Source organism: Actinoplanes sp. URMC 104, assembly GCF_051386375.1.
Classification (GTDB): Bacteria; Actinomycetota; Actinomycetes; order Mycobacteriales; family Micromonosporaceae; genus Actinoplanes.
In genome coordinates this window covers 1,348,108-1,460,355 of sequence record NZ_JBPQTO010000011.1, presented here as the reverse complement: position 1 = coordinate 1,460,355, position 112,248 = coordinate 1,348,108, and the positions used below count along the sequence as shown (strand labels likewise).

106 protein-coding genes (2 of these 106 cut by a window edge) are annotated in these 112,248 nt (G+C 72.9%); 46 read left to right on the top strand and 60 right to left on the bottom strand.

Annotated elements, in window-relative coordinates; translation table 11 throughout:
* The 3 genes from ACSNN8_RS32505 to ACSNN8_RS32495 form a co-directional block, all read right to left on the bottom strand.
* Positions 1 to 263, bottom strand: partial view of a hypothetical protein gene (locus ACSNN8_RS32505; protein WP_436653802.1) — the 5' portion only. Its footprint begins 115 nt before the window's first position; the window shows 263 of its 378 coding nt (coding positions 1–263); it begins with the start codon at positions 261 to 263; its stop codon lies off the left edge, out of view.
* A 144-nt stretch (positions 264 to 407) separates the two neighbouring features.
* Positions 408 to 4,133, bottom strand: coding sequence for a SpoIIE family protein phosphatase (locus ACSNN8_RS32500; protein ID WP_436653801.1), 3,726 nt, complete (start codon positions 4,131 to 4,133; stop codon positions 408 to 410).
* Positions 4,134 to 4,197: 64 nt separating this feature from the next.
* Complete coding sequence (locus ACSNN8_RS32495; protein WP_436653800.1) at positions 4,198 to 4,836, bottom strand: TetR/AcrR family transcriptional regulator; 639 nt, start codon at positions 4,834 to 4,836, stop codon at positions 4,198 to 4,200.
* Positions 4,837 to 5,024: 188 nt separating this feature from the next.
* On the opposite strand from ACSNN8_RS32495, the gene ACSNN8_RS32490 reads away from it, so the two are divergent.
* The 9 genes from ACSNN8_RS32490 (at position 5,025) to ACSNN8_RS32450 (ending at position 17,326) form a co-directional block, all read left to right on the top strand.
* A complete protein-coding gene (locus ACSNN8_RS32490; protein WP_436653799.1) occupies positions 5,025 to 6,578 on the top strand; it encodes an amino acid permease in 1,554 nt (517 codons plus the stop codon).
* The gene (locus tag ACSNN8_RS32485; protein ID WP_436653798.1) at positions 6,575 to 7,381 is read left to right on the top strand and encodes an urea amidolyase associated protein UAAP1; all 807 of its coding nucleotides are present in this window, start codon (positions 6,575 to 6,577) and stop codon (positions 7,379 to 7,381) included. Before ACSNN8_RS32490 ends, ACSNN8_RS32485 begins: the two co-directional genes overlap by 4 nt.
* Complete coding sequence (locus ACSNN8_RS32480) at positions 7,378 to 7,983, top strand: urea amidolyase associated protein UAAP2 (RefSeq protein WP_436653797.1); 606 nt, start codon at positions 7,378 to 7,380, stop codon at positions 7,981 to 7,983. The genes ACSNN8_RS32485 and ACSNN8_RS32480 overlap by 4 nt, the downstream gene beginning before the upstream one ends.
* A gap of 2 nt (positions 7,984 to 7,985) precedes the next feature.
* The gene (locus ACSNN8_RS32475; RefSeq protein ID WP_436653796.1) at positions 7,986 to 11,492 is read left to right on the top strand and encodes a 5-oxoprolinase/urea amidolyase family protein; all 3,507 of its coding nucleotides are present in this window, start codon (positions 7,986 to 7,988) and stop codon (positions 11,490 to 11,492) included.
* Complete coding sequence (gene atzF / locus ACSNN8_RS32470; RefSeq protein ID WP_436653795.1) at positions 11,489 to 13,279, top strand: allophanate hydrolase; 1,791 nt, start codon at positions 11,489 to 11,491, stop codon at positions 13,277 to 13,279. Before ACSNN8_RS32475 ends, atzF begins: the two co-directional genes overlap by 4 nt.
* On the top strand, positions 13,276 to 13,854 hold the full coding sequence (locus tag ACSNN8_RS32465; RefSeq protein WP_436653794.1) for a biotin transporter BioY: 579 nt from the start codon (positions 13,276 to 13,278) through the stop codon (positions 13,852 to 13,854). The genes atzF and ACSNN8_RS32465 overlap by 4 nt, the downstream gene beginning before the upstream one ends.
* 87 nt (positions 13,855 to 13,941) lie before the next feature.
* Positions 13,942 to 15,087 carry a monooxygenase gene (locus ACSNN8_RS32460; protein ID WP_436653793.1) on the top strand — a complete coding sequence of 382 codons (1,146 nt, stop codon included), beginning with the start codon at positions 13,942 to 13,944 and terminating at the stop codon, positions 15,085 to 15,087.
* Between the two features lie 120 nt (positions 15,088 to 15,207).
* A complete protein-coding gene (locus ACSNN8_RS32455; RefSeq protein ID WP_436653792.1) occupies positions 15,208 to 15,825 on the top strand; it encodes a DUF2625 family protein in 618 nt (205 codons plus the stop codon).
* 142 nt (positions 15,826 to 15,967) lie between these two features.
* Positions 15,968 to 17,326: an FUSC family protein gene (locus ACSNN8_RS32450; RefSeq protein ID WP_436653791.1), complete on the top strand. Its 1,359-nt coding sequence runs from the start codon at positions 15,968 to 15,970 to the stop codon at positions 17,324 to 17,326.
* 19 nt (positions 17,327 to 17,345) lie between these two features.
* Here the strand turns inward: ACSNN8_RS32450 and ACSNN8_RS32445 are convergent, their stop codons facing one another.
* Positions 17,346 to 18,728 (bottom strand): sensor histidine kinase, encoded by a 1,383-nt coding sequence (locus ACSNN8_RS32445; RefSeq protein WP_436653790.1) that lies wholly within the window; start codon positions 18,726 to 18,728, stop codon positions 17,346 to 17,348.
* The gene (locus ACSNN8_RS32440; RefSeq protein WP_436653789.1) at positions 18,725 to 19,390 is read right to left on the bottom strand and encodes a response regulator transcription factor; all 666 of its coding nucleotides are present in this window, start codon (positions 19,388 to 19,390) and stop codon (positions 18,725 to 18,727) included. The genes ACSNN8_RS32445 and ACSNN8_RS32440 overlap by 4 nt, the downstream gene beginning before the upstream one ends.
* A gap of 155 nt (positions 19,391 to 19,545) precedes the next feature.
* Between ACSNN8_RS32440 and ACSNN8_RS32435 the strand changes: the two genes are divergently transcribed.
* On the top strand, positions 19,546 to 20,076 hold the full coding sequence (locus ACSNN8_RS32435; protein WP_436653788.1) for a hypothetical protein: 531 nt from the start codon (positions 19,546 to 19,548) through the stop codon (positions 20,074 to 20,076).
* A gap of 4 nt (positions 20,077 to 20,080) precedes the next feature.
* Here ACSNN8_RS32435 and ACSNN8_RS32430 read toward each other — a convergent pair whose 3' ends face one another.
* Together ACSNN8_RS32430 and ACSNN8_RS32425 are read right to left on the bottom strand one after the other, a co-directional pair.
* Complete coding sequence (locus tag ACSNN8_RS32430; protein ID WP_436653787.1) at positions 20,081 to 20,590, bottom strand: peptidase M23; 510 nt, start codon at positions 20,588 to 20,590, stop codon at positions 20,081 to 20,083.
* A 357-nt stretch (positions 20,591 to 20,947) separates the two neighbouring features.
* The gene (locus ACSNN8_RS32425; RefSeq protein ID WP_436653786.1) at positions 20,948 to 21,331 is read right to left on the bottom strand and encodes an enterochelin esterase domain-containing protein; all 384 of its coding nucleotides are present in this window, start codon (positions 21,329 to 21,331) and stop codon (positions 20,948 to 20,950) included.
* Positions 21,332 to 21,352: 21 nt separating this feature from the next.
* Between ACSNN8_RS32425 and ACSNN8_RS32420 the strand changes: the two genes are divergently transcribed.
* The 3 genes from ACSNN8_RS32420 to ACSNN8_RS32410 are packed head-to-tail and all read left to right on the top strand — an operon-like array spanning position 21,353 to position 22,718.
* Positions 21,353 to 21,691: an ArsR/SmtB family transcription factor gene (locus tag ACSNN8_RS32420; protein ID WP_436653785.1), complete on the top strand. Its 339-nt coding sequence runs from the start codon at positions 21,353 to 21,355 to the stop codon at positions 21,689 to 21,691.
* Positions 21,688 to 22,146 carry an SRPBCC family protein gene (locus ACSNN8_RS32415; protein WP_436653784.1) on the top strand — a complete coding sequence of 153 codons (459 nt, stop codon included), beginning with the start codon at positions 21,688 to 21,690 and terminating at the stop codon, positions 22,144 to 22,146. The genes ACSNN8_RS32420 and ACSNN8_RS32415 overlap by 4 nt, the downstream gene beginning before the upstream one ends.
* Positions 22,143 to 22,718 carry a TIGR03086 family metal-binding protein gene (locus tag ACSNN8_RS32410; protein ID WP_436653783.1) on the top strand — a complete coding sequence of 192 codons (576 nt, stop codon included), beginning with the start codon at positions 22,143 to 22,145 and terminating at the stop codon, positions 22,716 to 22,718. Before ACSNN8_RS32415 ends, ACSNN8_RS32410 begins: the two co-directional genes overlap by 4 nt.
* A gap of 13 nt (positions 22,719 to 22,731) precedes the next feature.
* Here ACSNN8_RS32410 and ACSNN8_RS32405 read toward each other — a convergent pair whose 3' ends face one another.
* Both ACSNN8_RS32405 and ACSNN8_RS32400 read right to left on the bottom strand, forming a co-directional pair.
* Positions 22,732 to 23,538 carry a GAF and ANTAR domain-containing protein gene (locus tag ACSNN8_RS32405; protein WP_436653782.1) on the bottom strand — a complete coding sequence of 269 codons (807 nt, stop codon included), beginning with the start codon at positions 23,536 to 23,538 and terminating at the stop codon, positions 22,732 to 22,734.
* Between the two features lie 74 nt (positions 23,539 to 23,612).
* Positions 23,613 to 24,239 carry a DUF4232 domain-containing protein gene (locus tag ACSNN8_RS32400; protein ID WP_436653781.1) on the bottom strand — a complete coding sequence of 209 codons (627 nt, stop codon included), beginning with the start codon at positions 24,237 to 24,239 and terminating at the stop codon, positions 23,613 to 23,615.
* A 636-nt stretch (positions 24,240 to 24,875) separates the two neighbouring features.
* Between ACSNN8_RS32400 and ACSNN8_RS32395 the strand changes: the two genes are divergently transcribed.
* Entirely contained in the window at positions 24,876 to 25,184 is a 309-nt protein-coding gene (locus ACSNN8_RS32395) for a hypothetical protein (protein WP_436653780.1), read from the top strand.
* An 84-nt stretch (positions 25,185 to 25,268) separates the two neighbouring features.
* Here the strand turns inward: ACSNN8_RS32395 and ACSNN8_RS32390 are convergent, their stop codons facing one another.
* The 5 genes from ACSNN8_RS32390 to ACSNN8_RS32370 form a co-directional block, all read right to left on the bottom strand.
* The gene (locus tag ACSNN8_RS32390; protein WP_436653779.1) at positions 25,269 to 25,928 is read right to left on the bottom strand and encodes a hypothetical protein; all 660 of its coding nucleotides are present in this window, start codon (positions 25,926 to 25,928) and stop codon (positions 25,269 to 25,271) included.
* 27 nt (positions 25,929 to 25,955) lie between these two features.
* The gene (locus ACSNN8_RS32385; protein ID WP_436653778.1) at positions 25,956 to 26,750 is read right to left on the bottom strand and encodes an alpha/beta hydrolase; all 795 of its coding nucleotides are present in this window, start codon (positions 26,748 to 26,750) and stop codon (positions 25,956 to 25,958) included.
* Positions 26,751 to 26,850: 100 nt separating this feature from the next.
* A complete protein-coding gene (locus tag ACSNN8_RS32380) occupies positions 26,851 to 27,426 on the bottom strand; it encodes an alpha/beta hydrolase (RefSeq protein WP_436653777.1) in 576 nt (191 codons plus the stop codon).
* 81 nt (positions 27,427 to 27,507) lie between these two features.
* The gene (locus tag ACSNN8_RS32375) at positions 27,508 to 28,299 is read right to left on the bottom strand and encodes an MBL fold metallo-hydrolase (protein WP_436653776.1); all 792 of its coding nucleotides are present in this window, start codon (positions 28,297 to 28,299) and stop codon (positions 27,508 to 27,510) included.
* Between the two features lie 82 nt (positions 28,300 to 28,381).
* Positions 28,382 to 31,123: an ATP-binding protein gene (locus tag ACSNN8_RS32370; RefSeq protein ID WP_436653775.1), complete on the bottom strand. Its 2,742-nt coding sequence runs from the start codon at positions 31,121 to 31,123 to the stop codon at positions 28,382 to 28,384.
* Positions 31,124 to 31,302: 179 nt separating this feature from the next.
* On the opposite strand from ACSNN8_RS32370, the gene ACSNN8_RS32365 reads away from it, so the two are divergent.
* A complete protein-coding gene (locus ACSNN8_RS32365) occupies positions 31,303 to 32,280 on the top strand; it encodes a helix-turn-helix transcriptional regulator (protein WP_436653774.1) in 978 nt (325 codons plus the stop codon).
* A 146-nt stretch (positions 32,281 to 32,426) separates the two neighbouring features.
* On the opposite strand, the gene ACSNN8_RS32360 is transcribed toward ACSNN8_RS32365, so the two are convergent.
* The 4 genes from ACSNN8_RS32360 to ACSNN8_RS32345 all read right to left on the bottom strand — a co-directional run bounded on the left by ACSNN8_RS32360 (position 32,427) and on the right by ACSNN8_RS32345 (position 36,220).
* Positions 32,427 to 33,365: a hypothetical protein gene (locus ACSNN8_RS32360; RefSeq protein ID WP_436653773.1), complete on the bottom strand. Its 939-nt coding sequence runs from the start codon at positions 33,363 to 33,365 to the stop codon at positions 32,427 to 32,429.
* Between the two features lie 207 nt (positions 33,366 to 33,572).
* Positions 33,573 to 34,262, bottom strand: a complete 690-nt coding sequence (locus tag ACSNN8_RS32355) for a response regulator (protein WP_436653772.1) — start codon at positions 34,260 to 34,262, stop codon at positions 33,573 to 33,575.
* On the bottom strand, positions 34,259 to 35,398 hold the full coding sequence (locus tag ACSNN8_RS32350) for a sensor histidine kinase (protein ID WP_436653771.1): 1,140 nt from the start codon (positions 35,396 to 35,398) through the stop codon (positions 34,259 to 34,261). Before ACSNN8_RS32350 ends, ACSNN8_RS32355 begins: the two co-directional genes overlap by 4 nt.
* Before the next feature lie 192 nt (positions 35,399 to 35,590).
* Positions 35,591 to 36,220 carry a M15 family metallopeptidase gene (locus ACSNN8_RS32345; protein WP_436653770.1) on the bottom strand — a complete coding sequence of 210 codons (630 nt, stop codon included), beginning with the start codon at positions 36,218 to 36,220 and terminating at the stop codon, positions 35,591 to 35,593.
* A gap of 161 nt (positions 36,221 to 36,381) precedes the next feature.
* Between ACSNN8_RS32345 and ACSNN8_RS32340 the strand changes: the two genes are divergently transcribed.
* Positions 36,382 to 37,077: a hypothetical protein gene (locus ACSNN8_RS32340; RefSeq protein WP_436653769.1), complete on the top strand. Its 696-nt coding sequence runs from the start codon at positions 36,382 to 36,384 to the stop codon at positions 37,075 to 37,077.
* Here ACSNN8_RS32340 and ACSNN8_RS32335 read toward each other — a convergent pair.
* On the bottom strand, positions 37,061 to 38,002 hold the full coding sequence (locus ACSNN8_RS32335) for a DMT family transporter (protein ID WP_436653768.1): 942 nt from the start codon (positions 38,000 to 38,002) through the stop codon (positions 37,061 to 37,063). The two genes, ACSNN8_RS32340 and ACSNN8_RS32335, sit on opposite strands and share 17 nt — an antisense overlap.
* Before the next feature lie 80 nt (positions 38,003 to 38,082).
* Between ACSNN8_RS32335 and ACSNN8_RS32330 the strand changes: the two genes are divergently transcribed.
* Entirely contained in the window at positions 38,083 to 38,547 is a 465-nt protein-coding gene (locus ACSNN8_RS32330) for an Lrp/AsnC family transcriptional regulator (protein ID WP_436653767.1), read from the top strand.
* 29 nt (positions 38,548 to 38,576) lie between these two features.
* Here ACSNN8_RS32330 and chrA read toward each other — a convergent pair whose 3' ends face one another.
* Complete coding sequence (gene chrA / locus ACSNN8_RS32325) at positions 38,577 to 39,950, bottom strand: chromate efflux transporter (RefSeq protein WP_436653766.1); 1,374 nt, start codon at positions 39,948 to 39,950, stop codon at positions 38,577 to 38,579.
* On the bottom strand, positions 39,947 to 40,423 hold the full coding sequence (locus ACSNN8_RS32320; RefSeq protein WP_436653765.1) for a Chromate resistance protein ChrB: 477 nt from the start codon (positions 40,421 to 40,423) through the stop codon (positions 39,947 to 39,949). The genes chrA and ACSNN8_RS32320 overlap by 4 nt, the downstream gene beginning before the upstream one ends.
* An 83-nt stretch (positions 40,424 to 40,506) precedes the next feature.
* Here ACSNN8_RS32320 and ACSNN8_RS32315 point away from each other — a divergent pair, with 83 nt between their 5' ends.
* Entirely contained in the window at positions 40,507 to 40,833 is a 327-nt protein-coding gene (locus ACSNN8_RS32315; RefSeq protein WP_436653764.1) for a hypothetical protein, read from the top strand.
* On the top strand, positions 40,830 to 41,009 hold the full coding sequence (locus ACSNN8_RS32310) for a hypothetical protein (protein ID WP_436653763.1): 180 nt from the start codon (positions 40,830 to 40,832) through the stop codon (positions 41,007 to 41,009). The genes ACSNN8_RS32315 and ACSNN8_RS32310 overlap by 4 nt, the downstream gene beginning before the upstream one ends.
* Before the next feature lie 10 nt (positions 41,010 to 41,019).
* Here the strand turns inward: ACSNN8_RS32310 and ACSNN8_RS32305 are convergent, their stop codons facing one another.
* Positions 41,020 to 41,754, bottom strand: coding sequence for a class I SAM-dependent DNA methyltransferase (locus tag ACSNN8_RS32305; RefSeq protein WP_436653762.1), 735 nt, complete (start codon positions 41,752 to 41,754; stop codon positions 41,020 to 41,022).
* Between the two features lie 135 nt (positions 41,755 to 41,889).
* On the opposite strand from ACSNN8_RS32305, the gene ACSNN8_RS32300 reads away from it, so the two are divergent.
* The 4 genes from ACSNN8_RS32300 (at position 41,890) to ACSNN8_RS32285 (ending at position 48,076) form a co-directional block, all read left to right on the top strand.
* Entirely contained in the window at positions 41,890 to 43,107 is a 1,218-nt protein-coding gene (locus ACSNN8_RS32300) for an SGNH/GDSL hydrolase family protein (protein ID WP_436655480.1), read from the top strand.
* Between the two features lie 72 nt (positions 43,108 to 43,179).
* Positions 43,180 to 43,902 (top strand): DUF72 domain-containing protein, encoded by a 723-nt coding sequence (locus ACSNN8_RS32295; protein WP_436653761.1) that lies wholly within the window; start codon positions 43,180 to 43,182, stop codon positions 43,900 to 43,902.
* A 162-nt stretch (positions 43,903 to 44,064) separates the two neighbouring features.
* Positions 44,065 to 46,314 carry an endopeptidase La gene (lon, locus tag ACSNN8_RS32290; RefSeq protein ID WP_436655478.1) on the top strand — a complete coding sequence of 750 codons (2,250 nt, stop codon included), beginning with the start codon at positions 44,065 to 44,067 and terminating at the stop codon, positions 46,312 to 46,314.
* A gap of 163 nt (positions 46,315 to 46,477) precedes the next feature.
* Positions 46,478 to 48,076 carry an alpha/beta hydrolase gene (locus tag ACSNN8_RS32285; RefSeq protein ID WP_436653760.1) on the top strand — a complete coding sequence of 533 codons (1,599 nt, stop codon included), beginning with the start codon at positions 46,478 to 46,480 and terminating at the stop codon, positions 48,074 to 48,076.
* A gap of 166 nt (positions 48,077 to 48,242) precedes the next feature.
* On the opposite strand, the gene ACSNN8_RS32280 is transcribed toward ACSNN8_RS32285, so the two are convergent.
* Positions 48,243 to 48,824: a hypothetical protein gene (locus tag ACSNN8_RS32280; protein WP_436653759.1), complete on the bottom strand. Its 582-nt coding sequence runs from the start codon at positions 48,822 to 48,824 to the stop codon at positions 48,243 to 48,245.
* 164 nt (positions 48,825 to 48,988) lie between these two features.
* Positions 48,989 to 50,437 (bottom strand): PepSY-associated TM helix domain-containing protein, encoded by a 1,449-nt coding sequence (locus ACSNN8_RS32275; RefSeq protein ID WP_436653758.1) that lies wholly within the window; start codon positions 50,435 to 50,437, stop codon positions 48,989 to 48,991.
* 220 nt (positions 50,438 to 50,657) lie between these two features.
* Between ACSNN8_RS32275 and ACSNN8_RS32270 the strand changes: the two genes are divergently transcribed.
* Together ACSNN8_RS32270 and ACSNN8_RS32265 are read left to right on the top strand one after the other, a co-directional pair.
* Positions 50,658 to 51,551, top strand: a complete 894-nt coding sequence (locus ACSNN8_RS32270; protein WP_436653757.1) for an NADP-dependent oxidoreductase — start codon at positions 50,658 to 50,660, stop codon at positions 51,549 to 51,551.
* An 11-nt stretch (positions 51,552 to 51,562) separates the two neighbouring features.
* Entirely contained in the window at positions 51,563 to 52,312 is a 750-nt protein-coding gene (locus ACSNN8_RS32265; protein WP_436653756.1) for an SDR family NAD(P)-dependent oxidoreductase, read from the top strand.
* Between the two features lie 5 nt (positions 52,313 to 52,317).
* Here the strand turns inward: ACSNN8_RS32265 and ACSNN8_RS32260 are convergent, their stop codons facing one another.
* The gene (locus ACSNN8_RS32260) at positions 52,318 to 52,824 is read right to left on the bottom strand and encodes a MarR family winged helix-turn-helix transcriptional regulator (RefSeq protein ID WP_436653755.1); all 507 of its coding nucleotides are present in this window, start codon (positions 52,822 to 52,824) and stop codon (positions 52,318 to 52,320) included.
* Between the two features lie 395 nt (positions 52,825 to 53,219).
* Between ACSNN8_RS32260 and ACSNN8_RS32255 the strand changes: the two genes are divergently transcribed.
* Positions 53,220 to 55,739 carry a hypothetical protein gene (locus ACSNN8_RS32255; protein ID WP_436653754.1) on the top strand — a complete coding sequence of 840 codons (2,520 nt, stop codon included), beginning with the start codon at positions 53,220 to 53,222 and terminating at the stop codon, positions 55,737 to 55,739.
* A gap of 158 nt (positions 55,740 to 55,897) precedes the next feature.
* On the opposite strand, the gene ACSNN8_RS32250 is transcribed toward ACSNN8_RS32255, so the two are convergent.
* The 12 genes from ACSNN8_RS32250 to ACSNN8_RS32195 all read right to left on the bottom strand — a co-directional run bounded on the left by ACSNN8_RS32250 (position 55,898) and on the right by ACSNN8_RS32195 (position 68,882).
* Positions 55,898 to 56,977: a hypothetical protein gene (locus ACSNN8_RS32250; RefSeq protein WP_436653753.1), complete on the bottom strand. Its 1,080-nt coding sequence runs from the start codon at positions 56,975 to 56,977 to the stop codon at positions 55,898 to 55,900.
* 278 nt (positions 56,978 to 57,255) lie between these two features.
* Positions 57,256 to 57,660, bottom strand: coding sequence for a DUF3224 domain-containing protein (locus ACSNN8_RS32245; protein ID WP_436653752.1), 405 nt, complete (start codon positions 57,658 to 57,660; stop codon positions 57,256 to 57,258).
* Positions 57,661 to 57,924: 264 nt separating this feature from the next.
* Positions 57,925 to 58,089 (bottom strand): hypothetical protein, encoded by a 165-nt coding sequence (locus ACSNN8_RS32240; protein WP_436653751.1) that lies wholly within the window; start codon positions 58,087 to 58,089, stop codon positions 57,925 to 57,927.
* A 116-nt stretch (positions 58,090 to 58,205) separates the two neighbouring features.
* On the bottom strand, positions 58,206 to 58,721 hold the full coding sequence (locus ACSNN8_RS32235) for a flavin reductase family protein (protein ID WP_436653750.1): 516 nt from the start codon (positions 58,719 to 58,721) through the stop codon (positions 58,206 to 58,208).
* A gap of 2 nt (positions 58,722 to 58,723) precedes the next feature.
* Positions 58,724 to 59,884 carry an LLM class flavin-dependent oxidoreductase gene (locus tag ACSNN8_RS32230; protein WP_436653749.1) on the bottom strand — a complete coding sequence of 387 codons (1,161 nt, stop codon included), beginning with the start codon at positions 59,882 to 59,884 and terminating at the stop codon, positions 58,724 to 58,726.
* On the bottom strand, positions 59,881 to 61,023 hold the full coding sequence (locus ACSNN8_RS32225; RefSeq protein WP_436653748.1) for a hypothetical protein: 1,143 nt from the start codon (positions 61,021 to 61,023) through the stop codon (positions 59,881 to 59,883). Before ACSNN8_RS32225 ends, ACSNN8_RS32230 begins: the two co-directional genes overlap by 4 nt.
* Entirely contained in the window at positions 61,020 to 62,687 is a 1,668-nt protein-coding gene (locus ACSNN8_RS32220) for a dipeptide ABC transporter ATP-binding protein (protein ID WP_436653747.1), read from the bottom strand. The genes ACSNN8_RS32225 and ACSNN8_RS32220 overlap by 4 nt, the downstream gene beginning before the upstream one ends.
* Complete coding sequence (locus tag ACSNN8_RS32215; protein WP_436653746.1) at positions 62,684 to 63,523, bottom strand: ABC transporter permease; 840 nt, start codon at positions 63,521 to 63,523, stop codon at positions 62,684 to 62,686. The genes ACSNN8_RS32220 and ACSNN8_RS32215 overlap by 4 nt, the downstream gene beginning before the upstream one ends.
* Positions 63,520 to 64,506: an ABC transporter permease gene (locus ACSNN8_RS32210; protein WP_436653745.1), complete on the bottom strand. Its 987-nt coding sequence runs from the start codon at positions 64,504 to 64,506 to the stop codon at positions 63,520 to 63,522. The genes ACSNN8_RS32215 and ACSNN8_RS32210 overlap by 4 nt, the downstream gene beginning before the upstream one ends.
* Positions 64,507 to 64,514: 8 nt before the next feature.
* Positions 64,515 to 66,137, bottom strand: coding sequence for an ABC transporter substrate-binding protein (locus ACSNN8_RS32205; protein WP_436653744.1), 1,623 nt, complete (start codon positions 66,135 to 66,137; stop codon positions 64,515 to 64,517).
* Positions 66,134 to 67,522 (bottom strand): NtaA/DmoA family FMN-dependent monooxygenase, encoded by a 1,389-nt coding sequence (locus ACSNN8_RS32200; RefSeq protein ID WP_436653743.1) that lies wholly within the window; start codon positions 67,520 to 67,522, stop codon positions 66,134 to 66,136. Before ACSNN8_RS32200 ends, ACSNN8_RS32205 begins: the two co-directional genes overlap by 4 nt.
* On the bottom strand, positions 67,512 to 68,882 hold the full coding sequence (locus tag ACSNN8_RS32195) for an LLM class flavin-dependent oxidoreductase (protein ID WP_436653742.1): 1,371 nt from the start codon (positions 68,880 to 68,882) through the stop codon (positions 67,512 to 67,514). The genes ACSNN8_RS32200 and ACSNN8_RS32195 overlap by 11 nt, the downstream gene beginning before the upstream one ends.
* Positions 68,883 to 69,149: 267 nt before the next feature.
* On the opposite strand from ACSNN8_RS32195, the gene ACSNN8_RS32190 reads away from it, so the two are divergent.
* Positions 69,150 to 70,046, top strand: coding sequence for a LysR family transcriptional regulator (locus ACSNN8_RS32190; protein WP_436653741.1), 897 nt, complete (start codon positions 69,150 to 69,152; stop codon positions 70,044 to 70,046).
* 33 nt (positions 70,047 to 70,079) lie between these two features.
* On the opposite strand, the gene ACSNN8_RS32185 is transcribed toward ACSNN8_RS32190, so the two are convergent.
* From ACSNN8_RS32185 to ACSNN8_RS32170, 4 genes are all read right to left on the bottom strand, one after another.
* A complete protein-coding gene (locus tag ACSNN8_RS32185) occupies positions 70,080 to 70,514 on the bottom strand; it encodes a hypothetical protein (RefSeq protein WP_436653740.1) in 435 nt (144 codons plus the stop codon).
* A gap of 125 nt (positions 70,515 to 70,639) precedes the next feature.
* Positions 70,640 to 70,771 (bottom strand): hypothetical protein, encoded by a 132-nt coding sequence (locus ACSNN8_RS32180; RefSeq protein WP_436653739.1) that lies wholly within the window; start codon positions 70,769 to 70,771, stop codon positions 70,640 to 70,642.
* A gap of 88 nt (positions 70,772 to 70,859) precedes the next feature.
* On the bottom strand, positions 70,860 to 71,033 hold the full coding sequence (locus ACSNN8_RS32175; RefSeq protein ID WP_436653738.1) for a hypothetical protein: 174 nt from the start codon (positions 71,031 to 71,033) through the stop codon (positions 70,860 to 70,862).
* A 151-nt stretch (positions 71,034 to 71,184) separates the two neighbouring features.
* On the bottom strand, positions 71,185 to 72,153 hold the full coding sequence (locus ACSNN8_RS32170; protein ID WP_436653737.1) for a helix-turn-helix domain-containing protein: 969 nt from the start codon (positions 72,151 to 72,153) through the stop codon (positions 71,185 to 71,187).
* Positions 72,154 to 72,321: 168 nt separating this feature from the next.
* On the opposite strand from ACSNN8_RS32170, the gene ACSNN8_RS32165 reads away from it, so the two are divergent.
* From ACSNN8_RS32165 to ACSNN8_RS32145, 5 genes are all read left to right on the top strand, one after another.
* Positions 72,322 to 73,158: an alpha/beta hydrolase gene (locus ACSNN8_RS32165; RefSeq protein ID WP_436653736.1), complete on the top strand. Its 837-nt coding sequence runs from the start codon at positions 72,322 to 72,324 to the stop codon at positions 73,156 to 73,158.
* A gap of 110 nt (positions 73,159 to 73,268) precedes the next feature.
* Positions 73,269 to 73,775, top strand: a complete 507-nt coding sequence (locus ACSNN8_RS32160) for a hypothetical protein (protein WP_436653735.1) — start codon at positions 73,269 to 73,271, stop codon at positions 73,773 to 73,775.
* Between the two features lie 83 nt (positions 73,776 to 73,858).
* Positions 73,859 to 74,854: an RNA polymerase subunit sigma-70 gene (locus tag ACSNN8_RS32155; RefSeq protein ID WP_436653734.1), complete on the top strand. Its 996-nt coding sequence runs from the start codon at positions 73,859 to 73,861 to the stop codon at positions 74,852 to 74,854.
* The gene (locus ACSNN8_RS32150) at positions 74,851 to 75,246 is read left to right on the top strand and encodes a DUF6069 family protein (RefSeq protein WP_436653733.1); all 396 of its coding nucleotides are present in this window, start codon (positions 74,851 to 74,853) and stop codon (positions 75,244 to 75,246) included. Before ACSNN8_RS32155 ends, ACSNN8_RS32150 begins: the two co-directional genes overlap by 4 nt.
* A 4-nt stretch (positions 75,247 to 75,250) precedes the next feature.
* On the top strand, positions 75,251 to 75,553 hold the full coding sequence (locus ACSNN8_RS32145) for a hypothetical protein (RefSeq protein WP_436653732.1): 303 nt from the start codon (positions 75,251 to 75,253) through the stop codon (positions 75,551 to 75,553).
* 16 nt (positions 75,554 to 75,569) lie between these two features.
* On the opposite strand, the gene ACSNN8_RS32140 is transcribed toward ACSNN8_RS32145, so the two are convergent.
* Positions 75,570 to 76,004, bottom strand: a complete 435-nt coding sequence (locus tag ACSNN8_RS32140; RefSeq protein WP_436653731.1) for a hypothetical protein — start codon at positions 76,002 to 76,004, stop codon at positions 75,570 to 75,572.
* Between the two features lie 4 nt (positions 76,005 to 76,008).
* Entirely contained in the window at positions 76,009 to 77,211 is a 1,203-nt protein-coding gene (gene nagA, locus ACSNN8_RS32135; RefSeq protein WP_436653730.1) for an N-acetylglucosamine-6-phosphate deacetylase, read from the bottom strand.
* Between the two features lie 132 nt (positions 77,212 to 77,343).
* Between nagA and ACSNN8_RS32130 the strand changes: the two genes are divergently transcribed.
* The 5 genes from ACSNN8_RS32130 to ACSNN8_RS32110 are packed head-to-tail and all read left to right on the top strand — an operon-like array spanning position 77,344 to position 82,114.
* Positions 77,344 to 78,081: a glycosyltransferase family 2 protein gene (locus ACSNN8_RS32130; protein ID WP_436653729.1), complete on the top strand. Its 738-nt coding sequence runs from the start codon at positions 77,344 to 77,346 to the stop codon at positions 78,079 to 78,081.
* A complete protein-coding gene (locus ACSNN8_RS32125; RefSeq protein WP_436653728.1) occupies positions 78,078 to 79,277 on the top strand; it encodes a mannosyltransferase family protein in 1,200 nt (399 codons plus the stop codon). Before ACSNN8_RS32130 ends, ACSNN8_RS32125 begins: the two co-directional genes overlap by 4 nt.
* 50 nt (positions 79,278 to 79,327) lie before the next feature.
* Positions 79,328 to 79,990, top strand: a complete 663-nt coding sequence (locus ACSNN8_RS32120) for a response regulator transcription factor (protein ID WP_436653727.1) — start codon at positions 79,328 to 79,330, stop codon at positions 79,988 to 79,990.
* Entirely contained in the window at positions 79,990 to 81,054 is a 1,065-nt protein-coding gene (locus ACSNN8_RS32115) for a sensor histidine kinase (RefSeq protein ID WP_436653726.1), read from the top strand. The genes ACSNN8_RS32120 and ACSNN8_RS32115 overlap by 1 nt, the downstream gene beginning before the upstream one ends.
* 55 nt (positions 81,055 to 81,109) lie before the next feature.
* Positions 81,110 to 82,114 carry an MsnO8 family LLM class oxidoreductase gene (locus tag ACSNN8_RS32110; RefSeq protein WP_436653725.1) on the top strand — a complete coding sequence of 335 codons (1,005 nt, stop codon included), beginning with the start codon at positions 81,110 to 81,112 and terminating at the stop codon, positions 82,112 to 82,114.
* Between the two features lie 6 nt (positions 82,115 to 82,120).
* Here the strand turns inward: ACSNN8_RS32110 and ACSNN8_RS32105 are convergent, their stop codons facing one another.
* Positions 82,121 to 83,551, bottom strand: a complete 1,431-nt coding sequence (locus ACSNN8_RS32105) for a serine hydrolase domain-containing protein (protein ID WP_436653724.1) — start codon at positions 83,549 to 83,551, stop codon at positions 82,121 to 82,123.
* Between the two features lie 134 nt (positions 83,552 to 83,685).
* Positions 83,686 to 84,150, bottom strand: coding sequence for a MarR family winged helix-turn-helix transcriptional regulator (locus ACSNN8_RS32100; RefSeq protein ID WP_436653723.1), 465 nt, complete (start codon positions 84,148 to 84,150; stop codon positions 83,686 to 83,688).
* Positions 84,151 to 84,224: 74 nt separating this feature from the next.
* On the opposite strand from ACSNN8_RS32100, the gene ACSNN8_RS32095 reads away from it, so the two are divergent.
* On the top strand, positions 84,225 to 85,091 hold the full coding sequence (locus tag ACSNN8_RS32095) for an SDR family NAD(P)-dependent oxidoreductase (protein WP_436653722.1): 867 nt from the start codon (positions 84,225 to 84,227) through the stop codon (positions 85,089 to 85,091).
* A gap of 110 nt (positions 85,092 to 85,201) precedes the next feature.
* On the opposite strand, the gene ACSNN8_RS32090 is transcribed toward ACSNN8_RS32095, so the two are convergent.
* Both ACSNN8_RS32090 and ACSNN8_RS32085 read right to left on the bottom strand, forming a co-directional pair.
* Positions 85,202 to 87,535, bottom strand: a complete 2,334-nt coding sequence (locus tag ACSNN8_RS32090; protein WP_436653721.1) for a hypothetical protein — start codon at positions 87,533 to 87,535, stop codon at positions 85,202 to 85,204.
* Positions 87,536 to 87,655: 120 nt separating this feature from the next.
* Positions 87,656 to 88,750: a hypothetical protein gene (locus tag ACSNN8_RS32085; protein ID WP_436653720.1), complete on the bottom strand. Its 1,095-nt coding sequence runs from the start codon at positions 88,748 to 88,750 to the stop codon at positions 87,656 to 87,658.
* Positions 88,751 to 88,875: 125 nt separating this feature from the next.
* Here ACSNN8_RS32085 and ACSNN8_RS32080 point away from each other — a divergent pair, with 125 nt between their 5' ends.
* A complete protein-coding gene (locus tag ACSNN8_RS32080) occupies positions 88,876 to 90,828 on the top strand; it encodes a putative bifunctional diguanylate cyclase/phosphodiesterase (protein ID WP_436653719.1) in 1,953 nt (650 codons plus the stop codon).
* Positions 90,829 to 90,836: 8 nt separating this feature from the next.
* Here ACSNN8_RS32080 and ACSNN8_RS32075 read toward each other — a convergent pair whose 3' ends face one another.
* From ACSNN8_RS32075 to ACSNN8_RS32055, 5 genes are all read right to left on the bottom strand, one after another.
* Entirely contained in the window at positions 90,837 to 91,544 is a 708-nt protein-coding gene (locus ACSNN8_RS32075) for a hypothetical protein (RefSeq protein WP_436653718.1), read from the bottom strand.
* A 179-nt stretch (positions 91,545 to 91,723) separates the two neighbouring features.
* Positions 91,724 to 92,875: an AI-2E family transporter gene (locus tag ACSNN8_RS32070; protein WP_436653717.1), complete on the bottom strand. Its 1,152-nt coding sequence runs from the start codon at positions 92,873 to 92,875 to the stop codon at positions 91,724 to 91,726.
* 102 nt (positions 92,876 to 92,977) lie between these two features.
* Positions 92,978 to 93,475 (bottom strand): MarR family winged helix-turn-helix transcriptional regulator, encoded by a 498-nt coding sequence (locus tag ACSNN8_RS32065; RefSeq protein WP_436653716.1) that lies wholly within the window; start codon positions 93,473 to 93,475, stop codon positions 92,978 to 92,980.
* Positions 93,476 to 93,492: 17 nt separating this feature from the next.
* On the bottom strand, positions 93,493 to 94,356 hold the full coding sequence (locus ACSNN8_RS32060) for an MBL fold metallo-hydrolase (RefSeq protein WP_436653715.1): 864 nt from the start codon (positions 94,354 to 94,356) through the stop codon (positions 93,493 to 93,495).
* Positions 94,357 to 94,442: 86 nt separating this feature from the next.
* The gene (locus tag ACSNN8_RS32055) at positions 94,443 to 95,318 is read right to left on the bottom strand and encodes a helix-turn-helix transcriptional regulator (protein ID WP_436653714.1); all 876 of its coding nucleotides are present in this window, start codon (positions 95,316 to 95,318) and stop codon (positions 94,443 to 94,445) included.
* A gap of 101 nt (positions 95,319 to 95,419) precedes the next feature.
* Here ACSNN8_RS32055 and ACSNN8_RS32050 point away from each other — a divergent pair, with 101 nt between their 5' ends.
* Positions 95,420 to 96,748 carry a multidrug effflux MFS transporter gene (locus tag ACSNN8_RS32050; RefSeq protein ID WP_436653713.1) on the top strand — a complete coding sequence of 443 codons (1,329 nt, stop codon included), beginning with the start codon at positions 95,420 to 95,422 and terminating at the stop codon, positions 96,746 to 96,748.
* Between the two features lie 16 nt (positions 96,749 to 96,764).
* Here the strand turns inward: ACSNN8_RS32050 and ACSNN8_RS32045 are convergent, their stop codons facing one another.
* On the bottom strand, positions 96,765 to 98,228 hold the full coding sequence (locus tag ACSNN8_RS32045; RefSeq protein ID WP_436653712.1) for a protein adenylyltransferase SelO: 1,464 nt from the start codon (positions 98,226 to 98,228) through the stop codon (positions 96,765 to 96,767).
* Here ACSNN8_RS32045 and ACSNN8_RS32040 point away from each other — a divergent pair.
* The 3 genes from ACSNN8_RS32040 to ACSNN8_RS32030 all read left to right on the top strand — a co-directional run bounded on the left by ACSNN8_RS32040 (position 98,190) and on the right by ACSNN8_RS32030 (position 103,425).
* Entirely contained in the window at positions 98,190 to 98,660 is a 471-nt protein-coding gene (locus ACSNN8_RS32040) for a winged helix-turn-helix domain-containing protein (protein WP_436653711.1), read from the top strand. The genes ACSNN8_RS32045 and ACSNN8_RS32040 overlap by 39 nt on opposite strands.
* Complete coding sequence (locus ACSNN8_RS32035; RefSeq protein ID WP_436653710.1) at positions 98,600 to 101,734, top strand: diguanylate cyclase domain-containing protein; 3,135 nt, start codon at positions 98,600 to 98,602, stop codon at positions 101,732 to 101,734. Before ACSNN8_RS32040 ends, ACSNN8_RS32035 begins: the two co-directional genes overlap by 61 nt.
* An 83-nt stretch (positions 101,735 to 101,817) precedes the next feature.
* Positions 101,818 to 103,425, top strand: a complete 1,608-nt coding sequence (locus tag ACSNN8_RS32030; RefSeq protein WP_436653709.1) for a methyl-accepting chemotaxis protein — start codon at positions 101,818 to 101,820, stop codon at positions 103,423 to 103,425.
* A gap of 15 nt (positions 103,426 to 103,440) precedes the next feature.
* Here the strand turns inward: ACSNN8_RS32030 and ACSNN8_RS32025 are convergent, their stop codons facing one another.
* Positions 103,441 to 104,184, bottom strand: coding sequence for an SDR family oxidoreductase (locus tag ACSNN8_RS32025; protein ID WP_436653708.1), 744 nt, complete (start codon positions 104,182 to 104,184; stop codon positions 103,441 to 103,443).
* A 178-nt stretch (positions 104,185 to 104,362) separates the two neighbouring features.
* Here ACSNN8_RS32025 and ACSNN8_RS32020 point away from each other — a divergent pair, with 178 nt between their 5' ends.
* Positions 104,363 to 105,871 carry an MFS transporter gene (locus ACSNN8_RS32020; RefSeq protein WP_436653707.1) on the top strand — a complete coding sequence of 503 codons (1,509 nt, stop codon included), beginning with the start codon at positions 104,363 to 104,365 and terminating at the stop codon, positions 105,869 to 105,871.
* 59 nt (positions 105,872 to 105,930) lie between these two features.
* On the opposite strand, the gene ACSNN8_RS32015 is transcribed toward ACSNN8_RS32020, so the two are convergent.
* The 6 genes from ACSNN8_RS32015 to ACSNN8_RS31990 form a co-directional block, all read right to left on the bottom strand.
* Complete coding sequence (locus ACSNN8_RS32015) at positions 105,931 to 106,950, bottom strand: aldo/keto reductase (RefSeq protein WP_436653706.1); 1,020 nt, start codon at positions 106,948 to 106,950, stop codon at positions 105,931 to 105,933.
* 82 nt (positions 106,951 to 107,032) lie between these two features.
* A complete protein-coding gene (locus ACSNN8_RS32010) occupies positions 107,033 to 107,734 on the bottom strand; it encodes a FadR/GntR family transcriptional regulator (protein WP_436653705.1) in 702 nt (233 codons plus the stop codon).
* Positions 107,735 to 107,743: 9 nt separating this feature from the next.
* Positions 107,744 to 108,928 (bottom strand): MFS transporter, encoded by a 1,185-nt coding sequence (locus tag ACSNN8_RS32005; RefSeq protein ID WP_436653704.1) that lies wholly within the window; start codon positions 108,926 to 108,928, stop codon positions 107,744 to 107,746.
* A 40-nt stretch (positions 108,929 to 108,968) separates the two neighbouring features.
* Entirely contained in the window at positions 108,969 to 109,697 is a 729-nt protein-coding gene (locus tag ACSNN8_RS32000) for a hypothetical protein (RefSeq protein WP_436653703.1), read from the bottom strand.
* A 68-nt stretch (positions 109,698 to 109,765) separates the two neighbouring features.
* Entirely contained in the window at positions 109,766 to 110,389 is a 624-nt protein-coding gene (locus ACSNN8_RS31995; RefSeq protein WP_436653702.1) for a TetR/AcrR family transcriptional regulator, read from the bottom strand.
* A 41-nt stretch (positions 110,390 to 110,430) separates the two neighbouring features.
* On the bottom strand, positions 110,431 to 110,877 hold the full coding sequence (locus ACSNN8_RS31990; RefSeq protein ID WP_436653701.1) for an SRPBCC family protein: 447 nt from the start codon (positions 110,875 to 110,877) through the stop codon (positions 110,431 to 110,433).
* 185 nt (positions 110,878 to 111,062) lie between these two features.
* Here ACSNN8_RS31990 and ACSNN8_RS31985 point away from each other — a divergent pair, with 185 nt between their 5' ends.
* Both ACSNN8_RS31985 and ACSNN8_RS31980 read left to right on the top strand, forming a co-directional pair.
* Positions 111,063 to 111,362, top strand: a complete 300-nt coding sequence (locus tag ACSNN8_RS31985; protein WP_436653700.1) for a hypothetical protein — start codon at positions 111,063 to 111,065, stop codon at positions 111,360 to 111,362.
* 116 nt (positions 111,363 to 111,478) lie between these two features.
* A protein-coding gene (locus tag ACSNN8_RS31980; protein ID WP_436653699.1) for a patatin-like phospholipase family protein crosses the window boundary here: on the top strand, positions 111,479 to 112,248 show its 5' portion. Its footprint extends 85 nt past the window's final position; only the first 770 of its 855 coding nucleotides appear in the window; its start codon is at positions 111,479 to 111,481; its stop codon lies beyond the right edge, outside the window.

Sequence of the window (112,248 nt, the reverse complement as noted above, 5' to 3'; positions counted from 1 at the left end):
CGAGCGCCGGCCTTCCGAGGCGCTCCCGGCCGCAATACCCGGTTGAGCGAGGGAAACCGCTCGACCAGGAAGTCCCCGAAGTGGTTGGCGAAGACAGCCTGGACGAAGGCCCACACCGGGCCGAGTATCAGACGGACCGCGGAGTAGGCGGCGGAAGCTCCCACCACCAGCCCGACGATCATCGGCGTCGCGACGCCGTCGGCGGTGGCCGCGAAGAGAGGGAGGAGGGCCCGGGTGGCCCAGAGGGCCAGGTCGATGGTCATGGCCGGCACCGTCAGCGCGAACTCTCGTGAGAGAAGTGCCAGCTCAGAGCTCGTTATGATCGACTTACATCGATCTAATGAGGTGTCGACCCCCCTACTGTCGCGGCGATCCGGGCCGACGCAACCAAGGCGTTCCCGGCGCTGTCACGGGGTGGGGGCGCGCCAGCGGCGTTCGATGGTGACGGTGGTTCCGGTGGCGGTCGGGACGACGCGGACGTCGCCGTAGGCGCTCATCAGCATCGCGCCGCGGCCGCGGTCGCGGACGGTGGGACGGGCCCGCCACCCGCCGAAGTCGCGAACCACGATGCGGACCGTGCCGTCGAGGACGCGCAGCTGGACCTCGACGTCGGGCCGGCTCGGTTGCTGGGCGTGTTCCACCGCGTTGTTGACCGCCTCGGTCGCGGCCACCTGCAGGTCGTCCAGCAGGTCGGGGTCGATCTTGTGGTCGCTCAGCGCGGCGCGCAGGTCCCGGCGCATCAGGCCGGAGGCGGACGGCTCCAGCGGGTACGTCCACGTGGCGTGCAGGTCCGGCACGTCGGCCACCACGTGCGCGTCGGGGGCCCGCCGGCGGCGCAGGATGAGCGCCGCGATGTCGTCGCGCTGCGGCTGCGGCACCTCGGCCAGCACGGCGTCCAGGACGGCGGTCGCGGACGCGCCCGCGGCGTACCCCTCCTGGCTGCGCCGCTGCAGCCGGGCCAGCCCGACGTCGATCGGCGACGGGAAGTTCTCGACCAGGCCGTCGGTGTAGAGCAGCAACTGGGCGCCCGGCGGCAGCTGACCGTCGTTCTGCCGGTACGACGCCCGGCGCAGCCCGAGCGGCGGCCCGACGACGCCCTGCAGCAGGTGGGTGTCCTGCTCCGGGTCGGAGTACACCGGGGTGGGGTGCCCGGCGCTGCACCACGCGAAGTCCCCGGTCCCGGGGCGCAGGTGCAGCACGAACAGGGTGGCCAGCAGCGGCGTGCCGAGGCGGTTGAGCAGCCCGGCCACCCGCGTGACGACGGTCGCCGGCGCGGCGTCCTCCACCGCGTACGCCCGGACCGCGTTGCGCACCTGGCCGGTCAGCACCGCGGCGCCCAGCCCGTGCCCGGCCACGTCGCCGATGCTCAGCAGGACGTCGCCGTCCGGCAGCACCAGGACGTCGTACCAGTCGCCTCCGACGCGCCCGGCGGCCGGCCGGTAGGCCGCGTGCAGCTCCCAGCCGTCCAGGTCGGGCAGGTCGTCGGGCAGGGTGCTCTGCTGAAGGGTCAGCACCAGCTGGCGGTCGTGTTCCAGTTGCCAGCCGGTCTGTGCCAGCGAGGCCAGCATGGTCGCCATCGGCTCGAGCAGGCCGCGTTCCTGCTCGCTGGGCCGGCGCGCCAGGTCGATCAGCACGGTCAGCGTGCCGATCGGCTCGCCGTCCCGGCCGCGGATCGCGGCGCGCACGGCGCCGGACCCGTCGGCGGGCGGGCCGGCCGGGCCCGACGTGAACCGCAGCGGGGGACGCTCGTCGCCGCTGCTCACCACGACCTCGGCCGCGGTGCCCTGGAGCAGGGCCCGCGCCTGCTCGGTGACGGCCTGGAACGCCTCCTCGAGGGCGCGCCCGGACGCGATCACCGCGGCGGTGTCGGCCAGCGCGGACAGCTGCCGGGTGTGCGTGGCGCGGACCCGGGCCAGCCGCAGGGTGTTGCGCACGCGCGCCACCAGCTCCGCCGCCGTGAACGGCTTGACCACGTAGTCGTCGGCGCCGGCCTCGAGGCCCTCGACGCCCGACTCGTCCCCGGCCCGGGCGGACAGCATGATCACCGGGAGCGCCCGGGTGGCCTCGTCCGCGCGCACGGCCCGGACCAGGGCGAATCCGTCCATGCGCGGCATCATCACGTCGGTGAGCAGCAGGTCCGGCGGGAAGCGGCGGATCGCCTCCAGTGCCGCTCGCCCGTCCGGCGCCAGCTCGACCTGCCAGCGCTCGCCGCTGAGCAGCCGCCTGAGGTACGCGCGCATGTCGCTGTTGTCGTCCGCGACCAGGATCCGGGCGCCGTCCGCCTCGGGCCCCGGCGACGGCTCGGCCTGCGGAGCGGGCGGGACGTCGAGCCAGCCGACCGCTTCCCGGGCCGCCGCCTGCGCGGTCGGCATGTCCGGCAGGGGCTCGGCGACCGCGGCCCCGACCTGCGCGGCCGGCATGTCCGGCAGGGGCTCGGCGACCGCGGCCCCGACCAGCGGCACGGTCACCGTGAAGGTCGTGCCGACGCCGGGGGTGCTCTCGACGGTCGCCTCGCCGCCCTGCAGCCGGGCCAGTTCGCGGACCAGCGCCAGGCCGATCCCGCTGCCCTCGTGGCTGCGCGACTGCGCACCCCGTACGCGGTGGAACCGGTCGAACAGCCGGGGCAGGTCCTCCGGCGCGATGCCGATGCCGGTGTCCGACACGGTCAGCCGGACCGTGGTGGCGTCGGCGGTCAGCCGCACCCGGATCTCGCCGACGAACGTGAACTTCAGCGCGTTCGACAGCAGGTTGGTGACGATCTTCTCCCAGTTCCCCGGGTCGACGGCCACGGTGCTCGGCAGCGGCGGGCAGTCCACCACCAGGCGCAGGTCGGCGCGTTCGACCGCCGCGCGGAACACGCCGGCGAGCTCGGCGGTGTAGCGGGCCAGGTCGATCGGCCGGGGCCGGTGCTCCGCCCGCCCGGCCTCCACGCTCGAGAACGTCAGCAGGTTGTTCACCAGCGACAGCAGCCGGTTGGCGCTGCGCAGGGCGATCTCCATCCGGTCCCGCTGGGCCGGCCCGAGCGGTTCGCCGGCATCGGCGAGGGCGTCCGTCAGCGGGCCCATCATCAGCGTCAGCGGGGTCCGGAACTCGTGGCTCACGTTGGTGAAGAAGTCGGTCTTGACCCGGTCCAGCTCGGCCAGCGCCGCGGCGCGGTCGCGCTCCTCCTGGTACGCCTGGGCGTTGCGCACCGCGACCGCCACCTGCTGCGCGAGCAGCTCGAAGAACGACCGGTACGTCTCGTCCAGGCCCCGGCTGGGGCTGACGCCGGCCAGCAGCACGCCCAGCGGCTGCGACCGCTCGGCGGACGGCAGCGGGAGCGCCACCGCGGTGCGGACCGGATCGTCCCAGGCGCCGCCGGTGACGGTCAGCCGCTCGGCGACGTCCTCGACGTCGACGGCCTCGCCGGCGGCCGCGACGAGCAGGTTCCACCCGTCGTCGCGCGGGCTCACCCGCCGGGGCAGCACCGCGTCGACGCCGTCGGCCCCGACGACCCCGGCGCGCCGGAGCACGGCGCCGTCGCGCAGGTAGATCGCGGCGAACGGCACGTCGATCCGGTGCTCGCCGATAACCGCGCAGAGCTGCGTGCAGACCTGCCCGACGTCGGCGGTCCGCCCGCCGGCCGGCACCGCGAGGTCGCGCAGCAGGCGCAGCCGTCGCTCGCCGACCACCTGCTCGGTGACCTCGCTGCACACGGTGAGGATGCCCGCGGTGGTTCCGTCGTCGTCGCGGGCGGGGGCGTGCGAGACGCTGAAGTACGCCTCCTCGCGGTAGCCCGACCGGTCCAGCGCCAGCTGCAACGCCGGCACCCAGCTGGCCACGCCGGTCGCCCGGGCGTCGGCGATCAGCGGTTCCAGGACGTCCCAGCCCTCGGCCAGCGTCACCCGGACGTCGCCGCCGAGCGCGTCCGGGTGCTTGTCGCCGATCAACGCGGAGTAGGCGTCGTTGTAGAGCTGGGTGTACGTGGGTCCCCACAGCAGCAGCATCGGGTAGCGCGAGGACAGCACGATCCGGACGGCCGCCCGCATGCTCTGCGACCAGGTCTCCACCGGGCCCACGTCCGTGGCCGACCAGTCGAGCCGGCTCATCAGGCGTCCCGTGGCGCCGCCGCCGGCGAAGAGGTCGTCCGTCACGCCGTCACGCTACCCACGTGGGGCCGGGTAATCCCTGCCAGGCCGGTCCTGATATCCGATCGCGTCACACCGGCGCCGGGCGCGCCGGCGGAGGCGGGCCGGCCGATCGCGCCCCGACCAGGCGCAGAGCCGCCGCGGCGACGGCCTCCCGGAGCTCCTCGTGAGGGGCCAGGACGGGCAGGTCGCGGCGCATGCCGATGACGCTCTCGACCAGGCCCAGCACCAGGTCGCCGGGGACGTCCCCGCCGGCCAGCTCGCGGTAGATCAGCCGCAGCCGTTCCCGGCCGGCGCGGAAGGGGGCGAACGGCTCCGTGGCGATCTCCGGGAGGGCGTACAGGATCCCGACGTTCCAGCGGGCGCCGAGCAGCACGCCCACGTCGTAGCGGACCAGGGCGTGCAGGGCGTCGGACGGGTCCAGTCCGCGCGCCGTCAGGCCGGTCGCGAAGTCGACCGAGGGCCGCACCGTGGACTCCAGCAGCTCGGCGAGGATCTGCTCCTTGGTCCTGAAGTGGTAGTACAGCGAGGCCTGCCGGACCCCGACCTTCTCGGCGATCATCCGGGTCGAGGTGGCCGCGTACCCCCGCTCGGCGAACAGCTCGGCGGCCGCGTCGAGGATCTCCTCGCGGGCGGAACCGCCGGTGCGGGGCCGGGCGCCGCTCGCCCGGGGCCGGCCGACGGACGCGGCTGGGGGCGGGGAAGTCACCCCCGCATCGTTTCACGCACGGATCTCACTTTCACCGCCGGAGCGATGTAACCGTGCCGACACATCCGGCAACCCAAGGTTTACTGCCGGGAAACCACCCCCGGCCTCCCGTCGAAGAATCTGTCGACTGACAGGTATTCGGCGGCGGGCGAGCAGCGCCGGTCGCCGCCTGATCGTCAGGAGGCGGGATGACCACCACCACGACTTCCACCACCGATGCCGCGGACCTGCGCGCGTTCGGTTACCGGCCCGAGCTGCGCCGCAGCATCGGCTCGTACGCCTCGTTCGCCGCCGGGTTCTCCTTCGTCTCGATCCTCACCACGGTCTTCCAGCTGTTCGCCTTCGGCTTCTCGTTCGGCGGGCCGGCGTTCTTCTGGACCTGGCCGCTGGTCTTCCTCGGCCAGTTCATGGTGGCGCTCAACTTCGCCGAGCTCGCCGCCCGCTACCCGCTGTCGGGCTGCATCTACCAGTGGTCGCGGCGGCTGGCCGGCGCCACGGTCGGCTGGTTCGCGGGCTGGGTCATGATCATCGCCCAGATCGTCACCGTCGCCGCGGCCGCGATCGCGCTGCAGGTGGTGCTGCCGCAGATCTGGTCCGGGTTCCAGCTCGTCGGCGGCGACCCGTCGCTGACCTCGACCAGCGGCGCCACCAACGCCGTCATCCTCGGCTCGATCCTGATCGCGCTCACCACGCTGGTGAACGTCATCGGCGTACGGCTCATGGCGATCATCAACAGCACCGGCGTCACCCTCGAGATCATCGGCGTGGTCGCCGTGGTCGTCCTGCTGCTTTTCCACGCCGAGCGCGGCCCCGGCGTCGTCCTCGACACCGGCGGCCTGGGCAGCGGGCTGTCGTACGTCGGCCCGTTCCTGGTGTCGGCGCTGATGGCGGCGTACGTGGTGGTCGGGTTCGACAGCGCCGGCGAGCTCAGCGAGGAGACCCGCGACCCCCGCCACACCGCGCCCCGCACGATCCTGCGGGCCCTCGCGGCGGCCGGCGTCGGCGGCGGGTTGCTGCTGCTGGTCGCGCTGATGGCCGCGCCCAGCCTCACCGACGGCCGGCTCGCCACCGAGGGCCTGCCGTACGTGCTGACCAGCCGCCTCGGCGAGACCGGTGGCCGGATCCTGCTGATCGACGTGGCCATCGCGGTCGCCGTGTGCACGCTGGCGATCCAGACCGCGGGCAGCCGCATGATCTTCTCGATGGCCCGCGACGGGGTGCTGCCGTTCTCCGCCGCGCTCAGCAAGGTCAACCCGCGCACCGGCACCCCGGCGCTGCCCGCGATCGTCGTCGGGGTCGGCGCGGCCGCGGTGCTGCTGGTCAACATCGGCCAGGCGGCGCTGTTCACCGCGCTGACCAGCGTCTGCATCGTGATGCTCTACATCGCGTACGCCTTGGTCACCATCCCGCTGCTGATCCGCCGGCTGCAGGGCTGGCCGGTCAGCGAGCAGGCCCGCAGCACCGAACGCGGCGGCAAGCTGTTCTCGCTCGGCAGGCTCGGGGTGGTCGTCAACGCCGCGGCGGTCCTCTACGGCCTCGGCATGATCCTCAACCTGGGGTGGCCCCGCCAGGAGGTCTACGACCCGGCCGGCACCCACTGGTACCTGCACTACTTCTCGCTGATCTTCGTCGGCGGCGCGCTGCTCGCGGGCGTCCTGGCCTACCTGCGCTACCGCACCCGCGCCCTGTCGCTGCACCTGCCGTCGCTTCCGGCCGTCGCCGTCGAGGGGGATCCCGCATGACCACCGCCACCACCGCCGGCGCCCGCGAGCACGCCCGCGCCCAGGCGGGCACCGTCGCCGACTGCATGCCGATCGTTCCCGCGAGCCGGGCCGGCGAGGGCCTGGTGTGGGCCGAGACGATCCCGGGCGGCGGCTATGCGAGCAAGCGGCTGGCCCGCGGCACGACGCTGCGGCTGACCGACCTGCACGGCGACGCCTGCGTCTCGGTGCTGCTGTTCAACGCCGACGAGCCGTGGGAACGGCTGAACGTCGCCGACACCGTCAAGGTGCTCTGGCAGGCCTACATCGGCGAGGGGCATCTGCTGCTCTCCGACCAGGGGCGGGTGCTCGCGTCGGTCACGGCCGGCGCCGCGGACCTGTCGGACAGCTTCTGCGGCACGACGACCCTCAAGAGCAACCGCGAGCGGTACGGCGACGGCAGCCCGCACTCCGGCACGCCCGCGGGGCGCGAGCTGTTCACGCTGGCCGCCGCGAAGCACGGGCTGACCCGGCGCGATCTGCCGCCGAGCATCTCGTTCTTCCAGGGCGTACGGGTCGGCGAAGACGGCATGTTCTCCCCGCCGCGGGCGGCCGAGCCCGGCACGGCCGTGGAGCTGCGGGCCGAGATGCCGCTCACGGTGCTGCTCGCCAACGTTCCGCACCCGCTCGACACGCGGACCACGTACACCTGCAAGCCCGTCGAGGTCCGCGCGTGGGCCGGCAAGCCCACCGCGCCCGGTGACCCGCTGTGGTCCCGTACGCCCGAGGGCGAGCGCGCCTTCCTCAACACCGCCGACTATCTCGACGCCCGGGGGATCGCATGACCACCGTTTCCGACCAGGTCGTCGAGGCGCGCGCGCCGTGGTCCGCGATCGTGCGCCGCGGCCGGACGCTCACCATCGTCGACCTGCGCGGCAACCAGGCCGTCGACTGCCTGATCTACAACGCCCACGACACCGCCGAGCGCTACTCGGCGCCGGACACCCTCGCCGCGCAGGGCGGCATCTTCCTCACCACCGGCAGCGTGCTGCGCTCCAGCGAGGGCAACGCGCTGATGACCGTCGTGGCCGACGAGGTGGGGCGGCACGACACCGTGGGCGGGGCGTGCAGCCGGGAGAGCAACACGCTGCGCTACGGCCACCACACCGGGCACCAGCACGCCTGCGTGGAGAACTTCCTGATCGAGGGCAGCCGCTGGGGCCTGGGCAAGCGCGACCTGGTCAGCAACATCAACTGGTACATGAACGTGCCGGTCGACCCGGACGGCGCGCTCGGCATCGTCGACGGCATCTCCGCGCCCGGCCTGTCCGTCACCCTGCGCGCCGACCTGGACGTGCTGGTCCTGGTGTCCAACTGCCCGCAGATCAACAACCCGTGCAACGGCTTCGACCCGACACCCGTCCGCATGATCATCTCGGGGGAGTGACCGTGTTCGACACGCTGCTCGTCGCCAACCGGGGCGAGATCGCCCGGCGCATCATGCGCACCGCCACGCGGCTCGGCCTCAAGACCGTCGCCGTCTTCTCCGAGCCGGACCGGGCGGCGCCGCACGTCCGCCTGGCCGACCAGGCCGTGCTGCTCGGGCCGGCCCCGGCCCGGGAGAGCTATCTGGTGGTCGAGCGCGTGCTCGACGCCGCACGGTCAACCGGCGCCGGCGCCGTGCACCCCGGATACGGCTTCCTCTCCGAGGACGCCACGTTCGCGACCGCGGTCGAGGCGGCCGGGCTCGCGTTCGTCGGGCCCACCCCCGACCAGCTGACCGCGTTCGGCGCCAAGCACACCGCGCGGGACCTGGCGCGGGCGGCCGGCGTACCGATGATCGAGGGAACCAGTCTGCTCTCCGGGCTGGACGAGGCCCTCGCCTCGGCCGAGCGCATCGGCTACCCGGTGATGGTCAAGGCCACCGGCGGCGGCGGTGGCATCGGCATGCAGGCCTGTTCGACCCCGGCCGAGCTGACCGCGGCGTACGACCGGGTGGAGCGCCTCGCGGTGGCCAGTTTCGGCAGCGGCGGCGTGTTCCTGGAGCGGTTCGTGCAGCGCGCCCGCCACGTCGAGGTGCAGGTGTTCGGCGACGGGCGGGGACGGGTCGTCGCGCTCGGCGACCGCGACTGCAGCCTGCAACGGCGCAACCAGAAGGTGATCGAGGAGGCGCCCGCGCCCGGCCTGCCCGCGGCGGTGCGGCAGCGCCTGCACGAGTCGGCGGTGGCGCTGTGCGCGTCGGTGAACTACCGGTCGGCCGGCACCGTCGAGTTCGTCTACGACGCCGAACGCGAGCAGGCGTCGTTCCTCGAGGTCAACGCCCGGCTGCAGGTCGAGCACCCGGTCACCGAGGAGGTGCTCGGCGTCGACCTGGTCGAGTGGATGCTGCGGCTGGCGCAGGGCGACGACACCGTGCTCGACACGCCCCGCGGCGGCGGAGCAGGCGCCGCCGTGGAGGCGCGCGTGTACGCCGAGGACCCCACCCAGGACCACCGGCCGAGCGCGGGGCTGATCACGAACGTCTCGTACCCCGAAGGAATCCGGGTCGACGGCTGGGTGGAGGCCGGAACCGAGGTCGGCACGGCGTACGACCCCATGCTCGCCAAGGTGATCGTCACCGGGGCGACCCGGGAGCAGGCGTACGCGAACCTGCGCGCGGCGCTGGGCGCCACCCGCGTCGACGGGATCGAGACCAACCTCGGGCTGCTGCGCGCCGCCTCGGCCGACGCGGACGTGCTCGCGGCGCGGCATTCGACGGCGACGCTGGCCGGCGTGCACGACACCGAGCCGCGCATCGTCGTGCAACGGCCCGGCACGCTCACCACGGTGCAGGACTGGCCCGGGCGCACCGGGCTGTGGGAGGTCGGCGTGCCGCCGTCCGGGCCCATGGACGACCTCTCGTTCCGGCTCGGCAACCGCGCGCTGGGCAACCCGCAGGGCGCCCCGGGCTTGGAGTGCACCGTGGACGGGCCGGCGCTGCGCTTCACCGCGGACACCACGGTCTGCGTCACCGGCGCGCCGGTCACCGTCACCGTTAACGGCGCAGCCGTGCCGCTGTGGGAGCCCGTACGGGTGCCCGCCGGAGCGGTCCTCGACGTGGGCCCGGCCTCGGACGGTGGTCTGCGCACGTACGTCCTGGTCGCCGGCGGCCTCGACGTGCCCGGCTATCTCGGCAGCTCGGCCACCTTCACGCTCGGGCAGTTCGGCGGCCACGGCGGGCGGGCCCTGCGGGTCGGCGACGTCCTGCGTGCCGGCGCTCCGGCGGGCCTCGCCGGCGGCCCGGTGCCCGTCGGCGAGCGTCCGATCATCGGGCGGGAGTGGCGGATCAAGGTCACCGAGGGGCCGCACGCGGCGCCCGAGTTCTTCCTGCGGTCCGACATCGACGCGTTCTACGCCGCCGACTGGAAGGTGCACTTCAACTCCGCGCGCACCGGCGTGCGCCTGGTCGGCCCCAAGCCCCGGTGGGCGCGCGCCGACGGCGGCGAGGCCGGGCTGCACCCGTCGAACATCCACGACACCCCGTACTCGGTCGGCGCCGTCGACTTCACCGGCGACGTGCCGATCCTGCTCGGCCCCGACGGCCCCAGCCTCGGCGGCTTCGTCTGCCCGGCCACGGTGATCACCTCCGAGCGGTGGAAGCTGGGCCAGCTGAGCCCCGGCGACACCGTCCGGTTCGTGCCGGTCGACGACCTCGACTTCACGCCGCTGATCCAGACGCGGGACGACGGCGTGCTCGCGCGCACCGACGCGGTCACCTACCGGCGCTCCGGCGACGACAACCTGCTCGTCGAATATGGGCCGATGACGCTAGACCTGGGCCTGCGGATGCGCGCCCACGCGCTGATGGACCGGCTGCGCGCCGAGAACCTCGACGGCGTCGTCGACCTCACCCCCGGCATCCGCTCGCTGCAGATCCACGCCGACCCGTCGCGGCTGCCGGTGCGCAAGCTGCTCGGCCTGGTCCGCGCGCTCGAGGACGAGCTGCCCGCCACCCGCGACCTGCAGGTGCCCAGCCGCACCGTGCACCTGCCGCTGTCCTGGGACGACCCGGCCACCCGCGAGGCCATCGCCCGCTACATGAACGGCGTGCGCGACGACGCGCCCTGGTGCCCGTGGAACATCGAGTTCATCCGCCGCGTCAACGGCCTCGACTCCGTCGACGACGTGTACCGCACGGTCTACGACGCCAGCTACCTCGTGCTCGGGCTCGGCGACGTCTACCTCGGCGCGCCGGTCGCCACCCCGCTCGACCCGCGGCACCGGCTGGTCACCACCAAGTACAACCCGGCCCGCACCTGGACGCCGGAGGACGCGGTCGGCATCGGCGGCGCGTACCTGTGCATCTACGGCATGGAGGGGCCGGGCGGCTACCAGTTCGTCGGCCGTACGGTGCAGGTCTGGTCCCGCTGGCAGCGTGAGGCCGGCGACCCGTGGCTGCTGCGGCACTTCGACCGCATCCAGTGGTACCCCGTCGGCGCGCAGGAGCTGCTCGACCTGCGCGCCGACGTGGCCGCCGGCAGGCACCGGCTGCGCATCGACGACGGCACCTTCCGCCTCGCCGACCACGAGGACTTCCTGGCCGCCAACGCCGCGTCGATCGCCGAGTTCCGCGCCGGGCAGGCGGCCGCGTTCGGCCGCGAACGCGAGGCCTGGGCTGCGGCCGGCGAGTTCGACCCGCGGCCCGAGCCCGAGGCGCCGCCCGCCGCCGGGCAGGTGGACGTGCCCGCCGGGGGAGCGCTCGTGGAGGCGCCGTTCGTGGCCAGCGTGTGGCGTGTCGACGTGCGTCCCGGTGACCGGGTCACCGCGGGCCAGCCGTTGCTGGCCCTCGAGGCGATGAAGCTCGAGACGGTCGTCACCGCCCCGGCCGACGGCGAGGTCGCCGACATCCTCGTCACCCCCGGCGCGCAGGTCGCGCCGGGCAGCCCCCTCGTCGTCCTCGCCGGGAGCCCCGCATGACCCCGACCGACCGCGTCCGCGCCGCGTACGCCCGCCTCGCCCGGAACGAGCGGCCGGAAGCGTGGATCACCCTGCGCGCCGAGGCCGACGTCCTCGCCGACGCCACCGCCGTCGAGGACCGCCTGCGGGCGGGCGAGGACCTGCCGCTGGCCGGCCGGCTCGTCGCGGTCAAGGACAACATCGACGTGGCGGGCCTGCCCACCACCGCCGGCTGCCCCGCGTACGCCTACCACCCGCGCTCGCACGCCACCGCCGTGCGGCGGCTGGTCGACGCCGGCGCGCTGGTCCTCGGCAAGACCAACATGGACCAGTTCGCCACCGGGCTGGTCGGCACCCGCAGCCCGTACGGGGTGGTCCGCGACGTGCGCGACCCGTCCCGCGTCTCCGGCGGCTCCAGCTCCGGCTCCGCCGTGGTCGTCGCGCTGGGCATAGCCGACCTGGCGCTCGGCACCGACACCGCCGGATCGGGGCGGGTGCCCGCCGCGTTCCAGGGCATCGTCGGGATGAAGCCGACGCCGGGACTCGTGCCCACCGACGGGGTGGTGCCGGCCAGCCGCAGCTTCGACTGCGTGACCGTCTTCGCCCGCACCCTCGACGAGGGCCGGCAGGCGATCGCCGTGCTGAGCGACCCGGCGTACCCGGACGACGCGCCGCTCGCCGCCCCGCCGCGCCCGACCGTCGCCGTCCCCGGCCGCGCCGAGCTGACCGGCATGTCCGCCGAGCGGCTCGACGCGTTCGACCGGGCCGCCAAGACCCTCGAGGCCGGCGGCGCCCGGCTGCGCCCGATCCGGCTCGCACCGTTCCTGGCCGCGGCGAGGCTGCTCTACGACGGCGGGTTCGTCGCGGAGCGGTACGCCGCGGTCGGGGCGTTCATCGACGAGCACCCCGGCGACGTCGACCCGACGGTCCGCGCCATCATCTCCGCCGCCCGCGACATCCCGGCCCACGCGCTCGTGACCGACACCGAACGCCTCGAGCACCTGCGGGCCGAGGCCATGGCCGAGTGGGGCGACGCCGACGCGCTGCTGCTGCCGACGTCCCCCCTCCATCCCACGATCGCCGAGGTCGCCGCGGACCCGATCGGCGTCAACGCGACCGTCGGCACCTACACCAACTTCTGCAACCTGTTCGGCCTCAGCGCCGTCGCCGTCCCGGCCGCGTTCGGCGTCCAGGTCATCGCGCGGGGGTTCGCCGACGCGGTCGCCGCCGACGTCGCCGCCCTCGTCCTCGGTCTCGACCCGTCGGGCGGTGCGCAGGGACGAGGGCTGCCGTTGCTGGTGGTCGGCGCGCACCTGACCGGGCAGCCGCTCAACCACCAGCTCACCGAGCCGGGCGGCCGCTTCCTGCGCGAGGTCCGCACCGCCCCGAGCTACCGGCTGCACGCGCTGCCCACCCGACCGCCGAAGCCCGGCCTGGTCCGCGTCGCCTCCGGCGGGGCCGCCGTCGCCGGGGAGCTGTGGGAGCTGCCGCCGGCCGCGCTCGGCCGGTTCCTCGCCGCTCTGCCCGGCCCCATGGCTCTCGGGCGTGTCTCGCTCGAGGACGGCACCACCGTCACCGGCTTCCTCTGCGAGAGCGTCGCCACCGAGGGCGCCCCCGACATCACCGCGTACGGCGGCTGGCGCGCCTACCTGTCCTCCCTGTCACCCGCCGAGCCGTCCGTGGCGCCCGTGGCGCCCGTCGAGCCGCTGTCACCCGCCGAGCCGTCCGCCGAGCCGTCTCCGTCGCCCTCCGAGTCACCCTCGACGTCCGCCGATTCATCCCTTTCGCCCGCAGAGGAGCCACGATGAACTCCGTCGCCCTGCACGCGCCCCGCTACGTCCTGGGCGACCTGCTGCTCACCCGGATCCGCGGCGCCGACGTGCTTCTCGTCGCCGCAGGCGCGGCAGCGATCGGCCTGTCCGCGCAGATCGCCGTTCCCATCCCGGGCAGCCCCGTGCCGGTCACCGGCCAGACCCTCGCCGTGTTGCTCTGCGCCGCCGTCCTGGGACCTTGGCGCGGCCCGGCCGCCTGCGTGGCCTACGTGGTCGCCGGACTGGCCGGTGTCCCGTGGTTCGCCGGCGGAGCGGCCGGGCTCACCGGCGCCACGTTCGGCTACCTGCTCGGCATGATCGCGGCAACCGTGGCCGTCGGGACCCTCGCCCGCTACGGTGCCGACCGTACGCCCTGGCGCGTCGTCCCCGTGATGGTCCTCGGCAACCTGATCATCTACGCCGTCGGCGTCACCTGGCTCGCGCTCTTCCTGCACCTGGACGCCGCGGCCGCGATCCGGGCCGGCCTGGTCCCCTTCCTGCTCGGCGACGCGGTGAAGGTGCTGATCGCCGCCGGAGTGCTGCCCACGGCCTGGCGCTTCGCCCGCCGCTGACCGAAGCCCCGCGTCGCGGCACACCAGGGACATCCCTGATGGCCCCGGCCGGGGCGGCGGGGGGATGCTCGGTGGGGGTGGTGAACGATGAGGTTCCGGAGATTCGCGCTCGCGGCTGTCCTGCTGGTGGCGGCCTGCGGCTCGCCGACGCCGTCCGCGCCGAGCGGTCAGGCCTCGCAACCACACCTGTCGCACGGCCCGGCCTCGGCCGCGCCGCTGTCGCCGCTGCGCGAGGGTGAGCGGTTCGTCGATCTCAGGCTTCCCCGGCCGTACGCCCCGAAGGCCCCGAACGGCGGAACCGACGAGTACCGCTGCTTCGTCGTCGACCCCGGGCTGACCGAGCCGGCCTATCTGACGGGCAACCGCTTCCTGCCCGACAACGGCAGCATCGTGCACCACGCGATCTTCTTCCGGCTCAGCCCCGAGCAGGCCGGCACCGCCGCCCGGATGGACGCCGACACGCCGGGGGAGGGCTGGACCTGCTTCGGTGACACCGGAGTGCCGGGGGAGACCGCCTGGGTGGCGCACTGGGCGCCGGGCGCGGGCGAGACGCTGATGCCGGCCGGCTACGGCTTCGCGATGCCGCCGGGCAGCAAGCTCGTGATGCAGGTGCACTACAACCTGCTCGGCGTGACCGCCGGGAAGGAGACCGACCGTTCCGGCATCCGGATGCGGCTGACCGGCGGGGGCGCGACCCGCGAGCCGCTGGAGACCGAGCTCGTGGCGGCGCCGATCGAGCTGCCGTGCGAGCCGGGGACCACCGGGCCGCTCTGCGACCGCACGGCCGCGATCGCCGACGTGGCGAAGCGCTTCGGTCCCGGCTCCGGGGCGTACGTCGACCAGCTCAACAGTTGGTGCAACCCGGGCAAGGAGCCGGTCGCGGGCAACACGCAGCACTGCGACCTGCCGATCGGCGAACCGGGCACGATCCACCTGGTGGCCGGTCACATGCACCTGCTTGGGCGGTCGATCAAGGTCGAGCTCAACCCCGGCACCCCCACCGCCACCACGGTCCTCGACGTGCCCGAATACAACTTCGACAACCAGGCACTGGTCCCGCCGGCCGAGCCGATCAGGGTCAAGGGCGGCGACACCGTACGGGTCACCTGCACCCACGACGCGAAGCTGCGCACGCTGCTGCCGCAGTTGCGGGACCTGCCCCCGCGTTACGTCGTCTGGGGTGAGGGCACCAGCGACGAGATGTGCCTCGGCATCCTCGTGATGTCCCGCTGACCGCCGGCCCGTCCCGCCGCTCACTCGTCGCAAACAGCAACGGGCGGCTCGCTCATGCTCGCGGTCGCGGTCGGCCTGCACCTGAGCGCAGGCCGAGATCGACCCGTGCGAGGCTGAGGCGTGGAACAGTCCGCGTGGTCCGAGATCTCGGCGCTGGTGGCGGCAGCCCCGTACCCGGTGCAGGTGCTGCCGGTCGATGCGGAGCGGGCGGCGCGCTGCCTGGCCGCCTTGCAGATCACGACCAGGTCGTGGCTCGGGGCGGTGGTGGCCGGCAGCGGCGGGCTGGTGGTCGATCACGGCTGGCTCCGGGTGCTGGGCGGTGGGCACGACGGCCTGCCGGACGTGGCCACTGCGACAGGCGTGGGGGCCGGCCGTCTGATCGTCGCTTTCGACGTGATGGGCGGGCAGTTCGCGTGGCTCCCGGCGGAGCCGGGCGCGCGGCCGACGGTGCATTACTTCGGCCCCGAGGACCTGGCTTGGCAGGATCTCGAGCTCGGGTACGGCGACTGGCTGGAGGCGATGCTCGCCGGCGCAGTGACGGGGTTCTTCGAGGGCCTGCGATGGCCGGGGTGGGAGGGCGAGGTGGCCGGCGTGGCACTGGATCAGGGGATCAGCACTCTGCCGCCGCCGTGGACCAGGGAGGGCAAGGACCTCTCGAAGGTGTCCCGGAGGCCGATCCCGCTCGCTGAGCTCGTCTCGGTTCACCAGGATGCGGCGCGTCAGCTCGGCTTCCGCTGAGGACGCCGCAGCCCCAGGTCGACGCCCGAGCGCGGGGTCGTCGCGGCCTGCATCACAATAACCGCATTTCGGCCAATTGCCGCGGCGGCCGGGGATAGTTTGTGCGACCGGATCAACCCGTGCTCGTGAAGAGGCCGCAACCTTGCCCCGGTCAGTCGTGGAGTCGGCGCCGCTTGCGGTCGCCATGAGCCTCGCGCTGTGCGCGCTGGCCACGGCGTTGCTGCGCCGCAAGGTCAAGCCGGTCGTCGAGGCCGTCGGCCGGGCCCTGCTCGCCCGGGTGCGACCGCATCTGCCCGCCGGGCTGCGCCGCGTGGCCCGCCGGTGGTACGAGCGGATCGACCCGGCCGTCGCCCGATCCGTGCTGGTGGCGGCGATCGCGGCCGGCATCGCGTGGTCGGCCGCGGAGACCCTGCACCTGGTCGGCGCGGTCACGGCCTCGATCTCCGCGATCCTGTCGGTGCACCTGAGCGCGCACGCCTCGGTGCGGGACGGCACGCGGCGGCTGGTCGGCACCGCCGCCGGCATCGGGGTCGCGGTGGGCGTGTGGGGCGTGTTCGGCCCGAGCCCGGTGTCGATCGCGGTGATCGCCGGGTGCGGGCTGGTCGTCGGACGGCTGTTGCGCCTGGGGGACGGCTCGGTCACCGTGCCGGCGACGTCGCTGGGTGTGCTGGTCGCCGGAAGTGCCGTCACCGAGACCTTCGTCTGGGAGCGGGTCGGTGCGACAGGTCTGGGCATCGTGGTCGGCATGATCCTGTCGCCGCTGGTGGGCGGGATGACGCCGCTGGAGCGGGCCCGATGCAAGCTGGCGCACCTGTCCACCGAGATCGCGCGCCTGCTCGGCGAGCTCGGGGCCGGGGCGGCCCGGGGGTACGGCCGGGACCAGGCCGCGCAGTGGCTGGCGCGGTCCCGCGAGCTCGGCGAGACCCTCGGCGAGGCGGTCGACGCGGTGGAGGACCTGGACCGGCAGGCCCGCTGGTCGCTGACGACACCGCTCGCCGAGGTGACCCCGGTGCACCACACGTTCCGGGTCCTCGAGCACGGCGTGCACCAGGTGAACTCGGTGGCGCGCTCGATGTTCGACGCCGCCGTGACCCCGCACGGCCGCGGCGTGCCCGACGACATCGGGCCGCTGCTCACGGCCGCCTCGGAGGCGTTCGCCGCGCACGCCGGGCTGGAGACCGACCCGGACGCCGACGCCACGCAGGACGCGGGGACCCTCGAGGACCTGCTCGACGGGCTGCGCGAGGCGCGCCGCCGGACGCTGCACAAGGTCCGCACCCAGATCGACGACACCGGGGTGCTGGTCCTCACCGGCTCGATCCTCACGGACATCGACCGGATGGCCGGCTCGCTGGAACGCTCGGCGCCCGCGCTCGAGGTCGGCGCGCGCGAGACGGGCCCGGGCATCCCGGCGGTCTCGGAGGTTGTGCCCGTCGTCCGCAGCTTCTGGGAGAAGGCGGTGACCACGAAGGCCGAGCCGGGCCGGCGAGCCGGCCGCTGAACTGCCGGCGGAAGGACGCCTACACCTGCGACGCGGGGAGCGCGGCGCCGGCGGGCAGGTCGAGGCGGAACGTCGCGCCGGGACCCGTACCGACATAGGTCAGCTGCCCGCCGTGGGCCTCGGCGAGGCCGCGCGCGATGGGCAGCCCCAGGCCGGCGCCGCCGGTGTGCCGGGAGCGGGAGGCGTCGCCCCGGCCGAAGCGTTCGAAGATCAGGGCCCGCTCGTCCGGGGCGACGCCCGGGCCGGTGTCGCCGACCTCGAGCCGCACCCGCGCCCCACTGCGGTGGACGTGCACCGAAACCACGCCGCCGTCCGGGGTGGCGTGGCGGGCGTTGTCCAGCAGGTTGGTGACGACCTGGCCGAGCCGCACCGGGTCGCCGTCGACGTGCGCGCCGGCCTCGCCACGGACCTCGAACGTCAGGCCGGGAGACAGCGCCCGCGCCCGCTCGACCTCGGCCTCGGCCAGCGCGAGCAGGTCCACCGGCTCGGCCACCAGCGGCATGCCCCGGCCGAGCCGGGCCATCGTGAGCAGGTCGTCGACCAGCCGGGCGGCCCGGCGCGACTCGCGGACCATCGCCACCGCGATCCGTTCCCGCTGCTCGCGGCCGGGGTTCTCGCGCAGCAGCAGCTCGGCGTTGGCCTGCATGCCGGCCAGCGGGGTGCGCAGCTCGTGCGACGCGTCGCTGAGGAACGAACGCATCCGCACCTCCGCCGCCTCGAGCTCGTCCAGCATGGCGTCGAAGGCGGCCGCCGTACGGCCCAGCTCGGTGTCGGAGCGCGGAGCGTCGAGCCGCTGTCCCCGGTCGCCGGCCGCGATCTGCCGGGCCACGGCGGTCATGTCCTCGAGCGGTTGCAGCGCCGTACGCGAGATCCGGGCAGCCGCGAGCCCGGCCAGCAGCAGGGCCAGCGCGCCGCCGGCCACCTCGAGCACGATCAGCCGGTTGACCGCCTCGGTGATCTGGGTGGTGTCCAGGCTCAGCGTCAGGGTCTGGTTGCCCGGCAGCGACGAGCGGACGAAGAGCACGCTGCCCGCGGTCTCCACGGGTACGGAATCGGTTCGCGCAGTGTCCGGCCGTGGCGGGCGCTCGCCGCGGGGTCGTCCCGCACCGGGCGGCGGCGGGTCCGAGGCGGCCGAGGCACAGGTCGCGCCGTCGGCCGCGCACAGCCGTACGACCACGCCGTCGCCCCGCAGCCGGTCGGCCAGCCGTTGCATGCTCAGCGTGCCCTGCAACTGCTCCGCGAGGGCCACCCGGTCGGTGAGCCGGGTACGGGCGTCCGCGTGCAGCCGCGCCGACAGGGCCACGTCGACCGCGGTGAACAGCCCCGCGAGGATCACCGCGAGCAGGGCGAGGACGCCGAGGGTGACGCGCCCCCGCAGCGAGGCGGGCCGCAGGGACCTCACGGCCGCAACACGTACCCGAGACCGCGGGCGGTGTGGATCAGGCGCGGCCCGTGCTGTTCGAGCTTGCGGCGCAGCGCGCTGACGTGGACCTCGACCAGGTTGGGGTCGTACTCGTCGTACCCCCAGACCTGGGTCAGCAGCTGCGTCTTGGACAGGATCCGGCCGCGGTGCCCGGTCAGGTAGGCCAGCAGCTTGAACTCGGTGCCGGTCAGGTGCAGCGTCCGGCCGCCGCGCGAGGCGATCTGCGCCCCCTCGTCGACGAGCAGGTCGCCCACCTGCACCGTGGACGGCACCCGGCCCAGCCGGCGCAGGATCGCCCCGACCCGGGCCAGCACCTCGACGGTGGCGAACGGCTTGACCACGTAGTCGTCGGCGCCCGCCTCGAAGCCGGTGAGCCGGTCGGCGACCGTGTCGCGAGCGGTCACCATCAGCACGGCACAGTCGCTGCGCCCGCCCAGCGCGCGGGCGAGCTCGAAGCCGTCGCGTCCGCCCGGCAGGTGCACGTCGAGCAGCGCCAGATCGGGCCGGAACGAGTCGACCACCTCCTCGAACCCGGCGCCGTCGGCGCACGCCCGCACCTCGTGGCCCGCGGCCCGCAACGCCGCCGTGAGGGGATCGCGGATCGCCTCCTCGTCCTCCACCACCAGCACCCGAGCGACCATCGGCCCAGTCTGGCCCGGCCGGCTGTGCCTCCGCCGTCACGAAGCTGAAGACCGGCTGAAGAAGGCGGCCGCTTCAGGTGGTCTTCAGGACCGGGGGTCAGCGTGGTGACAGGCGCCCCGGCCGTGGCGGCGCCCCGACCAAGGAGACGCTGACGTTGAAGCTGCCCCTGCCTGACTCCGCTACGAACGCCGGCCGGTTGAGCCGGGCCGCGATCGCCGTCGTCGCCGGCGGCGGACTCGCCCTCGGCATCGCCGGGCTGGCCCACGCCGACCCGTCGCCCGGCCCGTCCGCCTCGTCGTCGCCCTCGACGCCGGCCGGCGCGCCCGCTGCCCCTCCCGCTCCCCGCGAGCACAAGCCGCACCTGGACGGCACGGTCAAGTCGATCGGCGGCGGCCACATCATGATCGTCGACCGCGACGGCTTCACCCGGCAGATCAACATCGCCACCGTGCCGTCGGACGTCAAGGCCGGCGTCCGCGTGCACGCCGAGGGAACGGTGAACGCCGACGGCGTCTCGCTGGACGCCACCTCGGTCACCCTGGCTCCGGAGCGTCCCGAGGGCGGCCGCGGCCCGGGCGGTCACGGCGGCCCCGGCAGGCACGGCGGCCCCGGCCCCGCCCCGACGGAAAGCGGCGCTCCCGCCCCGACCGAAAGCGGCGCCCCTGCGCCGACGACCACCTCCTGAGGGATCAGACCTCAGTGGTGCAGGAGGCCGGGTGGCTCAGCGCCTCGACCAGGCGCGTCGCCGCGGGGACGTGCTTCGCGTACGCCTCCGGGTAGGCCGAGACCTGCACGGCCTGGGCCGCCTCGGTGACCCGCATCTTCTGCCAGCCGTCGGTGCGCAGAAGCTTGTCGTAGAACTTCTGGGTCTGGTAGGCCGGGTCGGACAGTTGCCGCGGCGTGCCCCAGCCCTGGCTGGGCCGCTGCTGGAACAGGCCGATCGAGTCGCGGTCGCCGCCGCGCAGGTTGCGCAGGCTCGACTCCTGCAGGGCGGTGGCGACCGCGATGACCCGGGCCTGATCGGGCACCCGCCGCTGGTCGCCGACGGTCACGATGAGGCGCGCGTTGGCGACCTGCTCCTCGCTCAGACCTGTGTGCACCGGTGCGGCGGCGGGCGCGCAGCCGGCGTCCGCGTGCAAGAGGGGACTGAGGACGAAGCCGGCCAGGACGGCAAGGACGATCACGAACAACGCGCGCACGACGAGGGAAGCCTTCCGGGGGTGGGGGTCCGGCGAAGGCTACGGGTCCACAGTGGCGAAGTCAGGCGCCCCCCGGCAGGTGTGACCGACCGGCCGACAAGATCGACCAGTCGGCCGGTCCCGTCCTATCGGCCCCGGACGGCCAGCAAGCCGTCGGCGAAGGTGCGGCGCCCGGCTCGCCGTGGCTGGGCTCGGGCCACCAGAAGCTCCCGGACTGCGCGACCCCGCCGCCGAACAGGTCCGGTCGCTGCAAGCTGAGGTGCGCGGCGAGCAGCCCGCCCCTGGAGACCCCGGCGACCAGATGCCGTACGCCCTCGCCGGTGCCCAGATGCGCGCAGGCCCACGCTCGCCGCCGAACTATTCGAAAGGAACGCGGGCGACGTCCAGCCGTCCTGAGGCGACCCCCGGCCGTACGTCGGTCCACCGCTCGGCCGGCGCCTGCGGCAGCCGCAGGATCGACGCCCAGTAGTCGCGGTCGTCCGGCTCCTCCGGGTCCCCCGGGAAGCACGTCCGGCGCGGGTTGAGCGGATCCAGATGTGCCTCGCCCGTCAGGGCCGGTCCGCTCGGCAGGGTCTCCGCGTCGCCGTGCAGCAGGCAGTAGATGGTCAGCAGGTCGGCGGGCAGGACCTCGGAGCCGTGCCAGAGGTCGGTCCCGGGCAGCGCTCCTCGATCATCGACCCTCCCGCGCCACCGAGGTTCTTGACCCCGGCTCCGGCGGCGACTAGCTTGTCTTTCAACCATCCAGTTGAAAGGCTGGTCGCGATGCCCGCCGACACGCTCTCCCGCACCTTCGCGGCGCTCGCCGACCCCACCCGGCGCGACATCCTTGCGCGCCTGTCGGTGGCCGACGCCACGGTCAACCAGATCGCCGAGCCGTACGCGATGAGCCTGCAAGCCGTCTACAAGCATCTGCGGGTGCTGGAGGAGGCGGGCGTGGTGAGCCGGCCGCCGGGTCCCCAGCCGCGTTCGGTGCGCCTCGAGCTCGACGCGCTGGAGCTCATGGACGGGTGGCTCGAGCGCTACCGGCGCCGGGCCGAGGAGCGCTACCAGCGACTCGACCGGGTGCTGGCCGCGATGGACGACGAGGAGCCGGAGTCATGACGCACGTCGAGGCCGATCCCCGGCTTCCGATCATCTGGATCACCCGCGAGTTCCGTGCGCGCCCCGCGCGGCTGCTGCGGGCCCACACCGACCCCGACCTGTTCGCGCAGTGGGTCGGCCCGGACAGCATGCAGACCCGCGTGGAGCACTGGGAAGCCCGTACGGGAGGAAGTTTCCGGTACCTCTCCGTGCGGGGCGACGAGTCGTACGCCTTCTACGGCTGCTTCCACGAGGTCCGGCCCGACCGTCTGGCGCAGACCTTCACGTACGAGGGCGACCCCGACGGGGTGGCGCTCAACACGCTGTGGTTCGAGGACCTCGGCGACGGACGGACCAGGCTGCGTACGCGGTCGCTTGTGGACAGCTTCGAGACCCGCGACGGCTGGTTGCGAAGCGGCATGGAGGCCGGCATGCAGGACGGATACCGCAAGCTCGAAAGGATGATGGACGAATGACACTGGCCGAACTGACTGCCGCGCAACGGCACCGCGTGATCGCGGGCACGTTCACCGACCGGGTCCGCGCCACCAAGTCGTGGGACGCCGCCGCGCCGGTGGCCGGCTGGACCGCCCGCGACGTGGTGCGTCACCTCGTGGAGTGGTTCCCCGGTTTCCTCGCCGGTGGCGCCGGGATCGAGCTGCCCCGCGGGCCGGGCGTGGACGAGGACCCGGTCGCCGCCTGGCAGACCCACGCCGACGCGGTGCAGGCGGTGCTGGACGATCCGGCGACGCCGGGGCGGACGTTCGCCAACCCGCACATCGGTGAGCTTCCGCTGGATCAGGCGGTCGACCGCTTCTACACCACGGACGTCTTCATGCACACCTGGGACCTGGCCCGCGCCACCGGCCAGGACGACCGCCTCGACGCCGACTACGCGGAGCTGCTGGTGACCGGGATGGAACCGATGGAGGAGCTGATGCGCTCCTCCGGGCAGTACGGTCCGCGCGTGCCCGTGCCGGCCGGCGCCGACGCGCAGACCCGGCTGCTGGGCTTCATCGGCCGCGACCCGTCGTGGTGCCCGAGCTAGCCCCGGCCGGGCGTCAGAGGGGGATGCTGCCGCGCCGCGACCGGTGGCGCGTTCCCGGGGCGGCGTCGACCGTCCGCTCCAGGAACTGCCCGGTCTCCGCCACCGTGCGGGCGACCTGGGTCAGCTTGGTGTTCGTGTTGCGGCTGGCCCGCACCAGCAGGGTGAACGCCTGGTCGGCGGTGAGCCGGTAGCGTTCCATGAGGATGCCCTTGGCCTGCCCGATGAGATCCCGGGTCGCGACGGCGGTGTTCATGTCGTCGCGCTGCTGCGCTCCGGCCATCGCCACCGCGGCGTGCGCCGCGAACAACAACCCGACCTGCTCCGACTGGTCGTCGAACGCGTTCGGCTGCGTGGCGTACAGCGTCAGCGCACCCAGGTTGTCGTGCAGCACGTACAGCTGGAAGGACAGGACACTCCGTACGCCCATCGCCAGTGCGGTGCTCGTGAAATCCGGCCACCGGTCGTCCGCGGCGAGGTCGGGCACGCGTACGGTCTGCTGCTGCAGTGCCGCGTCGAGGCACGGCCCCTGCCCCGTCTCGTTCTGCACCCGGTCGACGCGGTGCACCAGCTCGTCGGACGCCGCTCGGACGTCCACCGTCCGGGTGCCCCGCAGGACGGTCAGCCCCGCGTACTGGGCCCCCGGAATGGTTTCCACGGCGGCCCGCACCATGGCGTCCAGCGTCGCGCCGAGGTCCTCCTCGGCCTGCAGCGAGAGCGCGAGCTCGCCGAGTGTCTGTGCCAGCGTCTGCGCGGGCACCTCACCGGTGTAGCTGCTGGAAGGCCGCCCCCGGTCGCCGTTGCCGGTCCTGCCCCTGTCCACCGATCCTCCCACCCCCGGCCAGAACAGTCCTGCGGATTACTACCCCGGCTCGCGGCCGCGCATACCCCCGGATTTCAGGGCTGCGCCCCGCCGAGCGCTTCCGCGGTCGTCCAGGCGCTTGTCTCGAGCCGTCCGGTGTTGCCGAGATCGAGCGGCGCCTGCAGCGCGACGAGCTGGCGCGTCGCACCCGCGGACACCGCCACCGCCAGCGACGCCCCGGTGTCCGCCCCGCCGCTCGTGTTCGTGACGGTGTTACGCCAGGACAGCACGGCCACCGCACTTGCGCCCGGCTTGAGCACGAGACGCCGCGGCGCCGCGGTGTAGTGCCCGCTGGCCACGACGGCGACCTTCAGCGGACGGCCGTCCCCGTCGAGCACGACGATGTCCGGCCGCCCTCGCACTTCGTACGGCTCGGCACCGCAGTTCCGGACGTGCAGTCCCATCTCCCGGTATCCCATGGCCGCGTCCCCCCGATCCGCCGTGATCAGCACGCCGATCAGCGCGCACGCGGAGGGGGACTCGATCGCCACCGGAGCAGCGGGGCCCGCCGAGGACGGAACAACGGCGGGCGAGGCCGCCACGCTCGGCGCAGGTGCAGGCGCGAGCCCACTGGTGGCCCGCCACGGCTCCGAGCACGAGGCCACCAGCGGAACCACCAGCAACACCACCAGCCGGCGCAGCCCACCCACGCCGACGATCATGCCGTACGCCCGCCACCGTCACCCTGACCAGTGCGATGCCGGCCGGTAGTCGCAGCCCCGATCGAGGCACCCGCGATGCCCCGGCCCAGCACGCTCGCCCTGCATCAGCTGCCTACCCGCGGAACTTTAGAGCACGCGTGCGCGCTTGCCTGCGACCGCAACCCCACACGACGAGAGTTGGGTGTGCGGATCCCGCGCGAGCTCGGCGACGAGCACCCCGGCGGCCGCCGTCCCTTCAGCCACGAGACGGTCCCGCCCCTGCGGACGCGGCTTCGTGCCGAGACCGATCCCGCCGTGACGTCCTGGATCGTCTCCTCGGCGCGGCATCGGCACGCCCCGCACCTGGAGCCTCGCCCGGCAACTCATCACCTGGTGGGCCGACAGAGAACGCCGCATCGCGACGGACTGACCGCATCCGTCCGGACAACGCGCAGCGCGCTTTCCGGCATCGACAGACGATGGAACGACTCGTGGCGGCGGAATGGCCGGCCCTGCCGGGAAAGGCGTCCATGCCGCGCGTGACTTCGTCGCCCGGCCCGCGCTCTGCGTTCACCCGTTCGAAGTACTCGTGTGAACCGGGCCGGCTCGAGGCCCGTGGTGGCGGCATCAGGTCCCATCACGAACGGAGAAAAGACCATGCGACTCGTTGCCGGCCTCGCCCTTGCCGTCACCGCGACCCTCGGCCTCGCGGCGCCCGCGTCGGCCGCGTCCGCCGACTACTACGGCTCGACGGAGGACTGCGTCGTCGTCAAGCACGACGTGGGCCTGGTCAATCAGACCGTCTACTTCCGCAACAACTGCAGCCAGACGATCACCTTCCGGGTCTTCCGGGTGGGCAGGAGCCTGCCCTGCGTGGCGGTCGAGCCTGGCGAGCAGGGCGGCTGGCGGTGGAACCGGGCCGCTTCCTTCACCGGCTACGAGCTCGACTGCGACTTGGAGGACTGACCTCCGGCAGCGGCGAAGCGGCGGCGGTCACCGACATTCGTGAACGCCGCCGCGGTACGTCCGGCGACGGCCGTCAAGTGCGGCTCAGCGGCCCGGCCATCTGCCGATCGGCGCGACCACATGGCCGGCACACCACCAGACGGCGACCCCTTCGTGGACCCGGGCGTGAACACCGAGCCCATGCGTGGGGCACACCGGCCAAGCCGACCAGAGAGCGTGCATCACCGCATCCTGCGCGTCTTCGGCCACCGCCACCAGCGCGGACACCGGGTCAGCACCCGACGCGGGGAAGACGCCCTGCGCGGTGCCCGTGTGCCCGTCCCACGCCTCGGCGTAGGCGTTGCCGGTGCGGCCCGGCTCGTCGTCCTGGACGCGGAGCCGGCAGCCGTGGGGCAACCCGGTCACGGCCAGGTCGTGGTTCACCAGGCGCATGGCTTCCTCGAGGCGCACGAGCCACTCCGGCTCCTCCGAGAAGCCCGGCTCGAACCCGACCGCCACGAGCAGGGCGCGGGCAAGCTCGGCCATCCGGGTACGGCTTGCCGGCGTGCACTCGAGGCTCAACGAAGCCAGCTCGGCGGCATCCCGATCCGCCGTCCCGTTCTGCAGCACGGAGGCGGCCAGATCGAACGCGTCGGTGCAGTCCACCGCTCCCGCCCGCGCCGCGGCGTACACCTTCTTGCAGAGCCGATCGAAGGCCGCACAGTCATCCACACCCCCATGATGCGGCGTTCCGGAGCCCGGCATGTCGCGCCGGGCTCCGTGTCCGACGGGTCAGCGGGCGTGGGCGAGCGCCCAGTCGAGGGCGGTGTCGGCGATCTGCTCCCAGCCGGGTTCGGCGCACGTCCAATGGGATCGTCCGGGGAACTCGCGGTACTCGGTGACGGTGCCCGGCGCCTTGTAGTGGTGGGCGTTCGACTTGTTCACCGACGGAGGCATGATGTGGTCGGCGCCGCCGGCGATGAACAGGAGCGGGGCCCGGTCGCTGTTGGCGAAGTCGACCCAGGTCTCCTGCTTGCCGGGGGTGAAGTTGGCGAGGAGCCCGTACGCCCAGACCCAGCCACCCGGAGCCGGGATGGCGTACCGCTCGTACGCGGCCCGCGAGTCCTGCTCGGACAGTGTGTTGGTGAACGCGTAGTGCCACTGCTCCGCGGTGAAACCCGCGGCCTGGTGGCGTTTGGCCGGGTTGTTGAGGATCGGGAACAGGGACTTGATCTGTGAGGGTGGGCTGACCCGGATGCCCTCCGGCGGGGCGGAGTCGATGGCCACGCCCGCCGCGCCGTGGCCGCGGTCGAGCAGCAGCTGGGTCAGGGTTCCGCCGAACGAGTGGCCCATGATGATGGGCTTCTCGGGCAGCGCCGAGATGACCTTCTCCAGGTGCGCGACGGTTTCGGGAACGGTGATGGACGCGATCGGGGTGGGGTCGGCGCGCAGGGCTTCGACCTCGACCTCGAACCCGGGGTACGCCGGGGTCAGAACCGTGTGACCTTTGGCCTCGTAGTAGGGCACCCAATGTTCCCAGCTGCGCGGGGTGACCCAGAGGCCGTGGACCAGAACGATGGTGCTCATGCTCCGTACTCCTTCGCCGGACGCGAGCAGATCTCGGCTGAGCTGCTCGTTGTGGGTGTCGGTGATGCCGTGCGGGCAACGGCGGGCCGGCCGGTGTCTGTCACCGGGCGGCGGCTCTGATGACCTCCGCGGTGACGTGGGGTTGGGAGATCATCGCTACGTGGGAGGCGTCGACCTCGGTGGTGCGCGCGCGGGCGCGGCGGGCCATGAAGCGTTGCGCAGCCGCCGGGATCAGATTGTCGTTGCGGGCGATCAGGTACCAGCTCGGAATGGTCTTCCAGGCCGGCGCCCCGGACGGCTCGAGCAGCGTGCGGACGTCGCCGGGTCGCTGGGTGGCGGCCATGACGGCGGTGACCCGTTCGGGCAGGTCGCCCGAGAAGACCTCACGGAAGACGTCGGCCCTGACGTAGCCGTCGCGACTGGCGGCGCCGTCCGGCGTGCGGTACGGCCGTAGCTCCAGCGCGGCCTGGTCGAGTTTGCTGCCCGGGAACTTGAGCTGGAGGCCCTGCAGCGTCTCGTGCTCGTCCGGGGCGAACGCGGCGACATAGACCAGCGCCTTGATGTGGGGCTTGCCGACGGCCGCGTTGGTGATCACCATGCCGCCGTACGAGTGCGCGGCGAGGGCTCCGGTCGCGGCTGCGGCCGAGCCGGCCAGCAGAGATCTTCGTGTGGTCATCGTGAGTCTTCCGTTCTGCCGAGGCGATGTGGTGCTCACCGTGGCTCGCGATGCCGCTGCGACGCATCTGTAGGTTGACGGTCAGCCGCCGGCGCCGTCGGGTAGCCGCCGCGGAAGCCAGTGCAGGCGTTCCGCCAGGTTGTCCGGGGCGGCCGCGAACGCCATCTCCACCGCGTCGCGTCCCTGGCTGAAGTGGGACCAGCCTTCGTAGTGCACCGGGATGACGGTTCGCGGCTGCGCGAGCCGGCAGAGTTCGACGGCTTCGGCCGCGGTCATGCTGTAGTGCACCGGTCCGGTGAGCGGGAACCGGACAGCGCCCAGGTGTAACAGGACGGTGTCGACTGTCATGCGCTGCGGCACCTGTCGGACGCCTCGGAAGAGGACGGTGTCGCCGGTGATCCAGAAGACGCCGTGGTCCTGGCTGTCCCAGCGCAGCGCGAACCCGACGACCGGTCCGGCGATCGGCCGGCTCAGCGGTGGGCCGTGCCGGCACGGGGTGGCGGTGACGGTGATGCGGGGCCTGCCGGCCGCCGTCAGCTCGGTGGACGCCCATGGCCGCAGCCCGCGTGCTCGAGGACCGAGCCGGCGCGCGCCGGCTCGGGTGGTGACGACGAGGGGGGTCCCGGCGAGCAGCTCCCGCCCCGCGTCGTCGAGATTGTCGGCGTGGTGCTCGTGGGTGAGCAGGACCGCGTCGACCGGAAGGACGTCGCCGATGGCGAGCGCCGGGCCGGTCCGCTTGCGGGAGCCGGTTCCCCAGCCGAAGGAGTAGCGCCGTCCGGGTGGGTCGAACGTCGGGTCGGTCAACAGGCGCCATCCGGCGACTTCCAGCAGGGTGGTGGGGCCGCCGATGTGGGTCAGACGGACGTCCTTCATGGGCACACCTTCCGAGCGCTGGGCGGGTTGCACCACACGGTGCGCGGGCAGGCCCGGTCAGGCATCCGTACGGTGACTGTTCTCAGGGGACGGACTGGTGGGCTGCCAGAGCTGCCCGCAGGTGAGCGCGGCCGCTGACGCCGAGCTTGGGATAGATCCGGTAAAGGTGAGAGCTGACCGTCCGGTGGGACAGGAACAGCCGCTGGCCGATCTCCCGGTTGCTCAGCCCGGTGGCTGCCAGCATGGCGATCTGCAGCTCCTGGGCGGTCAGACGTTCGCCTGTGGTGACGGCCCGGCCGGCGCTGTCCTCGCCGGCTGCGCGCAGTTCCTCGCGCGCCAGCCGGCCCCACGCGCGGGCGCCGAGCGCGTCGAAGCCGTCCCGGGCGGCACGCAGGACGGGCCGCGACTCGAGGATGCGTTTACGCCGGCGCAACCAGGTCCCGTACGCCAACTGCAATCGTGCCCGGTGCACCGGCCAGTCGGTGAGGTCCATGGCGAGGGCGTTCGCGAACGCGTGGCCGGCGTCCTCGTCGGAGGCGAGCACGGCGGTGGCGTAGGCGAGCGAGCGGTGCAACATCGGCGAGGGAAAGCGCGCGGCTCGCTCCTGTGCGCGGGTGAGCACGTCGCGGACCTCGTGGCGGCGGCCCGATCGCGCGGCCGCGTCGGCGAGATCGGGTAGCGCCCAGCCCGACATGTCGAGGTGGTGTGTGGGGTCGGCGGGATCGAAGATGCGCAGCAGGATCTCGAGTGCCTCGTCGTGTCGTCCGGCGGCGTTGGCTGCGACGCCGCGGGCGTGCTGTGCCGCCTCGGCGGCGAAGCGTACGCCGGCGATGAGGGGGCTTGCGAGCACGCCCTCCGCTATCCGGGTTGCCGTGTCGCTGTTGCCGCACATCGCTTCGTGCAATGCCCGGCTGGCCCTGCTGGCGACCACCCAGAAGTGTTCACCGGTCTCCTCCGCCAGCGCCTCGGCCTCCTCCGTGTCGGCTCGCACCGCCGGCCATCGGCCGAGCCACAGCCGGATGAAACCGGCCGAGGAAAGAGTGCGGGCCAGCAGCGCGGCGCGACCCTGGGCCCGGTATCCGGCTGCCACGGTCGCCATGAACGACGACGCGGTGACGAAGTCGCCGAGGATCAGCGCCGCTCCGCCGAGGTACCGCATGCCGTCGATGTCGGTGCGGTCCGGGACCAGGGTGGGCAGTTGCCGCAGAACCGCCGGGCCGAAGGCGTCCGGCTGGGCGTAGGCGGCGATCCCCACTGCCCGCGGATCGTCGGCGGCGAGTTCCAGCTTGGCAAGCACCGTGGTGACGCGCGTGCCGACCTCGGCCGGATGGCAAGCCCACCAGCAACGGGAGGCCGCCCGCCAGCACAGCGACGCGGCGAGATCGGTGTCACCGGCGGCGTGGGCATCGAGGGCGAGATCGCACAGCCGGGCGATCCGGGCGGTGTCATTGAGGTCTCCGGGGTCGACGACGTCGCCGACCAGCGCGAGCCGGCAGCGGTCGACGGTGCCGGCCGGCCCGGGATCGGTCTTCGCGAACAACCGCGCGGCGATGCGGCGGTCGTGCAGTTGCGAGGCCAGGTCGGCCGCGCCGAGCAGCAAGGACGAGCGCCGGGTGGGATCACCGGTGAGCTCAGCGGCCCGCTCCAAGCCGGTAACAGCCACGCCGAGGGCGCCGCGGTCCAGTGCCCGGCCCGCCGCGGCCTCGAGCTCGACGCTCACGTCCTCGTCGGTGCCCAACGTCGCGGCGCTGCGATGCCAGGCGCGCCGGTCCGGGTCCTCGGCGACGGCGTCGGCCAGCACGGAATGGATGGTCAGCCGGGCGATGTCACCGATCGAGCCGTAGACCGCCGACCGGATGAGCGGATGCCGGAAGCGCAGCCGCTGGGACTGAACCTCCAGGAGCCCGGCGTCGATGGCGGGCTGCAGCGCCGTCACCGCGATCTCCGCGCCGGTCAGAACGCCCGCGGTCGCCAGCAGGGTCGCCGGCGCGCAGCCGGTGTCGGCCGAGAACGCCGCCACCACGGCTCGGGTTGCCGTGGGCAGCTGAGAGAACCGGTCGGTGAACGCCGTCGCCAGGCGTTCGTTGAGAGGAATGAGCCCTTGCGGTCCGCCGCCGGCGTCGGAGGCCAGCACACGGGGGAGCTCCACCAGCGCCAGCGGATTCCCGGCCGCCTCGGCCAGGACCTGCTCGCGAAGGCCGGCCGCCAGCCCGGGTGCATGGTCGTCGAGGATACGGCGCGCTGCGTCGTCGTCGACCTCGCCCAGCGTGAGCTGGCCGAGGCCGGTGCGGGCCAGAACCTCCGTGTGCTGGGCACGCACGGTCATCACCGCCGCGATGGGTTCCACGCTCAACCGCCGAGCGACGAAGACGAGCACGTCCGACGTCTCCGGATCCAGCCAGTGAGCGTCCTCCGCGAGCAGGAGCAGCGGGCCGCGGGCGGCACAGTCGCCGAGCAGTTCGAGCACGGCCAGCCCCACGGTGAACAGATCCGGGCGCTCACCCTCCTCACCGAATGCGGCGCGCAGGGTGCGCTGCAATCGTGGCGTCAGCCCGTCCAGGCGTCCGAGCAGCGGGATCAGCAGCTGGTGCAGCCCGGCGAACGGCAGCGCCGCCTCGGCCTCCGCGCCGTTGGTCTGCAGCACCGTCATGCCGGCGCCGATCGCGGTGCGCCGGGCCGCGGTCAGCAACATCGTCTTGCCGATCCCCGCATGACCGCGAACGACGAGCGCTGCGCCACGACCCGCGCACGCCTGGGTCAGAAGCGTCTCCACCGCGGCCAGTTCACGATCGCGGCCGTGCATCACCGGTGGGTCGTCGTTCACCTTTCCCGCTCCTTCAGGCACGGTCTCCGACCACGTCGGCGCCGCCACCGCACACGCGGCGGTGAGGCGAATGTACTGTCCCCGTGTCCCGCCGTGATGGTCTCCAAATGCAGACGATGGTCCGACTGTGCAGGCTTTCCCCGCGTCCTACCCTCGGGCTGTACGAAAGGGAGGGTGGGATGGCCGTACTCCTCGACACCACGCGCCTGCCCCGGCGCGAGCGAGCCGACGCCCTGTGCGCGGCCCTGTCCACCGCCGGCGCGCTCGCGAGCGTCTCGGCGCCGGAGGGGTCCCGCTGCCGGATCAGCAGGTGGGATCTGGGGCTGGGCGCCGGCCTTCTGCACACCATCACCGACGGCCACCGGATGGCGCGCACCCGCAAGCACCAGCGATCGGACGATCCCGAGCAGATCTCCTTAGGGCTGCCCCGCTCGGGCGCCGTGCATCTCGACCACCGCGACCATCCCCGCGGCGACCGCATCGGCGAACTGCAACTGGTCGACCTCACATCGCCGTACGCCTTCTTCGTCGACAGCCGATCGGCGAACCAGGCCGTGATCCTGGACTACCGCCGCCTCGGCCTCACTGTGGACACTGTGCGCTCGGCGATACCCGGCCTGGCGGCGAGCCCGCTGTACGCGATGACCCGACGGCACCTACGGGACCTGCCGACCGTCGTCGACGCCATGGGCTCCGGCCCCGCCCTGTCGATGCTCGCGTCCGCCACCACAGACCTCGTACGCGCCCTGATCGCCTCGGCCGCCGCCCGGCAGTCGCCGTCGACCGTCGAGGCCGTCAACGGCACCCTCTTCCTTCGGCTGACCGTGTTCATCCGTCAGCACCAGCGGGACCGCGACCTCAGCGCCGCCCGGCTCGCCGCCGAGCACGCCGTCTCCGTACGCGCGGTGTATGCGGCGTTCGCCGCGCAGGGGGAGCACCTCGCCGAGTGGGTCATGCGGGGTCGCCTGGAGGGAGCCCGCGAGGAGCTTCGCCGCCTGCCCTCGGCTGCCGGCTCCATCGGCAGGACGGCCCGCGCCTGGGGCTTCAAGGACGCCAGGCACTTCGCCCGCCGTTTCAGAGCCGCGTACGGCTTGAGCCCCCGGGAATGGCAGCAAAGCAATACCGCGAGCGTCGCCGGCGAGAGGCCCGACCGCTGAGACCGCGCGGCCTCTTGGTGGACGAGGGTCACTGCACCGGCCTTTGCGGGTGGCAGGCCTTCGAGAGCGGACGGATCCCATCGAAGCGGCTGCGGGCGTGCTCGATGGAATCGGCTCCTTCAGCCGGAATGTCTTCCTCGACGGGTTCATACAGCTGGGCCTTCGGCGACGGCGCGAAGGGCAGCGGTGTCGCCCGCGGACGGCGCCGCACCGCCGGGTCGGCCGCGACGGGCCTCGATCGCCCGCCGTCCCCACCGGGTCTTTCCCCACGGCTTCCACACCGAGAGCGCGGTCGCCGTCCAGAGAATCACCGCGTAGCCGGCCATGCAGAGGGTGAGGACCGGGGCGAGACCACCGGGATCGGTGGTGGCGCCGTCAGCCGTCCGCTCGGTGAGCCGGCTGATCCAGTGGTGCTGGAAACCCGCAACGGACGGAATGGCCAGCGAGAGAATGAGCTTGGTGAGGACCCACTTGTTGCGGATCAGTCCCCACTTGGTTCCGAGGGACACCACGAGCCCGGAGACGATGGCGAGGAAGACCATCGGGATGACGATGACCAGATCGAAGAGATGCATGATGCGGTACGCGTCATGACCGAGCACGCGGTCGTCCGTGAACTGGCCGACGAGGCTGAGCACCAGCATCGCCATCGACAGGCCCAGCCAGCTCACCGAGAGGCCGACGTGCAGCCACAGGAACAACTTCCTGGACCGGGGTGAGAGTTGCGGGAAACGTGGCTTCAAGAGCACTGCGATCATTCCGCTGAGCAGCATTCCGAGCAGCGGTAGATTGGACGGGATGCTGAGGACGAACTGCAACGGCACGAGGATCGACTCGGTGACGACCAGCACCGGCCGGGCCCAGGGCCGACCGTAATAGTGTGCCAGGATGGCGTGTCCGACGGCTGCCGGAGGATAGAAGACGAGTCCTGTGTCGCCGATCGGCCCCCGGCCCGAATCGACTCCCAGCGAAACAGTTGTCACGACCGCCAGAAGGGCGAATGCCGCGAGCAGGATGCGAATTATCCGGTCGTTCTCACCTGCACGGCCGGGTTCCTTTCTGCGGCCGGAAACGGGTGCTTGCATCGATTCGGCTCCCTGATGTCGCCGTTCTTCCGGGTAGCGCTTTCCGCTTCACGCTATCCAGTGACCGATGCGCCGTAATCATCGGAAGGTCGCGATACCGGCTGCTTCAGTCGCATCAGCGCCGCGATGTGCTGCATCTTTCGATGGAGGCCCGCGCCGGCCTCGGCCGAGGGTGTCCGGTCACTCGGTCCGGGAGGTCGTGAATGGTCATCCCCCTTCTCCGCCGAGATGTCCCTGGGCAAGCCCGGCATGGTGCGCGAGGATCGCCGCCTGCACCCGGTTCGTCAGCTTCAGCTTGGCCAGAATCCGGCTGACGTGGGTCTTCACCGTGGCCTCGCTCAGGTGCAGGCGCCGGGCGATGTCTGCATTGGACAATCCCTCGGCCAGCTCCCGCAGCACCTCGAACTCCTTGTCGCTGAGCGGTTTGAGCCGCTCCCTCGCCCGCGCATGCCGGCCGGGGTCAAGCGGTGGCTCCGGGGCGGCGGCGAAGGTCTCCAGCAGACGGCGGGTCACACGCGGCGAGAGCATCGCGTCCCCCGCGGCGGCGGCACGGACCGCAGCGATCATCTCGTCCGCGGACGCGTCCTTCAACAGGAAGCCGACCGCGCCGTTGCGCAGGGCGGTCCGCACGTACTCGTCCAGGTCGAAGGTGGTCAGAATGATCACCTTCGGCGGCATCGGTAGCCGGACCAGCTCCTGGGTGGCCGACAGTCCGTCCCGGCCGGGCATGCGAATGTCGATGAGCACCACATCGGGCCGGTGCCGCTGTGCCTGGACGAGAGCCTCCGCTCCGTCACCGGCCTCCCCGACCACCGAGATGTCGGGCGCGGACTCAAGAATCGTCCGCAGCATGGCGCGCACCATCCACTCGTCGTCGACGACAAGAACCCGGATCACACGGTCCCCTGCGCCGGAATGGGAAGATCGGCGTCCACCTCGAACCCGCCGTCGGGCGTCGGCTGCGCCGTGAGCCGCCCGCCAACCAACTGGACGCGCTCGCGCAACCCGACCAGGCCATGACCGCCGGGCGGCAGGACCTGACCGGCTGCTCCCGGCGAGGCCGGCCGGCGGTTGGTGATCGTGAGTTGCAGCCGGTCCTGGCCGTACCGCACCTGGACCGTCGTATCGGCAGAGCCGGCATGCTTGTGCACGTTGGTCAGAGCCTCCTGGACAACGCGGTAGCCGACCTGTTCGATGATCGCGGGCAGCTGCCGGGTGGAGCCGGAGGCCTTCATCGTGACGGGCGTGCCGGTTTCTGCACAGCGCCGGACCAGCGTGTCCAGGTCGGCGAGCGTCGGTTGCGGGGCGAGCGGTGCGCGCTCGTCGGTACTCAGCACACCGACCAGCGTCCGCAGTTCCTCGAGGGTCTCCCGGCCGATCGTGCGGATCCGCCCGGCGAGCGGAACGTTCTGGGTCTCCATCGCGGTCGCGTGCAGCACCATGAGACTCACCTTGTGCGCGACGACGTCGTGCATGTCGTGCGCGATCCGCGCTCGCTCCTCGGCCCGCGCCTGATCGGCCACGAGCTGACGTTCCCATTCCGCGCGCTGCACCCGCTCCCGCAGGCCGCGCACCACCTCACGGCGGCTGCCCGCCCACAGACCGAGAAGAACCGGGGCCACGCAGACCGCGACGGTCACCGGAATGATCGAGTCGAGCCCCTGCTGCTGGAACGGGAAGCCCACCACCAGCAGCACGACCACTGTCGTCCCCATGACGGCACGGCGGGAGCGCTCGTAGGCGCCGAGAGCGTACTGCCCGACGATGACCGCGGGGTACGCCGCCGCGGCGATCCAGCCCAGAAGCGCACAGGCCGCCAGCATCAGCGGCCACCGGCGGCGCACGAGCGCGGCGGCCCCGACGATCAGCGCCAGAGGAAGGTAGATCACCGCCGACGAGTGCCCGGGCAGGTACGGCGAACCGCCGAAGAGCGTGGAGTCCATCGCCGGACCGGCTGTGGTGGCGGCGGACACCACTGCGACCGACACATCGACGACGCGCGTGCGATGCCGCCACAGCGGCTCGGCCGACACGGCCCATGCTGTCGGCTTGTTCATGGGAGCCGAGTCTATGGCGTACGATCGTCCGCCATCGTCCGCCGAAAGATGTGAGTCGCCGCCGCCGCGTCATCTTTCGACGGATCGGCCGGCGACCTTCGCCTGACGCGCCGCGGTCCTGTCTGTCCTGGCGTCACCTTGGTGAGTATCCGTTGCTGAGGGCGCGGCTCAGACAGGGGCCTCGAAATGCTGGTAGTCCTTGAGCGACGTCCAGTCCCCGCCCCAGGTGAAGCCGTGTTTCGTGAAGGCGCGCCACACGCGGTCGCCGTGCCGGATCATGCCGGGGCGGACGTTCGCGCGGTTGGTGAAAGGCTTGCCGGCCGGCGGCTGCACGATCGAGCCCTTGACGTACGGGTTCTCCAGCGTGTTGATGTCGATGGCCTTGCCGTACGAGTGCACCGAGAAACCGCGCGTCGAGCCGGTGATCGGGCGGCAGTTGAACGCCGAGGTGTTGTCGGCGGCCATCGACGCGTTGTCGTCGGCGCCGAAGTGCTCGACCGGAAGGATCCGCCTGACCGGGAAACGCATCCGGTACAACGTATGGAAGATGTCCACCACGCCGCGCGCCACGTCCTTGTGGACGATCAGCTCGCCTCGGTGCCGGACGCCGTCGAAGCCCCAGTGTGTCAGTTCCACGAGGCGCAGGTCCGAGATCGGCGTCGGGCAGCCTCGACGCCACGAAACGCCGACCATCGCGCTCGCCCGGGCGCTGTCGATGGTCTCGACCGAGGCCCGGTAGCCGTCGCCGGCCGAGGCGGGTGCGGCAACACCGGTCGCGGCGAGAGCCGCGCTGGTCACGGCCGACACGATGGGGGCAAAAATGGAACGACGCACGCCCAGATACTGTCAGCCCATGACCGCGGCGGCCCGGTCGTGAAGGTCCGGCGTCACCCGACCGGGGTACCGACTCTCCCCGACGAGCCGCCGTGGTGCGCCCGGAGATCAGTCATCCTGACGTGGTGGAGACCGCCGACCTGAGGCTCGCTCGCGACGACGACGTAGCGGCCGCTTCCTGGATCAAGCCGCGCCTCGATGGCTCCTTCGGGGCGGTGACGCGGCACGTTCCCGTGGGCTACGCCGCGTACGTGCGGATCTGCCACCCCGTCGACGATGAGACCGGCCGGCAGGTCACCTGGTCCGCCGTTGCCGCCGCGACGGGACGGCGGGCGCACCCGACGATGCAGTGGCGCGCCCTGGCCGGCGCGGCCCGGTGGGCGGGTTCCGATCCCTGGTGCGGGGAGCTGGCGCCGCCGGAACTGGCAAGGCTCTGCGGCATTCTCGCTCAGCACACCGCCGTACCGGGGTCGTGCTTCTTCTGTCTGTGGGACGGCTGGGGCTGGTTGCCTCGAACAGTGCCGGCTCAGGTGCATCACGGCGACCGGGACTACGTCCTGCTGACCGGGCCGCTGCACGCGGCCCTGCAGCTCGGTGACCGCCCACGTCCGGACTGGTTTCTGCCCCAGTCGCCCAACCTGTTCTGGCCCGCGGACCGGGCCTGGTGCGTCGCCACCGAGATCGACTTCGACTCCACGCTGGTCGGTGGCACGGCGGAGCTCGCCCACCACCTGCTGAACGATCCGGGCCTCGACGCCTGGCCCGTCGACCCGGACGACTCCCTCGCCGCCGACGCCGACCGGCTCAACCCGCTCGACTGACTGCTCGGCGCCCGGCCTGTTCGGCCGGTTGCTGTGGGGACGAGGGCGGGGCTTGCCGGCCGCCGAGCTCGGAGACCAGCACAGCGACGACGATCAGAACGCCGCCGCCCAGGGACGACAGGCCCAGCCGTTCGCCGGCCAGCCGGCCCAGCAGCGCCGCCCACACCGGTTCGGCGGCATAGATCACGGTGGCATGGGTCGCCGAGACGGTGCGCTGCGCCCAGTTCATCACCACCTGGATGACGGCGGTGGCCAGGCCGAGAGCCACGACGGTCAGGCCCAGCGTCCACGACGGCGCCGGCAGGTCCTCGCCGGACAGGGGGCGAGCGACGGCCGCCAGCAGCGAGCACACCGCGAGCTGGACGACGGTCACCCGGCGGGCGTCGACGGTGCCGGCGAAGCGCCCGATGAGCAGGATCTCGACGGCGATGGCCACGGTGCCCAGCAGGGTGGCCGTCTCGCCGGTTCCCCACTGCAGGCCGGTCGCGGTGACGCCGGTGAGCAGGAGCAGCCCGCAGAAGGCGCACGCGATGCCGGCCCAGGCCCCCGCGCCGGGCGCCCGGCGGCTCAGTGCCCACTGCCCCAGCGGGACCAGCGGCACGTACAGCGCGGTGAGGAACGCCGACATCGAGCTGGACACGGTCTCCAGCCCGATCGTCTGCAGGCCGTACCCGCCGCAGAGGCTCACGCCGATCAACGCGCCGACGCCGAGCTCGCGGCGGGTGAGGCCGCGCAGCGCCGTCCACGACAGGGCCGCCAGCACCACCGCGGCGAACCCGAACCGCAAGGCCACGAACGACCACGGCCCGGTCACGGCGAGGGCCTTGTGCACGGTCAGGAACGTCGAACCCCACACCGCGGTGATGGCGGCGAGAGCCCACTCCTGGCGGGAGAACCGGCGCCGTCGGTCGGAAATGCGCGTCATGCCGGGAGCGTGCAGGGACAGGTGTCGCGACGACAAATCAATCGCGTCAGAGCCGCTTTCGGCGCAACTAAACTACGATGATGGCCGCTCTGGATGACAAAGATTGCGTAATTCTCGACCTCCTGCAGCGCGAGGGGGACCTGCCCAACATCGAGCTCGCGCGGCGGGTCCAGCTGTCCCCGGCGGCGACGCTGCGCCGCGTCCAGCGGTTGCGTGCCGAGAAGGTGATCACGGGCGTGCATGCGGTCGTCGACCCGGACCGGGCGGGGAGCAAGGTCGAAGCCTTCGTGCTGATCACGCTCAGCGAGCACTCCGACGCCGGCGACCGGCGCCTCGCCGAGGCCCTCGCCGGGATGCCCGCGGTGCTCCGCGCCGACGCGATAGCCGGAGCCGACGACGTGCTGCTGCACGTGGCCGCCGCCGACGCCCGGGCGCTTCAGGACGTCCTGCGCGCGCTGCCGAGGATCGGAGCCCGGCGCGTGACGACCCTGCTGCGCCTGGGCGAGGTCAAGGCGCCCGCACCCGTTCCGGCGCTGCCGTCCTGACCACCGCGACGACGGCCGGCCTCGCCGGGTCAGCTCGACACGAGGCCCGTCAGGGCGGCCACCAGGCCGAGCACAGCGCTGACGCCGAGAACCCGCAGCACCGACCACTTGAGGCGGAAGATGAGCACCGCGGCGACCACGGCGATCGCCACGGAGACCGGACGGATCGAGCCGGGGTCGGGCACCTCCAGGCGCAGCGGGCCCGGGGTGACGGTGTGGCTGCGCGTGAAGAAGGTGTGCACCGCGAAGTACAGGCCCAGGTTCGCGATGACACCGACGACCGCGGCGGTGATGCCGGTCAGCGCCGAGGACAGGGCCCGGTTGCCGCGCAGCCGTTCGACGTAGGGGGCGCCGAGCAGGATGAACAGGAAGCACGGCACGAAGGTGACCCAGGTGGTCAGCAGCGAGGCGAGCACCCCGGCGACCCACGGGTCGAGCGTGCCGGGCCGGTGGTAGGCGCCCAGGAACGCGACGAACTGCACCACCATGATCAGTGGGCCGGGGGTGGACTCGGCCAGCGCCAGCCCGCGGACCATGTCGCCGGCCGACAGCCAGGCGTAGTGCTCCACGGCCCGCTGGGCCACGAAGGCGAGCACGGCGTAGGCGCCGCCGAAGGTGACCACCGCCGTACCGGAGAAGAACAGACCCTGCTGGGTGAGGACGCTGCCGGCGCCGGTCCAGACCGCGACGAGCGCCACCGGCACGAACCACAGGACCAGCCCCACGACCAGGATCTTGATGGCCCGGGGCAGCGACGGCCGGTCGTGGTGCAGCGCGTCGTCGGGGATCAGCGGCGCGGGACCGTCCTGGGCGCCCGCGTGCCCGCCCGAGGTGCTGATCAGGGCGGGCCGCCAGCGGTGCAGCGCCCACCCGGCCAGGGCCGCGGCGGCCACGACGATCGGGAACGGCACGGCGAACGCGGCCAGGGCCAGGAACGCGACGGCCGCGAAGCCGATCAGGACCGGGTTGTTCAGGGCGCGGCTGCCGACCCGCCAGACGGCCTGGACGACGACGGCGACCACCGCCGGGCCCAGACCCGCGAACAGGCCGGTGACCACGGTGGTGTCGCCGAACCCGACGTAGATGGCCGACAGCGCGAGCAGCGCGGCCACGCCGGGCAGCACGAACAGGGTGCCGGCGACCAGGCCGCCGCGCAGGCCGTTGAGCAGCCAGCCGACGTAGATGGCCAGCTGCTGGGCCTCCGGGCCGGGCAGCAGCATGCAGTAGTTGAGCGCGTGCAGGAACCGGTTCTGGCCGATCCAGCGCCGCTCGTCGACGAGGTGGCGTTGCATGACCGCGATCTGTCCGGCCGGGCCGCCGAAGGTCTGCAGCGAGATCAGGAACCACGCCTTGACCGCCTGGCGGAACGGCACCACGTCGCGCTGTGTGCCCACCTCGGTCATGCCAGCTGCCGGTCGCCGGTCGCGGCCAGGGCCTGCACCGCGGCGCGGGCGGTGTCGCGCTGGGCCGGCGGGAAGAAGTCACGGCGGTTGATCCGCCGCAGCTCGGCCCGGAGCCGGCGCAGCGCCCGCTCCCGTTCCGCCGGGTCCGCCGGGACGGCCGCCTCGGCCTCCGCGGTCACCGCCGCATATTCCGCAGCCCGGGCCGTACGCATGCCGGCCACGACCTGCCGCTCCTGCGCGGCGGTTGCCGGCCGCGCCAGCCACACCGTGCAGCTGCCGCCGGCGGCGAGGATCTCGTCGGCGATCCGGTCGACCTGCTCCCGGGTACGGGCGTCGGCCGGCAACCCGACCACGCCGTCGCCCAGGCGCGCCACCCCGAGGCGTTCCAGCTTGCGCCACACCGCGATCCGCGGCCGCGACGGTTCCCGCGGTATCCGGTACACCAGCACGACCCACGTCCCTCCATCGCTCACCCGACAAAAGTAACCGTGGTTACACCCCCCGGACAAGCCGAAATCGCTGGCCTGTGGCCGGCCGAATGCGGTAGGCACGTCGCATGACGACTTCGGAGCAGCCGCGGTTGACGGTGGTGCAGCCGGGCGGCGGGCGCGTGGGCGACCTGGGCGACATCGGCGTGCACTTCAAGCTGTGGGGCGAGGACACCGGCGGCGCGCTGGCGATCGTCGAGCACCCGTTCCCGGTCGGCGCGCTGGTGGCGCCGCACCTGCACACCCGGGAGGACGAGTACTCGATCGTCACCGAGGGCGAGATCGGCTTCCGCTCGGGCGACCGCGAGGTGGTGCTCGGGCCGGGGGCTACATCGGCAAGCCGCGCGGCGAGCTGCACGCGATGTGGAACGCCGGCTCGGTGCCCGCCCGGATGATCGAGATCATCAGCCCGGCCGGCTTCGAGCACTTCTTCCGCGAGGTGGCGGAGCTGATCGCGGCCGGGCCGGAGGCGGCCGAGGAGGGCGGTGACCTCGCGGAGCGCTACGGCCTGCAGTTCGGCGAGCCCGAGTGGCTGCCGGGCATCGTCGCACGGTTCGGGCTGACCGTGTAGGCGGGCCCGGCTACTCCCGGCTCGACGGGCCCGGCACCGGCTTGCGTGCCAGGACGAGCCAGAACCGTGGGCTGCCGTCGCGGTGCCGGCCCAGCGCCGTCAGCGGGACGGTGTCGACGGTGAAGCCCGCAGCCTTGAGATCCTGCCGGACGGCGCGCAGCGGGTTGGTGCGGTAATACATGACGAACGGCGGCCGCACCACGGTGTTGCGAACCAGCATGGCCAGGTCGAAGCCCAGCCCGGCCCAGTGCGCCACCGAGGTCGGCGGCGGGGACGCGCCGATCGCCAGCGCGAAGAGCCCGCCGGGGCGCAGCGCCCGGTGGATCCCCTCGAAGAGCGCCGGGCGTTCGGCGGGCAGGAAGTGCCCGAGCGCTCCGAAGCTCACGGCGAGGTCGAACGCGTCGGTGAACGGCAGCGCCCGGGCGTCGGCCCGGACGAGGACGGCCCCGGGATCGGCCCTGCGCGCCTGCTCGAGCATGCCGGCGCTGAAGTCGACGCCGGTGACCTGGTGGCGGCAGAGGCGCCGGAGCACGCTCAGCCCCGCGCCGGTGCCGCAGCACACGTCCAGCCCCGTGCCGAACGGTCCCTGGCCGGACAGCGCCTCGACGGTCGCGTCGAGGATGCCGTCCGGGGTCCGGAACGGGGTGTGGTCGAACTTCGGGGCGAGGTCGTCGTAGCCGCGTTCGACCGAGGACAGGGCCTGCCCGACCAGTTCGCGCAGGGACGGGCCTCGGGGCGAGAACATCGACCGAGATTACCTCCCCGCCGCGGCGTGCAGGGCTCAACCGGACGGGCCCCGAGACGCAACGAGCCCGCACCCCCGGGGGACGGGTGATCCGCTCAATCGGGCGGCGCGGGGGCCGATGGCAATCGCGTGACGATGCGCCGCACCTCCGCCGCCCGCCTGATCGCCCGCGCTGCCGCCGCGGCCGCCCTGGGCCTGCTCGCCGTGCCGGTCGGCGCCCAGGCCGCCGCCGCGCCCGGCATTCAGGCAGCCGTGCCGGTGGCCGCGACCGGGACCGCGGCGCCGCTCAAGGTCATGCCGCTGGGCGACTCGATCACCCACGGCAGCGGCTCCACCGGCTCCCGCCACCCGATGACGCAGACTCACTCCACCGGCTACCGGCCGCTGCTCTACCGCGAGCTGCAGGCCGCGGGCCTCGACGTGGACTTCGTCGGCTCCCAGCGCAACGGCACCGCGGACACCCCGGACCCGGACAACGAGGGCCACCCCGGTTGGCGCATCGACCAGATCGCCGCGAACGTCGACGGCTGGCTGGCCACCTACCGGCCCGACGTGGTCCTGCTGCACATCGGCACCAACGACGTTTCCCAGGGCAGGAACGTCACCGAGACCTCGATGCGGCTGTCCGCGCTGATCGATCAGATCCGCGCCGACCTGCCCGACGCCGAGATCTTCGTGCAGAAGCTCGTCCAGGGCCACATCGAGCCGTACCGGTCCCGCATCGCGATGTTCAACACCACGATCCCCGCCGTCGTGGCGAGCAAGGACGCCGGGGTCCACCTGGTCGACCAGTCGATGATCGGCGGCCTGGCGCTGTTCGACAGCCTGCACCCCAACGACTACGGCTACCCCAAGATGGCCTACAACCTCTACGAGGGCATGCGGCGGGTCTACGACAGCGAGGGCACCTGGCCGGTGCTCGCCGACCCGTTCGGCGCCCGGACCGCCCGGCTGTGCTTCCGGATCAACCAGCGCGTCGACGCCCGGACCACCTGGCACGCCGAGTGCGCCCACTGGACGTACCGGCCGGTCACCAGGACCGTTGCGGGCCGCAGCGTCACCGCCCACGCGTGGCAGCGGCCCGGCAAGGTCGCCGAGAGCTTCCGGGCGTACGTCGCGGCGCACCACACGACCAGGAAGGTCAGCACCCCGACCAAGGTGTACGTCAAGGGCAGGTACGTCAGCACGACCGTCCGGGGCAGGAGGACGAGGGTCTGGGTCAAGGCCCGGTACGAGACCCGCACCGTCACGCGGCTCGTCAAGGTCCTGGTCAAGGCCCACTACGAGCCCCGCACCCGGGTCGTGGACGGCTGGGTCTCCGACGACCCGTTCCTGACCGCGGCCGGCCGCTAGGGATTTTGCGCGGGATGGGGTGGGTATGCACCGCGCATGACGCCGGTGAAGGTGGGCCTGTGCGGAGCCGGCATGGCTCTGGGGTCCTACGCGCAACGCTTCGGGGTGCTGGAGGTGCAGCAGACCTTCTACGAGCCGCCCCGCGAGACGACGCTGCGGCGGTGGCGGGCCACCGTGCCGCCGGGCTTCGAGTTCACCGTCAAGGCGTGGCAGCTGATCACCCATGAGGCGAGGAGCTCGACGTACCGGCGGCTGCGCACACCGCTGAGTGCCGAGGAACGCGCCGAGGTCGGCGGCTTCCGGTGGACGCCCGTGGTCGCCCGCGCCTGGGACACCACGCTCGCCTGCGCCTCGATCCTGGAGGCGACCACGATCCTGCTGCAGTGCCCGGCGAGCTTCCGGCCGACCGAGCCCGCCATCGCGCGGTTGCGCGAGTTCCTCACCAGGGCGCGCCGCCCGGCCGGTGTCCGGCTGGTGTGGGAGCCGCGCGGTCCCTGGCCCGACGAGGTGGTCCGGGAGCTGTGCGAGGAGCTGGACCTGACCCACGCCGCCGACCCGTTCCTGCGCCCCAGCCTGACCCCGACGGCCTACTACCGGCTGCACGGCATCACCGGCGCCCGCCACGTCTACTCGGACGACGAGCTGGCCCGGCTGGCCGGCATCGTCGGCGCCGGTCCGGCGTACGTGATGTTCAACAACCTGCCCCGCGCCGCCGACGCCTCACGCTTCAGCCGGCTGGTGCACCCGGATGCGGATGCTTCCCGGTCGACGCCGGCCGGGGCGGGCCCCGCCTGATCCGGCGCCCGGCGGCGGCGGGTTTGTTCGCCGGGAGTGAACGCTGGAAGATCACCGGTACCCCCGAGGTTGAGCCCGGCATACTCAACTTCTCGGAGGTACCGGGTGACCAGCAAACGACTTCCCGTGTTGTTCCTCGATGACATCGTCCTGCTGCCGGGCATGGTCGTTCCGGTCGAGCTGGACGAGGCGGCTCAGGCGGCCGTCGACGCGGCCCGCACCTCGGCCGGCTCGGAGCTGCTCATCGCTCCCCGGCTCGAGGACCGCTACGCGACCCACGGCGTCGTGGCGAGCGTCAAGCAGGTCGGCAAGTCCCGCGGCGGAACGCCCGCCGCCGTGTTGCGCACCGGCGACCGCGCCCGCATCGGCGGCGGGGTGACCGGCCCGGGCGCCGCTCTGTGGGTGGAGGTCGAGCCGGTCGCGCTCGCCGCGCCCGGCGACCACGCCCGTGAGCTGGCCGCCGAGTACAAGCAGCTGGTCGTCAAGGTGTTGCAGCGCCGCGAGGCGTGGCAGGTCATCGACTCGGTGAGCGCCATCGACGACCCGGGCGACCTGGCCGACACCGCGGGCTGGGCTCCGTACCTGTCCAACGACCGCAAGCGCGAGCTGCTGGAGACCCCCGACGTGGAGGCCCGGCTGCGCCTGCTGATCGAGTGGACCGGTGACTTCCTGGCGGAGTCCGAGGTCAGCGACAAGATCGAGAGCGACGTCCGCGAGTCGGTCGAGAAGCGCAACCGCGAGTACCTGCTGCGCGAGCAGCTCAAGGCCATCCGCAAGGAGCTGGGCGAGGACCAGGCCGAGGGCAGCGACGACTACCGCGCCCGGGTCGAGGCGGCCGACCTGCCCGACACCGTCCGCGAGGCGGCGCTGCGCGAGGTGGGCAAGCTGGAGCGCGCCGGCGACCAGCCGGAGGCGGGCTACCTGCGCACCTGGCTCGACACCGTCCTCGACCTGCCGTGGAACGTCCGCACCGAGGACAACACCGACCTGGGCGCGGCCCGGGCGGTGCTCGACGCCGACCACCACGGGCTGGACGAGGTCAAGGAGCGCATCGTCGAATACCTCGGCGTCCGCGCCCGCCGGGAGTCCCGGGGCCTGAGCGTCGTCGGCGGCCGCGGCTCCGGCGCGGTGATCCTGCTGGCCGGCCCGCCCGGGGTCGGCAAGACCTCGCTGGGCGAGTCGGTCGCGCGCACGCTCGGCCGCAAGTTCGTCCGGGTGGCTCTCGGCGGCGTGCGGGACGAGGCGGAGATCCGCGGCCACCGCCGTACGTACGTCGGTGCCCTGCCCGGCCGCATCGTGCGGGCCATCCGCGAGTCCGGTTCGATGAACCCGGTCGTGCTGCTCGACGAGGTCGACAAGGTCGGCAGCGACTACCGCGGCGACCCCGCGGCGGCCCTGCTCGAGGTGCTGGACCCGGCGCAGAACCACACGTTCCGCGACCACTACCTCGACCTGGACCTCGACCTGTCCGACGTGCTGTTCATCGCGACCGCCAACGTGCTCGAGACGATCCCGCAGGCGCTGTTCGACCGGATGGAGCTCATCTCGATCGACGGCTACACCGAGAGCGACAAGGTCGCCATCGCCCGCGACTTCCTCGTCCCCCGGCAGCTGGAGCGGGCCGCCCTGGCCGAGGGCGAGGTCACGGTCACCGAAGGCGCGCTGCGCGAGATCGCCGCGAACTACACCCGGGAGGCCGGCGTACGGTCCTTCGAGCGCCTGCTGGCCAAGGTGTTCCGCAAGGCCGCCCTCAAGGAGCTGCCCGTCACCATCGAGGCCGCGGACCTCAAGGACCTGATCGGACGGCCGCGGTTCACCCCGGAGTCCTCGGAGCGGACCGCGGTCCCGGGCGTGGCCACCGGCCTGGCCGTGACCGGCATGGGCGGCGACGTGCTCTACATCGAGGCGTCGCTGCTGCCCGGCGACAAGGGCGGGCTGTCGGTCACCGGCCAGCTCGGCGACGTGATGAAGGAGTCGGCGCAGATCGCGCTGTCCTATGTGCGGGCCCACGCCGAGGAGCTGGGCATCTCGCCGGAGCAGCTCGACCACCCGATCCACCTGCACGTGCCCGCGGGCGCGGTGCCCAAGGACGGCCCGTCGGCCGGCGTCACGATGACGACCGCGCTGGTCTCGCTGCTGCTGGGCCGCAACGTGCGGGCCGAGGTCGGCATGACCGGCGAGGTGTCGCTGACCGGCCGCGTGCTGCCGATCGGCGGCGTGAAGCAGAAGCTGCTCGCCGCTCAGCGGGCCGGCCTCACCGAGGTGTACGTGCCGCAGCGCAACGAGCCCGACCTCGACGAGGTGCCCGCCGACGTGCTGGACGCGCTGACCGTGCACGTCGTCGCCGATGTGCGGGAGATCCTGAGCACCGCGCTGGAGCCGGTCTCGACCGGCCTGGTGGCGGCGGCCTGAGGCCGGATTCTTGCGGGCCCGGCACGGCGCCGGGCCCGCGAAGGCCGCAGAGGAGTCGACGCCCGGCCGGAAACTGTCTGAACGGTCGGCCTCATCGGCGCGCCTGGATGGATAGTCTCCGGTGATCGCGATGCGGAAGCGCATCGGAGACGAAGGGCATGGAATGAGACGACTACTGGCGGCCATCGCCGCCACAGCTGTCGGGCTGGCGGTCGGCGGCGGCATGATCCCGTCCGCGGCTCAGGCTCACAGCGGTACCCCCGGCTACACGCCACCTCCGATCGCCTGGGGTGCGTGTACGAACACGACCCTCAAGGCGCGCGGCGCCGAGTGCGGGTTCGTGACCGTCCCGCTGGACTACGCGCACCCGGGCGGCACCAAGATCAAGATCGCCGTGTCGCGGATCAAGGCCAAGTCGCCGGCCGCCGACTATCAGGGCGTCATGCTGGTCAACCCGGGTGGCCCCGGCGGATCCGGCCTCATCTACTCGATCTTCCAGACGGCGATCCCGAACGACGTCGGCCTCGACTACGACTGGATCGGCTTCGACCCGCGCGGCGTCGGCTCCAGCGTGCCGTCGCTGACCTGCGACGGGAACGTCGCCGGCTACAACCGGCCGTACTACGTGCCGGTCACCAAGCAGCTCGAGAAGACCTGGCTGGCGCGCTCCAAGGCGTACGCGGACGCGTGCGCCAAGGCCGGCGGCCCGCTGCTCGACCACCTGAAGACCACCGACAACGTGGCCGACATGGAGAGCATCCGCAAGGCGCTGGGCCAGAAGCAGATCAACTTCTACGGCTTCTCGTACGGCACCTACCTCGGCCAGGTCTACGCCACGCTGCACCCGCAGCAGGTGCGCCGGATGGTCTTCGACGGCAACGTCGACCCGCGCGAGGTCTGGTACGAGGCCAACCTCAGCCAGGACATCCAGTTCGACAAGAACATGGACGTCTACTTCGCCTGGGTCGCCAAGTACGACTCGGTGTACCACCTCGGCACCACCGGCAAGGCCGTGAAGGCCAAGTACTACGCCACGCTGCAGAAGCTCCGCAAGGCGCCGGCCGAGGGCAAGATCGGCCCGGACGAGTGGAACGACATCTTCGTCTCGGCCGGCTACTACGTGTACGGCTGGGAGGACGTGGCCACCGCGTTCTCGGCGTACGTCAACCAGGGTGACGCGTCCGGCCTGCTCGAGCTCTACTCGGAGCCCGGCCCCGGCGCGGACAACGGCTACGCGGTCTACCTGGGCACCCAGTGCACCGACGTGAAGTGGCCCAAGAACTGGGACAAGTGGAAGCGGGACAACTGGCGGATCTACTCCAAGCACCCGTTCATCACCTGGAACAACGCCTGGTACAACGCGCCCTGCATCTTCTGGAAGGGCGACGTCGGCAAGCCGGTCGACGTCGACGGCAGGAAGGCCCCGGCGATTCTGCTGATCAACGAGACCAACGACGCGGCCACGCCGTACCCGGGCAGCCTCGAGGTCCGCAAGCGCTTCCCGCGCTCGGTGCTGGTCGAGGGCGTCGGCGGCACCACCCACTCCGGCTCGCTGAGCGGCATCGCCTGCACCGACGACACGATCGCGGCCTACCTGGACACCGGCGCCCTGCCGGACCGGGTACGCGGCAACCGGTCCGACAAGCAGTGCGACCCGGTCCCGCAGCCGGACCCGACGGCCGCGGCGGCCAAGACGTTCGCGTCCACCGGCGGCGGCAGCCTCAAGGAGACGCTGTGGAAGCAGGCGCCCGCCGTGCGCTGACGCGCTGACGGGCTGCCCGCGGGGCCGGTGACCATCGGGCCGCCGTGTGCCTGCAGCAGACCGCTCGGCGCGATGTGACTGTTCCCCGGATATCGGCGGCGGCGTACAGCTTGGGCTGTGCGCCGCCGTCGTCCCGTGACACCGGAGCGCCCGGGCCGGCGCGGAACTACCGCGCGTCGATGCGGACTCGGAAGATCGCGGCGTCACCTGAAACCAGATCGGCTCGCACGGTGAGCACGGTCGGTCCGCCGCCGGGCACGGCGGCGAGCGCCAGGCGGTTGCCGACCGCCAGCACCGTGGCGTCCGCCGACCGCCCGTCACGGCCCGTTGCCGTCACCGACCAGCCGCGCACCGGCTGGGTGCCCGGGTCGACGCACAGGTGGACCAGGCCCGCGAGGTTCCGCCCAGGGTCCGGCCGGACCCGCAACGTGGAACCGCCGTCGGCCGCTAGCAGTGAGGTGCGCCTGGGGCAGGGTCCGGCCTCACCGGCGCCGGCGTAGACCCGGGGACCGAGGAACAGCAGAACGAGAGCCGCGAGCAGGGTGAGACCGGCCGCCCCGGCAACGGCCCACACGCCCCTGGCAGGCGGTGTGGGAACGACCGGTGGGTGTCGCCGGGCGGCGAGGGTCAGCGCGCCGTCGTGGTGGCGCACCACCAACGGTGATCGGGCTCCGCGCGTACGGCGGTGCGCCGCACGGCACAACCGGCCGGTGCCGGTCGTCGAGGCCGGCAGCGGGTCGTCCGCCATGTGTCACCGCTCTTCTTCTGGACGCGTCGGTGGAAGAGTCGTCGCGGCGCGGCTTCCGGTTCCCGGCTGCGCCGGATATCAAGGAGGCAGGCCGACCAGCGACCTCTCGACCCGGCCCGCGGCAGGGCCGGGGGAGCCCGCCGGCGGGCGAGTTCCCCGGAGGCTCAGCTGCCCGCCGGAGCCGGCGACACCGGCGTTTCCGGGGTCCTGTCCCGGCGACCGCGGACGGCGCCGGCCGCGACGTCGGCGAGGAGGAACGCGGCCAGGGGTATGCCGAACATCGGGACGACCCAGCCGATGGCGATGACGACGGGGACGCCGACCACGATCGCCCAGGCCGGGAGCTGCTGCCAGGCGCCGCGCCGGCCGAGGGGGGTGCCGACCGGCGCCCGGCGGTCGGCCCGGGTCGGGCGGCGCTGCCACCACATGCGGTATCCCCACACGATGACGCAGATCAGGCCGATCGCGAGCGCGGCGAGCAGCAGCTGGTTGGCCGGCCCGAACAGGTCGCCCATGTGGGCGTAGATGCCCCACTGCGTCAGCTTGGCCGTCACCGGCCAGTCGGCGAAGTCGCTGCGGTCGGTGACCGTGCCGGTGGCGGCGTCGACGGCGATGCTGTCGCGGCCGACGGGCCAGAGCGCGTCCTCCTCGGTGACCGTCCATGCGGTCCTGGTGTCGGCGGGAACGGCGACCGTGAGCTTGCCGCCGATGCCGTTGGCGTCGGCCACCTGCATCACCTTGTCGATGACGGCCGGATCCACGGACGCGTCACCGGCCGCCGGAGCGCCTCCGCCGTGATGGCTACCGGCCGCCGGGGCCGCAGGCACGCCGTTCAGCTCGGTCGACACGGCAGGGCGGCTGCCCCTCAGCGCGTCGACGGCCGCATCGAAGTTCTCACCCGCGTGGTTCGACCAGGTCAGGCCGGTGATCGACAGGAAGATCAGGCCGATCGACAGCCAGAGGCCGGTCGAGGCGTGCCAGCCGCGGGTGCGGCGTACGCCCTTCCTCGCGGTCAGGTCGGGTCGCAGCATGCGCTTGCCGCGTTGCCGGCGCCACCACAGCGCGACGCCGCCGAGCGCGAGCAGCCACAGCCAGCTCGCGGCGAACTCGGAGTAGTAGAAGCCGATGTCGCCCAGGTGCAGGCTCGTGTGCAGATCGTCGAACCACGTCCGCATCGGCGTGGACGCGAACCACGTGGTGAGCTGCCCGGTCACCTCGCCGGTGTACGGGTTCACGTACACCGTGTGCTTGTGCTCGAAGTCCAGCCCCGGCGCGGTGAAGTCGACCTGGGTGGTGGCGTCGCCGGTGCCGGGCCGCACGGCCGCGATGGCGCCCTCGGGGTGGGTGGCGCGCGCGGCGGCGAGTTGCTCGGACAGCGGCTTCGCGGTCCCGCCCGGTGTGACGGTGAGCTCGTCGGCGTAGACCGCTCGATCGATCTGCGGAGTGAAGGCGTACGCCAGGCCGGTCAGCGCCGCGACCAGGAGGAACGGCGCGACGAACAGGCCGGCGTAGAAATGCAGGCGCAGCAGGAGCGGGCCGAAGCCCGTCCTTCTCCGGGCGCGCGAAGCCGGGGACGGGGGCGCTTTCTCGGCGGTCTCGGAGGCGGTGGACATGGGCTCCTCGCTCGGGGGTCCGCGGACGTCGGGGAAGTGGCACCCGTTGGTCGTCGGTCACGCCCATTCAGTTCCGTGAGTCTCACCAGGTGGTGGATCGTGTTCCGACGAGCGCCGCGGGGCGGCTGTGCCGATCGACACAGCCACTCTCCTTGGGCATCGGTTACGTGACATGTCACGCTTACGGCGAACATCGCGACGACGAAGCGAGGTGCACGACATGACACGAGCGGTGATCCTGTCCGGCTTCGGCGGGCCGGACGTGCTGACGGTCGCCGACGTCGACCCCGGTCAGCCCGGGCCGCGGCAGATCCGGGTGAGCGTCCGGTACGCGGGCGTCGGGCCCACCGACCTGGCGCTGCGCAGCGGGCACCTCAAGGCGTTCGGGGTCGCGCCGGGCAGCGTCCTCGGGTTCGAGGCCGCCGGTGTGGTGGACGCCGTGGGCGCCGCGGTCACCGACGTGGCGCCCGGCGACGAGGTCGCCGTCTACCTGCCCGGTCTCGGCGGCTACGCGCAGTCCGTGATCGCCGGGCACTGGGTGCCCAAGCCGCCCTCGGTCTCCTGGGCCGACGCGGCCGCGCTGCCGGCGTCGGGGGAGGCCGCCGTACGGGTCCTGCGGCTCCTCGGCGTCACCGCGGGGGAGACGCTGCTGATCCTCGGCGGGGCGGGCGCGGTCGGCACCATCGCCACGCAGCTCGCCACGGCCGCCGGCGTCCGTGTCGTCGCCGCGGTCCGCGAGGACGACGCCGACGCGACCGCGCGGCTGGGCGCCACACCGGTGGACTACGCGAAACCGCTGCGCGAGATCGTGCCGTCCGTCGACGCCGTGCTGGACGCCTCCGGCCGCAGCGACCTCGCCGCGGCGGTCGAGCTGGCCGGCGGCGCCCGCCGCGTGATCACGCTGTCCGACCCGCGCGGCCCGCAGCTCGGCGTGACGCTGTCCGGCCCGGACCTCGAACGCGCCACCGACGCCGTGGCCACCGCCATGGCAGCGCTGGCCGACGGCTCGCTGACGCTGCGCCCGTCCACCGCGATGCCCCTGTCCGAGGCCGCCGCCGCGCACGCCGGCCTGGAGTCCGGCGCCCTGCGCACCAAGATCGTCCTTACCGTCTGAAAGGCACAGTCATGGCACAACTCACCGGCAAGATCGCCCTCGTCACCGGCGCCACGTCCGGCATCGGCCGGGCCACCGCCCAGCGCTTCGTCGAGGAGGGCGCGTACGTCTTCGTCACCGGCCGCCGCCGCGCCGAGCTCGACGCCACCGTCGAAGCCCTGGGCGCCAACGCCCGTGGCATCCCCGGCGACGTCTCCCGGCTCGACGACCTCGACGAGATCGTCCGGCAGATCCGCGAGGACGGCCGCGGGCTCGACGTGCTGTTCGCCAACGCCGGCGGCGGCTCGTTCGCCACCCTGGAGGAGACCACCCTCGAGCACTTCGACGACACGTTCGCCACCAACGTCCGCGGCACCTACTTCACGGTGCAGAAGGCACTTCCCGTCCTCAACCCGGGCGCCTCCGTCGTGCTGACCGGTTCGACCGCGGCCACCAGCGGCACACCCGCGTTCGGGGTGTATGCGGCCAGCAAGGCCGCGATCCGCTCGTTCGCCCGCACCTGGGCCGTCGAGCTCGCCGGCCGCTCCATCCGGGTCAACGTCATCGTCCCCGGCCCCACCGACACCGAGGGCCTGCGCGGTCTCGCCCCCGCCGCCGAGCACGCCGACGCCCTGGTCAAGCAGCTCGGCGCGGCGATACCCGTGGGACGCGCCGCCCGTCCCGAGGAGATCGCGAACGCCGTGGTCTTCCTGGCCTCCGACGCGAGCAGCTTCGTCACCGGCAGCGAGCTGTTCGCCGACGGCGGCGAGGAACAGCAGTAACGACCTCAGCCGGCGCTGTCGTCACCCGGGGGCGGCGGCAGCGTGCCGTGGCGCAGCACGTGCCCGTAGACAGTCTCCAGCAGCTCCGCCAGCGGCAACACCTGCGAGCCCTGCAGCCCGCCGAAGAACAGCCGCTTGACCAGCGCCACATGCCCGGGCGCCGCCTCCTCGAGGACGCGGCGCCCGGTGTCGGTCAGCCCCACCTCGGTCACCCGGGCGTCGTGCGCGGCCGCCTGCATCCGTACGAGGTCCCGCTTCGCCATGCGCTTGACGTGATGCGAGACCCGGCTCCGCTCCCACCCCAGGCCGTTGGCCAGCACCGTGATCGGGTGCCGCCCGCCCGGGGCGACGCTCAACGCGGTCAGCACGTCGTAGTCGGCCATCGACAGCCCGCTGTCCGCCTGCAACTGCCGGTTGATCTCGTACGAGAGGCGCATCTGCAGGCGGATCCACGCGAGCCAGGCGCGCTGCTGTTCCCCGTCCAGCCACGGGGACGCATCGTCGCGGGTCACCCGCACAGTCTCGCATCCCTGAATTGCCGCCCGGCGCCTGCGCACCGGGTGCTGAAGAACGAGTCCGTGCCGTGCCGAGGGTCGCGGCCAGGCTCCTGGGCCTGGCCGCGTTGCTCGATCACGACGCGGATGTCAGGTGGCGCAGCAGCCACTCGGTGAGGGCGCGAGCCACACCACCGAGAAGGCCGGTGACTGCTGCGATGGTCAATCTGTCGGTTGATCGTCTGCGGTCGGGTGTCTCAGGCATCCATGGCTCCGATGAAGAGAGGAACGGTCTGGTCGCGCCGGCGCCGGCTCGTTCTCCAGGGTCAAGCCGGCCGGCGAAGATCCAACCCGGTTGCGACCGGAACCGACCGTCGCGTCGTCGGCCTCCGTAGGCCATGCTGGGTGATGCGATGAGTGCCGACGAGAGACGACAAGGGGGGCGCCGCGCTCGCCAGGTCGAGAAGCTGGACCTGCCGGAAGGCCCGGGGCGGCAGCTCCGTGACGCGCTGTACGAGCTCTATCTGCGAGCCGACGGGCCGACCCTGGACGAGCTGGTCGCGAGCATTGCGGCTGCCGACGATCTCCCGGGCTCGCCGGGGCGGGACACGGTGAGCCGGATTCTCAGCGGACGGGAGCCACCGGCCACGTCACAGGACGCCGTCACCATCGCTGTCGCGCTTGCCCGTCTCGGTGGGCGTGACTCGGCGGTTGTCGCCGACCGGGTCAAGGAACTGTGGGTGGCGGCCAAGATGGCCCCTCCTCCGGCGATGCCCGAGCAGTTGGGCACGCCGATCCGCGATTGTGACCCGATCGGCCTGGAGGTGCATCGCGCCATCGACATTCCCGGTCCTCAAGGGGCGACGACCGTCCTGCCGGGATACGTGGAGCGTGAGCACGACAAGCGACTGACCGGCATCGTGGCCGCGGCCGTCTCGGGGAACAGTCGCATCGCGGTCATGGTGGGCGGTTCGTCCACCGGCAAGACGCGCGCGTGCTGGGAAGCGGTCAGGAGTCTGCCGGACCGGTGGCGGTTGTGGCATCCGATCGACCCGTCCCGTTCCGCTGCGGCCGCCGGGGCGCTGGCGCAGGTCGGTGCGTACACGGTCGTCTGGCTGAACGAGGCTCAGCAATATCTGCTCACCGTGGATCCGCTGGAGGGGGAAGCGGTCGCGGCGGGTCTGCGGACGTTGCTGGCTGATGCGAGCCGTTCCCCGGTGCTGGTTCTGGCTACGATGTGGCCGCACTATTGGTCGACGTTGACCACGCGGCCTGACCCGAATCGTCCGGATCCGTACGCCCAGGCTCGCGAGCTGCTCGCCGGCGCCGACATCGCGGTGCCCGACTCCTTCTCCGCCGGCGACCTGCGGAACCTTCAGAGCGTCGCGGCCCATGACCCCCGGCTGCAGCATGCCGCCCGGTACGCGCAGGACGGGCGGGTCACCCAGCACTTGGCCGGGGTGCCGGAGCTGCTGGCTCGATACCGTAATGCCCAGCCCGCCGCGAAAGCGATCATCGAGGTCGCCGTCGATGCCCGCCGCCTCGGCCACCTCGTGGACATTCCGCATGCGCTGCTCGAGACGGCTGCGCCCGGTTACCTGTCGGATTTCGACTGGCACCAGCTCGGGGAGGACTGGCTGCGGCAAGCCCTCACCTACACCGCCCGGCCCTGCCATGGAGTTCCGGGACCGTTGACCCCCGTCCGTCGCCGGCCGGACGATGCGCCCTCCGATGGCCCCCGCTACCGGCTGGCCGACTACCTCGACCAGACGGGCCGTGCCGAACGAGCAGGACGCTTTCCGCCGGCCGCCTTCTGGAATGCCGCCGTGACGGCCATAACCGATGCGCGTCTGCTGTACGACCTCGGCCGGCAGGCAGAGTACCGAGGCCGTTACCATCGCGCCGCCCAGCTCTATTGGCACGCTGGCCGGCGTGGCAGCGTGCAAGCGCACCTGGATCTCGCCGTCCTGCTGAGACGCGCCGGTGAAGCGCGGGCCGCCGAAGTCCTTTATCGCCGGCTCGCAGAGGGCGGCCATCTCGGCGCGTTGTGGCCGCTGGCGGAAATGCTGCAGGAGGCGGGAGATGCGGCCGGCGCCGAGGCTCACTACCGTGAGCTGGCCGACCGTGGGAACCTCAGCGGATTGTGGGCTCTGGCCGGAATGCGCCAGAAAACCGGAGACACTGCGGCAGCCGAGGCGATCTACCGAGAGGCCGCCGACCGGGGAAACACCGGTGCGCTGATGGAGATAGCCGCGATGCGGGTGCAGATGGGGGACGTGGCCGGCGCCGAAGCCGTCTGCAGAGAAGCCGCTGACCGCGGCGACATAGGCCCCCTCGTCGAACTCGGGCAGATGCGTGAGCGCGCCGGAGACGAAGACGGTGCCCGAGCCCTCTATCGACAGGCAGCCGAAAGTCGCGCCCGTGGCGCCTCCGTGCGGTCTGCAGGAGCCATGGGTGCCGTCAACCGAAGTGCCGTTGACAACGGCGGTGCAGGCGCACAGACACAGCCGAGCGGCACACCGAAAGCGGGCGGAGGGTCGGTGAAGGACGAGGCGCATTATCGGCGAGCCGTCGACGGCGGCAATGTCGTTGCCCTGCTGCATCTGGCCGGCCTGAGGGAACGGGCCGGTGACATGGCCGGAGCCGAAGCGATCTATCTGCGCGCGGCCGAGCACGGCAACGTCGCGGCGTTGATGGGGCTGGCCGGGCTGAAGGAAAGGGCGGGAGACCTTGCCGAGGCCGAGGCCCTCTGCGGCCGGGCCGCTGACCATGGCACCGCCGTCGCCCTGACAGAACTGGCTGCCATGAGGGAACGGGCCGGCGACACCTTCGGCGCCGGATGCGTACGGCGTTTCGGACTCGCCGATGACGGCTCGGTCGCGGCGTCCTTGAAGGTGGACATCGCCGGCCTTCCGCTCTCAGCGAGCGCTTGATCGGGCGGTCAACGCAATGGCGGGCGCGCGTGGCGAGCCGACACCGACACGTAGGCGCGGTCGGTTCGGGTAGACCGTGCCGTCCCTCTCCGGCACCTGACTCGTGGCCGGCACGTCCCAGGTGATCGCCGATCGTGCTCGGTCCGCCCGTGACGCCCTCACATGCGCTGTTCGAGCTGCCCGCCCTCGGCAGGTCCGTGGCTGAGGATGCTGCGCAGGTCGGCCATGGCGTTCTCGCCGCGCAGGGCGGGCGTGCTCTCCAGCATCAGCCGGACGCTGTCGCCGATCTGCTGCTGCGTCAACGCCAGTTCGGCGCTGTCGCCGTCATCCTCGATCCGCGCATCGCGGACGATCGCGATCTGCTGCTCGCTGAACAACCGGGCAGCCAGCGCCGCGACGATGCGCTGCCGCGCTTCCTCCCGGCTCATACCAGCCCGGTACGCCTCGATAGCGCCCACCACGTCATCCGACGCATCCGCCGGCGCGGCCACCGCAGCGACCTCCATCGGGGCGGCTTCCACCGCCGCGGCCTCTACCGGTGCAGGTTGCGCCTCGACGTGCGCCTCCACGGCGACCACCCGCTTGCGCTTCTTGCGGGTCACCCTGTTCCACGCTGACGACACAGTCGACCCGGCGGCGGACCCTGCTGCCACCGCCGCCGATCCGACGGCGGAGCCTGCCGTTGCTGCAGCCGATCCGACGGCGGAACTTGCCGTCACCGCCGCCGACCCGACGGCGGAACTTGCCGTCACCGCCGCCGACCCGACCGCGGAGCCTGCCGATGCCACCACCGATCCCACCGCGGAGCCTGCCGTCACTGCCGCCGATCCCACCGCGGAGCCTGCCGTCACTGCCGCCGATCCCACAGCCGAGCTCGCCGACGCCACCGCCGACCCGACGGCGGAGCCTGCCGTAACCGCTGCCGACCCGACGGCGGAGCCTGCCGTAACCGCCGCCGACCCGACAGCCGGCGCGGCGGTCTCGACCACCCACTTCTCGACGTGCGGCCTGGCCTTCTCCAGCAGGATCAGCGTCACGTCGACAGCGACATCGCGCAGGAACTCCTCGAACTCGGATCGCTCCCCGGGTCCCGAATGCAGCCTCTCGTCTCCGTCGATCGGGTCGAGGGTCACGTGGCCCAGGTTGTTCGTGCCGCCCTCACGAGTCAGCGGGCTGAACGATCCGGGCTTCTTCGCCGATCGCGACAGACGCGCCCCGTCCTCGTACTCGACCCACATCTTTTCCCTAGGCATCCGCCGACCCCGCCCCCAGCACCTGTCCCGCACCACACCACGCCGCCGTGGCCGGCCGAGCCGCATCCTCCCAGACGCGCGACACTCCAGGGCACCGCACAAGATCCGCAACCTTTTGGCCACTCCGGCGATTGCCGCACTATTTCCTGCGAAGGATCCGCCTGCCGGCGGTTCCGCCGTCGCGACGGAGGCCGGGCCATCAACCACCGCGCACCGGGCAAGGTCACATGGCAAGGCGCGTCATGGCAGGCGGCGTCCGGGTGTCAGGACAGTTCGTAGTCGAACCAGATGCGGTGGGTGCCATCCTCGTCGACTGTCATGCCCCCGGTGCCGCGGACGCCGGTCAGGCCGTCGGTGCCACTTCCGGGGACGATCACCAGGAACTCGGCTTGCCGGTCCTCACCCGTGGTGGTGGCGGAATGAGCGAAGTTGAGGGTGCCGGCGTGGCCGGCGATGCTGCCCTCGAAGGACTCCATCGCAACGTACGTGCCTGTGCCGGTGGCGGAGTCGAAGGCTGCCGTGAAGAGTGTTTCGGATCGGCCCTCGATCTCGCCGGTGAACGTCTTGCGCATGGTCGCGACACCGACGGGCAGGCCGGTCTCGATCTCGGGAGGCGGCACGGGAGCCGCGGTGAAGGCGACTACCTCAAACGTTCCAGTTGCTCGCATGTCCGGCAGAGTATGGCGATCACCTGGAGTTCTCAAGACAACACGAAGGGCTGTTCGACGCCGCGTCAACCCGGCCGGCAAGCGCTACACGCCGGGACCGCTCGCTCGGCCGGCAGGCAGTTCACCTCGGAATGACGGGAACGACACCAGGCCTGTCACGAGCGCGTGCAGACGCGTTTCCTGAATGCCGCGTCGAAGCCGAGGACATCGTCGTCGATGCGACCGCCGAGCATGCGCGGCCGGTCGGGCCGAGAGCGAGCCGGGCTATCGGCCGGCGCCCCGGCGGCGGCGCAACGCCCAGATCACCAGGCCGATGGCGAGCACCCAGAGGGCCAGGATGGCCAGCACTGCCACCAGCCACAGGGGGATCCCCGTGGTGGGCGCCGTCTCCTCGGCCGCCAGGAGAGCCGGCACCGCAAAGATCTTCATGGCGGCAGCATAGAGGAGGCGGCCGAAGGCGGCGGCAGCATAGTGCGGGCGGCTGGAGGTGGCGGCAGCGTGGCGGAGGCGGCCGGAGGCGGCGGCAGCATAGAGGAGCCGCGGTGTCAGGCCTGCGGGTGCAGCAGGCTGCGGAACGAGCTGCGATGAAACACCAGCGGCGACGACGTGTCGACGTGTTCGACTGTGTGCAGGCGCAGCAGCACGATGGTGTGGTCGCCGGCCTCCACCTCGCGGTAGATGCTGGTGTCGAACTGGGCCAGGCCGTCCCGCAGGGTCACCGCGCCCAGGTCGGTGCGGGCCAGCGTCAAGCCTTCGAAGCGGGTCTCGACCGGGCCGGCCAGGCGGCGGGCGACCGGGCCGTGGTGGTCGGCGAGGATGGTCACGCCGACGTGCCGGGCGCGGCGCAGCTGCGGCCACGTCTTCGAGGTGTTGGCGATCGAGAAGGAGACCAGCGGCGGGTCGAGGCTGACCGAGGTGAACGAGCTGGCGGCCAGGCCGGTCAGCTCGCCGTCGACCTCGGCGGCGACGGCCACGACGCCGGTCGGGAAGATGCCGAACGCCTGGCGCAGGCCGGCCGGGTCGAGGTCCTGGTTGGTGGGGAACACGGGCGCGGCGGTCATGACTACCTCCCGGACGGGGAACTGGCGGCGCCGAACGGGACGGCGGGGGACGTGTGGCGGGGTGGCGCCGGGTGGTGCCACCGGCCACGGCGGGTCAGCTCGGGCAGGACGCCCTCGCCGAAGCGGTAGGCCTCCTCCAGGTGCGGATACCCCGAGAGCACGAATTCAGAGATGCCGGCCGACGCGTACTCCTCGATGAGGTCGGCGATCTGCCGGTGCGAGCCGACCAGCGCGGTGCCGGCGCCGCCGCGGACCAGGCCGACGCCGGCCCACAGGTTGGGGTAGATCTCGAGGCCGTCCTTGGTGCCGCCGTTGAGCGCGAGCATCCGCTTCTGGCCCTCGGACTCGCTGCGCCGCAACCCGTCCTGCACCCGGCGGATCTGCTCCTCGGAGATGCCCTCCAGCAGCTTGCCCGCCTCCGCCCAGGCCTCCTCGGCGGTGTCGCGGGCGATGGTGTGCAGCCGGATGCCGTACCGGAGCTCGCGTCCCTGCTTGTCGGCGAGCACCCGCACCCGTTCGATCTTCTCGGCGACGGCGGACGGCGGTTCGCCCCAGGTGAGGTAGACGTCGACGTGCTCGGCCGCCACGTCGAGCGCCTCGGGCGAGGAGCCTCCGAAGTAGACCTCCGGCACGGGGTCGGGGATCTGCGCGAGGGTGGCCGCGTCGATCTGGTGGTACGTGCCGTCGAAGTCGACGCGTTCGCCGCGCCACAGCCGGCGCACGATGGCGAGGAACTCCCCGCAGCGCCGGTACCGGGCGGCCTTGTCGAGGTGGTCGCCGTACATGCGCTGCTCGTGGCTCTCGCCGCCGGTGACCACGTTGAGCAGCAGCCGCCCGCCGGAGAGGTTCTGGAACGACCCGGCCATCTGCGCGGCCAGGAACGGCGAGATGACGCCGGGCCGGAACGCCACCAGGAACTTCAGCCGCTCGGACAGACTGCTGATCATCGCTGTGGTGACCCACGCGTCCTCGCACCACGCGCCGGTCGGGGTCAGCGCGGCCTCGAAGCCGAGCTGCTCGGCGCTGCGCGCGATCTGCCCGAGGTAGGGGACCGTGGCGGGCCGGCTGGAGGCCTCGGCCCCCACGCCGTGGCCGCCGCCGACGACCTGGCGGCCGTCCCCGCCGTTGGTGGGCAGGAACCAGTGAAACTTCAAGTCGGTCATGGGTGCTCCTTGGCAGCTGTGAAGGCGAGGCCGGCGCCGTTGAGCACGTGGTCGCCCACGCTGCGGTACCGATAGATGAGGGGGTTGTGCGAGGCGAGCGTCCGGGCGTTGCGCCAGTGCCGGTCCAGCCCGTACGGGGTCGTCACCGCCGACGACCCGCCGACCTCGAACAGCTCGGTGACCAGGCCGAGCACCAGCGTGATGACCGGGCCCTGGGCGGAGTAGACGGCGGCGTCGGCCTCGTCGAAGTCCGCGGGCGTGGCGGCGTCACCGAGCCGCGCCACCTTCTCGACCGCCGAGGCGGCGGCCAGCGTCGTGGCGGCGGCGGCGAACGCGGCCCCGGCCACCCGGCCGACCGTCTCCTGCACGAGCGGGTCGTCCTTCGGCGCGGTCGCCGGGTTGTGCAGGTTGCGCTCGCGCTGCCGGACGTACGCGGCCACGTCCTCGACCGCCGCCCGCCCGATCCCGGCCAGCGTCGCGAGGTGGACCAGCTGGAAGACGGCCGCGAGGTACGTCCGTGGCAGGCTGTTGTTGTCGAAGACCTCGACGTCCTCGGGAGCGATGCGCACGTCCTCGAAGACGGTGGTGCCGCTGCCGGTGAGCCGCTGCCCGAAGCCGTTCCAGTCGTCGAGCCGGCGCACCCCTTCGGCGGCCGTCGGCACGAACACGTCTGCGCTGCGGTCGGCGCCGACCGCGGCGGTGGTGTGGATGAAGTCGGCGAACAGGCTTCCGGTCGAGTAGAACTTCGTGCCGTTAAGCCGCCCGTCCACCAGGGTCGTGGCGCCGCGGAAGAACGACGCGTTCCCCAGCTCGCTCTGCGCGTTGCCGAACACCGCGCCCTCGGCGACGCGGCGCAGCCAGCGCTCGTCGCGGTGGAACAGCCGGCTCTCCACGAACCCGACGTGGCCGCGCAGCAGCTGGGGCAGGTTCGAGTCGGCCCGGCCCAGCGCGATCAGCTGCTCGGTGAGCTCCGGCAGCGTCGCGCCGAGCCCGCCGTACTCGACCGGGACCCGCAGCCGCGTGAACCCGGCCTCGCGCAGCAGCTCGACCTCGGCGTAGGGCAGGACGCGCCCGGCCTCGCGGGCCGCGGCCCCCTCGGCGATCTTGTCGAGGACCGCGGTGAAGTCGTGGCCGCTCATGCCCGGGCCAGCCGCGGCAGCGCGGTCAGCAGCCGCTGGGTGTACGGGTGCTGGGGTCGGCTGAAGACGGTGTCGGCGTCACCGCTCTCGACCACCTTGCCGTCCTTCATGACCAGGATGCGGTCGCTCATGTGGTGGATGACCCCCAGGTCGTGCGAGATGAACAGGTAGCTGACGCCGAGCTCGTCCTGCAGGTCGGTGAGCAGGTCGAGCACCTGCGCCTGGATCGACACGTCGAGCGCGGACACCGGCTCGTCGCAGACGAGGATCTCGGGCTCGGGCGCCAGCGCCCGCGCGATGGCGACCCGCTGCCGCTGCCCGCCGGAGAGCCGCAGCGGCGCGGCCTCCAGGTGCCGCTCGGTCAGCCCGACCTGCTCGAGCAGGCGGACTGCGCGCTCGCGGGCCTCGGCGCGCGAGGACGGCGGGCGCTTGCCCTGGGCGAGCGCGTCCACGAGGATCCGGCCGACCGTCCAGCGTGGATCGAACGAGCTCAGCGGGTCCTGGTAGACCACGCCGATGCGCTTGCGGATCGGGCGCCGCCGGGCAGCCGTCAGCGTCGTCCAGGCGGCGCCGTCCAGCTCCACCTCGCCGGCGGTCGGCGGGATCAGCGCGAGCGCGATGCCGGCCGTGGTGGTCTTGCCGGAGCCGGACTCGCCGACGATGCCGAGCGTCTCGCCCGCGTACAGCTCGAACGACACGTCGTCGACGACCGTACGGTCCACCCGGTCCGGCCCCCGGTAGACCTTGGTGAGGTGCCGCGCCGAGAGCAGGGCCCGGCCGGTGTCGATGGGCCGGCGCGTCCGCCGCGGCGCGGAGCTGCCCCGCACCAGCCGGGTGCCGCGCGTGTGCTCGGACGGGATCGCGTCGAGCAGCGCCTTCGTGTACTCGTGCACCGGCCGGTACAGCACCTCGTCCACGGGCCCGTGCTCGACGATCTCGCCGTCGCGCATGACCGCCACCTCGTCGGCGAGCCGCGCGACCACCGAGAGGTCGTGGCTGATCATGATGATCGCGGTGCCCCGCGCCTTGGACTCGGCCAGCAGGTCGAGCACCTGGGCCTGCACCGTGACGTCCAGCGCGGTGGTGGGCTCGTCGGCGATGAGCACCTTGGGGTCGAGCGCGATGGCCGACGCGATCAGCGCCCGCTGCCGCAGACCACCCGAGAGCTCGTACGGGCGCTGCCGTGCCTTGACGGACGGCTCCGGCACACCGACCGCGTCGAGCAGCTCGATCGCCCTGGCCTGCCGCGACGCCCGGGTGCCCCGGTTGTGCACGCGCAGGGGCTCGGCCACCTCGTCGCCGACCCGGCGCAGCTGGTCCAGCGACACCAGCGCGTCCTGCAGGACGAACCCGATGTCGCGCCCGCGGATCGCCCGCCAGGACCGCTCGGAGAGGGTGGCCAGGTCGGTGCCGTCCAAGGTGATCCGGTCGGCGGTCACGTGCGAGCCGGCGCCGGTGAGGCCGACCAGCGTGCGGGCGGTGACGCTCTTGCCCGAGCCGGACTCCCCGACGATGGCCAGGCAGCGGCCGGGGTAGGCGTCGAACGAGATGCCCTTGACGACCTCCCGGCCGGCGAACGAGACCCGCAGGTTGCTGACGGAGAGCAGCGCGGCCTGCGGCTCGGTGTCGACGAGCTCGGTGGCGGCAGCGGTGGGAACGGTCATCGGGCTGCTCCTTCGAGTCGGTGCTGCAGCGTGCGTCCCAGCGAGGTGAGCGCCAGGGTCGCCACGACGATCACCAGGCCGGGCAGGATCTCGAGCCACGGCGAGGTGGTGATGGAGCTGCGGCCCGCGTCGAGCAGCGCGCCCCACTCGGGGCTCGGCGGCGCCACGCCGAGGCCGAGGAAGGCCAGGCCGGAGGCCCAGACGATCGACTGGCCGACGCCGAGGGTCATCATCGCGACCAGCGGGCGCATGGCGTTGGGGAACAGGTGCTGCCGGATCACGGCCCACCGGGTGTGCCCGAGCGCGTGCGAGGCCTGGATGTAGCCGGCCTGCCGCACGTGCAGCACCTGGCCGCGGACCATGCGGGCGTAGCCGGGCGCCGACCCGATGCCGACGGCCACGATCACGGTGCCCAGGGACGGGCCGCGGATGGCGATCAGCAGCAGCGCCAGCAGCAGCACCGGGAACGCGAACGCCACGTCGAGGATCCGCGACAGCACCGCGTCGACGATGCCGCGGGCGAGCCCGGCGGCGAAGCCGAGCACGACGGCGACGACCATGGCGAGCGCGGTGGCGCCCAGGCCGATGCCGAACGACTCGCGGGTGCCGTAGACGACCCGGGTGTAGAGGTCGCGCCCGGCGTCGTCGGTGCCGAACCAGTGGCTCCACGACGGCGACAGCAGGGTGCTCTGCAGGTCGATCGCGTTGGGGTCGCGGGTGGTGAGCAGCCCCGGCGCGACGAGGGCCACCGCGAGCAGGGCGACGACCAGCCCCGACGCGACGGTTGCCGGGCGCAGCCGCAGGGCCGCGCGGTAGGGGAGGGCGATGGCGGTCATGACGTACGCAGCCTCGGGTCGACGATCGTGTACGCGAGGTCCACGAGCAGGTTGGCGATGACGTACACCCCGGCCACGACCAGCACGATGCCGGAGACCGTGGGGACGTCGCGGGTGTTGACCGCGGTCACCAGCACCTGGCCGATGCCGGGCCGGCCGAACACGTTCTCGGCGATGACCGCCCCGGAGAGCAGCGCGCCCAGCGCCCAGCCGGACAGGGTGATCGCCGGGACCACCGCGTGCCGCAGCGCGTGCCGCAGGCGGACGGCGGCGTCGCTCATCCCGCGGGTCCGGGCGGTGGTGATGAACGGCTGGTCCAGCACCTTCTCGAACTCGTCGCGGGTGACCTGGCCGAGGAAGCCGGCCAGCGGGATCGCCAGCGTGAGCACCGGCAGCACCGTGCCGCGGGCGCTGGTCTCGCCGATCACCGGGAAGACCCGCAACTGGACCGCGAAGACGACCAGGAGGACGACCCCGATCCAGTACGGCGGGAGGCTCGCGGTGAGCGCCTCCCAGGTGGAGCCGGCGGCCGAGACCGCCCGCCGGCGCTTGGCGGTCAGCAGGGTGATTCCGACGGCGAGCACCCACGCGACGACCAGCGCCGCGGCGGTGAGCACCAGGCTCGGCCCGATCTGGTCGGCGATGATCTGGCTGACCGGCCGGTGCTGGGTGTACGAGGTGCCGAGGTCGCCCGAGAACAGCCCGGTCACGTAGTCGAGGTACTGGGCGACCAGCGGCCGGTCGAAGCCGAACTGCGCGTTGACCGGCGCCAGTTCGGCCGCCGTGTACTGCTGGGCGCGGCCGGTCTGCTGGTTGAGGATCGCCGTCGCGCGATCGCCCGGCACGAGCAGCTGGGCGAAGAACGTGAGCGAGGCGGCGGCGACGAGGACGAGGACGGCGGTGGCGATTTTGAAGAGGGCCCCGCGGGCCGCCCGCACCCAGGAGGGCACGGACAGCGCGCGCGGGAGCACTGCGGTCGTCACTGGTTACCTCACTTGGTGAAGTACGCGTCGGAGAACACGGGCTCGCCCTGGCTCTTCTCCAGCCAGACGTCGTGCAGGTTCTTCGCGGAGGCGATCGAGGTCGTCTGCGTGTAGAGGCCGACGGCGGGCGCGTCGTCCTGGATGATCTGCTGCGCCTCGGCGTACTTCGCGTTCGCCTCCTCGGTGGTGGCGGCGCTGTTGCCGGCCTGGATCACCGTGGAGAGCTTGTCGTTGTTGTAGAACGCGGAGTTGTTGCCGTTGGGCGACTCCTTGGTGTCCGGGCGCCAGACGATCCAGAGGATCGCCGAGCTCGGGCTCGTCCAGTACCAGGGCTGCGCGTCGTACGCCTTGGGCCCGGAGTACTTGCCGGCGAACGTCTCGGCCTGGGTCTCGGGGATCAGCGTGACGTTGAAGCCGACCTGCTTCCACTGCTGCTGGAGGATCTGCAGCAGGGTCGCGCCCTCGCCGGTGACGACCGAGCCGGCCGGGTAGGTGAACTTGACCGCGAGCTGCTTGCCGTCCTTGGTGCGGAAGCCGGACGCGTCGCGTGCCGTCCAGCCGGCCTGGTCGAGCAGCTGGTTCGCCTTAGCCTGGTCGAAGGCGTACGCCCCGGCCACCGAGGCGTTGTAGCCCGGCGTCGACTGGCTCACCGCGGGGTTGCCCTCGTAGGGGATCACGCCGTGGAACGCGGCCTCGACGGCGGCCTTGCGGTCGGCGCCGTACGCGAACGCCTGCCGCACGGCCTTGTCGGTGAAGATGCCGTTGACGTTGTTCAGATAGATCGAGACCGGCTTGCCGGGGGTGATGTACTGCGTGACGTCGTACTTGGTCTTGGCGTCCTTCCAGTTCACCGTGGGCACGTCGTAGATGACCTGGGTCTCGCCGGTGGCCAGCGACGAGTAGCGGCTGACCGCGTCGTTGAGGAACTTCCAGCGGACCGTGTCGACGATGGCCGGGCCCTCGTGCTTGGCCGTGGCCGGCCAGGACGTGTAGTCCGGGTTCTTCGTCAGCACGACCTCCTGGCCGTGCTTCCACTCCTGCACCTTGAACGCGCCCGAGCCGATCGGCTGCTCGCAGTTCTGCTGGTCGCTGCGCTTGAGCGCGGTGGGCGACTGGATGCCGAAGTACGCCTGCGAGATCATCTGCAGCAGCGGCAGGTACGGCTTGGTGAGCGTCACCTCGAGGTGGGTGGCGTCGATCGCCTTGGCCGCCTTGAAGTACGGGTCGATGGAGACCTTGGCGGTGCTGTTGCCGCCCTTCTCCCAGTACGCGAAGTTGTCGGCGACGGCCTGCGCGTCGAGCGCGGTGCCGTCGGTGAACTTCACGCCGGGCTTGAGGGTGAACGTGTAGGTCAGCCCGTCGCCGGAGGTCTTCCACTCGGTGGCCAGCCACGGCTTGATCGAGCCGTCGTCGGCCATCGTCACGAGCGAGTCGAGAATGTTGCGGGAGATGTAGGCCTGCTGCACCCAGCCGCCGTAGAGGCAGGGCGGCTCCTGCTCGTGGCCGTACACGATCGTGCCGCCCGCGACCTTCTCGCCGTCGCCGCTCGCCGCCGCCCCGCCGCCGCAGGCGGCCAGGCCCGCGATCAGCACAGCCCCGGACGCGGCCGCCACCGTACGTTTGATGCTCATTCCTGGATTCCCTGTCCTTGCCCTTGGAGGTTGGCGCCGCCGCGGTAGCGGGTGCCGTGATGCCGGTCGGGGAGGCGGTCGCCGGCGCCGAAGATGCGCTGCCGCAGCGATTCGCCCTTGTCGTAGGAGGTGCGCAGGCGGCCGCGCTCGCGCAGCACGGGCACGACCAGCTCGATGAAGTCCTCGGCCGTGCCGTAGGAGTGGTACTGCAGGAGGTTGATGCCGTCGATGCCGACGTCGTCCAGCCAGCTCTCGATGGTGTCGGCGACCTGCTCGGGCGTGCCCGCGACGAACAGCGGGTGCCGGGTGATGTCGCCGAAGCCGGCCAGGAACTCGCCGATGGTCTTGTCGGGGTCGGACACCCGCCACCGGCTGTCCTTGTCGCCGGGCACATCGCCCAGGCGGGTCTCGGGCGGATACGCGTACGGGTCCCAGTTGAGCCCGGCGTGCGCGAGGTAGCCTTCCGGGCTGCTCAGCCGCTGGAACTCGGCGACCTTGGCCGCCGCCTCCTCCTCGGTGCGTCCGACGATGACACCGGCGGTGGTGATGAAGCGGACGTCGTCCGCGCGCCGGCCCGCGTCGACCGCCGCCTGCCGGATGCCGGCGATCGTCCGCTGGAGGAACTCGGTGGTCGGGCCGCCGGTGAAGACGACCTCGGCGTGCTTGCCGGCGAACTTCGTGCCGGCCGCCGACGCGGTCGCGGTGAACAGCACCGGCGTGCGCTGGCGGCTGGGCGAGGTCAGGTGCGGGCCCTCCACCTTGAACCAGGGACCCTCGTGGAAGATCGGGTGGATCTTCGCGGGGTCGGCGAAGACGTTGCGCTCGCGGTCCTCGACGATCGCGTCCTCGTCCCAGGAGCCCTCCCACAGCTTGTAGAGCACGTCGAGGTACTCGTCGGCCTTCGCGAAGCGGGTGTCGTGGTCCACCTCGCCGTCGAGCCCGAAGTTGCGGGCGGCGTTGGGCAGGTACGAGGTGACGATGTTCCAGCCGACCCGGCCCTTGGTGAGGTGGTCGAGCGTGCTCAGCCGCCGCGCCCAGGCGAACGGCGGCTCGTACGTCGTGGAGAACGTGATGCCGAAGCCCAGGTGCTCGGTGACGGCGGCCATCGCGGGCACGACCATCGCCGGGTCGTTGTTCGGGATCTGCAGGCCCTCGCGGATCGACGTGCCGGCCGAGCCGCGGAACGTGTCGTAGGTGCCGATCACGTCGGCCAGGAACACCGCGTCGAAGCCGCCGTCCTCGAGCAGCCGGGCCAGGCCGATCCAGTACTCGATGTCGTTGAAGCGGTCGCGGTTGTTGCCGGGCAGCCGCCACAGCCCGTGGGTGATGTGGCTGACGCAGTTCATCTCGAACAGGTTAAGGATGAGCCGTTTCTTATCGGACATGCGCGACGCTCTTCCGGTAGGCGGCCGCCGGGTGCCGGTCGGGCAGCCGGTCGCCGCGGCCGAACAGCTTGTGGCGCAGCGTCCCCTCGGCGTACTCGGTCTGGGCCAGCCCGCGCTGCTGGAGCACTGGGATCACGTGGTCGACGAACTCCTCGTACGACGTGGGGATCTCGGCGTTGACCAGGTTGATGCCGTCCACGCCGGCCGCCTGCCACTGCGCGAGCCGGTCGGCGATCTGCTCCGGCGTGCCGACGATGCGGCTGTTGGTGGCGGTGTAGTGGGCGACGTCGCGCAGGGTCGCCGGCCGGTCCGGGACGAGGTCCTTGATCCAGCCGACGATGCTCTGCACGCCCTCGGTCCTGAGCTCACCGACCGGGGTGTCCAGGTCCTCGTGGCCGAAGTCGATGCCGACCGCGCCGGACATGTGTGACAGCTGGCCGTCGTAGTCGATCCACTCGTCCAGCTCGGCGGCCTTGGCCTTCGCCTCCGCCTCGGTGGACGCCGGGACGACGTACAGGCCCTGGAAGAACTTCAGGTCGTCGCGCTGCCGCCCGTGCCGCTCCGCGCGGTCGCGGATGTCGGCGGTGTCGCGGGCGGCCGCGGCCAGGTTTGGCGACTGGATGAAGACAGCCTCGGCGTTGCGTGCGGCGAAGGTGCGCCCGGCCTCGGAGGCGCCGGCCTGGAACAGCAGCGGGGTGCGCTGCGGCGACGGGCTGACCAGGTGCGGGCCCTCGACCGAGTAGCGCGGGCCCACGTGGTTGATCCGGTGGACCTTGTCGTAGTCGGCGTGGATGCCGGTCTCGCGGTCCTGGACCAGGGCGTCCTCCTCCCAGGAGCCCTCCCACAGCTTGTAGGTCACGTCGACGTACTCGTCGGCCCAGGCGTACCGCTCGTCGTGCTTGGTCAGGCCCTCGAGGCCGAAGTTGCGCGAGGCGTTGGGCAGGTAGTTCGTGACGATGTTCCACGCGATCCGGCCCCTGGTGGCGTGGTCGAGCGTGGAGATGCGCCGGGCGAAGTTGAACGGGTGCTCCTGCAGGATCGACGCGGTGAACGCGATCCCGAGGTTCTCGGTGGCGTAGGCGAGCGCCGCGGCCAGCACCGACGGGTCGTTGCTGGGTACCTGCAGGCCGGCCTCGAAGTACTTGCGCTCGTCGCCGCGGTACGGCGCGTACAGGCCCACCACGTCGGCGAAGAAGATGGCGTCGAATCTGCCGCGCTCGAGGGTCTTCGCGAGGTGGACCCAGTGGTCGAGGTTGTTGAAGTCGGTCTGGCGGGCGGTCGGGCGGCGCCAGGTGCCCTGAATGATGTGACCGGTGGTGTTCATGACAAATGCCGCGAAATGCAGCGGGCGTGCTGGCATGGATCAACTCCAGGAAGGGGAATGACGAGTGAGCGGGGGCCCACGCTGGCCCGGCCGGCTCACCGACAGAGTGAGCTGGCGGTCCGGCGGAGGTCGACCGGGCGTCGCACGATCAGCTGCAGCACGGTGACCTCCCCTCCGACGAGTTGCGGCCTGTCTCCCCGGCCGTATTCCTATAGGAACGATAGGGGATGTAGCTTATGCTGCCAAGACCACGGGTGACAGGCAGAACCGATCACCCCATCGCCCTTCGCGTTCAGGACGGTCATGCGGATAGAGCAGCTCGAGTACCTCGTGGCGGTGAGCAAGCACGGCTCGCTGCGCCGCGCCAGCGAACAGCTCCACGTATCACAGCCCGCGCTCAGCGAGGCCCTCAGCAAGCTGGAACGCGAGCTCGGCGTCGCCCTGCTGGACCGCCGCCGCTCCGGCGCCAAGGTCAGCCACGCCGGCCGTGAGCTGCTGCAGCCGATGGTCGACGTGCTCGACTCGGTGGCCCGGCTGCGCGCGGCGGCCGGCGACCAGCTCGCCTCCCGGCGGCTGCTGCGCGTCGGCACGGTCAACGCGGGGACGGTCACCCTGCTGCTGCCCGCGCTGCGCACCTTCCAGGCCGAGCACCCCAGCTCGACGGTGGAGGTGCGCAACATGCAACAGGACGAGATCTACGTACGCCTCGCCGAGGGCACGCTCGACGTGGGACTGGTGAACCTGCTCGACGGCGACGACATCCCGCCCCAGCTCGAGCACACGACGCTGATCTCCGGCCGGCCGGTCGCCGTCCTGCCCGCCGCGCACCCGCTCGCCGCGCTGCCCGAGCTCAGCGCCGACGACCTGCGCGGCGCGCACTTCGTCGCGATGCGCGCGGGCTACCTGATGCACCGCTTCGCGCACCGCCTCTTCGGCCGCGACCTGCCGGCCGAGTGGTACTCCGCGGACGGCGCCGAGATGGGCAAGATCATGGTCGCCCAGGGGATCGGCATCACCCTGCTGCCGGACTACAGCGTGCACGGCGACCCGCTGGAGCGGGCCAACCTCATCGTCAACCGCCCGCTCGCCGACGACCGCACCGCCGTCACGATGGCCGCCGTGCGCCGCCGCCAGACCCGTACGCCGCCGGTCGTCCGCGACATGATCCGCCATTTGCAGGCCACCGCCGGAGCAGCCTGACCCATGGGGCCGCTCCGGCGGTGACGGGAAGGGTCAGCAGTTCAGGGACGCCGTGATGGTCGACTGGCTGTTCAGGTTGTACTGCCCGCCCCACGCGCCGTGGCGGGTGTCGAGCACGTAGGCGATCATCCTGACCGGGTAGTAGATGTCGTAGTGGGCGGCCACGTCGTCCTCGCCGGAGCGGTCCGGGTAGTCGATGTAGTAGCAGGGGTCGGTGCTCGACGACGGCCAGACGCGGATGAACGGGCCCTTGCCGTCCGCCTTCTTGTCCGCGATCACCAGGTGCTTACGGACCTGGGCGTACGGGCTGCCGTAGAACGTGATCTTGTAGTGCGCCTGGTCCTCGCCGAAGATCGTGTCGTAGTAGCGGAACTCGTCCGCGGCCAGGGCCGGGGCGGCCGCCGCCACCACCATGCCGCCGGTCAGGGCGGTCACCGTCGCGATGGCACGCAGCAGGCGTTTCCTCATGAATCGTGTCTCCTCACAAAGGGGAAGTGGGCCGGGCGCCGACATCGTGACCTTGCGAGGTTGTGGAAACCCTGTGGCTTCCGCGGTGGCGCCGGCAGCTCGCTGCCCGGCGCGTGAGTGCCCGGTCAACCGCCTGCTTCGGGGCCTCCCACGACGGCGTCCCGGATGGACTTCACGCCGCCGTGGGCGGTCAGGCCGCCGTCCACGGGAATCTCCGCCCCGGTGATGAACGAGGCGTCGTCGCCGATCACGACCACCGACGCGCCTCGGCGGCGAGCAGCCGCGCCTGGGCGGTCCCCTGCCCCTGGCCGGCGTCGGTGACGACCTTGCCGGTGACGCGCCCGCTCATGCCGCCCACCCCCGGACGGCGGCGAAGCGGGCCTCCGCCTCGTCGACCGCGGCGATCTGCGAGACGATCCCGCCGGGCGAGCTGTCGCCGACGACCTTGTGCCGCGCGGCGGCCATGCCGGCCGGTCCGGCGCCGACGACCGCGACGCGGCCGCAGGGGTTACGGCTCATGGACTTCTCCTCGGAGGGATGCTCGTACCGTAGCGAGAGACCGCCCCGGGCGCTGTACGCCCGCATCGACAACCAGGACGCCCTGGTTCTCGGCCTTCCTGCGATCCGTGGTGCTCATCTCCGGCGAAGGCGCGGCCGTCGGCGGCCTTTCTCAGCGCGCCGCCCGGGCGGCGCGGTGGTGGGCCGAGCGCCATTCGCGGGGGCTCATGCCGTACGCGCCGCGGAAGGCCTTGCTGAAGTGGGCCGCGTCGGTGAAGCCCCAGCGCCGGGCGACGGCGGCCACGCCGGTGCGGTCGAGGGTGGCGAGGTCGCGGCGGGTGCCCTCCAGCCGGTTGCGGCGCACCCACTCGCCGAACCGGATGCCCTCGCGCTGCAGGATGCGGTGCAGGTAGCGCACCGAGATGTGGTGCCGGGCGGCCACGGCCGCGGGGGACAGGTCCGGGTCGGCGAGATGCGCCCGCAGGTCGGCCAGGATGCGTGCGGCGAGGGTGCTGTCGAGGGGCTCGCGGCCGATCCGATGGTCGCCGAGCTGCACCGACAGCGCCGCCCGGATGAGCTCGATGGTGGGGACGGCGGCGGCCGGGCCGTGGCCGCCGCGCAGAATCGCCGGGTCGTCGACGAGCCGCGCCAGGTACTGCGAGGTCAGGCCGGCGAGCGGGTTGCCGCTGCCGATCCGGACGGCCGAGGCGTCCCGCACGGCAGTGTCGGGCAGGGCCAGCACGGCGCGCGGGATGCGGAAGAAGGTGACGTCGATGCCGTCGGCGAACAGCAGGCTGTACGGCGACGAGGTGTCGTAGACGGCGAAGTCGCCCGGGCCGAGCACCGCCTCGCGGCCGTGCTGCACGACGATGCTCGAGCCGGAGCGCTGAAGGCTGAGGAAGACCATCGGCTCGGTGTCCTCGCGGGCCAGCCGCGGGGTCCGGCGGACGGTCGTGGCCGTCGCCCGGGTGGCGCAGACGCCGAGGTCGCCGCAGCTTCCCAGGGTGAGCGAGACGGACATGTCCGGGGCCGGCACCAGGTGGTCGATCTCCACCCGTACGACGTTCTGCCAGACCAGGCTGCGGATCGCGTCGGCCCGGTCCGGCGGGGCCAGCGCGAGGGTGTTCAGCGTCGCCTGCACCCGCTCACGGTGGCATGCCGTGCGGGGAGCGCACAACGGCGTCCCGGAACCGGTCCCGGACGGACACGAGCTGTGCGCTCGCGACCAACTCCGGCAGCGCGCCGACTGTCTACTCTGCAGCGGTCGTCCGGCGAGGGGCCGGGCGCGACCGCCACGGGAGGATCGAGCATGAGCCTGCAGAGCGACCTGGTCCAGATCGACGCCGCGAACGCGTCGGGCAAGCAGCCGGTCGTGTTCATCCACGGCCTCTGGCTGCTGCCGACCAGCTGGCAGCGGTGGGCCGAGGTGTTCGCGGCGGCCGGGTATGCGCCGGTGCTGCCGGGCTGGCCGGACGACCCGGACACCGTCGAGGAGGCCAACGCCCAGCCGGAGGTCTTCGCGAAGAAGAGCGTCGGGCAGGTCGCCGACCACTTCTGCGAGCTGATCGGCAAACTCGAGCGCAGGCCCGCGGTCGTCGGGCACTCGTTCGGCGGCCTGCTCACCCAGATCAGCGCCGGGCGTGGCCTGTCGGCGGTGTCCGTGGCGATCGACCCGGCGCCGTTCCGGGGCGTGCTGCCCTTGCCGATCTCCGCGCTGCGGGTGGCGAGCGCCGTGCTGGGCAACCCGGCCAACTACCACCGGGCCGTGCCGCTCACCTACGACCAGTTCCGGTACGGCTTCGCCAACGCCGTCAGCGAGCAGGAGGCCCGCGAGCTCTACGCGACGTACGCCGTGCCGGCCTCGGGGGAGCCGCTGTTCCAGGCCGCGACGGCGAACCTCAACCCGTGGACCGAGGTCAAGGTGGACACCGAAAATCCGGAGCGGGGCCCGCTGCTCATCATCTCGGGCGAGAAGGACCACACCGTGCCGTGGGCCATCGCCAACGCCTCCTACAAGCAGCAGAAGGCCAACCCGAACGTCACCGAGATCGTCGAGATCCCGGGCCGCGGCCACTCCCTGACCATCGACAGCGGCTGGCGCGAGGTCTGCGACACCGCTCTCGCTTTCGTCCGGCGCTACGCCTGAGGCGCGCAGGGTCGGTCCCGTCCGGCGAGAGCCCGGTCAGCAGCTCGCGAATACCTATGATGTGTCAGCGGTACGGCGCTGCACGCCCGGCCGACCGACAGGGGGCACTCTTGCACACCTCCGACCGCCTGCGTGGCTGGATCGAGGAGACGGTCGCGTCGGCCGCCCGGCTGATGCAGACGTTCGAGCAGCGGCACGGCTTCCCGCCGGGCGACAACGTGGTGGTGGCCGGCACGGACGGGCGCGCGGCCGAGCTGAGCGCCGCCGGGGCGCCGGCCGAGCTGGTGGAGTTCTACCGGCACGTGCGGGCCGTCGTCCTGCCGGACGTGGAGAACGGCTGGTTCATCCACCCGGCCGAGCAGGTTCTGGACGGCATCCGCGAGGTGCAGCCGACCGAGCTGACCGGAGCCGTGCGGGACGACATCGTCGTGTTCGCCACGGACGGCGGCGGCGCGCTCTACGCGATGAACAGGGCCGGCGACCGGGTCTACCGGCTCGCCGGCGGGGCGTTGCCCGGTTCGACGTACGACGCGGACGAGTCGGACGTGACCGTGGTGGCCCACGACCTGTGGGGGTTCCTCGAGACGGTCCGCGCGGAGGCCGCCGCCGTCGCGTGAGCGCCGGCGGCCGCCGACTGATGAGTTGTGGCGCCCGCGCCCGTCATACCTGCGACGGGACACGACGGAAGAGGGTTGACGTCATGAGGGTGGACACGCGACTGGAAGGGCTCGGCGTGGGCGGGTTGGACGAGATGGGCGAGCCGGCGTTCGCGGGGCTGGTGGAGCGGCACCGGCGCGAGCTGCACGTGCATTGCTACCGGATGCTCGGGTCGTTCGAGGACGCCGAGGACACCGTGCAGGAGACGTTCCTGCGTGCCTGGCGGCGGCGGGAGACGTTCGAGGGGCGGTCGACGTTCCGGGCCTGGCTGTACCGGATCGCCACCAACGCCTGCCTGGACCTGCTGGCCCGGAGCCGCCCGGAGCCGGCGACCGGCGGCGAGGTGCGGTGGCTGCAGCCGTACCCGGACCGGCTGCTCGACGAGCTGCCCGCGGCCGGCGCGGAGGAGCCGGAGGCGCTGGCCGTCGCGCGGGAGACCATCGAGCTGGCGTATCTGGTCGCCGTGCAGCACCTCGCGCCGCGCCCGCGCGCCGTGCTGATCCTGCGGGACGTGCTGGGCTGGCCGGCCAAGGACGTCGCGGAGCTGCTCGGCGACTCGGTCAACTCGGTGAACAGCGCGCTGCAGCGGGCCCGGGCCGGCATGCGCGAGCACCTGCCCGCCGAGCGGCAGGACTGGACCGGCGGCGAGGAGGAAGCCGGGACGCGCGAGCTGGTGCGCCGCTTCACCGAGGCCAGCGTCGCCACCGACATCCCGGCGCTCACCGCGCTGCTGCGCGACGACGTCCGCAGCTCGATGCCGCCCACCCCGGGCCTGCACGTGGGCCGCGACGCGGTGGTGGGCAACTGGATCGAGGAGGGCTTCGAGGGCATGACGGGTCTGCGCGCCGTCCCGGCCGCGGTGAACCGGCAGCCCGCCGTCGCGTTCTACCACTGGCGGGAGCGCGAGGGCGCGTACCTGCCGCTGACGATCGACGTCCTGCGCATCACCGGCGGGGCGATCACCGAGATCACCACGTTCCACAGCGACCGGTTCCCGCGGCTGGGGCTGCCGGAGCGCCTGCCCGCGGACGAGTCGTGAGGGGCGCCGCGCTCGTCGCCGTGCTCGCGGCGACAGCGGCCACCACCGTCGCCGCCGCGCTCGCCCGAGCCGCCGGTGTCGACTTCGAGATCCCCGACGGTGGCGCGGCGATCCCGGTGGCCGGGTTCGCCGTGGTGACGGGCTTCTTCTCGACCGTGGGCGTCGCCCTGGCCGCCGCTTTCGCCCGGTGGAGCGCCCGCCCCGCCGACCGGTTCCTGCGGACGGCCCTGTCGCTGACCGCGGTCTCGCTGGTCCCGCCGGTGGCGTCGGGGGCGAACACCGCCACCGTCGCCGCCCTGCTCGGGCTGCACCTCGTCCCCGCGGCGGTGATGATCCCCGCGCTGACGCACGGCCTGCGCACCCGCGCGGCGAGGAGGCGTGTCCTAGCGTGAGGGGATGGACGGTTCCCGGATCGCGTCGTTCGCCGCGGGGCTGCTGGTCGCCAACGCCGCCCCGCACCTCGCCACCGCCGTCACGAGACGCCGGCACCTCACGCCGCTGGCCGGCCGCGAGTCCGGGCCGGCGGTGAACGGGGCCTGGTCGGCGCTGAACCTGGCTGCCGCCACCGGTCTGCTCGTCTGGTCCGCGCGCGGCAAGCCGGCCCGCTGGGATGCCGACCTGGTCGCGTTCGGGCTCGGGCACGCGGTGTTCGCGGCGTGGATGGCGGCGAGCGAGGCAGCGCTCGCCCCCAACCACTGAGCGGACCGTACGGCGGTCAGTACCAGACGGTGTAGCGGACGGTCTGCGGGTGCGGGTCGATGTAGTCGACCTGGTAGAGCACCCGGAACTGCGTGCCGGCGGGCACGCCGGTGGCGAGGACCGTACGCACCCCGGGTGTGGGGGAGCAGGCCTGCACCGGCTCGGTGTAGGTGGGGTCGCGCCCGTCGGCGGACAGCAACGCCACCAGGAAGGTCTGGCACCTGTCGGCCGGCCGGTCGACGTCGCGGATGCGCGAGACCGAGATGGTCGAACAGGCCGCGTTGTCGTCGGTGACCGGCACCGAGGCGATGCGCCCGCCGGCGTAGAACTCGGCGGCGGGCCGGGCGGGGGTGCAGCGGTGCCCGGCGGTGGTGGTGGCTTGAGCGGCCGGGGCGAGGGCGGTGGCGCCCATGGCCGCGGCGGCAGTGATGACACAAGCGAGTTTCTTCATGCCGTCACGGTCCTCCGGCGCCCGCCGGAGGTGCGGTACGCGGGGCATCTTGGCACGTTGTGGGGAGGACACCGGGCACGGGCCGGCCGCCGGCGAGGACCTCGCGCACCCGCAGCGCCTCGTCCAGCACGACCACGTCGGCGGCCTTGCCGGGCGCGAGGCTGCCGGTGTGGTCGGCGATGCCGAGCAGGGTGGCGGGGGTGGTGGCCGCGGCCCGCGCCACGTCGGTGACGGGCAGCCCGACGGCCTGGATCGCGTGCCGCACGGCGGCGTCCATGGTGAGGGTGCTGCCGGCCAGGGTGCCGTCGGTCAGGCGTACGGTCCCCTCCTGCGCGACGACCGGCACCGGCCCGAGGAAGTAGCTGCCGCTGGTCATCCCCGCGGCGGGCGTCGCGTCGGTCACGAAGGCGATGCGGCCGGGGCCGGCGGCGTCGACCGCGATGCGGACCGCTTCGTCGTGGACGTGCACCCCGTCGTTGATGATCTCGCACGTGACGGCCGGGTTCGCCAGGGCCGCGCCCGCGGGGCCGGGATCGCGGTGGTGGAACTGGCGCATGGCGTTGAACAGGTGGGTGGCCAGCCGCGCGCCGCCGGCGAACGCGTCGCGCGCCTGCACGTACGTCGCCTCGGTGTGCCCCACGGCGGCGATGGCGCCCGCGTCGACCACCTGGTCGAGCAGCCGCATGCCGCCGGGCAGCTCGGGTGCGAGCGTGACGACGCGGATGTGGCCGCGCCCGGCGTCGAGCAGCTGCCGCAGCGCGTCCGGGTCGGGCGCGAGCAGGAACTCCCGGTGGTGCGAGCCGCGCTTGGCCGGGTTGAGGAAGGGTCCCTCGAGGTGGATGCCGGCGATGCCCGGCTCGCCGGCCTCGATGAGCGTGGCGATCGTGCCCACGGCGGCGACCATCCGGTCCAGCCGGTCGGTGACGAGGCTGGCGAGCGTACGGGTGGTGCCGTGCCGCCGGTGGAACGCCACCGCCCGCCGGATCTCGTCCGGGTCGTCCGTGGTGATCTGCGCCCCGCCGCCGCCGTGCATGTGCAGGTCGACGAAGCCGGGCAGCAGCCACCCGCCGCCCAGGTCCACCGTGCGACCCGCGGCCGGCGGGCTGCCCCGACCCACCGCCCGGATCAGGCCGTCGGCGATGGTCAGCCACCCCGGGTCGAGAACGGCCGTGGGCGTGACGACGCGGCATCCGGTCAGGGTGAGCACCCCCGCATCCTAGGGCGAGCGGCGCCACCTGCTGATACTCCCGGATTCGTGCCACCTCGCCCGCCTTTATCCGGGCCTTATCAGCCCGCGATCAACGTGTTTCCCCGTGAACTTCACGAAGGAGGGGACCACGTGAGCGTCGATGTCACGCCGGAGTTGTCGGTGGTCGTGCCGGTCTTCAACGAGCAGGACGTGCTGCCGCTGTTCGCCGGGCGGCTGCGTCCCGTGCTCGACGGCCTCGGCGTGCCGTACGAGGTGCTGACCGTCGACGACGGCAGCCGGGACGCCACCCCGGCCGTGCTGGAGGGGATGCGCCACGCCTGGCCGCAGCTGCGGATCGTCCGGCTGCGCCGCAACGCCGGGCACCAGAACGCGCTCACCGCCGGGCTGCACCGCGCCCGCGGCCGGTACGTGGTGAGCATCGACGTCGACCTGCAGGACCCGCCCGAGGTCATCGCCGGCATGCTGAGGCTGGCCGAGACCGAGCAGCTCGACGTCGTTCACGGGGTGCGGACCGATCGCAGCACCGACAGCCCGTTCAAGCGCTGGACGGCCGGGCTGTACTACCGGCTGATCCGACGGGTGGTCGGAGCCGCCGTGCCGCACAACGCCGGGGACTTCCGTCTGCTCAGCCGCACCGCCGTCGACGCCCTGACCGAGCTGCCTGAGCACCTGCCGGTCCACCGCTTGCTCGTGCCGTGGCTGGGCCTGCCGAGCGGCGAGGTGCCGTACGCCCGGGAGAGGCGCGCGGCCGGCCGCTCCAAGTACCCGCCGGCCGGCTTCACGTCGATCCAGGGTCGACCGGCGTACGTCGTGACGTTCGACTCCGCGGTGACCGGGGTCCGCGTCCCGGCCGGAGCGCCGTCGTGACCGCGCTGGCCGTACCCGATGCCGACCTGCTCCTCGAGCCGCACCACGTCGCGCCGGTTCGCCGTCCGTGGCGGTCGGCACTGCTGGCGGCCCTCGCGGTGTGGTCGGCCTCGGTCGTCGTGCACCTGATGGTCGGAGCGCTCGCCTGGTTGACCGACGGCGCCGGGCCCGCCCCGGACCTGTGGTCGATCGCCCTCGGCTGGAACCGCTGGGACGCCGGTCACTACGTGCGGATTGCCGAGAGCGGCTACCACCTGGGCCCGGGCTTCCCGGCGTTCTTCCCGCTGTACCCACTGCTGATCCACGTGCTCGACCCGGTGCTGCCGGGCGACGGCGTGGCAGGCGCGCTGCTGATCGCGAACGCCGCGGCGTACGGCGTCCTGGCCCTGCTGCACCGGCTGGCCGACCACGAGTTCGGGCCGCGGGTGGCCCAGCGCGCCGCCTGGTACCTGGCCGCCTTCCCGATGGGGTTCTTCCTGTTCATCGGCTACAACGAGTCGCTGTTCCTGCTGCTGGCCCTCGGAGCGCTGTACGCCGGTCGCCGCGGGCACTGGTGGCTGGCGGGATCGCTGGGCGCGTTGTCGTCGGCCACCCGGCTGTTCGGCGTGCTGCTGATCGCCCCGCTGGCCGTCGAGTACCTGCGCCAGACCGGCTGGCGGCCGCGCCGGGTCCGGCCGGACGTGCTGGGACTGGCCCTCGTGCCGCTGGGGGTGGTCGGCTACAGCGTGTACTGCCTTTTCGAGCTGGGCAGCCCGCTGCAGTTCAGCATCGCGCAGGACGAGTGGGGGCGCCGGTACACGTTCCCCGGACAGGCGTGGCTGATCTCGGTGCGGCAGATCGCCGGGCACTCCGCGCTCGACAAGGCCACCCTCGGCGCGGTGCTGGACGCCGGCACGATCCTGGTCGCGGTGGTGCTGCTGATCCTGTGCGTCAAGGGCCCGTACAGGTTCCGGCGCGACCAGGCCTACCTCGTGGTGCAGGCCGCGATCACCCTGGTCATGCTGATGTCGACCGAGGTCGGCGGCCGCTCGATGCAGTCGGCGGCGCGCTACGCGATGGAGGCGGTGGCGATCTTCCTCGTGCTGGCGCGGATCGGCGCCAACCAGGTGGCCGACCGGGCGATTTTGATGATCGGCGTGGCTCTCCAGGCGGTCTTCCTGGTGATCTTCATGGCCGGGACCTTCCTGGTCGCCTGAGCCCCGGGACCTTATCCGCGCCTTATCCCGATCATGGCAGCATGGCCCGCGTGCGAGTTCTGGTGGCGGACGACGAGCGGCTGCTGGCCGAGACGATCGCCGTGGGCCTGCGGCGTGCGGCCATGGCGGTCGACATCGCGTACGAGGGCGGGCAGGCCATCGAGAAGATCCAGGTCAACCGGTACGACGTCGCGGTGCTCGACCGGGACATGCCCGGCGGCACCGGCGACGACGTCTGCCGGTGGATCGCGGACCACGGCATCGGCACCCGGGTGCTGCTGCTCACCGCGGCGTGCGGCATCTACGACCGGGTCGAGGGCCTCGGCCTGGGCGCGGACGACTACCTCACCAAGCCGTTCGCCTTCGCCGAGCTGGTCGCCCGGGTGCAGGCGCTGGCCCGGCGCACGGCCCCGGCCCTGCCGCCGGTGCTCGAACGCGACGGCGTCGTGCTGGACGTGGCGACCCGCAGCGTGAGCCGGGACGGCCGCCCGCTCGCGCTGACGCACAAGGAGTTCGGGGTGCTGCACGCGCTGATGCGCGCGCAGGGCCAGGCGGTCACGACCGAGGACCTGCTGGAACAGGTCTGGGACGAGCACGCCGACCCGTTCACCAACGTCGTGCGGGTGACCGTCTCGACGCTGCGCCGCAAGCTCGGCACGCCGCAGGTCGTGCAGACGGTGCCGCGCGCGGGTTACCGCGTCGGGCTGCCGTGATGGGACTGCGCGCGCGGCTGTCGGTGGCGGTGCTCGGCACGGTGACCTGGGTCTTCGTCGCCGTCTTCCTCTATGCGCAGCTGCCCTGGGACCCGCCGTACTACGCGCCCTGTTACGACGAGGTCGACAGCATGGCGTGCCGCGTCACCCGCAAGATCCCGATCGACAACCTCGTCCAGTACGGCATCGTGCTGGCGGCGACCGCGCTGCTGGTGCCGCTGCTGGTGTGGTGGGTGCTGGCGCCCGTGCGCCGGGTGCTGCCGGTCATCGCCCAGGTCGGTCCGCAGAACCTGGGCCACCGGATCCGTCCGGGCCGCGGGCGCGACGAGATCAAGCGGCTGGGCCGGGCGCTCGACACGATGATGAACGGCATCGCCGCCGGCTACGAGGGCCAGCGCAGCTTCGCGGCGAACGCCTCGCACGAGCTGCGCACCCCGCTCGCCCTGCAGCGCACGCTGATCGAGGTCGGCATGGCCGAGCCGCTCACGCCCGAGCAGTCCGCCCTGCTCGCGAGCCAGCTGCTGGAGACCAACGCCCGCAACGAGCGCCTCATCGAGGGCCTGCTGGTGCTCAGCCAGGCCGATCAGGGCCTCACCTCGCGCACCCGGCAGAGCCTCGACGACATCGCCGCGGGTGTCGTCGACGCCCACGGCCGGGTCGCCGCGGACGCCGACGTCAAGGTCACGATCGATGCGGGCCCGTACGAGGTCTGGGGCGACGGGGTGCTGCTGGAGCGGCTGGTCCGCAACCTCGTCCACAACGCGATCAAATACAACCGGCCCGGCGGCACGGTGAGGGTCTGCGTCGGGGCGGCGGGCGGCGCGCTGACCGTGGAGAACACCGGTCCGGTCGTCCCTGCCGAGGACGTGTCCCGGCTGTTCGAGCCGTTCACCCGCGCCGCCACGGGCCGCATCGACCACAGCGGCGGCAGCGGGCTGGGCCTGGCGATCGCCCGCTCGATCGTGCGGGCGCACGGCGGCACGATCACCGCGACGGCGCCGGGCGAGGGCGGCCTGCGCGTCACCGTCGGCCTGCCCCGGGCCGGCGACACCCCCGTGAGCTGACACTCCGCACACCGGCGGCGGGAACAAGCCCCCGGCCGGCGACGCTGGAACTGCGGTGATCGACTCCCGGCTGCACGTCTCGATCCTGGACCGGTCCCGCACCCGCGCCGGCGAGCCCGAGCCGGCGGCGCTGCGGGGCACGGTGGCGCGCGCGACCCACGCCGAGCGGCTCGGATACGACCGCTTCTGGGTGGCCGAGCACCACGGCGTCCCCGGGGTCGCGGGCTCGGCCCCGGCGGTGCTGCTCGCAGCCGTCGCGGGCGCGACGCGGACCATCCGGATCGGGTCGGCCGGGGTGATGCTGCCGCACCACCAGCCGCTCGTCGTCGCCGAGCAGTTCGCCACGCTGTCCGCCTTCGCCGCGGGCCGGGTCGACCTGGGGCTCGGCCGCTCGCCCGGCTTCACCGCGCCGGTGCGCCGGGCGCTGCGGCAGACCGAGCGCGACTTCGCCGCGGACCTCGCCGAGCTGCGCGCGTTCCTCACCGGGACGGCGGAGATCGGCCTGCACCCGCAGCCGCAGGGCACGGTGCCGCTGTACGTGCTGGCCACCGGCACCGGCCTGCACATCGCCGCGCAGCTCGGGCTGCCGGTGATCGTGGGTGGCCCGCTGCTGGGCGTCGGCGGCGACCCGGCGCCCGGGCTGGCGGCGCTCGCCGCGTACCGGCGTGCCTTCCGCCCCTCCCCGGCGCAGCCGGAGCCGTGGGTGGCGATCAGCCTCGACGTGCTGGTCGCCGACACCGCCGCGGAGGCCGCCGACCTGATGCTGCCCGAGGCCTGGGCGATGGCGCAGAGCCGTACCACCGGGGTGTTCCCGCCGCTGGAACCGGTGGACGTGGTCCGGTCCGCCGGCCGGACACAGCGCCAGCAGCAGTACGTCGAGCAGACCGCCGCGGCGGCGATCACCGGCACGCCGGCCCAGGTCGAGCAGCGGCTCGCCGAGCTGCTCGACCGCACCGGGGCCGCCGAGCTGGTCGCCGCGGGCAGCACCTTCGACCGGTCCGCGCTGGCCGCCTCCGACGCGGCGCTGGCCGCCCTGTTCGGCGCGACCGCCCCGCGGTGAACGCCGCTACGCGACGTCGGGCCGGGTCATCAGCGGCGACCGCAGATGCACCGTCAGCTCGGGCGTGGTCAGCGGCACGACGTTCCACGTCGCCACGGCCGTCCCCGCGTCGGCGTCGACCACCAGCCGGACCCGGTGCGGGGTGGTGATCACGACGAGGTCGGCGACGAACGTGCCGCCCTGCCAGCCGCCCGACGCGACCACCGGGCGGCCGAGCGGCGAGCTCTCCCGCCACGCGCCGTGACCCGCCTCGACGGTGAGCGACGACCCGAACCGCAGGAGCCACCCGCCGTACGCGGAATCGACGACCACCGGCGTGCCGTCGGGCACGGGCGCATCCTCGGCCGGGCCCTGGATCCTCGCCTCGACCGGGCCGTGCGGGCCGGCCGTGCCCGGCACCGGCGCGAGCGACAGCTGCCGCAGCCGATCGGCGAGGGCCTCGTCGTCCCCGGTGCTGTCCGCACAGCCCAGGCCGGGCAGCAGGCACTCCCAGACGGCGTCGAGCATCGCCTGCTCGGCCTGCGTGGCGGCGGTCACGGCCACCACGAGGTCGTGCTCGGGGACGACCAGGCACTGCTGGCCGTAGGCGCCGTTGCCGAAGTAGCCGTGACGCGACCTCCAGAACTGATACCCGTACCCGCGGAGCCAGTCGGGCTCCGCCCCGCCGACCTCCGCGGGCAGGGTCTCGATGTGCCGCCGGGTCGCGAGCCGCACCCAGTCGCGCGGAACCAGTTGCCGGTCGCCCCACCGGCCCTCGCGCCGCAGCAGCTCGCCGAAAGCGGCGACGGCCTCGGTCGTCAGGTGCAGCCCGTGGAAGCCGAAGGCGGCGCCGCTCGCCACCCTGTCCCACTCGGCGTGCTCGACGCCCATCGGCCCGAACAGGCGCTCGCCGAGCAGCTCCGGCAGGGCGCGGCCGGTCACCCGTTCCACCATCCGGGCCAGCAGGAACGTGGTCGCGTTGTCGTAGGCGTGCCGCGTCCCCGGCTCGTCCGGGAACGGCACGCGCAGAAAGCCCCGCACCAGGTCGCCCGGTTCCAGGCGCCAGGCCTCGGTGAGGCTGTCGGTGTGATGCCCGCTCGTCATCGACAGCAGGTGGTGGACGGTGACGCGGCTTCCCCGCTGCGAGACGCCGGCCGGTACGTGATCGGGCAGCACGTCCACCACCCGGTCGTCGAGCGAGAGCAGCCCGTCGGCGACGGCGAGCCCCACGGCGACCGACGTGAACGACTTGGTCAGCGAGTAGAGAAGGTGCGGACGCCCCGGCGAGTACGGCGCCCACCAGCCCTCGGCCACGACCACGCCCCGGCGTACGACCATGATGGAGTGACACTCGACGGACCGCGCCTCGAGCCGGTCCAGCAGCGCGGCGATCGCCCGCGACGACACCTGTGCGGCGGCCGGCGCCGAGCGCGGCAGCAGGGCAGGTCGCGAGGGCATCCGGGCACGGTAGCGCCCCGGCAGGGACGGACGCCGGCCGGGCCGGTCCCTTAGGGTCGGCGGATGGAGCCCGCCCCTCGCCGCCGGCGCGGACACCGGGGGCAACGTCGACGAGTGACCAGCGCCCAGCGCGGTCAGGCAGGTTCCGCGGACGTGAGCCGGCCGAGCAGGCCGACCAGCAGCGCGAGGTCGTCGTCGGGCCAGTCCTCGGTGCGCTCCCGGAACACGTCGCCGCGGTCCTTCAGCGTCGCGGCGACCCGTTCCCGGCCGTCCGCGCTGAGCCCCACGATGACGCTGCGCCTGTCCTCCGGGTTCGGCGACGCCTCGAGCAGGCCGAGGGAGCGCATCCTGCCGATCAGGGTGCTGGTGGAGCTGCGATCCATGTGCACGGCCTCGGCCACCTCGGAGGGTTTCGCGGGCCCGAACGCGTAAAGCCAGCGGGCGATGTGGAAGGCCGCCGGCTGCAGCTGCGGGTGGAAATGTGCGGCGCTGCGCTCGCTCAGGGCGCGGGTCGCGCTGACGAGGGCGTTGATCTGCTCCCCGAGCGCCAGCTCGAGCTCGGAGCGACGTGGCTGACCGCTCTCCGGCATGGTTTGCATATCTCCACTATAAGGCGCTACAGTGATGGGCATATGCAAACTATCTTTCTGCAGCCGCCTTTGTCGGTCCGCTCATGACGCCACCCGTCCGCCGCCTCGAACGCGAGTGCACGATCGTCGTCACCGGAGCCACCAACGGCCTCGGCCGCCTCGCCGCCATCGACCTCGCCCGCCGGGGTGCACGCCTCGTGATCACCGCCCGCAGCCCGGAGAAGGCCGCCCAGGCCCGCCACGACCTCGGCCCCGCCCCGGTCGACGTCTACCTCGGCGACTTCACCCGCCTCGACGACGTGCGGCGCATCGGCGCCGAGATCGCCGACCGATACCCCCGCATCGACGTGCTCGTCAACAACGCCGGAATCCACGCGTTCCAGCCGCGCACCACACTCGACGGCTTCCCCGAGATGGTCGCCGTCAACTACCTCGCCCCCTGGTTGCTCACCCAAGCTCTGTTGCCCGCCTTGCGCCGCGCGCCCGCCGCCCGGGTCGTCACCGTTGCCTCCGAAGCGTCGCGCAGGCACGGAACCCTGCGCATCCCGCAGGATCTGACCGAGGCGGCCCCGTTCACCGCCCGCGGGTCGTCCGAGCTCTACGGCAAGACCAAGCTGCTCGACATCATGTTCACGATGGAGCTGGCCCGACGGCTGGCGGGCGGCACGGTCACCGCGAACTGCCTCGATCCCGGCTTCAACACGACAGGCCTCGGCCGCGAACTGCGTTTCGCCGGCCCGCTCGAGAAGGTCCTCACCCGGCTCGGCATAGGCAACCCCGCCCGCGGCGCCGGCCTCATCGTCGCCCTCGCCACCGACCCCGCCTTCACCGGCCGGAGCGGCGGTTACTACACCGTCCGCGGAACCCGCCGGATCCAGCCCCCTCCGCCCGGCGACGACCCCGAACGCCAGGCCCACCTCTGGCGCGAAACCGAGCGACTGCTCGCGTGACCGCGGCGGCCACACACCTCGACACACGGCCGCAAGGCGGCCGGTCCCGAACGCCGCCGGGTGGAGGTCGCCCGACGCATCGACGGGCCGGAGGAGCGGCCGTCAGCCGGTCACGGGACCTCGTGGACGGTGACCGGGCCGGCGGTGTAGCGGACCGGGGCGATCCGGGCCAGGCGGGCGGAGACCCCCTTGGGCACGCGCCGGTCGGCCAGGAGCCAGCGCACCCCGTAGCGGCGCTTCAGCTCGGCCAGGTCGGACGGGTTCGCCTTGGTGAAGACGCGCTCGTTGAGGGCGAAGCGCTCGGGATAAGGCGCGGGCTGCAGGGCGTAGCGCAGGCCGTTGACGCCGTCCTGCGCCACTGCCTGGTCGGTGTATCCCCAGCTTTCCACGACCGTACGGCGGCCGCCTAGCGCGGTGACCCAGAAGGCCCGCGAGTCGCACGAGGCCTTGTAGGTGATCGGGTTGCAGTGCACGTTGGTCGCCACGATGTCGTCGTCGCCGGCGTGCCGGTCGATCCAGAGCGCCGCGGCCGTCTCGTCGCGCGTGACGATCCGCTGCGGGGTCTCGACCGGCGGGGGCGGCTCGGTGAGGGCCTCTACGGTGGACCGGGTCTGCTGGTCGACGTTCAGGGTGATGCCGGCGCCGAGGACGGCGGCGGCCAGCGCGACGGGCAGCGCGCGCCACGCCAGCCGTCCGGTGCGGGCCCGCCACACCAGCAGGCCGATCGTGGCCGCCACGACGGCCGCGACCGCGGAGGCCAGCATGGGCAGCCACAGGGTCCAGCTCCAGCTCGAGAACGACGGCTGCCCGGGGACGGCGGGGTCGGGCACGACCAGGAACCAGGCGGCGCCGGCCACGAACCCCGCGATGACCGGCCGGACGCTGGTGGTGTGCTCGGCCAGGTACCAGACCGACAGGACGGCGGCGAAGGGGATGACCGTGGCGAAGAAGTAGCCCTGGCTGGCGGACGGATGCCAGAACAGCCAGGCCGCGCCGACACCGGCCGCGGTGACGCCGGCGAACAGCCACGCGACGGGATCGCGCCGGGTGCGGGCGGCGCCGACCGACAGCACACCGAGCAGGCGGGGCGCCTGCGCGAGCAGCCACCAGACGAACAGGGCGGTCAGGAACACCAGTCCGGTCGCGGTGGCGTTCTCGATGCCGCTGGGCAGCAGGCGGGTGCCGTCGATGACCTCCTCGGCTCCGAGGGTCGTGCGGTAGGGCGCGAAGAACCACATCAGCGAGAGCGGCTGGACCGCGAGGATCCCCGCGCCGCCCCCGGCGAAGATCTTGATGCCGGCGAGCATCGCCGCGAGCACGAGGCTGAGGAAGACCAGCAGCGGCCGCAGCCGGGCGCGGTCGGTGACCAGGACGACGAGACCCGCCAGCACGAGCCCGGCGACCACGGGCGGAAGGGTGCTCGACTTCGCCCCCGCGCACGCCAGCGCGACCGGCAGGACCAGCACCCACCCGTACCCCAAACGGCGTCCCCGCAGCAGGTCCACCGCCAGGATCAGCAGCAGCGCGAGCAGCGGGAAGGCGTACGTCTGGGATGGACTGTTGGGCCCGATCGGCCCGGAACCGGGGATGCCCGGCGCGCTGAGCGCCAGCGGCAGCCCGACGATCGCGGCCGCGCCGGCGAGCGCGCCCGCCCACCACTTGCCGCTGAGCTCGCGGCCGAGCGTCGCCGTCACGAGGACGCTGACGACGGTGATCGGGACGATCCAGAGCCGTAGCAGGATGGTGGCCGGCGCGATCCCGGTGACCATGCTCGCGGTCGCCATGTCGGCGTTGGCCAGGAAGTGGTAGCGCAGCGGGTCGCCGGCCAGCTGGGGCACCTCGAACGGCATGGTGCGGGTCATCTCGTGCACCAGCGACAGGTGGTAGAGGACGTCCTGGTAGTAGTACGCGGTCGCCGGTGGCAGCGGGACGCGGGTCCAGCCGGGGTAGTTCATCAGGACCACGACGACCAGGGTCGCGGCCACCATCCAGGACCAGCGCACCGGCAGCGGGCGCGGATCGGTGATCCGCCAGTGCCGGCGCAGCCGCGGCACCGCGACGAACACCGCGATCACCAGCAGCGGCCAGACGGGCAGGAGGGCCTGAAGACCGGTCGCGGCGGCGAGCGCCCATCCTGTGAGCACGATCACCAGGCCCGCGGCCGAGCCGAGGCCCAGATCCTCGGGCAGGTTGCCGCGGCTGCCGCGCAGGGCGCGGTACGTGAGGGTGCCCGGAACGGCGACACCGACCAGGAAGTACGCCAGGTAGCGCGCCATGGCGGACCAGCCGACGTCGGTGCTGCTCCACGCCAGGACCAGCGCGGCGAGCGGAAGGACCCACGGCAGCAGGGCGAGCGAGGCGCGGCGGAGGTCGCCCCGGTCCGGAGGACGGGGCGGATCCACCGGCAGGCTCGGCGGGACGGCCGCCTCCAGGGTCATCGACACGGCCGAGACTCTACGAGAAAGGATTCACGTTCGGGAACCGGCCGGAGGGCGGCGCCGAGCGGGCCGGTCGGCCGATCGGTCCCGGACGCCGTTCGCCGGCGGACGGTGACGGCCGCCGGCTCAGGGGGTGTCGCGGTGGTAGGTGTACGCCGCGGCGTGCACCGCGTCGTCGGTCTCCAGGCCCGCGCCGAGCGCGCCGCCCACCGTCGCCAGGGAGCTGGTGAACCAGGCCAGCTGCAGGTAGTCGCCCGCGCCGACCGGGTGACCGACGCCGCCGGCCAGCAGCTGCGGCAGCACGAGCACCTTCGCGAGCACCGCGGCCACGACGAAGAGCACCGCGTACAGGGCGCCGACGCCGATGAGCAGCGTCGCCACCGTGGCGAGGTTGAACAGGGTGACCTGCCGGCGCTGCCCCGGCCGGCGCGCCCGCTCCCAGAGGTTCCCGCCGATGAGCAGCGTCAGCACGACGGCGGCCACCGCGCCCACGGCCAGGGCGGTCAGCCGGACCGGGCCGAACGCGTCGGCCAGCCGCCAGATGTCGGAGGTCACCAGCGCGAACACCCCGGCGGCGACCGCGGCGGTCAGCGCCCGGCTCAGTCCCGCGGCGAGCTGCCAGGGCCGGTTCGCGCGGATCATCCCGGTCAGCAGCCGGACGTTGCCGGTCAGCACGCGGGCCGGGAACAGCAGCGCCGGCCCGGACTCCTCGGTGTCGTCCGCGAGCTCGCGCAGCCGGTGCGTGGCGCGGACGCGGCGCCGGGCGTCCCCGTCGTCGCCGGTCTCCCCGATCAGGGCGTCGACGAGCCCGGCCACGGCATCGCGGGCGCGACGGCGTACGCCGACCGCCCCCAGAGCCGGCAGCGAGACGACCGCGACCGAGTGCACCGGGCTGGCGTGCGCCACCACCGGGCGGCGGTCCGCCCGCAACGGCAGGTCGGTCAGGCAGACCGCCAGGTCCCAGTCGTGCTCCAGCAGCCGGTCGCGCGCGGCGGCCACCAGCTCGTCGTCGGCGGCGGGCGGCTGCACCAGCGCGTCCCGCAGCACCGGCACCCGCCAGGAGATGTCCGGGTGGCGCTCCCGCAGCGCCTGCTCGACGTCGCCGATCAGGTGCGTCCGCAGCTCCTCGCTCGCGTCCGGCGGGACGATCAGGCCGACGACCACCTCGGCGGACTGCGCGGTCGCGGCCCGCGCCGGGCTGGGGGAAGAGCTAGGTGTCACGCCGGTGCCCGTACCCACCGTCATGATCACTCATGCCCCGCCGCAAAGGCTCAAGTCCTCCGTGTCGTGCCCGATGAGGGTGGCCGACCGGAGCCCGCTCGGCGCTCCCTCGGCAAGGGGCACATGTGGTGGACGGGCCGTGGCAGATCCTCAGCACCGTCGAGGTGCCCGTGCTGCACGCCGACGGCCACGAATTGCTGACCGAGCTGGCGCTGTCGCAGTGGTCGCAGAACGGCAGCGTGCGCTACACCGCGATCGTCCGCGACATCACCGCCCAGCGACGCGCGGAACAGGCCGCCGCGCTGATCCGTCACGCCGCGCTCACGGCCAACGACACGGACACCTTCGCCACCGCGGCCGCCGCGGTGGTCCGGGAGGTCTGCACCCGGATGGGCTGGCTCGCGGGGCACGCCTGGGCGCCCGACGGCGGACCCGCCGAGTGGCACGTCGCCGACGAGCACCACCCGGCCGGCCGCTGCGCGCTGCGGGAGTTGGCCGCGGACGGCTGCGCGCCGCGCCTGCACGAGATGGGCTTCGACGCGGTCGCCCGCGTGGCGACCCGGCCCGAGGATCTGCGGCCCATGGGCGCGGCCGTGCACGAATGCGGCATCGGCCCCGCGGTCGCCGTGCCCGCGCTCGCCGGGGGAGAGGTCGGCGGCCTGCTGGCCTTCTATCTGCCCGCCGGCAGCCCGGCCCCGCACGCCGACATCGTGGCCGCCCTCGAGCAGGTCGGGCTGGCCCTCGGCCGGGTGGTGGAGCGGCAGCGCACCAAGGACGCCCTCGCCTGGCAGGCCGGCCACGATCCGGTCACCGACCTCGCGAACCGGCGGCTCCTGCTGGAGCACATCGGCCGGGTCCAGCAGGAGGGCGCCGGCGGCGCCGCGGTCCTGCTGGTCAACCTCGATCGGTTCCGGCTGGTCAACGACTCGCTCGGGTACGCCGTCGGCGACCAGGTGCTGCGGATGGTCGCCGACCGGCTGCGCCGCGCGGCCGACGAGGACGACCTGGTGGCACGGCTGAGCGCCGACGAGTTCGTCGTGCTCTCCCGGCAGGCGCCCTGCCTCGACCTCGCCGACCGGCTGCGCCGGACGTTGCGCGAGCCGCTGACCGTCGCGGGACATCACGTACGGGTGCGCGCCGGCATCGGCATCTGCGTGGTCATGCCCGGGCCGGCGCTTCCGGCCGCCGTGCTGCGCAACGCCGACGCGGCCCTGCGGCAGGCGAAACGGCGCGGCCCCGAGCAGATCCACGTCTTCGACGCGACCCTCGCCTCCACCGCCGAACAACGCATCGAGGACGAGATCGCGCTGGCCCAGGCGATCACCGGCGGCGAGCTGGTGCTGCACTACCAACCCATCGTCGCGCTGGAGACCGGCCGGCCCGTCGGCGCCGAGGCGCTGGTGCGCTGGCAGCGGCCCGGACACGGCATGGTGGCGCCGGACCGCTTCATCCCGCTGGCCGAGGAGAGCGGGCTCATCGTCGACCTGGGCGGCTGGGTGCTGCGCCGGGCCTGCTTCGACGCCGCCGCCTGGGTGTCCACCGTCCCCGCCATGGGCGCCGCCTCGATCAGCGTGAACGTCTCCGCCCGGCAGCTGACGCACCCGCGTTTCGTGGGCGACCTGCACGCTGCCCTGGTCGACAGCGGGCTCGACCCGCAGCGCCTGATCCTCGAGATCACCGAGACGGCCCTCATCGCGGAGCCCGACGCGGTCATCGAGACGCTGCACGCCGTCCGGGCGTACGGGGTGCAGCTCGCGCTGGACGACTTCGGGACCGGCTACAGCTCGCTCAGCTACGTGCAGCGGCTGCCCGCCACGATCCTCAAGATCGACAAGAGCTTCGTCGACCCGATCACCGGGCCGGGCGCCGGTACCGCCCTCAGCGAGGTCGTCATCAAGCTCGCCCAGGCCACCGGGCTGCGAACCGTGGCCGAGGGCGTCGAGAGCCCCGAGCAGGCCGAGGCGCTGCGGCTGCTGGGCTGCCACCGAGGCCAGGGCTACACCTGGTCGCGACCGGTGCCGCAGGAGCACCTGGCGGCCGCGGTCGCGGCGCCGGCCGCGGTGCCGGCGACGACGTAGTCCCGGGGTCATCCCGTCAGGGCCGCCCAGATCACCGTGTCGTCGCCGTCGACCATGACGCCCCAGTGGTCGGCCACCGTGTGCAGGATCAGCAGGCTGAGGTTGGTCGTCGCGTCGAAGCGCGGCGTGAGGCCCGTCTCGGTGCCGCCGCGCACCCAGAGGTAGAGGGTGTCCTGGTGCAGCAGGGCGGTGACGCTCATCATCGTCGACGCGTGCCGGGTGGTCAGGCTGACCAGCTCGGTGGCGATCAGGGTGGCCGCGTCGACGTGCCGGGTGAGGTCCCACGCGACGCAGGCGTCGGTGACGATGTCGCGGGTGCGCCGCAGGGCGCCGCAGACCGGCAGGACGTGCTCGGTCAGGAACGGTGACCGCAGCGGCCCGACGGCGAGTGCCTCACACGCCCGGGCGAAGTGCCGGCTGACGCACGCCTCGCCTCCGAGCCGGCCGTCGCCCGCGGCGAGGGGCTCGCCCGCCAGCAGCAGGGAGGTGCCGCAGGTGATGCTGCTGCGCCCCGCGGGCAGACCCGAGGCGGTCAGGAACGCCTGGTTCACCGGGTCGAGCTCGGACAAGTCCATGATCAGATCGCCCGGCTGCCGGGCGCAGTGATGCAGGAGCGCGGCACGCAGCGCCGTGACCGAGTCCTCGTCGGGCCGGCCGTGGATGGCGACGTGCACGGTCGCCGAGCCCGAGTCGACCTGCCATGTCAGCGGTGGCAAGACACGAGCTTCCGACGGGCGCCAGGGCGCAGCCGCCGGCGGGAGCACCGGCTCGGCTCCCGACCGGCGGGGCTGCGATGTGAACATGAATCTGTCGTCACTCGTCCCGCGTACCCCGGAACCGAGCGATTAGCCCCATGCGGACCGCTCAATGCCCACGGTCCGCGACCGGCCGACGATCAGGACGCCTGTCCGTTCCTCGTCGATGCGCCGGCCGCTGCTGCCGGCTCGGCGGCGGCGCCGGCATCGACGGGCACGCGGTCCTCGCCGACGGTCGGTTCGGGCTTGAGCCGGCCGCGCCGGGTGTCCCAGATGTCCCGGGCGATGATCTGGATGATGCCCGCGACCGGGATGGCGAGCAGCGCGCCCAGGATGCCGGCCAGCTCCACCGCGATGAGGATCGCGATCAGCACGGTGAGCGGGTTGACCTTGACTGTGCGGGCGAAGATCAACGGCTGCAGCAGGTGGTTCTCCAGCTGCTGGTACAGCACGAAGAAGACGATGACGACGATGCCCGCCGTGGTCGACTCGACGAAGGCCGCCAGGGTGGCGACGACCGCGCCCAGCGTCGCGCCCACCAGGGGGATCAGGTCGGCGAGCCCGACGAACAGGGCGATCAGTCCGGCGTACGGGACTCCCATGATCGCGAGGACCGCGTACGTGAGGCCGCCGCAGATAACGCTGATGAGCAGGTTGCCGGTGATGTAGCCGGTGATGGTCTTGGCGCAGTCGTGGCCGACCCGGCGGATGCGCTCGGCGCGCCGGTCGTCGAACAGCGCGAGGAAGCCGTCGACGACCTTGGGCGCCTCGAGCACCATCAGATAGGCGAGCACGAAGATCGTCACGATGCCCGCGACGCTGGTGGCCGCGCCCCGCAGGACGGAAAGGGTGGGTGCGCCCAGGCGGCCCGCGTACTCGCGGAACTGGTCGGTGTGGCTCTGCGCGTACTCCAGCAGGTTGAACCGTTCGATCAGGCCGCCCACCGGGCCGCGCCCGGTCCGCGCGTCCTCGACGATCTTGGGGAAGTCGGCCACCACCTGGGTGCCCTCGCGGACCAGAGGCACGATGAACAGGGTGACCAGCGCGCCGATGAGCACGAGCGCGACGAGGAAGACCAGCAGCGTGGCGAGCCAGCGCCGGCCGAACGCGGCACGGCGCTGCACCCAGGTGACCGCCGGGTTCAGCGCGACCGCGAAGAAGACGGCCACCAGGATCCAGGTCAGCACCTGGCTGGTGGCGCGGACGAGGAAGAGAACGAGAAGGGTGGCGAGGACGAGGCCGATGACCACCATCGTCCGCCGGGCCACCACGCGGGTGTCTTGACTACTCACCGGAATGCGCTACCCGTGCCATCACCGGGCAAACGGGAAATGCTCGGCGAGAATTCTTATGGAGAAGCGTTTACGACGTATACGGGTACGTTGATATCCGCTTCACAAACAGGACCCCCGGTCCTCCGCGTCGCCGATGATCGCAAAGAGCATCCGGCGCAGGTCCCGGACCTGGTCCCCGCCGAAGCCGTCGAGCACGGAGGCCTCGACGGCGGCACACGCGGCCGCCACCTTCGCCCGTACGGTGTCGCCTTCGCCGGTGATCACCGGGATCCGCAGCCGGCGGTCGCGCGCGGCGTGCCGGCGCTCGACCAGCCCCCTGCGCTCGAGCCGGTCCAGCTCGCTCATCAGCGTGGTCTTGTCGAGCCCGAGGGATCGGCCCAGCTCACCCTGGGTGAGGCCGGGCGACTTGTCGAGCGCGCTCAGCACGATGTACTCGCGCAGCGTCAGGTCGTGCTGCTCGGCGACCTCGCCGGTGGCCGCGCGCAGACGCTGGGCCGCCCGGTGCAGCAGCCAGGTGATCTCGGAGTCGAGGGACGGGACCGGCCCGGCGACGCCGGGCTCGGGCGATGGCTGGCTTCGCGATGGCTGGCTGCGCATCCGAGAACCGTACGTCCTCAGGACGGCCACGCCGCACCCTCGGGGACCAGCAGGGGGATGGCGGCGTACGAGCCGAGGTCGTGCGCGGGGACGATCCGCACCAGGCCGTCCAGGGCGATCACGCGGAGCAGGTCCTGCCGTACCTGCTCGGGGTCGCTGTCGGCGAGCTTGCGGAGCAGCCACGGCCGTTCGGCCCGCCGGCGGATGCCGTCGATCTGCCACGTCAGGTCGCCGATGAACGCGTACCGGTCGCCGGACGGCACGGTCACGAAGACGATCACCGAGCCGGTCGTGTGGCCGCCCGCGTGCACGACGACCACCGACCCGTCGCCGTGCACGTCGTAGCTCGAGTCGAACCCGAGATACGGCCGATTCTCGAACCCGTACTCGTGCACGTCGTGCCCCCGCGACACGTGCCGGAACACCTTGCCGTCCGGGTCCTCGGCGGCGTACTGCCGTTCATCCGCGTTCATCCACATCGGAACGTCCCGCAGGCTGTCGAGGCCGCTCACGTGATCCCAGTGCGCGTGCGTCAGCAGCACACCTTTCAGCCCGCCGCGGTCGTAGCCGGCCGCGTCGAGCTGCTCGCCGACCGTCCGGCCCGCCTCGTAGGGGGCGCGCACGAAGCGGGGGAGCATCCCGACGTGCGTGGCGACGCCCGCGCCGAAGCCCGCGTCGATCAGCAGGTCCCCCTTCGGGTGCCGCACCAGCACCGCGGAGGCCGCGAAGGGTCGCTTGTCACGAAACGACCCACCGCGTACGGCGAGGGCCGCGCGGGTCTCGTAGGTGCCCGTCGGCAGGTGGTGGACCGCCATGCCCGCGGGCGGCCGCGCGGGCGGCAGTGGTCCGGTCCAGGGGGTCGGCGCGGGGAGAGAAGCCATGCCCGATAACGTACGAGCCGAGAACGTCTGACACAAGACTTTCTTGGCTCAGATGTTATCGGACGGCACGGCGGGCGCGAGCGGCCTCAGCGGTCGGACGCGGCGGGGAGGGGTTCCGTGGTGGCGGCCCAGGAGGCGAGCAGGGTGAGGGCCTGCGCGGTCGGCGAGGCGGGCTCGGCGGCGTAGACGGTGAGGGCGGCGCCGTCCTCGGCTCGCAGGTCCATGGTCTCGTAGGCCAGCTCGAGCTCGCCGACGATGTGGTGCCGGAAGGTCTTGACGCCGGTGCCGTGGATGCGCACGTTGTGCGCGCCCCAGCGGCGGCGGAAGTCGTCGCTGCGGGTGGACAGCTCGCCGACCAGGTCGTGCAGGCCCTTGTCGTGGGGGTCCTTGCCCGCGGCGGTGCGCAGGTTCGCGACCAGCATGTCCGCGGCGAGGTTCCAGTCCGGATAGAAGCGGTGGGCGGCGGCGTCGAGGAAGGTGAACAGCCCGAAGTTCGGCACCCCGTGCGCGCCGGCGTAGACGTCGCTGTACATGGCCCGGCCGAGCAGGTTGGCGGCCAGCAGGTCCTGCCGGTTGCTCACGACGATCGCCGGCGCGGTGATCGCGTCCAATGTCCACTGCAGGCTCGGGCGTACGGTCCACTTCTTGCCCCGGCGGTGCGGCCGGACCAGCGCGCTGGTGCCGTTGGCCTCCTGCGCCAGGCGCATCAGGTGGGCGCGTTCGGCCTCGTCGAGCTGCAGCGCCCGGGCGATCGCCTCCAGCACACCGGCCGAGACGCCCGCCAGCGAGCCGCGTTCGAGCTTCGCGTAGTACTCGACGCTCATCCCGGCCAGCGCGGCCACCTCGCTGCGGCGCAGCCCGGGAACGCGGCGCTGTCCCGCGGTGGGGATCCCGGCCCGCTCCGGGGTGATCTTCGCGCGGCGCGTGGTGAGGAAGTCGTGCACCTCGGCTCGATTGGTCACGCTCTCGACCGTACGGCGGAAGCTCCTGAACTGGGATGTACTGCCGGTACACCTCTCGTCGGTGACTTCCCGGCACAGCGCCGGCACGGTGTTGTGGGGTCATGACTGCAACGCTCGACGAGCACCGGACACGGCGCCGGGCCGGCCTGTCCACCGCCCTGATCGCCACCGTCGTGTTCCTGACCGCGATCGCGCCGCTGGCGACCGACATGTACGTGCCGGCGTTCCCGAGCGTCGCGGGCGACCTGTCGGCGACCGCCACCCAGGTGCAGCTGACGCTCACCACGTTCTTCGTCGGGATGGCGCTGGGGCAGCTGATCGGCGGGCCGGTGTCCGACCGGTACGGCCGGCGCCGGTTGCTGGTCGCCGCGGTCGCGGTGATGGCCGCGGCGTCGGTGGTGTGCGCGCTGACGCCGTCGATCGGGGTCATGACCGGCGCCCGGTTCGTGCAGGGCTTCGCCGGCGGCTGGGCCATGGTCATCGGGCGGGCCGTCATCGTCGACCTGGCGCGCGGCGCCCGGCTGGTGCGCGTCCTCAACGTGATCGCCGGGGTGGGCGGCCTCGCACCGATCGCCGGGCCGCTGCTGGGCGCGGTGATCCTGCAGCTGTCGGGGTGGCGCATGTCGTTCTGGGCCGTGGCGGCTCTGGGTGTGGCGATGGTCGTGGCGGTGCTGGTCGCCGTCCCCGAGTCGCTGCCACCGGGGCAACGGCACGGCGGCGGCCTGCGGACGTTCGCCGTCGCCGGGCGGCAGGTGGTGAGCAACCGGCGGTACGTCGGCTACGTGCTGGTCAGCGGCTCGGGCATGGGCGCGGTCTTCGCGTACGTCGCGACCTCGGCGTTCGTGCTGCAGTCGATGAACGGCCTGTCGCCGATCGCGTACTCGGTCGACTTCGCCGCCAACGCCGCCGGCATGACCGTCGCCGCCCTGGTCGCCGCCCGGCTGGTCGGCCGGATCGCCACCCGGAAGGTCATCCTCGCCGGGCAGGTCGCCGCGCTGACGGCAGGCGTGGCGATGCTGGCAGGCGCGTTGTGGTTCGGCACGCCGCTGCCGCTGGCGATGGTCTGTTTCTTCGTGCTGATGACCGCGCAGGGGCTCATCGGGCCCAACGGCGGCGCGCTGGCCTCCGCCGAGGTTCCCGCCCACCCGGGCACCGGATCGGCGATGCTCGGCTTCGTCACCTGGGTCGCCGCGGGCGTCATCGCCCCGATCGCCGGGCTCGGCGGCGAGCACACCGCCGTGCCGATGGCGGTGCTCGTGACCGGCTGCACCGTCGTGTCCCTGCTCGGACTGCTCCTCCTGGCCCGCCCCGCCGGCGTGCGCACGAACAGGCACTCACACGTGCTGGAGGCCGGGCCCGGCGGCTCCGACCCGACCACCTGGCTCGAGCCCGTCGCCGACGAGGTCTACGAGCAGGCGAACAAGCAGTGACCGCCGGCCCGCCCGCTCAGGTGCCGCAGAACGTCCGGTAGGCGCCGAAGTCGGGCGGGGCCGCGGCGGCGTACCGCTCGAGCCCGGGACGTTCGTCGTACGGTGCGGTCACGGCCTCCATCAGCCGTGCGAGCGGGTCCAGGTCGCCGTCGGTCGCGGCGGTCAGGGCCTCCTCGACGAGGTGGTTGCGGGCGATGTAGAGCGGGTTGACCCGGTCCATCGCGTCGGGGTCGGGGCCCAGCGCGCGCCAGCGCCCCACCCAGTCGTCGAGCTTGTCGAGGTCGACGAAGAAGCGACGCACCGGCCCGGAGTCGCCGCGCCCGGCGTGGGCGAGGGAGCGGAAGAACGAGGTGTGGTCGACGTGCTCGGCCTGCAGCAGCACGAGCAGCTCCTCGACCAGCGGCGCGACGACGGCCTGGTCCGCGCTGCCGGGCAGGCCCAGCTTGGCCCGCATGCCGGCCGACCAGGCGGCGTCGTACCGGGGACGGAACCCGTCGAGGGCCTGCACCGCGAGGGCGACCGCCTGCTCCTGGTCGTCGTGCAGCAGCGGGAGCAGGGCCTCCGCGAGCCGGGCCAGGTTCCACTCGGCCACCGGCGGCTGGTTGCCGTACGCGTAGCGCCCGCCGTGGTCGATGGAGCTGTAGACGGTGGCCGGGTCGAACGCCTCCATGAACGCGCACGGCCCGTAGTCGATGGTCTCGCCGGAGATCGTCATGTTGTCGGTGTTCATCACCCCGTGCACGAAGCCGACGAGCATCCACCGCGCGACCAGCGACGCCTGGGCGGCGACCACGGCCTCGAACAGGGCGAGGTACGGCTGCTCGGCCTCCGCGGCGCCGGGGTGGTGCCGGCTGATCGCGTGGTCGGCGAGGCGGCGCAGGAGGTCGGCGTCGCCGGTGGCCCGGGCGTACTGGAAGCTGCCGACCCGCAGGTGGCTGGCGGCGACCCGGGCGAGCACGGCGCCGGGCAACGGGGTCTCGCGGCGCACCTGACGCCCGGTGGCCACCACGGCGAGCGAACGCGTCGTGGGGATGCCGAGGGCGTGCATGGCGGTGCTGACGACGTACTCGCGCAGCATCGGACCGACCGCGGCCCAGCCGTCGCCGCCGCGCGCGAACGGCGTCCGCCCGGAGCCCTTGAGGTGCAGGTCGCGCACCCGGCCCCCGGCGTCGACGAGCTCGCCGAGCAGCAGCGCGCGCCCGTCGCCGAGCCGCGGGCTGAACCCGCCGAACTGGTGGCCCGAGTAGGCCTGCGCCACGGGCTCGGCGCCGGCCGGGACGGTGGTGCCGGTCAGCAGCCCCACGCCCTCGGGGCTGCGCAGCCAGGCGGCGTCCAGGCCCAGCTCGGCGGCGAGCGCCTCGTCCAGCACCAGCAGCCGGGGGTCCGGCGTCTGCGCGGCCTGCCAGGCGACGGCCATCTCCGGCAGCTCGCGGGCGAAGCGGTGGTCGAGGACGACGGTGGACAGCGGAGTGACACTCACCCGTCGAGGCTACCCGGCGCAACCGCCCGGCTGACCTGCGCCGAGTTCTCCCTGCTCGAGGCGTTCGTGACCCACCCCGACCGGGTGCTGACCCGCACCGAGCTGTTCGAGCACGTGTGGGGCTTCGAACCCGCGGGCTCCTACAACTTCGACGTCTACGTCGGCTTCCTGCGGCGCAAGCTGGAGTTGGGCAGCTCGCCGCGGGCGATGCCCCGTTCGACGACGTGCAGGATGACCGCGTGGCGGGTCTCGGCCTCCCGGCGGCGCAGAGCGGCTCATCAAGCCGGCGGCCCTGCCGAACAGGGGAATGAGGCGGCGTCCGTACGTGTCGCGGGTCGGTGGGACGGGGGGCATCGGAGTTGCGCTCGTCGGTGGTACGCACCCTGGGCTTCGCGGTCGTCTACCTGGTGGCCACGTATGCCGGCCGGCTGACCGTGATGGACGAGACCAACCTCAGCCTCGTCTGGCCCGCGGCCGGGGTGTCGGCGGTGTGGTTCCTCGACCGGTACCGCTCACGGTGGCGGGCCCTGGACGTGCTGGCGCTGGCCGTCGTCACGGTGGTGGTGAACACCGTCACGGGCGCGTCGGCTGGTCTGGCCCTGTGGTTCGTGGTGGCGAACGTGCTCCAGGCCGGGGTGTTCGCGTACCTGGTGAGGCGGTGGCTGCCGCACCTGTGGGCGGCCGGTGGCGAGGCCACGCTGACGCGCGTGCCGGAGTTGTGGCTGCTGATGGCCGCCGCGCTGGCGGGCAGCGGCGCGGGCGCGCTCGTCGGCCCGACCGGCGTGTGGATCGTCAACGGCGCCTATTCCTGGCCCGCCACCGCGGTGTGGATGACCCGCAACACCGTGAGCATCCTGCTCATCACCGCCGCGTGGCTGACCTGCGGATACCTGGTGCGCGCACGGGCCGCGCCGGAGCGGGCGGCCTGGATCCGGACCGCCTGGTCCCGGGCGTCGCTGCGGCGCCGGCTGGAGTACGTCGCCGTCACAGCCCTGTCCGCCGCCGCCTACACCGCGGTCTTCGGCATCAGCCACGGCCTGCCGCTGGCTTTCACCGTCCTGGCGATGACGGTCTGGGTCGGCTCCCGCCTCAACACCACCTTCGTGGTGCTGCACGATCTCGTCTTCGGCTCGGTGGCCGTGCTGTTCACCCTGCACGGCACCGGAGCGTTCGCCCTCATCGCCTCGCACCCGGCCCGCGCGCTGGTGGCTCAGGCGTTCGTCGGCATGACCGCCGTGGTGGGCCTCTCGCTCGCGCTGGGCCGCGACGAACGTATCGCCCTGGTCCGGCAGCTGCGCAAGGAGCAGGAGGCGGCGGCCCGCCAGGCGAAGCTGATGACCGCCATCGTCGACTCGATGAACGAGGGCCTGACCGTCGTCGACGAGCAGGGCCGCTTCCTGCTGCGCAACCCCGCCGTGCGCCGGCTGGTCGGCGGCGTCGTCAGCACGTCGGGACAGATGGGCCGGCCCGACTTCTACGGCTTGTCCCACCCCGACGGGACGCCGCTGACGCCCGACGAGATGCCGTACCGGCGGGCCCTCGCGGGCACCGACGTGCGGGGCATGGACGTCCTGGTGCGCAACCCCGGTGTGCCCGAGGGCCGGCTGCTCAGCGTCAGCTCGTCGCTGCTGCCCGACGACCTGAGCGGCACGCGCTGCGCCGTCACGATCTTCCACGACGTCACCGCCGAGCGCCGGCACCGCGACGAGCTGGCCACCTTCGCCGGCGTGGTGGCCCACGACCTGCTCAACCCGCTGAGCACCGTCGAGGGCTGGACCGAGTCGCTCGTCGAGGCCCTCGACGACTCCGGCACGCTCGACGCCGCCGAGGCACGCGACGGGCTGACCCGTGTGGGGCGCGCCGCCCGCCGGATGCGCAGCATGATCGACGACCTGCTCGCGTACACCACCGCCCGCGACGCCGCCCTCGCGCCCACCCTGGTCGAGCTCGGCCACGTCGTGAACGACATCGCCATCGCCCGCATCGACCAGGCGCAGAGCAACGGCACCCCGGTGCCCGCGTTCGACATCGGCGACCTGCACCCCGTATACGCCGACCCGGTGCTGATCCGGCAGCTGCTGGAGAACCTGATCAGCAATGCCATCAAGTACACGGCTCCGGACGTCACCCCCCACCTGCGCATCCGCACCGACGTCGCCGACCACGTGGTCACGGTCACCGTCGACGACAACGGCATCGGCATCCCCGACGGCCAGCACGACAGCATCTTCGAGACCTTCCACCGGGCGCACCGCACCGCCGGCTACAGCGGCACCGGCCTGGGGCTGGGCATCTGCAAGCGCATCGTCGAACGCCACGGCGGCACCATCGGCGCCGCCGACCGCCCCGGCGGCGGCTCGCGCTTCACGTTCACGCTGCCCGCCGACGCCGTCGCGGCGCCGCAGCCGGAGGAGACCGGCGCGACGCCCGGCCCGGGCCACCCGCTGACCGCCCCGGCCGAGCCGGTCGTCGAACCCGTCGTCCCGGCGGCTGTCGAGCTGCCGGACCAGCGCAGCCTGCCCCCGGCGGCCGGGTTCGAGCACGCCGCCCTGCTCGTGCTGGAGTACCTGCACGAGCAGATGCCCCTGGCCTTCTGGGCGGTGACCCGGGTGGAGAACGGCCGGCAGATGTACCTGTATCTCGACGCCGACAACGGCTACGGCCTGCGCCAGGGCGACAGCCACCCCTGGGAGGACAGCTACTGCGTCCACATGGCCGCCGGCCGGGCCCCCACCGTCGCGCGCGACGCCCGGGCCGTCCCCGCCTACGCCAACGCCGCCGTCAACGAGCTCATCGACATCGCCACCTACGCGGGCGCCGTCATCACCGAACCCGACGGGTCGCTGTTCGGCGCGATCTGCGGCCTCGACCCCGGCACGCACACCGACGACCCGCGCATGGCCGGCGCGGAACCGCTGCTCGCCATGCTCGGCCGGCTGCTCACCGCGGCCCTGGCCGCCGACCGGATGCAGGACCGCTCCACCAACGCGCTGCTGCGCGAGCAGCTCAGCGCCGACACCGACGCCCTCACCGGCGTGCCCAACCGGCGCGCGTGGCAGCGCATCGTCGAGCAGACCCGGGCCCGCTTCGAACGCCTCGCCGACCCCACCGTCGTGGCCATGCTCGACCTCGACGGGCTCAAGACCGTCAACGACACGCACGGGCATGCCGCCGGCGACGCCTACATCAAGGCGGCTGCCACCGCGGCCCACCGCGCCATCCGCGACACCGACTTCATCGCGCGGCTCGGCGGCGACGAGTTCGGCATCATCCTCAACCAGTGCACCCGGGCCGACGCCGAGATCGTCATCGCCCGCATCGGCCACGAGCTGGAGGCGGCCGGGGTCTCCGCTTCCGTCGGCTGGGTGTCGGTCTCCCCGGAGGACGGCTTCGCGGCCGCCCTCGACCAGGCCGACGCGGCCATGTACGCCACCAAGCAACAACGACGGTCGCGGGAGGCCGACGGCCGTGCGCCGTCGCTGACGCTGCGGAGCCCCGAATCCTGACGACCCATTTCGCCCAGCGGCTCAGTTCCCGTCCGCGCGGGCCGACGGGGGATGAGGGACGTCTTGTCGGCTAGGAGTGCCACATGGGTGACGCCGGGAGCGCAGCGGAGCGCGGCGGATGGTTCGCCGACCTGCGGGTCAACACGAAGATCCAGATCGGCATCGGGATCGCCGCGCTGGCCGCGGTGCTGGTGGGGCTCACCGGCCTGGTGACGATCTCCGATCTGAGCAGCAAGAACGACGCGCTCTACAGCGACAACGTCGCGCCGCTGACCTCGCTGGCGGCCGTGTCGCGGCAACTGCAGGCGATCCGGGCCCGCTATCTCGAGTACGGCGTGGCCTCGGCGGCCACCCGCAAGAAGCTCGACGAGCAGATCGCCGACCGCGACGAGCAGCTGCAGGCGGCCCTGGACGAGTACCGGCCCGCCGCCGTCGACCCGGCCACCGTGGACAGCTTCGAGCAGGCGTACCGGGACCTGACCGCCACGGCCCGCACCACCCTCATCCCGCTGGCCGTCAAGCGCAACGTCGCCGGGTTCGCCACCGCCTACCGCGAGACGTTCCTGCCGCAGATGACCGTGGCGGCCGACGCGGTCGAGGCGGAGAACGAGGCGCAGCTCGCGGAGGCGGCGCAGCGGGCCGCCACCAGCCGGCAGGCGGCGTCGGCGGCGCGGCGTACCCAGGTCATCGTGCTGGTCGCGGGCGTCGTGGCCGCGGTGCTGCTCGGCGCGTACGTGTCCCGGGCCATCGTCCGGCGGCTCGACAGGGTCAAGGCCTCGCTCACCGCGATGGCCGGCGGCGACCTGACCGCCAAGGTCGACGTGCGGGGCCGCGACGAGGTCGGGCAGATGGCCGAGATGCTGGCGGCCGCCCAGCAGCAGACCCGCGACGTCGTGGCCTCGGTCGGCGCCGCTGCGCAGAGCCTGTCCGCCGCCGCCGAGCAGACCTCGGTCATCGCCAATCGGATCAGCCACGGCGCGGCGACCGCCTCGGAGCAGGCGCGGGTCGTCTCGCAGGCGTCGGAGGAGGTCTCGCAGAGCGTCACCACCGTGGCCGCGGGCTCCGAGGAGATGGGCTCGGCGATCGCCGAGATCGCCCGCAGCGCCAACAACGCGGCCGAGGTGGTCGGCAAGGCGGTCGGCATCGCCGCGTCGGCCAACCAGACCATCGCCACGCTCGGCGAGTCCAGCCGGGAGATCGGCGACGTCATCCGGGTGATCACCGCGATCGCGGAGCAGACCAACCTGCTGGCGCTCAACGCCACCATCGAGGCCGCCCGGGCCGGCGAGACGGGCAAGGGCTTCGCCGTGGTGGCCGGCGAGGTCAAGGACCTCGCGCAGGAGACCGCGCGGGCGACCGAGAACATCGCCCGCCGCGTCGAGGCGATCCAGGGCGACAGCAACCAGTCGGTGGCCGCGATCGGGGAGATCAGCGAGATCATCGGCCACATCAGCGACTACACGACCACGATCGCCTCGGCGGTCGAGGAGCAGAGCGCCACCACCGCCGAGATGAACCGCAACGTGGGGGAGGCGGCGAGCGCCACCGGCCAGATCAACCGCAGCATCACCAGCGTCGCCGAGAACGCCCGCGCCACGGCCGAGTCGGTGGGCGACGCGCAGCGGTCCGCGGCGGAGCTGTCCCGCATGTCCAGCGAGCTGCAGGCGGCGGTGTCGCGCTTCGTGTACTGACCCGCGGGCCGCCGATCAGCGGCCGGGCAGCGCGGCCAGGGCCCGGGAGCGTTGCGCGACCAGGCCGGCGTACGTGCCGTCGCGCTCGGCCCAGCGGTGCATCAGCACGCCCTCGACCAGGATCTCGTGCGGGGTGGGCTGCTCGGACAGCAGGCCCGTCACCTCGTCGAGGAAGTCGTCGAGGTCCAGCGCGCCGGGGTTGGCCCGCTTGAGCTCGGCAGTGGTGGCCACCGCGGGCGGCACCAGTTCGGCGACCTCGACGCCGGTGCCCTCGAGCTGCGCGCGCAGGGCTTCGGAGTAGGCGTGCACGGCGGCCTTGGAGGCGGCGTACGTCGGCATGAGCGGGAACGGCAGGAAGCCGATCCCCGAGGTGACCGTGACGATCGTGCCGGCGCCGCGGCCGATCAGGTGCGGGGTGAAGGCGTCGATCACCCGGATGGTGCCGAGCACGTTGGTCGCGACGGTGGTCTCGGCGGCGGCGAAGTGCGCCGGGTCGCGCAGGTCCTCGACGAGCATGACGCCGGCCATGGTGACCACGACGTCCAGGCCGGGGTGCTCGGCCAGCACCCGGTCGCGGGCCTGCAGCACCGACGCGTGGTCGGTGACGTCGACCTCGACGGTCGCGAGGCCGTCGACCGGGTCCGGGCGGCGCCCGCCGACGACGACCGTGCTGCCGGCGGCGGCGAAGCGGCGGGCCAGGCCCAGACCGATGCCGGAGGTGCCGCCGACGACGAGAACCGTGCGTTTCGTGATGTCCATGGCTCCATGATCGAGCCGGAGAGCCGAGGCAGGGAGGCCCCACCGATCCGGGGGTGTGGCAGGACCACCCCTCGGCCGGTGGCCGCCCGCCCGGTGTGACGTAAGCAATCGTTGACTTCAGCCGGGGCCGGCCGATCTAATAAGTAAGCAATCATTTACTTCCAGCCTCGGGATCGTCATGACTCACACCATCGAGGAGCGCGGCCCCGCCGCCTCCGTCCCGGCCGGGGGCGCACGTCCCAGCGGCGGCCTGCTCGTGCTCTATCTGGCACTGGGCGGTCTCGCGTTCGCGGTGCTGCAGTCGCTCGTCTCGCCGGCGCTGGCCACGATCGGCCGCGACCTGCAGGTGTCGACGGCCGACGTCAGCTGGATCGTCACCGCGTACCTGCTCTCGGCCTCGGTGCTCACGCCGATCCTGGGCCGGCTCGGCGACATGGCCGGCAAGCGCAGGGTCCTCATCGCCGTGCTGGCCATCCTGGCCCTCGGCACCGTGGTGGCCGCGCTCGCGCCCAACCTCGCCGTGCTCATCGCCGGCCGGGTGCTGCAGGGCGCGGCGGGCGCGATCCTGCCGCTGTCGATCGGCATCGTCCGCGACGAGCTGCCCCGCGAGCGGGTCGCCACCACGGTCGGCCTCATCTCCGCGATCTTCGGCATCGGCGCGGGCATCGGCATCGTCGCGGCCGGCCCGATCGTCGAGCACCTGTCGTGGCACTGGCTGTTCTGGCTGCCGCTGGCGCTGGTCCTGATCGCGCTGGCCGGGGCGATCTTCGGCATGAAGGAGTCCCCGGTCCGCACGCCCGGCAGGCTCGACGTGCTCGGCGCGGCGATCCTGTCGGTGTCGCTGGTGGGGCTGCTGCTCTCGATCAGCAAGGGTCAGGCGTGGGGCTGGGGCGACGCGCGGACCATCGGGCTGCTGGCGCTCGGCGTCGTCGGCCTGGTCGTGTTCGTCCTGGTGGAGCTCCGGGTCCGCGAGCCGCTCATCGACATGCGCCTCATGCGGATCCGCGGCGTGTGGGCCACCGACCTGGTCGCGCTCATCCTGGGCTTCGCCATGTTCGGCACGTTCCTGCTGGTCCCGACGCTGATCCAGCTGCCCGCGGCGACCGGCTACGGGTTCGGCAAGTCGGTGTCGCAGGCCGGGCTGTTCCTGCTGCCCACGGTCGTGATGATGGTGCTGTTCGGCCCGCTGGCCGGCATCCTCAACCGCCGGTTCGGCCCCAAGCTGCCGATGTTCCTCGGCGCGGTGTTCGTCGTCGCCGCGTTCACGCTGCCGGCGGTGGCGCACGGCGAGATCTGGCAGGTTCTGCTCTCCGGCGTCCTCACCGGCGCGGGCATCGGCTTCGCGTTCGCGGCCATGTCCAACGCCATCATCGAGGCCGTTCCCGCCACCCAGACGGGCGAGGCCACCAGCGTCAACACCATCGCCCGGACGATCGGCAGCAGCATCGGCACCGCCGTCGTGGCCGCCGTCATCACGTCGAAGACCACGCCGCAGGGCCTGCCCACCGACGACGCGTTCACCGTCGGCTTCTGGGTCTGCGCCGGCGTGGCCGTGCTGGCCATCGCTGCCGCGCTCGCGCTGCCCTCGGCGCACCGCCGCCACGAGGAGGCCGTAGCGTCCGGCGTCGGCGACCTGCCGCCGGAGCCCGCCGAGCTGCACGTGCCGCACCCGCACGGCCGGTCCTGACCCCAGCACCGAAGCGGCCGCGGTCACCACCGGGTGATCGCGGCCGCGTCGTGTGCGAGCTAGATTGTCCGGCTCCGCTGCTGGATGCCGAGCGGGCCGTACGGGTAGTCGTTCGGCCGCGGGTCGCTCGCCTCGTCGAGGGCGGTGGTCTCCTCGTCGCTCAGGTGCAGCCCGGCGGCGCGCAGGTTGGCCTCGAGCTGCTCCAGCGTCCGGGCGCCCAGGATCGTCGAGGTCACGCCGGGGCGGTCGGTCACCCACGCGAGCGCGACCTCGGCCATCGACACGCCGCGGGCCTCCGCGATGCGCTGCACGGCCTCGACCACGTCCCACGTGCGCTCGACGTTGCGCCGGTCGTACGCCTCCATGCCCCGCTCCGGGTTGTCGCCGAGCCGGGTGGCGCCGGTGGGCCGCTGGTCGCGCCGGTACTTGCCGGTCAGCCAGCCGCCGCCGAGCGGGCTCCACGGCAGCAGGCCCAGGCCGGCGTCGAGCGCGGCCGGGACGATCTCGTACTCGATCTCGCGGACCAGCAGGTTGTACTGCGGCTGCAGGCTGACCGGGCCGGCCAGCCCCAGCTCGCGGGCCAGCGCGACCGCCTTGGTGAGCTGCCAGCCGGTGAAGTTCGAGAAGCCGTAGTAGCGGATCTTCCCGGCCCGGACGAAGCCGTCCATGATGCGCAGCGTCTCGTCGAGCGGGGTGTGCGCGTCCCACGCGTGAGCCTGGTAGAGGTCCACCGCGTCGACGCCGAGCCGGGTCAGCGAGGCGTCCAGCGCGCGGGTGAGGTGGCGGGCGGACAGGCCCGCGCCGTTGGGGTCGGCCGCCATCGGGAACCGGCCCTTGGTGGCGAGCACGACGGCCTCGGTGACGTCGGCCGGCCGCGCGGCCAGCCAGCGGCCGATGATCCGTTCCGACTCGCCGGCCGAGTAGACGTCCGCGGTGTCGATGAACGTGCCGCCCGCCTCGACGAACATGTCGAGCTGGGCGTGCGAGACCTTCTCGTCGGACTCGTCGCCGAAGGTCATCGTGCCCAGACAGAGCGAGGAGACGGCGCATCCGCTGCGCCCGAGCGTGCGGTATTCCATGATCTCAACCTAACGGTGGACGGCGGCCTGTCGACCTCAACCGGGTACCTCCCGCCGGGCCCCTCAAACACCCGGCCCGACGCTACCGGGAGACCCCGGGTGCGCCCTGCTGCGCCGCCGCCTCGTTGATCATCGGCTGGAGCAGCGTCGACATGGTGTCCGCGGCCCGGCCGGGATCGCCGTCGACGATCGCCTCGACCAGGTCGGCGTGCAGCCGGGCCAGATCGTCGGTCCCACCGGTCACGTCGTGCAGCTGCACCTCCTCGAACACGCCGAGCAGGCCCTCGTAGACCTCCTGGAGCAGCGCGTTGTGGGTGGCGGCGACCACGGCCCGGTGCAACGCCGAGTCGGCGCGCACCCGCTCGTGCACGTCGCCGCCGGCCCACGCGTCGCTGCGGGCCCGCAGCAGCGTGCCCAGGAGTTCGGCGTCGGCCTCGGTGCGGCGTACGGCGGCGATGCGGGCGGACGCGGCGTCGAGCGCCAGCCGCAGCTCCAGGCTGTCGCGCCGGGCGGTGGACGCGGCCCGCCGCGACACCGACGAGCGCAGGTCGGAGGCCGACACCACGAACGTCCCGCGGCCCTGCTGGCGCCGCAGCATCCCGGCCTGGACCAGCGAGCCGATCGCCTCGCGGACCGTGTTGCGCCCGGCGCCGGTCCACTCGACCAGCTCCGGCTCGGTCGGGATCTTGCTGCCCAGCGGCCAGGCGCCGCCGGTGATCTGGGTGCGGAAGAGCTCGGTCACGCGGGTGCCGAGAGCAGCGCGATCAAGGTTCGGGCCGGACACGCGTGCAGCCTAACCGGCGGTCGCGGGAACCGGCCGGCACGCGGCCCACCCGGCGCCGAGCGTGATCAGCAGTGTGGCCGCCAGCAGCCCGTACGGCACGTCCCAGCCGTCGGTGAGCTGGTGGACCGCGCCCAGCGTGAGCGGGCCGACGCAGCCGATGCCGTAGCCCACACCCTGCACCACACCGGACAGCCGCGAGGCGCTCTGCGGATCGGCCGCCCGCGCGCCGATCAGCGTCAGGCAGAGCGGGAACGTGCTCACCCCGAGGCCGAACGCGGTCGCCCAGAGAAAGGCGCCGGCCGCGGGGGCGGCGAGCATGCCGGCGTAGCCGACGCCCATCAGCACGACGCAGACCACGACGATGGGGTACGGGTTACGCAGCCGCGTGGTCAGCGGCGGCACCACGAACGCGGCGATCAGCCCGAGCCCGGCGAACCACGACAGCAGCAGCGCGCTCGCCGTCGCGCTCAGCCCCGCGTCCTCGAGCATGGCCGGGAACCACGTCACCAGCGTGTAGACGTGCAGCGTGGTCATCGCCATCAGCCCGATCAACCCCAGGACCAGGGGCGTACGCCAGGAGACGCGCGCGGCCACCGCCGGAGCGGGCCCGGTCCCGCCGTCCGCGCGGGGCACGGCGGCGAGCCACAGCACCGCCGCCACCGCGGTCACGGCGGCCCAGACACCCGCCGCCGTCCGCCAGCCGTACGCGTGGGCCAGTGGCAGCGCGAGCAGCGGCGCCGCCAGCTGCCCCACCTGCAACAGCACCATGTAGAGGGTGCTGACCGCGTGCAGCCGCTCGGGGAAGTGCTGCTTGACGATGGGGATGAGGATGACGTTGGACGCGCCCACCCCGGCGAACGCGACGACCGTGGCAACGATCAGGACGCCGGGCGACCACGCCACGGCGCGCAGCAGGATGCCGGCGGTCGTGGCCGTCACGGCCAGCGCCGCGGTGCGTTCCAGGCCGAGCCGGCGGGCCAGCGGCGGGGCGGCGAACGCGGCCACCGCGAAGCACGCGGTCACGATCGTGCCGATGGCGCCCGCGACGACCGGGCCGAAGTGCAGGTCTTCGCCGGCCTCCCCGGTCAGCACGCTGAACCCGGTCACCGCCGTGCGCAGGTTGAGGGCGGTCAGGGCGACGGCGAGCAGGATGCCGCGGGCGAGCCGGGCGCGGGACGGTGCAGTGGTGGCCACCCCGTCAGTGAAACATGGGATGATGGGATGAATCCAGGGGTCAGCCCCGCCAGCCGCGGATGGCCTCGGCCGCCTCCTCGACGAACACATCGACGAGCTCAGGGTCGCTGCTGCTGCGCTCGTACTCGGTGTCGTTGAGGATCGTCACCACCGAGCCGAACCTCAGCACCACCACGCGGTTCGTCTGGGTGCCACCGGTCGGCTCGCCGGGCAGGTCGAGCTGCGGCTGGACCAGGTCGACGGTCAGCCCCTCGTCCGCGGCGCCCGACAGAGGCTTGGTCCGCACCCGGACGGTGTTCTCGGCGGTCCGGTACGACGTGCAGTCCGCCAGACCGTCCCGGGCGCGGTCCATGAACGCGGCCGCACCGGCGCCGTCGTACGACCGGATGGTCTGGTAAAGGATCCCGTGCGGCACCGATCCCTCGGGAGCGTCCGGGCTCTGATAGATGCTCATCATGGCGGCGCTGGCCACCACGCCCTTGCCGGCCGCCAGCTCCCCGCCGCACAGCTTCGGCACCGCGGCGGACCCCTCGGCCTTCCTGCGCTCGCGTCGCATGTCCGCGGGCATCGCGAAGAATGCCGAGGCGGGGATCGTGCGCGCCGCCGACGGCGACGGCGGGCTCCCGGCCGACGTGGTCGCGGCCGGTGTGACGGCGGACGTGGTCGCGGCCGGCGCCCCCGCGGCGGGAGTTCCGCCGCTGCCGGTCGAGCTGCAACCGGTGACGGCGACGGCGGCGGTGGCGCTGAGGGCGACGGCGAGTTTCTTCATGCCGTCAGCGTGCCGCGGGCCGGGCCGCACGGGCGGGATGCGGGGGAGTGCTGGCACGTTGCCGGTAGTCAGCCCCCGAAGTGGCGGATGCCGTTGGTCAGGATGCGGGCCCAGGACCCGGACGCGGCGCCGGCGCCCAGGTCGAGGGCGGTGACGAAGTGGCACAGCTGACCGCGGGCGAAGAACAGCTGCACGTCCTCCTCGGGGGCGCCCGAGCGGTCGCGGACCAGCTCGACCAGGCTCCGGTGCCCGCGCAGCATCTCGGCCCGCACGGACGGGTCGTCGGCCGCCGCCAGCGCGTGCACCTGGAGCATCAGCAGCTCGCGCTCGGCGATCAGCTTCGCGTAGGCGACCGCCATGGCGTCCAGGACGGCGGCCGGATCGCGGGGGCCGGCCCCGTCGGCGCCCGCGGCCGGCGCTTCGGCGCCCGCTTCGTCGGCGCCCGCGGCGAGCGCGGAATGGATGCGGTCGTGGCAGCGGGCCAGCGCCGCGGTGAACAGCGTCTGCTTGTCGCCGAACAAGCGGAAGACGTACCCCTCGGAGATGCCCGCGGCCGAGGCCACCGAGCCGACCGACGTGCCGTGGTAGCCGGTCGCGGAGAACAGCCGTACCGCCGCGGCGAGCACGGCCTCCCGTCGCTCCGGAGCAGTGGACCTGATGCGGGCCGGCCGCTCCGGCCGTGTCGACGGCATCAGCCAAGTGAACACGCTCGGGCGGCCGGACCACAAATCACCTATCCCCGCCGGACGGCGGCGGCCAGCTGCTCGAGCCACGTACGGATCGACGCGCTCAGCATCGCCCGCGCCGCGGCCGGGTCGGCCTCCACGGGCGGACCGGCCCAGCTCTCCTCGGTCACGACCCGCGTGCCGTCGCCGTCCGGCTCGAACGTCCAGACGTGCCGGCCCTCGATGCCGGCGGCCGGGCCGCCCCACACCGTACGGCGCTCGGGCTCGACGGCCAGCACGGTCGAGTCGATCGACAGCCCGCCGGTCTCCCAGTGGAAGACCGCGCCGGTCGTGAACGGCCCGTCGAGCCGCGCGACCGGGACGTCGTCGCGCCACCGGGTCCAGCCGCCGACGTCGGTGTGCAGCCGCCAGACGACGTCGACCGGTGCGTCGACGCGGATCTCGTCGCGCACGATCACCGGCGCGTCGCGGTCGATGTCCGGCGGGCCGCTCACCGGCTCGGCCGCCGGGGCTCGGGCTCCTCGATGGGGGTGCCGCCGTGCGGGGCGGTGCAGGCGAGGCTCATGGATCCTCCCAGGTCCGGATGTATGTGAGTACACACTTACAAGTGGGCCCGCGCAACCCCGGACGCCGTGCCCTCGGTGCGGGCGCCGCCGGCCGGTGCTGAATCATCAACGGCATGGCAGTGATGGTGGAGATCCACTTCCCGGTGACCGCTGACGACGAGTGGATCGACGACGTCGGCGACTTCATGATCGACCTGGAGGAGGAGCTCGGCTTCGAGGAGTACGAGGACGGCGAGGAGGTCGGCGACGACTACGTCTTCTTCATCGCCGGCGCGAGCGAGCGGACGCTGCTGGCCGCGGCCTCCCGGGTGGCGACCCGCAAGGGCGTGCCCGCGGGCGCCTACGCACTGGTGACCGACACCGCCGCCCCGCGGGTCGGCATGGGCCGGCGCGTCAAGCTCCCCGTGCGCTGACCCGGGCTCCTCGCGCGCTGATCCGCCCGCCCGGCCGTCCTCCGGGCTCGGTCGGCGGGCGCTCCCGGTCCGGCCGCAGGCGGCGCGGGAGAGGTCGACGTGCTTGAATGCCGGGCATGGGTCTCGACGGCAAGGCTCTCGTGCTCGGCGGAGGCGGCGTCACCGGGGTGGCCTGGGAGATCGGGCTGCTGCACGGCCTGGCCGAGCACGGCGTCGACCTCACCGATGCCGGGCTGGTGGTCGGGACCTCGGCGGGGTCGTCGGTGGCCGCCCAGCTGCTCTCCGGCGTACCGCTGAAGGATCTTTTCGAGGCGCAGCGGGACGGCGGCGGCGCGGAGATCAGCGCTCGGATGGGGCTGTCCGCCCTGGCGCGGTTCGTGGTCGCCGGTCTGTGGCCGGGCGATCCGGCTCGCGGCCGCGCCTGGCTCGGCCGGCAGGCGCTGCGCGCGCGTACGGTGCCCGAGGAGGAGCGACGCGCCGTGATCGCGCGCCGGATCGGCGGCGCCGCCTGGCCGCGGACCCGCTTGCTCATCACGGCGGTGGAGGCGCGGACCGGGCAGACGCGGGTCTTCGACGCGGACAGCGGTGTGCCGCTGGTCGACGCCGTGGCGGCCAGCTGCGCGGTGCCGCTGGTGTGGCCGCCGGTCACGATCGGCGGGGCCCGGTACGTCGACGGCGGCGTCCGCTCGATCGCCAACGCCGACCTGGCGGCGGGCAGCGACCGGGTGGTGGTGCTCGCCCCGATGACGCGGTCGGTGCGGCGTTCCGGCCGACCGGCCGCGCAGCTCGCGACGCTGGGAGCGCGGGTGCGCAGCGTGGTGGTGTCGCCGGACGCGGCCGCCCGTACCGCCATCGGCAGCAACCCCCTGGACCCGGTGCGGCGGCG

Coding starts and splice junctions, on each gene's coding strand:
- ACSNN8_RS32490 (WP_436653799.1), top strand. CDS start 5,025: ATGACCACCACCACGACTTCCACCACCGATGCCGCGGACCTGCGCGCG.
- ACSNN8_RS32485 (WP_436653798.1), top strand. CDS start 6,575: ATGACCACCGCCACCACCGCCGGCGCCCGCGAGCACGCCCGCGCCCAG.
- ACSNN8_RS32480 (WP_436653797.1), top strand. CDS start 7,378: ATGACCACCGTTTCCGACCAGGTCGTCGAGGCGCGCGCGCCGTGGTCC.
- atzF (WP_436653795.1), top strand. CDS start 11,489: ATGACCCCGACCGACCGCGTCCGCGCCGCGTACGCCCGCCTCGCCCGG.
- ACSNN8_RS32465 (WP_436653794.1), top strand. CDS start 13,276: ATGAACTCCGTCGCCCTGCACGCGCCCCGCTACGTCCTGGGCGACCTG.
- ACSNN8_RS32460 (WP_436653793.1), top strand. CDS start 13,942: ATGAGGTTCCGGAGATTCGCGCTCGCGGCTGTCCTGCTGGTGGCGGCC.
- ACSNN8_RS32440 (WP_436653789.1), bottom strand. CDS start 19,390: ATGGTCGCTCGGGTGCTGGTGGTGGAGGACGAGGAGGCGATCCGCGAT.
- ACSNN8_RS32425 (WP_436653786.1), bottom strand. CDS start 21,331: ATGGTTGAAAGACAAGCTAGTCGCCGCCGGAGCCGGGGTCAAGAACCT.
- ACSNN8_RS32420 (WP_436653785.1), top strand. CDS start 21,353: ATGCCCGCCGACACGCTCTCCCGCACCTTCGCGGCGCTCGCCGACCCC.
- ACSNN8_RS32415 (WP_436653784.1), top strand. CDS start 21,688: ATGACGCACGTCGAGGCCGATCCCCGGCTTCCGATCATCTGGATCACC.
- ACSNN8_RS32410 (WP_436653783.1), top strand. CDS start 22,143: ATGACACTGGCCGAACTGACTGCCGCGCAACGGCACCGCGTGATCGCG.
- ACSNN8_RS32400 (WP_436653781.1), bottom strand. CDS start 24,239: ATGATCGTCGGCGTGGGTGGGCTGCGCCGGCTGGTGGTGTTGCTGGTG.
- ACSNN8_RS32395 (WP_436653780.1), top strand. CDS start 24,876: ATGCGACTCGTTGCCGGCCTCGCCCTTGCCGTCACCGCGACCCTCGGC.
- ACSNN8_RS32390 (WP_436653779.1), bottom strand. CDS start 25,928: ATGCCGGGCTCCGGAACGCCGCATCATGGGGGTGTGGATGACTGTGCG.
- ACSNN8_RS32385 (WP_436653778.1), bottom strand. CDS start 26,750: ATGAGCACCATCGTTCTGGTCCACGGCCTCTGGGTCACCCCGCGCAGC.
- ACSNN8_RS32380 (WP_436653777.1), bottom strand. CDS start 27,426: ATGACCACACGAAGATCTCTGCTGGCCGGCTCGGCCGCAGCCGCGACC.
- ACSNN8_RS32375 (WP_436653776.1), bottom strand. CDS start 28,299: ATGAAGGACGTCCGTCTGACCCACATCGGCGGCCCCACCACCCTGCTG.
- ACSNN8_RS32365 (WP_436653774.1), top strand. CDS start 31,303: ATGGCCGTACTCCTCGACACCACGCGCCTGCCCCGGCGCGAGCGAGCC.
- ACSNN8_RS32360 (WP_436653773.1), bottom strand. CDS start 33,365: ATGCAAGCACCCGTTTCCGGCCGCAGAAAGGAACCCGGCCGTGCAGGT.
- ACSNN8_RS32335 (WP_436653768.1), bottom strand. CDS start 38,002: ATGACGCGCATTTCCGACCGACGGCGCCGGTTCTCCCGCCAGGAGTGG.
- ACSNN8_RS32330 (WP_436653767.1), top strand. CDS start 38,083: ATGGCCGCTCTGGATGACAAAGATTGCGTAATTCTCGACCTCCTGCAG.
- chrA (WP_436653766.1), bottom strand. CDS start 39,950: ATGACCGAGGTGGGCACACAGCGCGACGTGGTGCCGTTCCGCCAGGCG.
- ACSNN8_RS32315 (WP_436653764.1), top strand. CDS start 40,507: ATGACGACTTCGGAGCAGCCGCGGTTGACGGTGGTGCAGCCGGGCGGC.
- ACSNN8_RS32310 (WP_436653763.1), top strand. CDS start 40,830: ATGATCGAGATCATCAGCCCGGCCGGCTTCGAGCACTTCTTCCGCGAG.
- ACSNN8_RS32305 (WP_436653762.1), bottom strand. CDS start 41,754: ATGTTCTCGCCCCGAGGCCCGTCCCTGCGCGAACTGGTCGGGCAGGCC.
- ACSNN8_RS32300 (WP_436655480.1), top strand. CDS start 41,890: ATGCGCCGCACCTCCGCCGCCCGCCTGATCGCCCGCGCTGCCGCCGCG.
- ACSNN8_RS32295 (WP_436653761.1), top strand. CDS start 43,180: ATGGCTCTGGGGTCCTACGCGCAACGCTTCGGGGTGCTGGAGGTGCAG.
- lon (WP_436655478.1), top strand. CDS start 44,065: ATGGTCGTTCCGGTCGAGCTGGACGAGGCGGCTCAGGCGGCCGTCGAC.
- ACSNN8_RS32285 (WP_436653760.1), top strand. CDS start 46,478: ATGAGACGACTACTGGCGGCCATCGCCGCCACAGCTGTCGGGCTGGCG.
- ACSNN8_RS32280 (WP_436653759.1), bottom strand. CDS start 48,824: ATGGCGGACGACCCGCTGCCGGCCTCGACGACCGGCACCGGCCGGTTG.
- ACSNN8_RS32275 (WP_436653758.1), bottom strand. CDS start 50,437: ATGTCCACCGCCTCCGAGACCGCCGAGAAAGCGCCCCCGTCCCCGGCT.
- ACSNN8_RS32270 (WP_436653757.1), top strand. CDS start 50,658: ATGACACGAGCGGTGATCCTGTCCGGCTTCGGCGGGCCGGACGTGCTG.
- ACSNN8_RS32265 (WP_436653756.1), top strand. CDS start 51,563: ATGGCACAACTCACCGGCAAGATCGCCCTCGTCACCGGCGCCACGTCC.
- ACSNN8_RS32255 (WP_436653754.1), top strand. CDS start 53,220: ATGAGTGCCGACGAGAGACGACAAGGGGGGCGCCGCGCTCGCCAGGTC.
- ACSNN8_RS32250 (WP_436653753.1), bottom strand. CDS start 56,977: ATGTGGGTCGAGTACGAGGACGGGGCGCGTCTGTCGCGATCGGCGAAG.
- ACSNN8_RS32245 (WP_436653752.1), bottom strand. CDS start 57,660: ATGCGAGCAACTGGAACGTTTGAGGTAGTCGCCTTCACCGCGGCTCCC.
- ACSNN8_RS32240 (WP_436653751.1), bottom strand. CDS start 58,089: ATGAAGATCTTTGCGGTGCCGGCTCTCCTGGCGGCCGAGGAGACGGCG.
- ACSNN8_RS32235 (WP_436653750.1), bottom strand. CDS start 58,721: ATGACCGCCGCGCCCGTGTTCCCCACCAACCAGGACCTCGACCCGGCC.
- ACSNN8_RS32230 (WP_436653749.1), bottom strand. CDS start 59,884: ATGACCGACTTGAAGTTTCACTGGTTCCTGCCCACCAACGGCGGGGAC.
- ACSNN8_RS32225 (WP_436653748.1), bottom strand. CDS start 61,023: ATGAGCGGCCACGACTTCACCGCGGTCCTCGACAAGATCGCCGAGGGG.
- ACSNN8_RS32220 (WP_436653747.1), bottom strand. CDS start 62,687: ATGACCGTTCCCACCGCTGCCGCCACCGAGCTCGTCGACACCGAGCCG.
- ACSNN8_RS32215 (WP_436653746.1), bottom strand. CDS start 63,523: ATGACCGCCATCGCCCTCCCCTACCGCGCGGCCCTGCGGCTGCGCCCG.
- ACSNN8_RS32205 (WP_436653744.1), bottom strand. CDS start 66,137: ATGAGCATCAAACGTACGGTGGCGGCCGCGTCCGGGGCTGTGCTGATC.
- ACSNN8_RS32200 (WP_436653743.1), bottom strand. CDS start 67,522: ATGTCCGATAAGAAACGGCTCATCCTTAACCTGTTCGAGATGAACTGC.
- ACSNN8_RS32195 (WP_436653742.1), bottom strand. CDS start 68,882: ATGCCAGCACGCCCGCTGCATTTCGCGGCATTTGTCATGAACACCACC.
- ACSNN8_RS32190 (WP_436653741.1), top strand. CDS start 69,150: ATGCGGATAGAGCAGCTCGAGTACCTCGTGGCGGTGAGCAAGCACGGC.
- ACSNN8_RS32185 (WP_436653740.1), bottom strand. CDS start 70,514: ATGAGGAAACGCCTGCTGCGTGCCATCGCGACGGTGACCGCCCTGACC.
- ACSNN8_RS32175 (WP_436653738.1), bottom strand. CDS start 71,033: ATGAGCCGTAACCCCTGCGGCCGCGTCGCGGTCGTCGGCGCCGGACCG.
- ACSNN8_RS32165 (WP_436653736.1), top strand. CDS start 72,322: ATGAGCCTGCAGAGCGACCTGGTCCAGATCGACGCCGCGAACGCGTCG.
- ACSNN8_RS32155 (WP_436653734.1), top strand. CDS start 73,859: ATGAGGGTGGACACGCGACTGGAAGGGCTCGGCGTGGGCGGGTTGGAC.
- ACSNN8_RS32145 (WP_436653732.1), top strand. CDS start 75,251: ATGGACGGTTCCCGGATCGCGTCGTTCGCCGCGGGGCTGCTGGTCGCC.
- ACSNN8_RS32140 (WP_436653731.1), bottom strand. CDS start 76,004: ATGAAGAAACTCGCTTGTGTCATCACTGCCGCCGCGGCCATGGGCGCC.
- ACSNN8_RS32115 (WP_436653726.1), top strand. CDS start 79,990: ATGGGACTGCGCGCGCGGCTGTCGGTGGCGGTGCTCGGCACGGTGACC.
- ACSNN8_RS32105 (WP_436653724.1), bottom strand. CDS start 83,551: ATGCCCTCGCGACCTGCCCTGCTGCCGCGCTCGGCGCCGGCCGCCGCA.
- ACSNN8_RS32100 (WP_436653723.1), bottom strand. CDS start 84,150: ATGCAAACCATGCCGGAGAGCGGTCAGCCACGTCGCTCCGAGCTCGAG.
- ACSNN8_RS32095 (WP_436653722.1), top strand. CDS start 84,225: ATGACGCCACCCGTCCGCCGCCTCGAACGCGAGTGCACGATCGTCGTC.
- ACSNN8_RS32065 (WP_436653716.1), bottom strand. CDS start 93,475: ATGCGCAGCCAGCCATCGCGAAGCCAGCCATCGCCCGAGCCCGGCGTC.
- ACSNN8_RS32060 (WP_436653715.1), bottom strand. CDS start 94,356: ATGGCTTCTCTCCCCGCGCCGACCCCCTGGACCGGACCACTGCCGCCC.
- ACSNN8_RS32050 (WP_436653713.1), top strand. CDS start 95,420: ATGACTGCAACGCTCGACGAGCACCGGACACGGCGCCGGGCCGGCCTG.
- ACSNN8_RS32030 (WP_436653709.1), top strand. CDS start 101,818: ATGGGTGACGCCGGGAGCGCAGCGGAGCGCGGCGGATGGTTCGCCGAC.
- ACSNN8_RS32025 (WP_436653708.1), bottom strand. CDS start 104,184: ATGGACATCACGAAACGCACGGTTCTCGTCGTCGGCGGCACCTCCGGC.
- ACSNN8_RS32020 (WP_436653707.1), top strand. CDS start 104,363: ATGACTCACACCATCGAGGAGCGCGGCCCCGCCGCCTCCGTCCCGGCC.
- ACSNN8_RS32015 (WP_436653706.1), bottom strand. CDS start 106,950: ATGGAATACCGCACGCTCGGGCGCAGCGGATGCGCCGTCTCCTCGCTC.
- ACSNN8_RS32000 (WP_436653703.1), bottom strand. CDS start 109,697: ATGAAGAAACTCGCCGTCGCCCTCAGCGCCACCGCCGCCGTCGCCGTC.
- ACSNN8_RS31995 (WP_436653702.1), bottom strand. CDS start 110,389: ATGCCGTCGACACGGCCGGAGCGGCCGGCCCGCATCAGGTCCACTGCT.
- ACSNN8_RS31985 (WP_436653700.1), top strand. CDS start 111,063: ATGGCAGTGATGGTGGAGATCCACTTCCCGGTGACCGCTGACGACGAG.